The following is a 115,343-nucleotide window of genomic DNA, read 5'->3' as shown; positions in this document are numbered from 1 at the left end:
CGGAGAGGTCTACAAGATGCATCTGCCAGCCATGCTCGGGCATAGCGCGAAGGAGGGGGTGGCGATCTTTTTCGTGCTCTCGGGCTTTGTCATCGCCTTCGTTACCCAGCACAAGGAGCGTGACTGGCGATCCTTTGCCAAGGCGCGGGCACTGAGGATGTACTCGGTGGTGCCGCTGGCGCTCGTCGTGATGCTCGTGTGCTATGCGATCATTGTCACGCTGGCACCGAGAGTATACGGGGTCGGCGGGCATGTCTCGAGCGGCGCGGTGATCGGTGAGGCGCCGGGTTGGTGGGGCATGCTGCGCTACCTTACTTTCACTAACGAGATCTGGTTCAACCGCAGCCTTGTCTCGACTGGGGCACCTTTCTGGTCGCTGGGCTTCGAGGTTGCGTACTACGTCGGCTTTGCAGCACTGTTCTATGTTCGCGGGCACTGGCGCTGGGCGCTGGTGCTCGTATGGGCCCTGGCCTGCGGGCCGCGGATCGTACTTGCGTTTCCGTTGTGGCTGATCGGCGTTGCGGCCTGGGCGGCAGTGCAAAAAGGTTTCGCCATTCGCCCCGTCCCGGGTGCCGTCGCGCTTGTGCTCATTGGACTGTTGGCTTTCGCATGGCGCAGATGGTGCGCCATCGTTGCCATGCCTCTTTTCGAATGGGGTGAGCCGGCCGCCATGGCAGCGAGCATGGGCTACTATCTGGGCCTCTGTGTGCTGACAGGCGCTGCGATTGTCGTGTTCTCTGCGGCGGCGGGAGACCGGCCGATCTGGCCGGGGCGGGTGGAAGCGCTGGTCCGGTACTGCGCGGGAGCAAGTTTCACGCTCTATATCGCACATCTGCCGGTCATGGTGCTGATCGTTGCCATCTGGCCGGCAAGCGTGGGTTCCCTGACGCGCGGCTTTGCAGCTACCGCGCTGACGGTGATGCTGATGTTCTGCTTGGCCGAAATCGGAGAGCGGAGAAAGAACGTCTATCAAAGATTTTTCTCAAGAGTCTCCATGATTCGATTTTCAGGCAATAATAACTCGATTTCTGCAATCGATTAAATTGCATTTACCAGAGTCCTTATGTCAGGATTGTGAATAGCGATTCTATCAATCCCCACACAGCAGCGAAGCAATTGGGCTTGCTTGACGGGGATTTAGATAATGGCTTTTTCCTATAAAAACGCATTTGGGGTTTTACTTAATAGCTCTTCGGCTTCCGTAAACGCCTATTTCGGAACGTCGGCCGCAGACACGCTCAACGGTTCGGCCAAGGCCGACGTGATGCGCGGGTATGGCGGCGGCGACAGCTATTATGGCGGGCTCGGTGACGACACCTACATCATCTCGTCCGAGAAGGACAAAGTGTTCGAGGCCCGCGGCGAGGGTATCGATACGGTCCGCTCTTCAGTCTATCACATCCTCGGCGCCAACGTCGAAAACCTGCTCCTCGAAGGCAACCAGGCCTGGTACGGCGGCGGCAACGACCTCGACAACGTCATCGTCGGCAACGAATATGCGCAGCAGCTCAACGGCGGCGCGGGCAACGACGTCCTGATTGGAGGCGCCGGCAAGGACACCTTCATCGTAACCGCCGGCAACGGCAGCGACGTCATCATGGACTTCGCTACCGGCGTCGACAAAATCCGGCTCGGCGGGTACGGGGTGACCAGCTTCGGACAGGTCCAGTCGATGGCCAGGCAGGTCGGCAACGACACGGTCCTGCACTTCGCCAATGGCGAGGATCTGATCCTGCGCGACGTGAAGGCGGCAAGCCTCGTCTCGACCGACTTCACCTACGAACTCAACCGCAGCGGCCTGGTCCAGAGCTTCGGTGACGAATTCAACGCGCTCAGCCTCTATTCGAAGGGCGGCACCTGGCGCACCGAGTTCGGCAACGGCGGCCCTGGCACAGTCGCCAGCCGTACCCTGCGCACCGAAGCGCAGCTCTATTTCGATGAGGATTGGGGCGGCACCGGCAAGAAGGCGCTGGGCGTCAACCCGTTCTCGATCGACGACGGCATCCTGACCATCAAGGCCGAGCGGGCCAGCGCCGACATCCTGCCCTATATGGACGGCCACACCTGGACCTCGGGCCTGCTGACCACGAAGTTCACCTTCGCGCAGCAGTACGGCTACTTCGAGATCCGTGCGCAGATGCCTGCCGGAAACGGCTTCTGGCCTGCGTTCTGGTTGCTGCCGACTGACAACAGCTGGCCGCCCGAACTCGACATCTTCGAGCAGCACGGCAAGGATCCGAACGTGCTCTACATGTCGACGCACGGCACCTCGACGCCGGGCAAGACGCTGGAGGCGCAGGACCGCGCAGTCGTCGATACCACGAAGATGCATACCTATGGCGTCGACTGGAACGCCGACCGGATCGTCTACTACATCGATGGCGTCGAAGTGGCGCGCCAGGCGACGCCCAAGGCGATGCAGAAGGAGATGTACATGCTCGTCAACCTCGCGGTCGGCGGCAAGGACAGCTGGAGCGGCCCGAGCGACGCCAGCACTCCGACCGGCGAGATGAAGATCGACTATATCCGCGCCTATCGTACCGGCGACACCGTCTCGACGACGACCAACGGCAAGCATGTTACCTATACGCCGGGTGGCTCTTCGGGCACGACTTCACCGCCGATCATTCCGACGCCGACGACCGATGAGCCCAAGACGGTTCCGACCACGCCGACGCCCCCTTCGTCGCCAACCGGCACAACGACGGGCAAGATCTACACCGGCACTGCGGGCAACGACACCTTCCGTGTCAGCTCGAAGCTGGACAAGGTGATCGAGGCGGTAAACGGGGGGATCGACACCGTTCTCGCCAGCGACAGCTACGTCCTTGGCGACAACGTGGAGAACTTGACGCTGACCGGCGACAAGGCCCTCGACGGCACCGGCAATGCGCTCGGCAACCGGCTGATCGGCAACAGCGCCGTCAACATGCTGAAGGGCCTTGGAGGCAATGACTACCTCGATGGCGCCGGCGGGGCCGATGTGCTGATCGGCGGGGCCGGCGACGACATCTATCGCGTCGACAACAGCGCGGTGAAGATCGTCGAGTACGCCAAGGAGGGCAGCGACCTGGTCGTCAGCTCGGTAAGCTACACGCTCTCCATCAATGTCGAAAACCTGCGTCTCGATGGCACTGCCAACATCAACGCCACCGGCAATGCGGGCGATAATCGTATCGTCGGCAACGGTGGCAACAACGTGCTGACCGGCATGGACGGCAACGACTACCTGGATGGCGGGGCAGGCAATGACACGCTGGTCGGCGGCAAGGGAGACGACATCTACATCGTCGATGCAGCCGGGGACCGCGTGATCGAGCAGGCGAACGAGGGCACCGATACCGTGATGTCCTCGGTCAGCTTCACGCTGCCGGCCAATGTTGAGACGCTGCGCCTGACCGGCAGCGCCGTGATCAACGGAGCGGGGAACACGCTGGGCAACCGCATCTACGGCAATGACGGCGCCAACAAGCTGTTCGGCTGGGCCGGGAACGACCTGCTCGACGGCGGCCTTGGCAACGACGTGCTGAACGGCGGCGTCGGGGACGATACCCTTACCGGTGGCGCGGGTGCGGACACCTTCGTGTTCGGCACGGGCTACGGCAAGGACACCGTGACCGATTTCCAGCATGGCGTCGACAAGCTCGTCCTCGTCAACGTGAACTCTGGCGCGGTGTCCATCGCACACACCGCCAACGCGACGGTTGTTTCAATCGGTACGGACAAGATCACACTTGCCGGCGACGCGAACTTCGCAATGTCGGACATCACCTTCATGAGCAGCGGCGACTACAGTTCTTCGCTGGGGCTGATGGCCTGAGGCGCCGACAACTTCGTCCAAAACGAAGCAGTCTTCCCGGCGGCGGCGTCGACCCTGCCGCCGGGGACATGTATCGAAGCCGGGGTACGTTCCTGTACCTCGGCTTCGAGGCGTTCGGTGCATGCTCTTCAACATACAGGCCTTGCGGGCACTGGCGGCATTGCTGGTCGTGGTCGTCCATCTGGAGGCGCTCGGTCGCCCGCTGGGGCTGGGAAAAGGCGTGTTCGATCTCTTCGCGGTCGGCGTGGATCTGTTCTTCGTCATCAGCGGCTTCATCATGATTCACGCGACTTCGGGACGTGCGATCTCTCCGGGGCGTTTCATGCTGGACCGGTTGCTGCGGATTGCGCCGCTCTACTGGACGCTGACATTCTGCCTGTTCGCGGTCGCTCTGATCCGGCCCGCGCTGCTGGGCACGACGCAGGCAGACTGGGGCGCGTTGCTGCGCTCGCTTCTGTTCATCCCCTACGAGCGGGTCGACGGGACGATGCGCCCGATCCTTTTCGTGGGCTGGTCGCTCAATTTCGAGATGGCGTTCTATCTTGTCTTCGCGGTCGGATTGACTGTCAGAGACACCGGTCGCCGCGTGTTGTGCGGTGTAGGAATGCTCGGCTTCGCGGTACTGCTGGGAGCATTGCTGCGACAAGCCATGCGGCCCGAACTCCAATTTCTCACCCAGCCCATCCTGCTGGAATTCGCAGCGGGCATGGTGCTGGGTTGGGTGTATCCACGGTTGCCGGTATCCCGAAGTATGGCCCGGTTCGCCACATTTAGTGGCGTCGTGGCTTTGGTCGTGCTGATCTGGACGGCCCAATGGCCATTTCCCGAGGGATGGCCGGTATCGTTGGTCCCAGCCTGTGCTGTAATGCTCGCCGCGCTCGTGGCGGAGCGGGGCGGGCTATCGATCACATGGCGGCCGGCGCAGATGCTCGGAGCCGCCAGCTATGCGCTGTATCTGACGCATCCCTTCGTGACGCAGGCATGGATACTGGCGGCGAAGCACTCCGGTCTTCTGTTGCCCGCCTTCGCACCGTTCCTGATTGTCGGAGCATTCGCCAGCGCAATTCTCGTTGCGGTCATGACGCACCGCTGGGTCGAACTGTCGCTCGGAAGAAATGCGCGACGATGGGTGGATAGATTGAAGGCTCTCCGAAACCGCGTGCCGATTGGCGGGCAGCCGGAAACGGCCCGATGAACTCGGCCTCCTTGGCGACAAGGCGGCCTGTTCGCATCGTCAACCCGCTGGCGGGGCGCGCCGTTCAGGACGGCGCCTTTGCGGCGCTCATAGTGCTTTCGCGGATACCGGCCAATCTGGGTACGGCAGGTGCCGGCTTCGGGTTGATGCTGATGTGCCTCTACGCCGCCCTGCGCGTCGATCAGTGTCGTAACGTTTTGAAGCGTTGCTCCCCGCAACTTGCCTATCCGGCATTGGCCTTGATCTCGGTTGCATGGGCTATCTATCCGATGGTGACAGGCCGTGCGGCAATACAGATGACGCTGACCGCTTTTGCAGGCCTGCTGCTTTCGCAAGCCGTGCGACCCCGCATCGTCCTGCTCGGGCTGTTCGGGGTATTCGCGGGCTATACCGCCGCTTCGCTGGTTGCCGGTCATTCCCAGCCTGACGGGATCGACGGGATACCGGCACTGGTCGGGCTGGGCGGTGAGGCGAAGAACTACTTTGCCGATAGTGCCGCCACCGCCGCATTGCTTGCCATTGCGGTGGCAGCGCTTTGTCTCGAAAGGCGCGCTTTCGGGCGAGCCGGGTTATGCGCCATCGTCGCGCTGGCCTGCCTCGTCGCTACCGAGCGAGCGCGGTCGGCAGGAGCCGTCGCCTCGCTCGCGGTGGCGGGAGGATTGCTATTCGCGATGCTGCTACTGCGCCGATGCTCGCCAGCGGTGAAAATCGGGTTCACTGTCGCTCTGCTGGCCGCGCTGGCGCTGGGCGCGACATTCTTCGATTCCCTGCTCGCCATGGTGACGGAGATGTCCGACAAGGATGCGGGCCTTACCGGCCGGGGCTACCTATGGTATCGAGCGGAATACATCATCGCCGAGAGACCGTGGCTGGGCACCGGTTACTTCGGCTTCTGGACCCCGGCCAATGCCGACGCGATCGGACTGTGGCGCTATTTCGGCGTGCGGCAGGAAGGCACCGCCTTCTCGTTCCACAACAGCTATATCCAGACCATCGTGGAGACGGGCTACCTCGGCCTCGGCGTTCTCCTCGCGACCTGGCTGTGCGGCATCGCGGCGCTGCTCCGCCGGTTCGTTCTCACGCCCTCGCTGCCGACCTGCTTCTGGCTCTCCTATCTCGTACTCGAGTTGAGCAAATCGCCGGTGGAGCCGATCCGCCCGGCGGCGCTCGTCGCACCGACGATCATGCTCTTTGCCGCCCTGGGCTTTGGATACTTTCCTGTCGGCAGCAGCGAGAAGTCAGGATGAAGCCGCGTTGAGCCTCATCTGGTCTTCACGGTCGATGGCGAGAAGCGACACGCCCTTGCTCTCCACCATGATGAGCGCCGAAATCAGACTGATCGCTCCGGCCGCCGCGACGTAGAACGCGATGGGCAGCCAGTCATCGTACTCGCGAAGCAGCGTGGTGCCGATGAGCGGCGCCCACGAACCTGCGAATATCGCGGTCACCTGATAGCCCAGCGACACGCCCGAGTAGCGCATTCGGGTCGGGAACATCTCCGCCATGATCGCGGGTTGCGGCGCGTACATCAGGGCGTGGACGAACATGCCGAGGAAAATGCCCCCCAGCACGACGACGGTGCTGGCGCTATTGAACATCGGGAAGGCGGCGAAGGGCCAGGCGATGGTCAACGCAGCCCCGAGCATGTAGACCGGCCTGCGTCCGATCCGGTCCGCCATCGCCCCGAACATGGGGATGAGCACAACATGCAGGATGTGGGCGCAGAACAGCAGCGCGAGGATTTCCGTGGTATCGACCCCGATATGGGCGAGGTACGTGATCGAGAACGTGACGACCATGTAATAGAGGATGTTCTCACCGACGCGCAGGCCCATCGCGGTGAACACGCCTCGCGGGTAACGGCGGAAGACTTCGCTAAGGCCATAATCCTCGTGGGCGCGCTCTTCGGCTTCAGCCTTGGCGGCCTCGAAGATCGGTGAATCGGTAACCTGCGTGCGGATGTAGTACCCGATCCCGACGATCACCGCCGACAGCCAGAAACCGATGCGCCAGCCCCACGAAAGGAACTGGCCATCCGTCAACGTGGCCGAAAGGACGAGCAGCACCACTGTCGCCAGCAGGTTGCCGAGCGGCACGCCTGCCTGCGGGAAACTGCCCCAAAAGGCGCGGCTGTGGTTGGGGCTGTGTTCCGCCACCAGCAGCACCGCTCCGCCCCATTCGCCGCCGAGCGCGAACCCCTGGACGAAGCGCAGCAGCACCAGCAGCACCGGTGCCCAGTATCCGATGGCGCCAAAAGTCGGCAGGCATCCCATGAGGAATGTAGAGAAGCCGATGAGCAGCAGGCTGAACTGCAGCAGCGACTTGCGACCGATCCTGTCACCGATATGCCCGAAGACAACGCCGCCGAGCGGGCGGGCGATGAAGCCCACGGCATATGTCGCAAAGGCGGCGATCACGCCGTCAAGATCGTTACCAGTGGCAGGAAAGAACAGCTTGCCGAAAATGAGCGTGGCCGCCGTGCCGTAGAGAAAGAACTCGTACCATTCGACGACCGTGCCTGCCATCGACGCCCCCACGACCTTGCGCAGGTAAGGCAGATCGGCCGTTTCTTCATGCTGCATCGCTTTCACATCCCATTTCCCGCCACATGGTCGAAGCCGCCGGATCGCGTCCGGCGCTTTCGTCCTGGGCAGGGATAATGTTGCAGTGCATTCAAGCCGACTCAAGCGGTTAGAATGGCTAGGGGCGCAACGCAGACCAAACAGTCCACGGGCGATTGCCTGTCGTACCTGCCGCTCCCTGGTTCTGCGTCCGAAATGGATGACTTTGCGGTTCGCTGCCCGCATCCGAAACGCTAGTTCTTTCGGAGTTCAGTAGGGCAACGGCTTGCCCGTGGCGGAGGTGCGATGGCAGCCCCTTTCGTTTCAGTTCTCATGGTAGCCCGCGACGCGGCACTGTTCATTGATGAGGCGATCCTCTCCGTGCGTGCCCAGACGTTCACGGATATCGAGATCGTCGTCGTCGATGATGGCTCTTCGGATGCGACCGCTCAACTGGCGCGTGCCCATGCGGAGGTGGATGAACGGATCCGTGTGCTCGACGGTCCCTGCAAGGGGCTCAGTGCGGTCCGCAATGCAAGCCTGAATGCCGCGCGAGGGCGCTTCGCCGCGATCGTGGATAGCGACGATATTCTGGATCCGCACCATTTGGAACGGCTCGTAGCCGGTCAGTCAAGGGACGGAGCACATATTTGCGCCGCCAACATGGTTGAATTCGAACAGGATCGCGACGTGATCCGTACACACATCTTCGCGCAAGGCCCGACCTGGCAGACGGCGCGCAACATAGGGCCAGCAGAGTTCGTCCGGCGCGGCATGATCGGCGCGCGCGATATCTCGCTTGGTTACCTCAAGCCTTTGTTTGACCTCACGTTTCTCCGGCGTCATGCAATCGTCTACGATGAACGCCTGCGGATAGGGGAGGATTTCGACCTTGTTTTGCGGGCAATGCTTGCTGGCGCGCGTTATCGCTTCATGCCGCAGGCGACGTATTGCTATCGCAAGCATTCGGGCTCCACTTCGCATCGCTTGACGTCCCCGGACCTTCGCGCGCTGCTTGATGCGACTCGGGCCTATAGCGCTCATGACGGGCATCTGGCCGAACAGTTGCGTGCCCGCGTGGAGAACCTTGAAGGCGCGCGGCGACAGGTCGAGGCTCTGGATGCATCGCGGAACGGCAGGCTGATCGAGGCGATACGGCTTGTCGCGCCTCATCGTGACGCGCGCAGGCTTATGCTGTCGAGCCTTACGGAGAGCCTGCTCAAGCGCCTCGGACTATTCGATGCGATACGACGGCAGGGCAGATCGTTCAGCCCGGAGACTGCACTCGTCGATTTACCGTCTGCGGTACTCCGACCCGCGCAAACCGCCATTCCCAATGGCTGATGGAGTAGCGATGCGCCCTTTGATATTCCTGTTTCCCGACGGTCGCCTCGATGTCGGCGGAAATTCCGCGCAAGCGCGCTTCCTGACCATCTGCGGCACGCTGCGTGTTGCAAGCGCGGCATATTATCGCGAGCGCGTCGAAGGCGGACTGCATATCGATGACGTTCTGGCAATGCACCCGATCGGTGCTGCCGGCAGCACGGACGCACCTATATTCGTGATCCATTGGGGCCCGGATATTGCAGCATTGCTGGAAAAGCTGGAGCGTCGTGACGTGATCTATGTGGCCCACAGCACGGGTTGGAGGATGGCCATGCCACCGCGAGTGCCGATCCTGTGCGTCAGCCGTCATTCCATGGCCTATTGGGGACGTCACGCGCCCAATTCCTATATTGCTTACCTTCCGAACATCGTGGAACCGGGTTGGCCGAACTACGGCGGGGAGCGGGACATCGATGTGCTGGTGCAGGTGCGCAAATCCTCACGCTACCTGCTTGACCGGCTCGTTCCCGCGCTGCAGTCACAATGCCGCGTCACCGTACTTGATGGGTGGGTAGATGATCTTTCGGCGTGGTTCCGGCGCTCCAAAGTCTACCTCTACGATTCTCTGGAACATTGGGCAGACGTCGGCGCAACCGAGGGCTTCGGCCTGCCGCCACTTGAAGCGCTCGGGCAGGGGTGCGTGGTATTTTCAAGTCTCAACGACGCTTTGGCGGACTACCTCGATCCGGGCTTCAACTGTCGGAAGATTCGCGTTCATTCCCTGGCATGGGACGTGGCGGCTGTCCTGAAAGCTGTTCAGGAAAGGAGACCCGCTCCTCCGTTGGGGGCATGGTTCCAGAACTATAGTGCGCAAGAAGTGTCTGCACGGCTGCACACGTTGCTGCAGGATATCGAACATTTCTTCACGCTGACCAGACTTGCCGATGCCGATATAGAGGATCTATGGGCAGCTCGTCGGCCTTCTCCCTTTCAACGGGCGCGGCGCGCCGTGCGCGTATTGGCTGGAACCTAGGCGGCAGTTGGAGCGGAATGCTGCATGCGGTCAGGCGTTCAGCTTGATGCGTCAGCGGCGGGTGCTCGTCTCATCTTCAGGTTGACCATTGCGCGTACCTGTTGGACGATTTCGCGATCCTGCCAGATATAAACGACAAAATAGGTCATCGCGCCGGCCGGTAACCACAACGCTACGACCTGCACATCGGGAATTGCCGCCTCGCAGGCGTTGACGCCTGCAAGTACGACACAGGCCATAAGTATGGCGCTTACCAGCGCGGGGCGAATGCTGCGAAGCACATCCTTGAAGCCTACATCGGCGTGCCGATGCAGCAGATAGAAACCATACGGCAGAACCAGATAGCCCCGTGCGACGCCGGTAATCAGCATGGCCTGCCAGCCCAGTCCGTGAACCGCGATTGCGGCAAGGCTTCCCAGACAGATCTGGGTCGTGGTCCACGACAGGACCGTCCGGGATGCGCCCGCAGCGGTGATGGCCGCGAGGATCAGGTTGTTGATTTGCGATGCAACGACAGCGCAGGCAAAAATCCGCAAGGCATCGGCAACCGGCTCCCAACCTTCGCCGAAGACCAGAGCGACGATCTGCGGAGCCAGCGCGAAACTGCCCAGAAAGGCCGGGAACATGATGAACGCCGAAAGACGGCTTAGCCGAAGGTAGGTTGCCCGGATGGCCTGTCGATCATGCGCATTGCGTGCCAGCACCGGCATCGCGATCTGCTGGAATGGCATGTAGGTGACCTGATTGAGGACTTCGACGATCCGGGATCCGGCACGTATGAATGCTACCGCAATCGGTCCGACCAATGCGCCGGAAATAATCTCGGCGATGCGGATATTGAGCTGGTTCAGCGTCCCGGACAAGCCGATATAGCCACCGAACCTGAGCAACTGTTTGCAAGTGCTCCATCGAAAGCGCCACTTGGGCAACCATCGCGTGCTGACCCAGGCACTGGTCGCCAGGGCCAGAGCCGCGGCGATGCGCTGCCCAACAAGCGCCCATACTCCATATCCGGCGAAGGCCAGCGGCAACCCTATTGCCGCTCCCGCCAGCGAAGCGGCGACATTGCGCGACGCGATCGAACGAAACCGCAAATCCCGCGCCAGCCGCGCAGTATGAATGGCGCCGAGCGGCGTGATGACGAAAATGCAGGCCAGAGCCCTGACTATCGACGCAAGTGCCGGCTGTCCGAAGGCGTGCGAGATAACGGGCGCAGCCGCGATAACCGCAAGACAGAAGACCAATCCACACCCAAGATTAGCCCAAAACGCCGTGGCCGCATCTTCCTCGGTAAGGTCGCGGCGCTGTATCACGGCTTCGTTGATGCCTGCATTGCTGACTACCAACAGCAAGTCTATGAAGAGCGCAGCCAGTGCCACCAAACCGAATGCTGGCGCGCCGAGGAGTCTGGCCAGAACCGCAAAGGTCAGGAACGACAAAGCCTGCGTGCCGAGGCTTGAGGCCGTCGACCAGAGCAGGGGCATGGCAAGGCGGGGCGGCGCGCTCATCACTCGGTGATGCCCGGTTCGATGCTGCAGGTGGGCCGACTGCTCTCCAGCCAGGCGATGAATTCGGCGTGGCACGCAGGAGCCGAGAAATGGGTCTTAGCCGCGCAAAGCGCTGCGCGAGCGAGTGCGATGCGCCGATGGTCGTCATCGAGCAGCGTTACGATCGCTTCGGCGAACTGCACTCCGGTGTCGGCGCGTATCACCGCTCCGTCGCATTCGGCTTCGACGCCTTGCAGGGTGACTCCGGTGGCGACGACGGCTTTTCCGTTCGCCATGGCTTCGACCAGCTTGATCTTGAGCCCCGAACCGAATGTCAGAGGGGATATGACGATCGCGGCATCGGTATACAGCGAGGTCAGATCGTCCACTAGACCGAGGAAACCGACGCCTGCCGGCGCTGTTTCGGCAAAGCCCGCGTTCACGGTGCCCGCGATGTCCAGCGTTGCGGATGGAGAATGCGCTTTGACCAGAGGCCATACATCCCGGAAAAACCATTCCAGACCAACGACGTTGGGCGCCGTATTGCTGCCCACAAATAGCAGGCGACCATTCTTGCCCGGCTGCACGTCCGACACCGTATTCACCGCCATTGGGGCGAGGATCGCTGAACTGCCGGGCACATTATCCAGAATGAAATGCGCCTCGCTGGACTGGATGGCGATGACGGCATCCGCCTTGGCCAGCAAGGCGATCTCATCGTCCTTCCCGAGTTTTGCCACGGAGTCCGTCACATCCGGCTGCGCATCGCGCCGATGAAACAGGTCGTGCATAACGATGGCGGATGGCCGATTGACGAAATGCATGAACGCCTCTGCCTGAAATGCATAGTCGGCGATGACGATGTCTGCGTGATCGGCTGCGCGTTGCAGATAGGTGCGATCTTTGTCCTGCCATGCTGCGGCGATGGAGTAGGGGCGTGGGCGGTCGGTCGACCAGACCCCCCTCAAGCCTGCGCGGCGGGCAATGCGACACGCAATGGCCAGCGCAGCGTCGATAAACACGCCGGGATCACGCGAAACGACCCAGCGTCGATAGCGGATCACGCCGCGAATGGCGTGCGTTTCGAAGGCGGCCATTTCCGGCCTCAGGCGCATGAACGGCCAGCGGCCCATGATGTTCGGTGAAGGTTGCAGCAGATGCGGCGTAAAGCCCGCCCGCCGTGCGGCGGTAGCCAGATCCAGCAGATATGCGCTGCTGCCGTTGGTCTTGCCGACGATACGCTGACGGCTCACGAAAAGGACATGCCCCTTCGTTTGCGATCCAGCCCGGATGGCCGGGCTGTCGTCATCGATGCGGGATTTACCCGCAGCATGAGCATCAGGTCGATTTCCGCCTGCTGCGTCACGCAGCGACAGCGGGCACAGAGAATGCGGAGGCGATATGGACACGAGGGCCTCCTAACTGTTGCCCGCAGTACTGCGAGCGCGCTGGAGTCCATGCCGATCGGCAGAGCGGGCGCCACGGAGCCGAGAGGTCAACCAGCGTCTAAGCGCCGGGTCGATCATCGCGAGCGGCCAGGCCACGCCCACCGCAGCACAGGCAGACGCGATCCAGAGGAAATCCGCCCCTGCCGGTATCGAGGCCTCGATCATATGTTTGATAGGCGCATGGACGGCATAGAGCGGATAGGACAGAAGCCCCAGCCCCACCACGCATCCCTTTAAACGTGAAGGGATCGTTGCACTTGTGCCCAGCATCACGAGCAAGGGCGATGCGACCGTCACGAACATCAGATCGTAGGCCATTCGCCACGCACCGAACGGGAAGGGAGAGAGCAGGCCGAGGCAGCCCAGCAGCAGCCAATGCACCGGAATTTTTGGCAGTCGGGCCCGCCAGAGCAGTTTGGAGCGACAAAGCACGATGCCCAGGGCGAAGGAAAAACCGATGCGTGACACGGCGATCGGCCAGTCTTGCAGCACGACGCCGCGGTCCAGGCTGCCTTCGAGCAGAACGGATATGACGACACCCAGATAGCCAACGAGACACAGAAGTATCAGCGCTTTGCCTGGACCCTGCGGGGCAAGCCTGCCCGCCCTGCATCTTGTGGCGAGTGCGTACCAGGCGTTGGCCAGCAACTCGTAGAAGAGCGACCAGGCGGGAGGGTTGAACAGGAAGATCCCCCAGGGCACGAAGATGTTGGGCAGCATCAGGAGGTTCACCGGAAAGGAACTCGCAATTTCGGCAAATCCCGGCGCGCCTTGCAGCCCCATTGCTCGTTGGCAGACTGCCAGGATGAATCCGATGAGCGTCCCCATCATCATGACCGGTTGCAGGCGGATAAAGCGCAAGATCATGAAGTCGCGCAATGTCAGGTCGGATTGCAGGCGCGCTTCATAAGCATGGCAGATTACGAAACCGCTCAATACGAAGAACAAATCTACAGCGAGATACCCGCTTGAAAATACCTGCAATTCGCCGGACGAGTTGAAGTCGCGGAGGTGATAGAACATCACGGCGAATGCGGCCGTTCCGCGTAATGCATCCAGAGCCGGATAGCGATCAAGGGCTGCCCCATCAGTCGACATAGTAGCCCTTGAACTTCTTGTAGTAGCCGAACGCATCGGTCAGTCCTGCGCTGGCGAATTCCTTGATGTCGACCAAGCTGAGCGCCACGCCGCCGATCTTGCTGTCGGCGTGGGCGAGCAGATCCAGAGTGGTGCGCACAGCCTTTTCCGGGGTCTGGCGCCATCGGGCGACGACGAGCGTCTGGTCCGACAGTCCGGTGATGATCCGCGTCTCGGCAACGCCCAGGATCGGGGCGGAATCGATGATGATGATATCGAACCGCTTGCGAAGCGAGGACAGCAGCAGTGCCATATCGGGTTCGGTGATGACGTCAGCCGCCTGCATCTGGCCGAGCGTGGGGAGGATCCGCAGTTCGGTGCGGTCGTCCATCGTCAACGCCAGATCGAGCGGAAGCGTGCGATCCAGCACGCGGAACAGAGCCTCCCGTTCCCGATGTGGAGCAAGGGCATCGGAAGCCGAATGATGGCGCACATCGGCATCGACGAGCACGACCTTGCGATTGGCCATGGCCAGCGTTCGGGCAAGGCACATGGCTGTGGTCGACTTGCCTTCTCGCGGGAGCGCAGAGGTTATGGTGACGACCTGACTCTCACTGCTCGCCGTAAGGCCGAGATATGTGGCAAGGTTGCGCATGCTTTCCGTGAACAGCGACATGGGGCGCATCGTCACGTAGTCCTGCGGCGACACGGCGCCATCCTTCGAGCGCGTCGCCGACGACAGCGTGGGAATTGCACCGGCGTAAGTCGCTCCCAACCCGGATTCGATGTCCGCGCGGCTACTCAACGTATTTTCGAGATACTCCGCGACTGCCGTGGCGAGCGAGGCCAGCACCAGCGCCGCACCGAGGCCGGCAAGAGCACCCAGCACATAGTTGGGGGAGGAGGGCATGCCGGGCACGCGGGCGACCGAGGCGATGGTGGCATCGGCGTTGGGCAGTTCGCCAGCCTGCGCGGTTTCCTTCGCGCGGGTGAGGTAGGCGCTGTAGATCGCACGGCTTGCTTCCGCTCGCCGCTCAAGTTCAAGCCTGCCCACTTGCGCGGAACTGTTCTGTGCAAGCGTGCCCTTGGCCTGAGCGCGGCTCGCGAGCAATGAGCCGAGCCGGGACTCGGCGATTCTCGCATCTCCGCGCAGCCCTGAGACGATACGCGAGAGTTCCGCATTGAGTTGCCGATTCACATCGGCCAGTTCGTCCCGCGCCTCGATCACATCGGGATGCAGCGCCCCGTATCGGGCATCCAGTTGGGCAAGGCGGGCGCTGGTCTGTGCCTCCTGCTGGCGCAGTTGCCGCACGGTTTCCGATGCGAGCGCCGCGCCGATGTCCGCGCCGCCACCGCCTTGAGCGATCTGCATCTGGGCAGCGCCGAGCTTCCCGCGCTGCTCGGCCAGTTGGGCCTGGGCATCGGCGATCTGTCGGTTGAGTTCGGATACCTCCTGCTCGGCCATCGTCGCGCCCTGCGCGCTCATCAGGTTGTTGCGGATCATGTAGTTTTGCAGCGCAGCGTCATCCGCCACCGCCTGCCCGCGCAGCGCCGTAGCCTGGCTTTCGACGTAGCGGGCCGACTGCGAGTTACGCGCCTGCTTCTTCGTCGTGTCGAGTTCGATATAGCGGCGTGCCAGCGCATTGGCGATCCGCGCGGCTTGCTTCGCATTCTTCGACGAGGCCGATATCTCCACGAGATAAGTCACGCCCACGCGCTTGACATGGCTGCGGGCAAGCAAGGTGCTGGCGGCGCGCTGTTCGCGGCGCGACGGACTGCCTGAAGCACCGTCCTGTCGATGCGCATCCGTACCGCCGCCGAACTCGACCGTGCCGGCGATTTTCAGGCCGCGCACGACATCGAGCGTCAGCGCAGGCGAGCGGATGATCTGGACGGCTGTGTCGATCAGATTGTCGTCTGCAGGCGCCACGAAGCCGCGGTCGTTCACTTTCACCGGTTCCGCCTGTCGCGGCTCAAGCAGCAGCGAACTGGTTGCCGTGTAGGTTTTCGGCAAAACTCCCAGAAGTGCCGTTGTCAGCATTAGCACAGCAGCAAAAACCGCAAGAAAAAGCCAGCGTCTGCGAAACATGATCGCGCGAATTCTGGACGATTCCGGCAACAGGCGGGAGGATATTACGGGCGATATTTCGTCCGCATCCATGCTGTGCGTCCTGTTGCTCAATTCATTGCTCCAAATAGGACTGATCCGATGTTGATGTATTGAGCGTGTGGCTCTTAAACACATCGCGAAGTCCATCGAATGAACACTAAGTAGAATGTCGATCGTCCGTCTCGATGGGAACAGAAGTTGCCTCCGTTTGAGACGGAGTTTTGGAGTTTTCGGATGAGATCGGAGCAAACTTGTGCGGTCTCGGTGGCCTATCTGGTCCACAACCTGGACGACGCCGCGGTTCGTCGCCGCGTCGATCTGTTCGCGATGGAGGGGTTGTCGGTGGGACTGGGGGGCTTCCGCAGACGGGCTGCAACGGTTGGCGGACTGACCGTCGAGCACGCGGCTCACCTTATGATGGACCTCGGGCGGACGACGGATGCGCGGCTGTTTCAGCGTGCGATGACCATACTGAGGCACCTACTTTTTCCGCACGCGATAAAGCAGGTGTGCGCAGATGCGTCAGTGATCGTCGCCCGGAACCTCGAAATGCTGATCCTTGCCTGGCGTGTGCGTTCAAGGGGACAGCGGCTGATCTACGAATGTCTCGACATCCATCGCCTCTTGCTGGGGACCGGCGCTGCGTCGCAACTGATGCGGAGGATCGAGCAGCGCCTGCTGGCGCGGACCGACCTCGTCATCGTCAGTTCCCCGGCTTTTGCGCGCGCCTACTTCGACGAGCGGCAGGGCAGGTCCGAAGGGGTGTTGCTGGTTGAGAACAAGGTACCCGAGTGCCTGCCCGATCATGGTGCCGCCATGCGGCCACGGAGGGAGGGTGGGCCTTTGGTGATCGGTTGGTTCGGGATGCTGCGATGTCGCAAGACGCTGACGCAACTTGGCTCGCTGGCGCGGCAATCCCGTGGCGCCATGGAAATCGTGATCGCGGGCATACCCAGCGAGGCGGAGTTTCCGCAATTCGAAAGCCTTGTGTCGGGCATGCCCGGAGTGCGTTACCTCGGTGCTTACCAGTCGCAGGATCTGCCGAAGCTTTATGCGGCCGTCGATTTCGTCTGGGCGGTCGACTACTTCGAGGAAGGGCTGAATTCCGACTGGCTCCTGCCGAACCGGCTGTATGAAGGGCTTGCGCATGGCGCGGTGCCGATTGCGCTGCGCAGGGTGGAGACGGGGCGCTGGCTGCGCCGGTGGGGCGTCGGCATCCTGGTGGACGATCCGGTGGCGGAACTCCCTGTATTGCTTGGTTCCCTGACCGTCGATGATCGGACGCGAATGCGCGCTGCGATAGCGGCGCTGCCTCACGAGGCCTTGTACCAGACCCCGGGTGAGCGGGGCGCGATTGCCCGGGCTGTGGTGGGGATGGCCGATGAGTAATGGGACGAGAGAGGGGCGCTGCGGCAATGTGGGGGTGCTCATCGTCGTGCCGTGCCTCAATGAAGAGGTGCACCTGCCATCGCTGCTGGATCGTCTTCTGGATGAAGCGCAGGGCGCTACGATCGTCGTGGCGGATGGGGGCAGCCGAGACCGGAGCCGGGCGATCGTGGCTGCATTGGCCAAGAGGCATCGCAATCTATTCCTGCTGGATAATCCGAAACGGATCCAAAGCGCGGCCGTGAACCTTGCCGTTCGTCGGCATGGGATGGGTCATCGCTGGCTGGTTCGGATCGACGCCCACGCGACTTATCCCGTGCGCTACGTCGAGCGACTGTGCCGATCCGCGGCGCGGACCGGTGCGACATCGGTCGTTGTGCCGATGGTCACGCAGGGCAACGCATGTTTCCAGAAGGCCGCGGCGGCGGCGCAGAATTCGGTGCTGGGCACGGGGGGAGCGGCACATCGCCGCCTCGGCCGTGGGGCCTGGGTAGACCATGGGCATCACGCACTTTTCGATCTGGAACTGTTCATGCGGGTCGGTGGCTACGACGAGAATTTCGCGGCCAACGAGGATGCCGAACTCGACCGGCGTCTGCTCGCGGCGGGCGGGAGGATCTGGCTGGAGCCGAAGACTGCCATCACCTATCATCCGCGCCGTACGCCGGGTGCGCTGTTTCGGCAGTATCGGAATTACGGGAAGGGGCGTGCGCGTAACCTCAGACGTCACCCAGCGCCCGTGAAGCTGCGGCAGATGCTGCCGCTGGGCGTGATCCCCGCGATCTTAACGGCGTGCATCGGGTCTGCCATCGTGCCCTTGGAGCCTTCGGCCTCGTTGCTTGCTGTGCCGATGGCGTGCTGGCTGTTCGGCTCGCTGGTGGCGGGTTTGATGCTCGGGTGGCGTGCGCGTTGCTGGTGCGCGGCCGGGGCGGGTCTCGCGGCCATGACCATGCATGCCGGGTGGTCGCTGGGGTTCATCATGGAAGCGCTGGACCGGCGCGGTATGCCTGAACCGCCGGTGCCGCTGAGGTTCGAGCCTGTGGAGAGTACCATGGCCCGATCTGAGCCTGCATTCGCCGTGGCTTGAGGTGCATTGACCAAGGGGCTAGGGCCGTTGTCCCATGCCGTCCTCCTTGACTTGGATTCTGGACGGTTGCTGCCGCCAGCTTTCAGGCGAACCTGCTATTCCAGTTCCGCCCCCAACTGCGGTTGCGCAGTATCGTCCCTTTGCAGGCGACGCAGATGATGTCAGCTCGCAATGATGGAAAGTCGACTGACCGGGATCATGGCAACGCTTTGTTTTTCTTCGCGCTGCTGAGCCTGTTCAAAGCCTTGGCTTTCTCGCCGATGGGTCTGCGGCTGCTGCTTCCCGGGCCTCATCCCGTTACATGGATATATCCCGCATTTCTTTTTGTTCCGCCTGTCGTTCTCGGCGTCGGAGCGCTCATCGACACAAGGTTTTTGCGGGTTACGTTATGGACTCTCGCAGCAACGCTGAGCGTCATGGCATTGCTTATCTTCGCATTTCGCTGCGACCTTCGTTGGCCGTTGAGGCTAGGTTCGTTTCCGCACCCAATTCGGATGCAACAGATCAACTCGGCATTCCCGGCAAGCGGTCGTGTCTGCTTTTGCGCGGAGTTGGCGCCGCCCTCATGGCGGACATCGGCGAAACGGCGTATCCAGCAGTAATGCTGCCGAACTTGCTCAGGTCTCTGCCATATCTGGTCCATACGAACAGAGAGCTTGGCTTGATGCTCGCCGGTGAAAAACCGCTGGCATCGTTCGTCGATGGCAAGGGCCGCTTCCCTGAGGTGGTGGTCCGCTATCTCAGGCTGTTTGACCGTCACGTCGCAAATGGCCGCATCCTGCGCAGGGATCATTACTCCGATGCCTTCGGGGTAACGCCTTACGTGAAGCACCGGATTCTATTTGCATTACCGGGCGAGGAGTGGCGCATGCAGGCCATGATCGATCTCCATGAGGGACATGCCGCGTGGTCGCCTGAACTCGAACGTCGAGAACGTGGACTTCTCGGCTATGCGGACTGGATGAACGATTACTGGGTGCAACTCGTCTACGTACATCGCGATGCCTGACAGGCATCTTCAAACCACGTTCGCGACAGACAATGCGCTGCCACGAAGCGGATTATCGAGGTTAGGGACGATTATCCGGTAGGCCTTCCACACAACGCCCCTTAGCGTCGTGGCATCCCAATTCCGTCGCCACTTCCTTCCGCAACTCATCGAGAGCGCCGCACGGTGCTCCCATCTCGGCCTCCAGATAGATGTCCGGTTGAGGATTCAAATTCCTGGAAGCTTGCAAAAGCCTTATTAACGATGGCTTTGAAACGGTTCTTCCGTTCCAGAAAACGCGCCCATCCCGGTCCAGATTCACGTTATTTCTGATCGTTTCCAGACCTATACCGGGATGCGGCCGCCGCCAATTTTCGCCCGGTGCAGAGCAAGTGCGAGGCTCGCCATTCGCACACCCCGACAGGCAGACCGCAATGGTCAATAATGGCAGGGCGCGAGTTTTGACCTGCCCAACTTTGCACCGATAGCGCCCGCGTCCCACGCCTTTGCTCCGTGCTGCGTCCCCCTACTTCACCCAACCCAGTGCCCGCGCCGCGCGTTCCTGCTGGGCGTCGAGCGGCTCGCCCGAGGCCATGGCCTGTGCAGCGGCCATGAGGTCGCCCTGCGTGGAGCCGGCCTGCCGGTATTCGCCGGACTCGCGCTGGCCGGTGGCCTGCACGCGCTCCAGCGTCCAGCCGTCGTTGCCCTTGCAGGCGATGCCGGAAGTCGCACGCGCCTCGTAGACGCGGCAGTAGTCGCCGCCGTCGCGGCGGAAGCTGGTGAGCACGCGCAAGTCGCCGGGGGTATCGTCGGCGGCAAGCCGGCCTTCGAGGCCGCGCGCCAGCGAGCCGGTGGCGACCAGCGCGCCGTCCTGTGTGGTGCGCGCGCCTTCGCGCGGCATCTGCGTGCCGACGACGAGGCCAAGGACGAGCGAGGCGGCGATGGCCGCGCCTGCGCCCCAGCGCGGCGACAGGCGCAGCGGCGGCGTGGCGGCTTTCGCTGCGGCCTCGCGGCGCGCGCGGGCGGCGGCGAAATCGAGGATGCGCGCGGGTTCCTGCGGAGCCGGAGGGCTGGCAGGCGTATCGATCATCTCGCGCTCGGCGTCGTCGGCGGCGGCAGCGGCGATCATCAGCGTCAGGCTTTCGGGCACCGGCTCCGTCATCACGGGATCGAAATGCCCGCCGAGCATCGCGCGCAGGCGCTTTTCCGCGTCGAGCCGCGCTGCCAGAGCCGGATCGGCGGCGATGGCGGCGGCGACGCGCTCGGCCTCGGCCCCCGTCAGTTCGCCGTCGGCATAGGCGGTCAGGTCTTCGTCGGTGACGCTCATGCGATTTCTCCCAGTTCGCGCAGCAGCGCCTCGCGGCCCCGACCGAGGCGCGAGGTCAGCGTGCCCTGCGGCACGCCGATGATCTCGGCGGCTTCCTTGTAGGCGAAGCCCTCCACCAGAACGAGCATCACCGCCTCGCGCTGGTCTTCGGGCAGGCGGGCAAGCGCACGGCCGACATTGCCGAGTTCCACGAGGTTCTCGGCATCGCGGTCGCCAGGCGCGCCCACGTTCATCCCCTCATCCGCATGGGTGAAGGTCTGCGAACGCCGCGTCCTTGCCCGTACTTCGTCGATCCACTGGTTGCGCATGATCCTGTAAACCCAAGCGTCGAGCCGCGTGCCGTCCTGCCACGACTGGCGGGACTTGAGCGCACGCTCGACCGTCTGCTGGCACAAGTCGTCGGCGTCGGCCGCATCATGCGTCAGGCCACGCGCGAACCGCCGCAGGCGCGGCAGCAGGGCGGTCAGCTCTTCGCAGAAACGGTCCTGGCTCATGAATCGTCTTGTCCGCTGGATGAAACGGACCGACTGCCGCGTTTCATCCATGAGCGCCACGAATTTTTTGCTATCGGATCATCGCAATGAGACACCGCACCCTGATCATCATGGCCCCTGTCATCATCGGGCTGGCGACGCTGCTATCGGTCGCCCCGTCGCAGGCGCAGCTGGGTGGCGGGCTGGGCGGCGGACTGCCGGTCGATGTGCCGGGTGCGATCGGGCGGGTGCGCGATACCTTGCGCGACGTGACTGCGCCGGTGGTGGAGCCGGTCGGCGATCTGGTGCGCGACGTGCGCTCGCTCGCGCGGGAACGGGTGGAGCGGCTGACCCGCGTGGTCGCCGATCATGGCGACCGGGTGGAGTGGGACGACGAACGCCAGCCAGCCGTGCGGGGTGAAGTGCTGCTGCTCGATCCCGATCCGGCAGCGCTGGAGACGGCGCGGCGGCAGGGCTATGCGGTTCTGGAACAGGGCGCGCTGGAGGGGCTGGACGTTTCCTACGCGCGGCTGGGCGCGCCCGCCGACATGCCGCTGGGCCGGGCAGTGAAGGACTTGCGCAAGGCGCTGCCGGGGCGCGAGATCACGGCGGACCAGCTGCACTTTCCTTCGGGGAAGGTGGGGCGTCCGGTGGATACGAGACCGTCGTCCTCGGCCCTCCCGCGCGGCGGTACCGTGGGCGTGATCGACGGCGGCATCTCGGGGTCTGAGCGTCTTGCGGGTCAGCGCGGCTTCGCGGCGGGCGCGCCAAAGGCGAGCGACCATGCCAGCGCCATCGCCTCGCTGCTGACGGGGGCGGGCACCGCGAAGATCTATGGCGCGGACGTCTATGGCGGCGATCCGGCGGGCGGCAATGCGCTGGCCATCGCCAAGGCGCTGGGCTGGATGCAGGGGCAGGGAGTGCCGGTCGTCTCGATCAGCCTGGTCGGCCCTGCGAACCCGCTGCTGGCGCGCGCGGTCGCTTCGGCGCAGGGCAAGGGCATGGTGATCGTCGCCGCCGTGGGCAACGACGGGGCGGCGGCTCCGGCGGCCTATCCCGCATCCTATCCCGGCGTCGTCGCCGTGACCGGCGTGGACGGCGCGGGGCGTCCGCTGATCGAGGCGGGGCGGGCGACGCATCTGGATTACGCCGCGCCGGGGGCGGACATGTCGGCGCTGGTGCCCGGCAAGGGGAGGGTTTCGCTACGGGGCACGTCTTATGCGGCGCCGCTGGCGGCTTCGCGGATTGCTGCGCGCAGGGCCACGCTCGGTTCGGTGGCGGATGCTGTGAAAGCCACGGATTCCGAGGCGATCCGGGGGGCGAAGCGTACCGGGCGCGGCGTGCTCTGCAATGTGTGCCGCTCGGGCGTCTGAAAGAATTTTCAAAAAATTTCAGTCCAGCACGGATGAAAGCGAAATCGACATCCGTTCCTTCCACCAGACACCCCTGACGCTGGATCACACCGGCGGGGCCACTTTGAAGGAAGGAGCAACAACCATGAACAAGCTCACTCTCACGACCGCGATCGCCACTCTCGCCCTCAGCGCCGCACCCGGCGTCGCCAATGCGCAGCTGCTCGGCGGCGGTGGACTGGGCGGCGGCGGCATGCTGGGCGGTGGCCTCGGTGGCGGCCTCGGCGGTTCGCTGGGCGGCACCATTGGCGGCGTCGGCAGCTCGATCGGCGGCGCGGCGGACGGCGCGGGCGACATCAGCGCCTCGCGCGCCGGTCGCACCGTTTCCTCGCGGGCCGAGGGCCGTGGCAATGGCCGCGCCAGCAAGTCGGTGAAGGCCCCGGCGGTCTCCGCGCCGGATACCTCGGCGGTCGGCGGCGCGCTCGGCAACGCACGTTCGCAGGCCAGCGGGCTGGTCGACTCCGCCCGTTCGACCGCCAGCAGCGGCTCTGCCAGCGGCGCCGGATCGGCCTCCGGCGGCCTGACAGGTTCGCTGACCGGCTCGGGCGCCGAGGGTTCGGCTTCCGGTGCGGGCAATCTTGCCGGGGCGGGCACGCTGCCTGACGCGTCGGGCCTGACCTCGCAGGTCGCCGGAACCGCCACCGGCACCGCACAGGCTGCCCGCTCGGCAGCGAGCGAGAAGGTGCAGGCGGCGAAGGATACCGCGAGCGGCCTGTCGGGCAGCTCGGTCTCCGGATCGGGCAACGGTTCGGCCAACGCGACCGCCGGCAAGCGCAGCGCCACCGTGACCGGATCGGGCAGCGGCTCGGCCTCGAAGAGCGGCGCGAACGGTTCGGTCAGCCTCGGCGCGAGCACCAGCTCCAGCTCCAGCGCAGGTTCCAGCACCGGCGGCAACGAGCAGTAACTTCAGCCCCCCGGAAGCCTTCATCAGAAAGGTGCCCGAAACACCGCCGCGTCAAATCCACCCCCCACCGATACGCGGCGGCCAAATCGCCCCCGGGAGAGTCCACTCGCTCCCGGGGGCGTTCTCATGCGTGGCCAATGACGCGCCGGTGCAGGCTTGGCGCCTGTCTGTGCAGGTCAGGCTCGGTTAGGTGCAGTTCAGTACACCACCGGGCAACGGCCGTTTCAGGCCGCTGCGGCGATCGTCACGGCAATGGATTTGTAGGACGGCGTGCCGCTCTCCGGATCGAAATCGTCCAATGGAACCAGACAGTTGGCCTCCGGGTAATAGGCAGCGAGGGAGCCTCGGGCGATGGCGTGGCGCACCACGGTGAAGCCCTCCAGCTTGCGGCCCGCGTTAGAGGTGACGGTCACCTTGTCGCCCTCCGAAATGCCCAGCATCGCCATGTCCACCTCGTTGGCGAAGATCACGTCGCGCCGACCGGTGACGCCGCGATAACGGTCGTCGAGGCTGTAGATCGTGGTGTTGTACTGGTCATGGCTGCGGATCGTGGTGAGCAGCAGCGGCGTGTGTTCCACCTCCTCGACATGCGGGTGCGCGATGAACTGCGCCTTGCCGCTCGGCGTGTGCCAGGTGCGGGTGCTGGGGCCGATGGTGAGGCGGAAACCGCCGGGTTCGCGCACGCGGACGTTGAAATCGCGGAAGTCGGGATAGACCGCCTCGATCTTGTCGCGGATGCGGTCGTAGTCCGCGACGAGGGCGTCCCAGTCGACCTTCGTGTGTGGCATCGAGGCCTTGGCGAGTGCCGCGACGATGGCGGGTTCCGAGCGCACATGCGGCCCCGGCGCCTTGAGCTTCCCGCGCGAGGCATGGACCATCGACATGCTGTCCTCCACCGTCACCCACTGCGGCCCGGCCTCCTGCATGTCGAGTTCGGTGCGGCCAAGGCACGGAAGAACAAGCGTTTCCTTGGCGTGTAGCAGGCAGGTACGATTGAACTTGGTGACGATGCTGACCGACAGGTCGAGCTTGCGCACCGCGTCGAAACAGGCCTCGGGATCGGGCATCGCCACGGCAAGATTGCCGCCGAGGCCTATCAGCGCCTTGGAATGGCCGTCCCGCATCGCGGCCAGCGCTTCCACCGCGTTATGGCCGTGGTGACGGGGCGAGGCGATGCCGAACGCGGCGTCGAGCCGCTCCAGCATGTCCTCGGTGGGGATCTCGGTGATGCCGACGGTGCGGTCGCCCTGCACGTTGCTGTGGCCGCGCAGGGGGCAGATGCCCGCGCCCGGCTTGCCGAAGTTTCCACGCAGAAGCAGCAGGTTGGCGATGGCCTGAACGTTCTGTGTGCCGTGCTTGTGCTGGGTGATGCCCATACCGTAGCAAACGATCACCCGCTCCGCGTGGGCGTAGACTTCCGCCATGCTCTCGATGGCTTCGCGGGTCAGGCGGGATTCCGCCTCGATCCAGTTCCACGAGGTCGCCTCGATATCGGCGCGCAGCGCGTCGATGCCTTCGGTATGTTCGGCGATGAAGGCGTGGTCGAGCACGCCGCCACGCTCGTCCTCCATGCGAAACAGCGCCTTCATCATGCCCTTGAGCATCGCGATGTCGCCGCCGATCCGGACCATGTGGTACGCCGACGCAAGCGGCGTGGAATAGGTCGAGAGCATCTCGGTTGGATGCTGGGGCGACTTGAAACGCTCCAGCCCGCGCTCACGCATCGGGTTGGCGACGATGATCGGAACGCCGCGCTTGGACACTTCCGCCAGCGTACCGAGCATTCGCGGGTGGTTGGTGCCCGGATTGTGGCCGATGCAGAACACCGCGTCGGCGAGGTCGAAATCCTCAAGCAGCACCGTCCCCTTGCCGACGCCGATGGACTTGGGCAGGCCCACACTGGTCGCTTCGTGGCACATGTTCGAGCAGTCGGGGAAGTTGTTGGTCCCGAATTCGCGCGCGAAGAGCTGATAGAGGAACGCGGACTCGTTGGATGCGCGGCCCGAGCAGTAGAACTCGGCCTGATCGGCGTGGGTTAGCGATTGCATGACCTTGCCCGCGCGCGCGAACGCCTCGTCCCAGGTAATCGGGACGTAGTGGTCTGTTTCGGGATCGTAGCACAGCGGCTCGGTCAGGCGACCGGCGTTTTCGAGTTCATGGTCATTCCAGGACCACAGCTCCGTCGCGGAATGACGGGCGAAGAAGTCGGGATCGACCCGCTTGACGGTCGCTTCCCAGGTTACGGCCTTGGCGCCGTTCTCGCAGAATTCGAAGGAGGACGTGTGCTTGGGATCGGGCCATGCGCAGCCGGGGCAGTCGAAGCCATCGGGCTGGTTCATCTGCAGCAGTGCGCGCGTGTCCAGGCTGACTTTCATCTGCTCACGGATCGTGCGCGCGACGGCTCCCAGCGCTCCCCATCCTCCAGCCGGTCCCTTGTAGTCGCTGATGCCTTCAGGGCGAGCTTGAGATTCGCGGGTTTCGGTCATGGGTGCTCACTCGTATCCAGATCGTCGTTACCGGATGACGCCCGACAACGCCTGCCCTTCGCAATGAGGGATTGGGATATTTGAACAAGTTAAATCTTGAAAATGTTCCGGCAATGCGGCTGTTTGAACGCTCCGAGGCGCGGAATTCCACGGATCGCATCAAAACCCGATTTATAACACAAATTGCTTTATTATTATTTTTGAGCCGTGTATGCCCCCTCTCGCAGACGCGCATATCGACGCATCGCAAAAGGAGAGGATTATGCGTACCGCAAGCCGGTCTTCCGCATCCGTGCTCACGATAGCACTCGTTCTGGCGGCGAGTGCCGCCCATGCGCAGGCCGGGCCCAATGATGGTTCAGCCGAGGCGGAGCCCGCCGCGCCGCCTTCGCTCGCCGATGGTTCCGGCGGAGCGCAAGGCCCCGACATCGTCGTCACCGGCCTTCGCCGCAGCGTGCAGAAGGCGCAGGAACTCAAGCAGGATTCGCTCCAGATCCTCGATGCGGTCGCCGCCGAGGATATCGGCAAACTGCCGGACAACAACGCCGCCGAAGCGCTGGCCCGCATTACCGGCGTGCAGGTGACGCGATCGAAGGATGAGGCGGACGGCGTCTCCGTGCGCGGCCTGCCCGACGTCACCACCACCTTCAACGGCCGCGAACTCTATACGGCGGAAGGGCGACAGGTTGCGTTCCAGGACTTCCCGGCGAGTTCGCTCGCCGGTATCGAGGTCTACAAGTCGACCACGGCCGATCTGGTCGAAGGCGGCATCGCCGGCCTCGTCAACGTGCGTTCGCGCCGTCCGTTCGACTTCGACGGGTTCGAGATCGCGGGCGGCATCCGCGGTACTTACGGCGATCAGGCGCGCAAGTACGATCCGCAGGCCAGCCTGCTCATCAGCAACCGCTGGGATACCGGGATCGGAGAGATCGGTGCGCTCATCAACTTCTCGTACACGCAGAGCCATTACCTGACATCGGCTCGGTGGGACAGCGGCGGCATCGTCAAGCCCAATGCCACGCAGCCGGTCGCGACACCCGGCGTCGGGCGTGACTTCCAGTTCCCGGAATCGGTGGGCGTCTTCTACAACCGCGGCAAGCGCTGGCGGCCCTCCGTCAACGGCTCACTCCAGTGGAAGCCCGCCGACAATATCGAGCTGTACCTCGAAGGGCTCTATCAGGGCTATCGCGGGCGGGAGAGCAACGACGAGATGGCGCTGCGCCTCTCCTCGGGCAATCCGGTGCTGAGCAATGTGGTGCTGGACGAGAACGATCCGGACAAGGTCAAGAGCCTGACCATCTCGGACGGGCAGGGCTCGATCGGCACCGACTTCTTCCGTGGCGTGCCGCACAGCACCACCAACACCTACCAGTTCGCGGGCGGCGGCAGCATCACGTTCGGGCGGGCGAAGTTCTCGACCGACCTCGCCTATACGACCACGAAGAACTATTTCACCGACTACGGCTTCGACTTCGCTGCGCGCAATCCGGCGACGGCGAACATCGAGTTCGACATCGACCACGACTACGGCGGCGTCGAGTTCAGCGTGCCCGGCTTCGACCTCAGCGATCCGAACAACTACGTGATCCGCGGAATCTTCGACCGTCGCCGCGAAGGGCGCGGTTCCGGCTGGCAGTGGCGCAACGACCTTGAACTGGAAGGCGCCGACAGCGGCATCACCAAGCTGCAGGTCGGCACCCGATACACGACGCGCAAGAGCACGTTCGCGGACGGCACGCGCTATGCAAACATCCGCGCGCAAGGTGTTTCGATCCTCGATGCGCCGATCGGCATGGGCGGGCTCATCGTGCCGGGCTTCCGGGGCAGCGACGCGCAGCCGACCCGGCAATGGTATGCGCCGATTGCCTCCGACATCTTCAACAACATCGAGGATCTGCGCCGTTTCGCGCAGGAGCGCCTGCGCATCAGCAACCTCGGCAACGCGGACCAGCAGCCCGAAATCTGGGATCCGGCGCTGCCGACCTACACGACGCAGTTCGCCTCCAACGAGACGTCCTACGCCTTCTACGGGCAGGTCAATTATGGCTTCGATATCGGCGGCATCCCGATCGACGGCGTGATCGGCACGCGCGTGGTCAACACGGTCATCAGGACGACCGGGCAGGGCTCGCTCGACGGCGTGCCCAACGTGGTGGACGACCGCAAGAACTACATCGACATCCTGCCCAACATCAGCCTGCGCGCCAAGCTGACCGATACGCTGCAATTCCGCACCTCGTTCACCGAGACGCGCACCCGTCCAACGTTCTCGCAGACGAACCCGGCGTTCCTCATCACCCGCGATTCCGTGAATCTGGGCGACTACAACGGCAGCAGCGGCAACATTGATCTCGATCCGATCCAGTCGAAGAACTACGACGCTTCGCTGGAGTGGTATTTCAGCTCGACCGGCTCATTGACCGCCGCAGTGTTCCGTCGCGACCTTCAGGGCTTCATCAGCAACTACACGACGTTCCAGGACGTGCCGGGCTTCGGGGAGATCCGCGTCACCCGGCCGGAGAACGCGGGCAAGGGCCGTATCCAGGGTGCGGAAGTGGCCTTCGCGACGTTCTTCAACTTCCTGCCGGGCTTCCTCAGCGGCTTCGGCACGCAGTTGAACGCCACCTATCTCGACGGCAAGCAGGCGCTGCCGACCGTGCTGGGCGAGGCGGGGCGCATGGTGCGCGTGCCCAACACCTCCAAGTGGACCTACAACGCCAACCTCCTCTACGAGAAGGGGCCGTTCTCGGCGCGCCTTGCCTACAACTACCGTACCGACTGGGTGAACTTCTACAACAACACTGAGGCCGCCGACGCGGTCGCGGGCGAGTTCACCAAGGCGACGCAGCGCCTCGACTTCTCGGCATCGGTGACGCCGTGGGAGTTCGTGACCTTCACGTTCGACGCCACCAACCTGACCGGCGTGCCGTTCCAGAACGTGCGTAACTTCACCGAGACGCAGAGCTACCCGCGCGACATCCGCTATGAGGCGCGGACGTATTCGCTGGGCGCGCGCGTTCGCTTCTGATCCGGGTAAACCAAATAATACCAGTTCGTTACAGGAGATAACAGGGATGCCAAGGTTTCTGACGGCGCGGGGCATGCGTCATGCAACGGCGCTGATGCTGGTCGTCGCCGCCTTCACCACGCAGCTTCACGCGCAGGAGGCGGTCACGGCCCGCACTCCGGCGACGCCGCTGGTCGCGCACGATCCGTATTTCAGCATCTGGTCTCTTACAGACGATGTGACCTCGCAGAGCACGCGCCACTGGACCGGCTCCGAGCAGCAGATGAGCGGATGGTTGCGGGTGGACGGCAAGAACCTGCGCTTCATGGGCGGCGGGCGCGGCGACGTGATGAAGCAGATCTCGCGCTCGATCTGGCCAACGCGCACGATCTACGAGTACGAGGGCGGCGGCGTGCGTCTGACGGCGACGTTCTTCACACCCGCGCTGCCGCACGACCTCGACGTGCTCTCGCGCCCGGTGACGTACCTCAGCTGGTCGGTGCGCTCGACCGACGCGCGGCGGCATGACGTACAGCTCTACTTCGACGCGAGCGCACAGCTGGCGGTCGACAACGACCAGCAGAGCGTGGTGTGGGGCAGCAGCCGCGTGGGCGACATGAACGTCATGCGGATCGGCACCAACACGCAGGAGGTGCTGAAAAAGGTCGGCGACAATCTGCGCATCGATTGGGGCTGGGCGCAGCTGGCGGTGCCGCAGCAGCCGGGCGCTGCCACCGCCACCATCGGCGAGCGGGACCGCGACGTCTTCCTGAAGGACGGCAGCTTCCCCAGCGCCGAGGACATCGCGATGCCGCGCCTTGCGCACCAGAACCGCCCGCTCATGGCGGTGCGCTTCGACTTCGGGCAGGTCGGCAAGGCGGAGCAGTCGCGCAAGGCGATGCTGGCCTACGACGACATCGATTCCATCGAGTACTTCAAGCGCCGCCTGCCCGCATACTGGCGCCGCAACGGCATGACGATGGCCGACCTCCTCGTCACCGCCGAGCGCGAGGAAGCCGCGCTGCGCCAGAAGGCGGAGGCGTTCGACAAGGAACTGACGGCCGATCTTGAGCGCGTCGGCGGGCGGCACTACGCCGAACTCGCGGTGCTTGCCTATCGCCAGACGCTGGCGGCGCACAAGCTGGTGGCGGATATCGACGGCAAGCCGCTGTATTTCTCCAAGGAGAACTTCAGCAACGGTTGCATCGCCACGGTGGACATCACCTATCCGACCTCGCCGTTCTTCCTGCTGCTCAATCCCGCGCTGCTGGAAGCGCAGCTGAAGCCGATCATGGACTATTCGGCGATGCCGCGCTGGCGCTTCCCCTTCGCGCCGCACGATATCGGCACTTATCCGCAGGCCAACGGGCAGGTCTACGGCGGCGGTGAGCAGAGCGAGGACGACCAGATGCCGGTCGAGGAAACCGGCAACATGCTCATCATGATCGCGGCGATGAGCAAGATCCAGGGCAACACCGATTTCGCGACGAAGTACTGGTCGCAGCTGAGCCGCTGGGCCCAGTACTTGCGAGAGAAGGGCCTCGATCCCGACAACCAGCTCAGCACCGACGATTTCGCCGGGCACCTTGCACATAACGCCAACCTGTCGATCAAGGCGATCAGCGCGCTCGATGCCTATGCCGAACTGGCGCGGCTGACCGGCAAGGCCGATGTGGCGGCCGAGTACCGTGCGCTGGCGCAGCAGATGGCCGGCAAGTGGATGGAGATGGCGAAGGACGGCGACCATACCAAGCTCGCCTTCGACCGTCCGGGTACGTGGAGCCAGAAGTACAACCTCGTCTGGGACAAGATCCTCGGACGCGGCCTGTTCCCCAAGGACCTGCTGCAGAGCGAACTGGCGTTCTATCTCAACAAGCAGCAGGCGTTCGGCCTGCCGCTCGACAGCCGCAAGACCTACACCAAGCTCGACTGGATTGTCTGGACCGCGACGCTGTCCGACGACCGCCGCCAGTTCGACGCGCTGATCGATCCGCTCTACCACTACATGACCGCGACGCCGACGCGCGTGCCGCTGGGCGACTGGTTCGAGACGACGGATGGCGCGCAGGTCGGCTTCCAGGCGCGCGCAGTGGTCGGCGGCGTCTATGTGAAGATGCTGGACTCGCCGGAGATCTGGAAGAAGTGGGCAGGCAAGTCTGCCAAGGCGGGAGGCTGAGGCGATGCAGGCGCAAGCGATGCACGGTGGCGCGGCGAACCGTCGCCATGTCCTCAAGCTGGGCACGGCGCTCGGCGTGGTGTTGGCGGCGCGACCGATGATCTCGGTGCGGGCGCAGGCAGCGGCTCAGGCGGCGACGCCCATGCAGCCGCTGCTCGCCAACCGCGCGCCGCTTGCGCCGCAGCCGTTCCAGTTGCTGCCGCTGGGCTCGGTCCGGCCGACCGGCTGGCTCAAACGACAGTTGGAGATACAGGCCGCCGGGATGGGCGGTCGCCTTGACGAGACGTGGCCCGATGTCGGCCCGAACAGCGGCTGGCTGGGCGGCACGGGGGAATCGTGGGAACGCGGCCCCTACTTCGTCGACGGGCTGCTGCCGCTGGCCTGGCTGCTCGATTCCGCGCCGCTCAAGGCCAAGGCGCAGCGCTTCATCGACTGGACATTGGACAATGCCGGTGCCGACGGGATGTTCGGCCCGCGCAGCAACAACGACTGGTGGCCGCGCATGGTCATGCTCAAGGTGCTGACGCAGTACCATGAGCTGACCGGCGATCCGCGCGTGATTCCGGTGATGACGAACTACTTCGTCCACCAGTTGAAGGACGGCGCCGGGCGGCCCTTGCAGGACTGGGGGCGCTTCCGCTGGCAGGACGAGGTCGTCTCCATCATCTGGCTCTACAACCGCACCGGCGACGCACGGCTGCTGGAACTGGCGAAGATGCTGAAAGGGCAGGGCTTCGACTGGCAGGGCCTCTTCGCGGACTATCCCTACAAGTCGAAGACCGACAAGGCGGCCATCGGCCTCGACAAGCCGGACGTGCCGGGCGAGGTTTCCAACGGCCTCAAGGATCCGGCGCTGTCGGTCCACGGCGTCAACAATGCGCAGGCGCTCAAGGCTTCGCCGGTGTGGTCGGTAGTCTCGGGAAGCGAGGCGGACCGGAGCGCCATCGGGCACCAGCTGGCGATGCTCGACCGGTATCACGGCCTGCCCATCGGCATCTACTCCGCCGACGAGCATCTTGCCGGGCGCAGTCCCAGTCAGGGCGTGGAATTGTGCGCCATTGTCGAGAGCATGTATTCGCTCGAACTGGCGCTGGCGATCACCGGCGATCCGCTGCTCGGGGACCGGCTGGAGAAGATCGCGTACAACGCGCTTCCCGCGACGTTCTCGGACGACATGTGGGCGCACCAGTACGACCAGCAGCCCAATCAGGTCCGGTGCAGCCACGCCAAGGGACCATGGACGACCAACGGCCCGGAATCGAACCTGTTCGGGCTGGAGCCGCACTTCGGCTGCTGCACCGCGAACTTCCATCAGGGCTGGCCCAAGCTGGCGGCGAGTCTTTGGATGGCCTCGGCCGAGGGCGGCCTCGTTGCTGCGATCCATGGCCCCTGCGAGGTTATGACGAGCGTGAAGGGCGTCGGCGTCAGGATCGCGGAGACGACAGACTATCCGTTCAAGCACCGCATCGCCATCGCCGTGGACCCGGCGTCGCCGGTCGCGTTCCCGATGCAACTGCGTATCCCGGCCTGGGCGCAGAGCGCCACGTTGCGCGTCAACGGCAAGCCTCACCCGGCCAAGCCGGGCACCTTCGCGCGGATCGAGCGGGAATGGCACGCCGGGGACCGCGTCGAACTGGAACTGCACGACAGCCCCCGGCAGGTGCCCGGTTTCAACGGCGCGCTGACGGTGGAGCAGGGGCCTCTGGTATTCTCCCTGCCCATCGAGGAGAAGTGGGAGAAGCTGCGTCAGCGCGGTCTTACCGCCGACTGGGCGATCCTTCCGGCGAGCGAGTGGCGCTACGGCATGGCGGCGAACGCGAAGTTCGTGCGACATGAGCGCGAAGTCGGACCGGTGCCGTTCTCCCGCACGAACCCGCCCGTGGCGCTGTCCGCGCAAATGGCGCAGGTTTCGCAGTGGGATGAAATGGACGGCTCGGCGCTGCCGCCGCCGGTCGGAGCCAAGGCGGCAGGCGCGGCGCGCACGCTGGCTCTGTTGCCTTACGGTGCGCCCAAGCTGCGGCTGACCGCCTTTCCGGCGCTCACCGAGGCCTGAATTGTCGGAGCCCGTCCTTCGGGGCGGGCTCCCTTTCCGTCAGTCAGAGGCTTCCAGCGCGTCCAGCGCCAACGCGATCGTCCCCAGCGGGCCCGCCAGTTCGCCGAGCGCCGGGACCGTGACGATGCCGCCGATCGTCTCTGCATTCACATAGGACAGGTAGCCGCCCAGGCGCTCCACCACCTTGGCCCGAACGCGATCGAGCAGCGCTGCGCGGGCCAGTCCGACGCCGCCGCCGATGAGCACCTGCCGAGCCGACGTCGTCAGCAGGATCGTGGTGACGAGGTGGGCGATGTCGCTGACGACATGCTCCCAGCGCGGATCGTCGCCATTGATGGCATGGGCGGGCATTCCGAAGCGGGCGGAGAGGGCCGGGCCGGAGACCAGCCCTTCGATGCAGTCGCCATGGAACGAGCAGTTGCCCGCGAAGTCATCCCCCGGCGAACGGGGCACGCTGATATGCCCGACCTCGGGATGCATCGCGCCGTGGATCGCCTTGCCGTTGAACGCGAAGCCGCCGCCGACGCCGGTGCCGATCGTGAGGTAGCACAGCCCGTTCGACGTCACGGCATCCTTCGCTCCCGCTCCCCAGCGCAGTTCGGCAAGGGCGGCGCCGTTGACGTCGGTGTCGATCCCGGTCGGGCAGGCGAAGGGACCGGCCAGCGCGCCATAAATGTCCGCGGCCGCCCAGCCCGGCTTGTTGGTCGGCAACATCCGCCCGAAGTCCGCTGCCGCACGGTCGAGCCGTAGCGGGCCGAAGCTGCCGATGCCCAGCGCATCGAACGGCCGCTGCGCGTTCCACGCACCGAGAATCGTGGCTGCCTTGCCCAGCGTCTCTTCGGGCGAAGTGGTGGGGATCGTCTCTCGGTCCACGATGGTGGCGCCCTCGGCGCGCAGGACGAGGACTTTCGTCCCGCCCAGCTCTACGCCCGCCAGCGTCAACGTGTCTTTCATCGGCTTCCTATCCTAGCGTGGCCCCGCGTCCGTCGGCGGCGGCATCGTTTTCGACCGAGGCAGTCGAGGCATCCTCTATCGCACGCAATCGTAATTGACAAAGCAAATTGATTTAATAAATGTTGCCGGACGATGATCGGGGGCAACCGATCGCGAGGCGCCATGATGCGCCGTGGGAGGAGAAGCGCATGAGATCGCGTTCCAAGGGACGATCCATACCCGGACAGTACCGGATGCCGTTCGATCGGCTCTGGCTGGGGGCCTTGGCGGGTACTTGTATGATGAGCGTGGCTTCGGTCGCTGCAGCGCAGGCGGGCGTCGATCTTGCGAACCCGCTGGTCGGCACGGCCCCGCTCGACCGCGAGGATCTCATCGGCAATGCGCCGCCTCCGGGCGAACCGATCTACTCGGGCCAGACATCGCCGGGCGCGCGCTGGCCGCACAGTTCGGTCGAGGCCGCACCGGTCAACAACAACATCGCGCTGACCTACCCCAACGGCGTACCGGTTCCCTATTACTACACTAACCCCACGCTGATCGGCTTCACCGGAGGCGGCGGCGCGACTTATGGCGGCAATGCGGAGCCGGTCATCATGCCGGTCGTCGGCGACTGGTCGGCGCCCCCGGCATACTCGCAGGCCTACTACGACAAGGCACGCGAAACCGCGGCGCCGGGCTACTATTCGGTCTATCTCGACAGCTTCCGCACCCAGGTCGAACTGACGGCGACCCGCTGGACGAGCCTGATGCAGTTCACCTTCCCCAAGAGCCCGCGCTCCAACGTCCTCCTCAATCTGCTGAATCATGGCGGCACGGTGGAAATCGTCGACGACCACACCATCCGCGGCGTTTCGAAGGGGCGCGAGTCCATCGATGGACCCTATTTCGTGGCGGAATTCTCCAGTCCGTTTGCGGTCCATGGCACTTTCCGCAAGGCACCGGGCGACGCAAAGGGCTGGGGCATCGGCGACAAGGACGTGGTGCCTGACGGCAGTTCCGTCGAAGGCAGCTATGCCGGGGGCTACGTCACCTTCAACACGCAAGCGGGTGACAAGGTACTCGTCCGCATGGCCCACGGGACCAGCTACGAACAGGCGCAGGCGCGGTTGCGCAAGGAGCTGCCCGACTGGGATTTTGCCCGCGTTCGCGCAGCCGCGCGGGCCGAGTGGGACAAGCTTCTCGGCCGCGTGCAAGTGACCGGCGGCACGCCGAAACAGCGCGCCATGTTCTACTCCACGCTGTTCCAGTCCTTCGCCAGCCCGCGCCTGATCGCGGAAAAGGGCGAGCCGTTCACCGACAGCAACGGCAAGGTCCGCACCACCGACCACGACCGTTACGGGCCGGTGCCCTTCTGGGACACGGGCCGTAACCAGATCGTCCTGCTCGAACTCATGGAGCCTGCTGTGGTGCGGGACATCATGAAGTCCGAACTGGAGATGGCGCAGGAGAAGGGGTTCATGAACACTTCCTTCCATGGCGACAACGCGGTGTTCCTCTACCTTGGCGCATGGAAGCGCGGGATCGCCTTCGACTATGCCTCGGCATGGGAATACCTGCGCCGCAACGCCACCGATCCCAAAGGGCCGCGCGGTTACCTTGCCGAGTATGACCGCAACGGCTGGATTTCCGACGATGTGCCCGAAGGCAATCCCAGCCCACCCTACGCGGGAGGCAAGGCAGGCGCGGCGACGACGGCGGAATATGCCTGGGACGATCACGCGCTCGCACAGTACGCCGGAAGGCTGGGCAAGACGCAGGACCAGAGCCGCTTCCTCAAGCGCGCGGGTAACTATGCCAACGTCTTCGATCGCTCCACTGGTTTCATCCGGGGGCGGACCGCCGACGGCAAGTGGATCGCGCCGTTCGATCCGCAGGAGCCCTACTACAACTTCATGATGAAGGAGGCGTCGGGCTGGTCGACGCTCTGGTTGGCTCCGCACGATGTCGGGGGGCTGATGACGCTGCTTGGCGGGCGCGATGCGTTCAATGCCAAGCTCGATCAGTTCTTCACCACGCAGTACAATCCGAAGGGCATCTGCCGCGACTGTACCGGCCTGATCGGGCAGTACGTCCACGGCAATCAGCCCGATCAGCAGGCGCCCTATTACTACAACTGGAGCGGGCAGCCGTGGAAGACGCAGGCGCTCGTCCGGCGCATCCTCGGCGAGATGTACGGCAGCGATGCGGCCGGATACGGCTATGCGGGCATGGACGATCAGGGTGCAACGTCATCCTGGTACGCTCTGAGCGCCATGGGCTTCTACCCGGTCGATCCGTCGAGCGATGTCTACGTGATCGGCAGTCCGATCTTCGATCAGGTGACGCTGGACATGGGCGGCGGCAGGCTGCTGGACATCAATGCCCGGAACAACGGGCCGTACAACGCCTACATCCAGTCGATGACGTTGGACGGCAAGCCCTGGGGCAAGCCGTGGTTCCGTCATGCCGACATCGCGAAGGGTGCGAAGATCGTCTTCACCATGGGGCCCAGGCCCAATCCGGCATGGGGCAGCGGAGCCGATTCCGCGCCGCCGTCGATGTCGGATGTGAAGCGGTCGAAGGGTCCATAGCAGGCCCGCTTCATTACGTCTCAATATAATTGACAATTTGCTTTTTTTAATCAGAACGTCGGTCATTGGCTGGACGTAGCGGGAGGGGTTCCCGCGCATCACGCCACAAGAATGACAGGCGGACATCGCCTTAGAGGCCTGGGAAGGGTGCCGAAATGAACAAGGGACATGGGAAAGTGCGCAGCCGCTCGAATCGTGATCGCATGATCGGGGCGCTGCTGGTCTCCGCCAGCGTGATCGGCGGGGCGGTCGCCGCGCAGGCGCAGGAAGCCGCGCCCGCCGCAGAAGCTCCTGCGGCAGAGGACGGCGCGATCGTCGTCACGGGCTATCGCAAGTCGATCGAGGAAAGCCTGCGCCAGAAGCGCGAGGCGAACGCCTTCGTCGATGTCATCACCGCTGAGGACATCGGCAAGTTCCCGGACAAGAACGTCGCCGACTCGCTCCAGCGCGTCCCCGGCGTCATCATCGAGCGTGACGGCGGCGAAGGTTCGCGCGTCAGCATTCGCGGCCTGTCTTCGGACCTGACGCTGACGCAGCTCAACGGCAACTTCATCGCCTCCGCCGACAGCGGCGATCCGTCGCGCTCGTTCAATTACACGCTGCTGCCCGCGAACATGATCGCCAGCGTCGACGTCTACAAGTCGCCCGAGGCGCGGCTGGACGAGGGCGGCGTCGGCGGGACGGTGATCCTCAAGACCCGCCGCCCGCTGGACCTCGAACCGTGGAGCGGGTTCCTTTCGGCCGAAGGCGTCTATGCCGACGTGTCGAAGAAGTTCGAACCGCAGATTTCGGGTCAATTGTCCTGGCGGAACGCCGACGAGACCTTCGGCGTGCTGGTCGGCGCGACTTATCAGGAGCGCACCAACCGCACGCTTTCGGCGGGGACCGAAAGCTGGTCGTGGTGGACCTATGATCGCGCCAACGAGCCTGCCACCGACATCAACGGCAACCCCTACGCCAATGACGATGCGATCAGCTACTGGTCGGAGAACACCGGCGCCACCACGCAGGGCGGGCAGCGCTATTCGGGCTACTGGGCGCCGCAGGCGGTCAGCGAGTCCATTCAGGACCAGAAGCGCAAGCGCCTTGGCATCCAGGCGACCGCACAGTGGAAGCCGACCGACGAACTGACCCTGACGGCGAACTACTTCCGCTTCCAGATCAACAACAACTTCACCTCGAACGTCCTCAAGATTCCCGAGTGGGGCTATCGCGACTTCTTCACCGGGGCGACCTTCGACAAGAGCGGCACGATCCTGCAGTCGGCGGACTTCAACGTCCCGGCGGCGGGCACCGGCTGTCTTGCCCGCGCGACGCCCTGCACGATGGAGACGCCGCAGCTTTCCGGCCAGTACAGCCGCGAGAAGATCGTCTCCAACACCTTCGACTTCGGCGGCGAATTCGAGCATGATCGCTTCAAGGCCACTTTCGTCGCGGGCAAGACCCGCGCCACCGGCGGTCCGTCGTCGCGCTTCAGCGTTGCGGCCAAGCCGCGCCTGACCACGGCGACGCAGAACACCAACGGCAACTTCATGAGCAACTGGGCCTTCAAGAACGGCTCGATGGACATGCAGTTCTCGCCCGAACTGCAGCAGAACCTGATGAACGGGATCGCGCAGATCGACGTGGGCTCGACCGGGTCGGGCTTCACCAACAGCGTGATCGAGCAGAAGTACGCGCAAGTCGACCTGACCCGCTCGTTCGACGGGTTCATCGATTCCGTTCAGGTCGGCGCAAAGTGGCGCGATGGCGAGGTGAAGCGCAGGACCGGCCGCGTCGAGTGGTACTCCGACCCGGCGACCAAGCTGCGTTATCAGGACACCCCCGGCGGTGCGGTGGCGCGGCCCGAGTTCTTCTACGACAGCCCGATGGGCAACATCCCCGGCGGCTTCACTGCCAGTTCGTTCCCCGGCATCAACTTCGGGAACTACCTCGATTATCTCAACAGCAGCTACGGCGATCCGGTCCGCGTCAACGAGGACCAGAACGTCTACAACATCGGCGAGAAGATCTGGGCAGGCTACGCACAGGTCAACTTCAAGACCGACACGCTGCGCGGCAACCTCGGCGTGCGCGTCATCAATACGAAGCAGTCGGGCACGTCCACCGATACGCTGTACTATGAGGACGACTATTGCGTGAACGGCCCCGGCGGCCCGTTCTCCCCGCCGCCGCGCGGTGCGGACGGCAACTGTCTCGTGATCCCGCTCGACCAGCGCGAGCGCCGGGTGTTCAGCCCGGTGAACGAGTCCAAGAGCTACACCGACGTACTGCCCAGCTTCAACGTCTCGTGGGAAGTGCAGCCGGATATCATGCTGCGCGGCGCGGTATCGAAGGTGATCGCGCGTCCGGGCTTCAACGACCTTGCCGGTTCGCGCTCGCTGACGTTCAACTCCGACGCCTTCGTCTACGATCGCCAGCAGTTCGGCGCGCGACCGGGCTGGTTCGGCAATGGCGGAAACTTCGACCTCAAGCCGTTCTCGGCCTGGCAGTACGACCTTGGCGTCGAATGGTACTTCCACCCCGGATCGGTGGTCGGTGCGACGTTCTTCCGCAAGGACGTGTCGGACTTCATCGTGCCGCTGGTGCTAGATGTGACGCAGACCGTCGCGGGCGAGGAAGTGCTGGTGCAGCAGTACGCGACGCAGGCCAACGGATCGAAAGCGCGCTCGCAGGGCGTAGAGCTTTATGCCCAGCACACGCTGCCCTTCGGCCTCGGCGCGCAGGTGAACTTCACGATCAACGACACCTCGGTGGCGGACATCTCGCTCGAAGGACAGAAGGTCGGCTCATCGCCGCTGGTGGGCAGCGCCAAGACGCAGCTCAACGCCTCGGTGTTCTGGGAGACGGACAAGTTCCTCGTCCGCGCCTCCTACAACCGTCGCGGCAAGGTGGTGCGCGGCATCGCGTCCGGCCTCAACATCTACGACGATCCGTATGAGCAGGTGGACCTCAACGCCTCCTACAACATCAACGAGCGCCTTTCGCTTACCGCCTCGGTCATCAACCTGACCAAGTCGGAGCAGAGGCAGCATCTTGGCAACGACACGAAGGATCGCTTCTATTCCAACATCTATGCCGGACGCAGGGCTTATGTCGGCGTGACCTACAACTTCTGATTGGCCAGAAGTTGGCCATGGCACGTTGCAGGAGGTGGGCGGTCCTTCACGCCCACCTCCACTTTTTCGATAGGGGGAAGTACGAGTGATCCGCCGCATGGCCGCTCTGGCCGCCTGCACTGCCCTGTCGCTGCCGATGGCGGCGCACGCCGGGAACCCGGCGCTGCCCGGCTGGTATGCCGATCCGGAAATCCGCGCCTTCGCGGGCGAGTACTGGATCTATCCGACGTATTCCGACCATGACGGCACGCCGGATGGCACGAAGCACTTCACGCCCGAGCAGGAAGAGGCGCGCAAGGCGAGTTCGATCCGCCCGTCCTACCTCTACCAGACGTTCTTCAACGCCTTCTCCTCGCGCGATCTGGTCCACTGGACCAGGCATGAGCACGTCATCGACGTCGCCACGATTCCCTGGGCCTACAAGGCGATCTGGGCGCCCTCGGTGATCGAGCAGGGCGGGCGCTACTACATGTTCTTCAGCGCCAACGACATTCAGAGCGATGCCGAGACCGGCGGCATCGGCCTTGCCGTCAGCGAAAGGCCGGGCGGGCCGTTCAGGGACGTACTCGGCAAGCCGCTGATCGGCGCGTTCCACAACGGCGCGCAGCCGATCGACCCCTTTGCCTATCGCGACGACGACGGGCAGGTCTACCTGTTCTACGGCGGGTGGAAGCACTGCAACGTTGTGCGCCTTTCCGCCGACATGCGCAGCATCGTGCCGTTCGAGGACGGCACGATGTACAAGGAGATCACCCCGCCGGGCTACGTCGAGGGATCGTTCATGATCAAGCGCAAGGGCACCTACTACTTCATGTGGTCGGAAGGGGGCTGGACCGGGCCGGACTATGCCGTGGCCTATGCCACCGCGCCGAGCGCGACCGGGCCGTTCACGCCGCGGGGGAGGATACTGGCGCAGGACTTCAAGGTCGCGCGCGGGGCGGGGCACCATTCGGTGCTCAACATCCCAGACACCGACGACTGGTTCATCGCGTATCACCGCCGCCCGCTGGGCGACGATGTGGGCGAGCATCGGCAGGTCGCGATCGACCGCCTTCGCTTCAATGCCGACGGCAGCATCGCGCCGGTGGTGATGACCAAGACCGGCGTGGCCGCGCAGAAGCCGCCGCGTCGATGAGTGCGTACATGACAATGCAGGGGACAAGGGTGAAGACTATCCGTGGTGCAATGATGCTGGTCGCCGGCGTATCCATGCTGGCGATGGCTCCGGCGGTGATGGCGCAATCGACTGAGGCCCCTGAGCCGCGCCCCGCCGCTCCGCCCGTCGCTGAGGCGGCGGAACCGGCGCTGGTCGATCTCGCCAATCCGTTGATGGGCACCGATTCCAGCTATGAGCTGTCCTATGGCAACACCTACCCCGCCGTCGCGGTGCCGTGGGGCATGAACTTCTGGACCCCCGTGACCGGCAAGATGGGCGACGGCTGGGGCTACACTTACGACGCGCACAAGATCAACGGCATCAAGCAGACGCACCAGCCCAGCCCCTGGATGGGCGACTATGCCGCCTTCGCCCTCTTCGCCGAGACCGGCCCGGTCAGGATCAAGGAGGAGGAGCGCGCTTCGTGGTACAGCCACAAGGCAGAGGAAAGCCGCGCCTACGGCTACAAGGTCTACCTTGCCGACTATGACGTGACCGCCGAGGTCGCACCGACCAACCGCGCCGCGCAGTTCCGCTTCACCTTCCCGGAAACCGAGCAGGCGCACATCCTGCTGGATGCCTACGCGGGCGGTTCGATGGTGAAGATCGACCGCGCCAACCGGCGCATCACCGGCTACGTGCGCAACAACAAGGGTGGCGTGCCCGCGAACTTCGGCAACTACTTCGTCGCCCAGTTCGACCACGATTTCACCGTCGGCCAGACCTGGGACGACAACGGCACTCTGGACGGCACCGAGATCCGCGAGGGCGACCATGTCGGCGCGGTGCTGACATTCACCACGAAGGCGGGCGAGCAGGTCGGCGTCAAGGTCGCGTCCTCGTTCATCAGCCCCGAGCAGGCGCTGCGCAACCTCGAGAGCGAGGTGGGCTCGGACAGCTTCGACCAGACCCGCGCCAAGGCGAAGCAGACCTGGGAGACCGAGTTCCAGCGCATTGCCGTCGACGATCCGGACATCGACAACCGCCGCACGTTCTACTCGGCGCTCTACCGGATGCTGCAGTTCCCGCGCAACTTCCATGAGGTCGATGCGAGTGGCAAGCAGGTCCACTACAGCCCCTACGATGGCAAGGTCCACGACGGCCCGCTCTATACCGACAACGGGTTCTGGGACACCTGGCGCGCGGTCTTCCCGTTCTTCGCGCTGATGTACCCGGAGCGGGACGGCGAGATCATGCAGGGCCTCGTCAACACCTACAAGGAATCCGGCTGGCTGCCCGAATGGGCGAGCCCGGGGCACCGCAACGTGATGATCGGCTCCAACTCGGCGATCCTGATCGCGGACGCCTATGCCAACGGGGTGCGCGGCTTCGATGTCGAGACGCTCTACAAGGCGATGATCAAGAACGCGACGACCTCCGAAGGGCGGCCGACCGACCGGATGGGCAAGACGCTGACCGCCGTCGGGCGCGAAGGCGTGGAGTACGACAACCGCCTCGGCTACGTGCCCTACGATGTCGGCATCAACGAGAACGCGGCGCGCACGCTGGAATATGCCACGGCGGACTTCGCGATTTCACGGCTGGCCGGGCAACTCGGCAAGACGGCGGATGCGAAGCGCTATGCCGCCAAGGCGCAGAACTACCGCAAGCTGTTCGATGCCGAAAGCGGCTGGATGCGCGGGCGCAACAAGGACGGATCGTGGGAGACCCCGTTCAACCCGCTCAAGTGGGGCGATGCCTTCACCGAGGGCAATGCGCTGCATTACAGCTGGTCCGTGATGCAGGACGTGCAGGGCCTGATCGACCTGATGGGCGGCGACCGCAAGTTCACCGACCGGCTCGACGGGATCTTCACCACGCCGCCGCTGTTCGACGACAGCTATTACGGGCAGGTGATCCACGAGATCCGCGAGATGCAGATCGTCGACATGGGCCAGTACGCCCACGGCAACCAGCCCATCCAGCACATGACGTATCTATACGACTGGGCGGGCCAGCCGTGGAAGACGCAAGGGCATGTGCGCGACGTGATGCGCAAGCTCTATGCCCCCACGCCGGACGGCTATCCGGGGGACGAGGACAACGGCCAGACCTCGGCGTGGTACGTATTCTCGGCACTGGGCTTCTATCCGGTGACGCCCACGGTCGGGCAGTACGCCATCGGCAGCCCGCTGTTCCGCAACGTGCGCCTGACGATGCCGGGCGGCAAGGTGCTGAGCATCGAGGCGCAGAACAACAGCGCCGCCAACGTCTACATCCAGTCGGCCACCCTCAACGGCCAGCCGTGGAACAAGCCCTGGTTGCCGCGCGAGGAATTGCAGAAGGGCGGCACGCTACGTTTCGTGATGGGCCCGACGCCGAACGAGCATTGGGGTTCGGCCAAGGCCGACGCGCCGTTCTCGATGACTTCTGCCGCAAAGGGCACCCGCTGAAATGACCACGATCAACCCGATGAACTTCCGCCGCCGCGAGATCCTCGCAGGCGCGGGGGTGCTGGCACTGTCCGCCGTTACCCTCCCCCCTCGGGCGGCCGGTGCCAGCACCTTGCAGGACAGGCGACCGCCGAAGGCCGACCGCCGCTTCACCAGCAAGGCGGTGGAGGCCGAGATCGCGCGGGTGAAGGCCAAGATCCGCGATCCGGAACTCGGCTGGCTGTTCGAGAACTGCTATCCCAACACGCTCGACACCACCGTCAAGATGGGCGAGGTGGACGGCAAGCCGGACGCCTTCGTCATCACCGGCGACATCAACGCGCTGTGGCTGCGCGACAGTTCGGCGCAGTTGCAGACATACGTCCACCTGACCCCGCAGGACACCGACTTGCGCCGCCTGTTCTGCGGACTGATCCAGCGGCAGGCGCGCTGCATCCTGATCGACCCTTACGCCAACGCCTACATGGAAGACCCCAACGCGCGGTCCAGCCTGCCGGCGATCTCCGACAAGACGCAGATGAAGCCCGGCGTTGCCGAGCGCAAATGGGAGATCGACTCCCTGTGCTACACGATGCGCCTTGCCCATTCGTACTGGACCGCGACGAAGGACAAGACGCCCTTCGATGCGCTCTGGGCGAAGGGCGCGGCGCTCGCGGTCGCCACGTTGCGCGAGCAGCAGCGCAAGGACGGGCCGGGGCCGTACCAGTTCCAGCGGGTCGACAAGTCGCCCACCGAGACGCTGATGTTCGGCGGCTTCGGCGCGCCGACGCGCAAGGTCGGGCTGATCCATTCGGGCTTCCGTCCTTCCGACGACGCCTGCCTCTATCCGTTCCTGATCCCGTCGAACCTCTTCGCCGTCTCCGCGCTGCGGATGCTGGCGCAAGTCCACAACGAGGCGCGGGGCGATGCGGCAGCGGCGCAGGACTGCGCGGCGCTGGCGGCCGAGGTCGAGACAGCACTGCGCGCCTATGGCCAGATGGACGACGGGCAGGGCGGCAAGGTCTGGGCCTTCGAGGTGGACGGCTACGGCAACGCTATCTTCATGGACGACGCCAATGTGCCCAGCCTGTCGGGCCTGCCGCTGCTCGGCGCAGCGGACCGCAGGGATCCGCTGTGGCAGCGCACGGCGGCGCTCGCATGGTCGCAGCGCAACCCCTACTTCTTCTCGGGCAGCGCGGCGCAGGGGATCGGCGGGCCGCATGTCGGCATGGACATGATCTGGCCGATGTCGATCATCACCCGCGCGCTCAACAGCGACGACGACGCCACCATCCGCCAGTGCCTGACATGGCTGAAAGGGTCCCACGGCGGCACCGGCTTCATGCACGAGAGCTTCCACAAGGATAACCCGGCGAACTACACCCGCCCGTGGTTCTCGTGGGCCAACGGTCTGTTCGGCGACCTGATCCTCGATCTGGAGAGGCGCAAGCCGCACCTGCTGCGCTGAGCTACTTCGCCGACCCCGCCGTCATTGCGAGCGGGTGAGGCGAGGTCAGCCCAGCGCCACGCCGCCGCTGTCCGGGGCCTTCCACAAGGCGCCGGGCTTGGGCAACAGGAAGTGGCTGAACGGCAGGATCGCCGCGCCCACTGCGGGGGCGTCTTCCGACAGCGCCGCGCGCGCCACCGGGGCGAGGGCGGGAATGCCGTCGAGCGCCTGCATCCGCGCGGCGGTACGCTCGGCAAGGCGTTCGACCAGCGGCGCAGGCAGGCGGCCGCCCATCAGCACGGCAGCGGGGTTGATGAGGCAGTTCACTGCCGCCAGCGGCTCGACGAGCTTGTCCGCCGCCACGTCGATCCAGCGATCGAGGCAGGCAGTGGCCGCTTCGGAAGCCCCCTCGAAGGCATCGGCCAGCGCGTGCCCTTCCGCCGCCAGCGCCTTCGCCAGAGCGGAGAGCGAGACGATGCTCTGCAACTGCTGGTCCGGCCCGCTCTCCATCGCTCGGGTGCGCATGAAGCCGATCTCGCCGCTACGGCCATTGGCGCCGCGCACGTAGTTGCCGTCCACCACCAGACCACCGCCGAGGCCCGCTGTCAGCAGGATGTAGAAGAAGCTGTTGATCCGCTGGCCCATGCCCAGCTGCATCTCGCCCATGGCGGCCGCCGCCGCGTCGTTCTCGACGAAGACGGGAGGGCCGTGCGGGCTTGAGAACAGGTCGGCCATGCGCACGCTTTCCCATTCGCCATAGGCGTCGGGACGGCCGGGCAGGTCCACCGAACTGAGCTGGTCCGGCACGGCCACGCCAATGCCCACGAGCTTCGCGGGATCGACACCAGCGCTTTTGAGCATGCCGTCGATGGAATCGCGGTAGAGCGCCTGCACCTGTGCGGGCAGGGCGAAGTCGATGTCCTCGCTCACGCGGGCGAGGATGGTTCCGGCGAAGTCCACCAGCACGATGGTGATGTGATCGCGGTCGATGTTGATGCCGATGGCGTGGCAGGCGTCGGGGCGGATCACCAGCTTGGTCGGCGGTTGCCCGCGTCCGCCGCGCCGCTGGCCGGCTTCCTCGATCAGCCCTTCGGCCAGCAGCTTCTTGCTGATGTTGGCGATGGCGGGGGCGGTGAGGCCGGTGATCCCGGCCAGTTCCACCCGCGTCAGCGAGCCGTTGACCCGGATCGCGTGGAGCGTGATGCGCTGGTTGTGATCGGCCGCACGTTCAAGGTTGGTGCCGGAGAGGCGCGGGCTGGTGGCGCTCGATCCCTTCAGCGGCATGGAACTGCCTGAGCGGATCCGCACAAGGGGGCGGAAAATGTCGATATCCTCGCCATTTCCCTCCTGTTCCACGCAGGGCCGGTCGCGTCAATGGGGCGTGTCGGCCGGTTCTGCGCAAGTGTCCCGGAAGTCGACGAACAACACCCTGCCACCGATGGCAAGCGCACCCTCGAACCGCACGCAGTCGAGGCGCTCCAGCGTGGTTTCGGCTAGGGGCTGGGGCTCCAGCGCGATGACGAAGCCGGTGCCCTGCGCGGTCGCTGTGGAGCCTGCATCGAGCCGTGTCATCGCGCAGGTGAAGCGTCCGCGCCGGGCCATGGCGTTGAGGTCCAGCACCGGGCCGCCCAGGGGCTCGCCGAAGACCGCTGCGCCGCCGTCGAAGGGCTGCGGCGGCGTGCCTGCGTCCAGTCGAACGTCGAGGTTCGGGCCGGTCAGCACCAGCGTTCCGTCGAGGACGGCCAGCACGCGGTCGATACCCGTGAAGGCCGAGAACGGGCCTGCGGTTTCGACTTTGGCCATGCTGAGGCGCCAAAGGAAGGTGTCCATCCCGGCGTCCGGCGGGAACACGGCGATTTCCCGCGTGGTGCCGCCGCCGTTCTTCCACGGCACTTCCGGGCAGTCGGTGGCGCGGATGATCTGGAAGGTGGTCATTGCTCGATACTCATGCATCAAACCCTCGTCATTGCGAGCGTAACGAAGCAATCCAGCGTCGTGCGTGCCCTTGGATTGCTTCGCTACGTTCGCAATGACGAAGGTTGGGGGTGTGCGGTGGGGGCTTCGACAAGCTCAGCCTGAGCGGGTTTGGGAGGGTGTTACCCTAACTCCGCTCACCTGCGAGCTTGTCGAAGGGTCAGACGCTTACAGGATTCCCGGCAGGTCCAGCCCCTTCTCCGTCGCGCAGTCGCGGGCGATGTCGTAGCCCGCATCGGCGTGGCGCATGACGCCGGTGGCGGGGTCGTTCCACAGCACGCGCTCCAGACGCGCCGCTGCCTCGGGCGTGCCGTCGGCGACGATCACCATGCCCGAATGCTGCGAGAAGCCCATGCCGACGCCGCCGCCGTGGTGCAGCGAGACCCAGGTCGCGCCGCTGGCAGTGTTGAGCAGGGCGTTGAGCAGCGGCCAGTCGGAAACCGCGTCCGAACCGTCCTGCATGGACTCGGTCTCACGGTTGGGGGAGGCGACCGAGCCGCTGTCGAGGTGGTCGCGGCCGATCACCACCGGGGCCTTCAGTTCGCCGTTGGCGACCATCTCGTTGAAGGCGAGGCCGAGGCGGTGGCGGTCACCCAGGCCCACCCAGCAGATGCGTGCCGGCAGGCCCTGGAAATGGATCTTCTCGCGCGCCATGTCGAGCCAGTTGTGCAGGTGCGCGTTGTCCGGCAGCAGTTCCTTCACCTTGGCGTCGGTCTTGTAGATGTCCTCGGGATCGCCCGAAAGCGCGGCCCAGCGGAACGGCCCGACGCCGCGGCAGAACAGCGGGCGGATATAGGCGGGGACAAAGCCGGGGAAGTCGAAGGCGTTCTCCACGCCCTCGTCCAGCGCGACCTGGCGGATGTTGTTGCCGTAGTCGGTGGTGGGCACACCCGCCGCCTGGAAGTCGAGCATTGCGCGGACGTGCTGCGCCATGGATGCCTTGGCGGCCTTGGCGACCGCTTCCGGCTCGCGCTCGCGGCGCTCGATCCATTCGGCGACGGTCCAGCCTGCGGGAAGGTAGCCGTTGACCGGATCGTGGGCGCTGGTCTGGTCGGTCAGCAGGTCCGGGCGGATACCGCGCGCGAACATCTCGGGCAGGATTTCGGCCGCGTTGCCGAGCAGGCCGACCGAGACGGGCTTATTCTCCGCATTGGCCTGCTCGATGATCGCCATGGCCTCTTCGATGGTCGAGGCCGACTTGTCGAGGTAGCCGGTGCGCAGGCGCATCTCGATACGGCTGGGCTGGCATTCGATGGCAAGGCACGATGCACCCGCCATGACCGCCGCCAGCGGCTGCGCGCCGCCCATGCCGCCAAGGCCCGCCGTCAGCAGCCACTTGCCCGAAAGGTCGCCGCCATGGTGCTGGCGGCCCATTTCCACGAACGTCTCGTAAGTGCCCTGAACGATACCCTGCGTGCCGATGTAGATCCACGAACCGGCGGTCATCTGCCCGTACATGGCAAGGCCGCGTTTATCGAGTTCGTTGAAATGCTCCCAGTTCGCCCAGTGCGGGACGAGGTTGGAGTTGGCGATCAGCACGCGCGGCGCATCGGCGTGGGTGCGGAACACGCCGACCGGCTTGCCCGACTGCACCAGCAGCGTCTCATTGTCTTCAAGGCGGCGGAGAGTCTCGACGATCCTGTCGTAGCTTTCCCAGTTGCGCGCGGCGCGGCCGATGCCACCGTAGACCACCAGTTCGGCAGGGTTCTCGGCCACGTCGGGGTGGAGGTTGTTCATCAGCATCCGCAGCGGCGCTTCGGTGAGCCAGGACTTCGCCGACAGCTCGGTGCCGGTGGCGGGCTTGATGACGCGGGTATTGTCGATACGGGTCATGAGGGTCAGGCTTCCTGAAGGGCGAAGGCGCGGGCGGCCTTCATGATCTGGGAAAGGGTATCGGTGATCGCGGCGGCGCGCGCCGGATCGAAGGCTGGGGGCCAGTTGGCCTGCGTCGGCGTCTCGGGCTCGTCCATGTAACCCCGGATGGCGAGTTCCATCTGGATGGCGTGGACGCCCTTGTCGGGCTCTCCGTAATGGCGCGTGGTCCATCCGCCCCGGAAGCGGCCGTCGAGGACGTGGCTCTCGCCTGACTGCGCGCAGATGTATTCCACGGCGGTGGCAAGCGCGGGATCGCAGGTCCTGCCGCCATTGGTGCCGATGTTGAACTGCGGCAGTTCGCCGTCGAACAGGCGCGGCACATGGCTGCGGATCGAGTGCGCGTCGTAGAGCACCACGCGGCCGTGAAGCGCGCGCAGCCGCTCGATCTGGGCGGTCAGCGCAGCATGGTACGGATCGAACCAGAGCGCGCGGCGGCGGGCGATCTCGGCTTCGTCGGGGGTGTCACCGGCATAGAGCGGCTCGCCGTCGAAGGTGGTCGTCGGGCACAGTTCGGTCGTCGCCTGCCCCGGATAGAGCGAGGCGCCTGAAGGATCGCGGTTGAGATCGATCACGCTGCGCGAGATGCGCGTGCTGACCAGCGTTGCGCCCAGATCGGCGGCGAAGGCGTAGAGTTCGTCCACCCACCAGTCGGCATCGCGCCGCGCCAGCCACTCGGACCGGAACCGGTTCCCCACGTCGGCAAGCTGGGTGCCGACGTGGGGCAAGGCGACGACGAGGGGGGCGTCGCCTTCGATGACTTTCAGCCAGTCGCTCACGCTACACCGGGGAGCGCGTCACCCGCAGAGGCGAGCAGCGCGCCCGAGCGGACCAGCAGGTTGGCCGCTTCCATGTCCGGATGGAAATGGCGGTCGTCATCAAGCGTGGGGACGACTTCGCGCAGGGCGGCATGGGCCGCCGCCAGCGCATCGCTGGAGGACAGCGGCGCGTGGAAGTCGACCCCCTGCGCGGCGGCGAGCAGTTCGATGCCCAGCACGGCGGTGGCGTTCTCCGCCATGTCGAGCAGGCGGCGCGCGCCGTGGGCGGCCATCGAGACGTGGTCTTCCTGATTGGCGGAAGTCGGGATGGAATCGACGCTGGCCGGATAGGCGCGCTGCTTGTTTTCGCTGACGAGCGCGGCGGCCGTGACCTGCGGGATCATGAAGCCCGAATTGAGGCCGGGGCGCGGCGTCAGGAACGCGGGCAGGCCGGACAGTGCCGGGTCCACCAGCATGGCGATGCGGCGCTCGGCGATGGAGCCGATCTCGCAAATGGCCATGGCGATCATGTCGGCGGCGAAGGCGACCGGTTCGGCATGGAAGTTGCCGCCCGACAGCGCCTCGTCGGTCTCGGGGAAGATCAGCGGGTTGTCGGAGACGCCGTTGGCCTCGATCTCCAGCGTGGTCGCGGCCTGGCGCAGGATGTCGAGCGCGGCGCCCATGACCTGCGGCTGACAGCGCAGGCAGTAGGGATCCTGCACGCGCGCGTCGTTCTCCAGATGGCTCGCGCGGATGGCGCTGCCGCTCATCAGGCCGCGCAGGGCATCGGCCACTTCGATCTGGCCGCGATGGCGGCGCAGCTGGTGGATGCGCGGATCGAACGGCGTGTCGGAACCCTTCGCCGCCTCGGTCGAGAGCGCGCCGGTGACGAGCGCGGACTGGAACAGCAGTTCGGCCTCGAACAGCCCCGCCAGCGCGTTCGCGGTAGAGAACTGGGTGCCGTTAAGAAGCGCCAGACCCTCCTTCGGGCCAAGCTCGGTGGCGTTCAGTCCCGCCTTGCGCAGTGCCTCGGCGGCGGGGAGGCGTTCGTTGCCCACGAAGATCTCTCCCACGCCGATCATCGTCGCGGCCATGTGCGACAGCGGCGCAAGGTCGCCGCTCGCGCCGACCGAGCCCTGCGAGGGGACCACGGGCGTCAGCCCCTTTTCGAGCATCGCCTCCAGCAGGGCCACGGTTTCCGGCCGCACGCCCGAGGCGCCCTGCGCCAGACTGGCGAGCTTCAGCGCCATCATCAGGCGGATCACTGGCACCGGCGAGGGCGCGCCGGTTCCTGCGGCGTGGCTCAGGACGATGTTGCGCTGGAGCGTCGCCAGATCCTCGTCCCCGATGCGCACGCTGGCGAGCTTACCGAAGCCGGTGTTGATACCGTAGACCGGCTCCCCCTTCGCGAGAATCCGCGCCACGGCGGCGGCGCTTTCGGCCACGCGGGGGGCACAGGCGGGATCGAGCGTGACGGGCGCGCCGCGATAGATCGCGCGCCACTCCGCCAGCGAAACGTTCCCAGGGATGAGCAGGACGGGATTCATTGACCACTCCAGATGCGGGCATGGAGCGGATTGAACCCCATGCGATAGACGAGTTCGGCAGGACGTTCGACGTCCCAGATGGCAAGGTCGCAGCGCTTGCCCGCCTCCAGCGTGCCGCGGTCGGACAGGCCGAGGGCAAGCGCCGCGTTGCGGGTGACGCCGGCAAGGCATTCGGCGACGGTGAGGCGGAACAGCGTCGCGCCCATGTTCATCGTCAGCAGCAGCGAGGTGAGCGGGGACGTGCCGGGGTTGCAGTCGGTCGCGAGCGCGATTCTCACCCCGGCGTCACGCAGCGCGCCGACCGGCGGCAGCTTCGTTTCGCGCACGAAATAGTAGGCGCCCGGAAGGAGCGTGGCGACGGTGCCCGATGCGGCCATGGCAGCGATGCCCGCCTCGTCCAGATGTTCGAGGTGATCCGCCGACAGCGCGCCGTGACGGGCAGCCAGCGCCGCGCCGTGGAGGTTGGAGAGCTGCTCGGCGTGCAGCTTCACCGGCAGGCCATGGCGCGCGGCGGCGGCGAACATGCGCTCGGTCTGCTCGACGCTGAAGCCGATGCCCTCGCAGAAGGCGTCCACCGCATCGGCAAGGCCCAGCGCGGCGACTTGCGGCAGCACTTCGTCGCAGAGCATGGCGATGTAGCCGTCCGCGTCGTGCGCAAATTCGGGCGGCAGGGCGTGCGCGCCGAGGAAGGTCGTGGTGATGGACACCGCGCGTTCCTCGCCCAAGCGGCGGGCGGCGCGCAGCATGCGAATCTCGCTCTCGCCGTCGAGGCCGTAGCCGGACTTGACCTCCACCGTCGTCGCGCCTTCCGCGATCAGCGCGTCGAGGCGGGGCAGGGCACCGGCGACAAGCGCGTCCTCGCTCGCGGCGCGGGTGGCGCGCATGGTGGAAACGATGCCGCCCCCGGCGCGGGCGATCTCTTCATAGGATGCGCCGTCGAGCCGCATCTCGAACTCGGCCGCGCGGTCGCCGCCGTGGATCAGGTGGGTGTGGCAGTCGATCAGGCCGGGGGTGATCCAGCGGCCTTCGCAGTCGATCACCGTCGCGGCGGCGAAAGCAGGGGCCTCGTCAGCGGGGCCTGCATAGACGATCATGCCGCCGCGTGCCGCGATCAGGCCATGCTCGACGACGCCGAGTCCGTCACCCGTCATCGTGGCGAGTCGAGCCCCTTTCCAGACGGTATCGCACTGCATCGGCCGGTCCCTCGTTTTGCCTGTTCCATTGTGATTGCACCGTTCCGAATTAATGTATAGACAAAAATTGAAAGCGAGGAGCAGATTCATGTCGGACGGGTCGGGCGGCGCGCCCAGGTCATTGTTTTTCGAGCATTGTCTGCTCGCCGACGGTTGGGCTCGGAACGTCCGGGTCAGGCTGGAGAACGGCCTGATCGCGGCAGTTGAGCCGGGTGCGGAGCCGCTTGCCGGGGAAGAACGCCACGCCTGCGCGCTGCCCGGAATGCCCAACCTGCACAGCCACGCCTTCCAGCGCGGCATGGCCGGTCTGGCGGAGCGTCGCGGGCCGTCGAACGACAGCTTCTGGACCTGGCGCGAGATCATGTACCGCTTCGTCGACCGCATGAGCCCGGACGACGTGCGCGCCATCGCTGCGATGGCCTATGTCGAGATGCTGGAGGGCGGCTTCACCCGCGTGGGCGAGTTCCATTACCTGCATCACGATCTGGGCGGACGGCCCTTCGCCGACCCCGCCGAGATGAGCGGCGCGGTCCTTGGTGCCGCCGCCGAGGCGGGGATCGGCATGACGCTGCTGCCGGTGCTTTATACCTATGCCGGGTTCGGCGCGCAGCCACCGCAGCCCGGACAGGCGCGTTTCATCAACGATATCGACGGCTATGCGCGACTGCTGGAGGGCGCTGAGGCCCATGCGCGCGGCTTGCCCGATGCGGTGGTGGGCGTCGCGCCGCATTCCCTGCGCGCCGTCTCGCCCGAACAGCTGCGCGCACTGGCGCCGCTCGCAAAGGGCCGCCCGGTCCACATCCACATCGCCGAGCAGGTGAAGGAAGTGGAGGACTGCCTAACATGGAGCGGGCAGCGCCCGGTCGAATGGCTGCTGGACAATGCCGAGGTCGACGGCCGCTGGTGCCTCGTCCACGCGACGCACATGACCGATGCGGAGACGCTGGGCATGGCGCGCAGCGGCGCGATCGCGGGGCTCTGCCCGATCACCGAGGCGAACCTTGGCGACGGGCTGTTCCCGGTCGAGGCGTTTCTGCAGGCGGGCGGGCGCTATGGCGTCGGCAGCGATTCCAACGTGCTGATCGATGCGTCCGAGGAACTGCGGCTGCTGGAGTACGGCCAGCGCCTGACCCGCCGCGCACGCAACGTGATGGCGCGTGGCAGCGGGCGCTCGACCGGCGCGGACCTTTACGCCGAGGCGCTGGAGGGCGGCGCGGCGGCGCTGGGTGTCGAGGGAGGCATCCGCGTGGGCCTGCCCGCCGATATCGTCAGCCTCGGGCTCGACCATCCGGCGCTCGTCCACCGGGAGGGAGACGCGATAACCGACAGTTTCGTCTTCGCCGCAGGGCGCTCGGCCATTGACTGCGTCTGGCGCCATGGCGACAAGCTGGTGAGCGGAGGCAGGCACCGCAGCCGCGACCGGGCGGTGCGGGACTACACCCGGGTACTGGAGAGACTGATCGCGTGAGAATGCCGCTGCACGAACGCATTCGGTCTGATTTCGAGGGACGTATACTGGGCGGGGAGCTTGCTCCCGGCGACCGGCTGCCCATCGAACAGGAACTGATGCAGGAATACGGCTGTTCGCGCATGACCGTGAACAAGGCGCTGTCCGCGCTGGTCGCGGCGGGGCTGATCGACCGGCGCAAGCGCGCGGGCACGTTCGTCGCCCGCCCCAAGGTGCACTCGATGGTGCTCGACGTGCCCGACATCGCCGCGCAAGTGCGCGAGCGGGGGCAGGACTATGCGTTCCGGCCCCTCAAGCGCACGGTGCGCGGCCCCGCCGACGACGAGGAGGAAGCGCTGCTTGCCGGCACCGGCCAGCTGGTGCAGATCGACGGCCTCCACCTCGTCGACGGCGCGCCGCTGGGCGTCGAGTTCCGTCTGGTGAGCGCCGAGGCCGTGCCCGAGATCGTCGGCGCGGACCTCGACACGGTGCCACCGGGAACCTGGCTGCTCCAGCATGTGCCGTGGACCGAAGCGGAAACGCGCATCTCCGCCGTCGGCGCCGTGGGCGACGAGGCCGAGTGGCTGGGCGTCCCCCAGGGCGCGCCGTGCCTCTGCGTCGAACGCCGCACCTGGCGCGGCTCGGAACGCATCACTTACGTGCGCCAGCTGTTCCTCGGCGACGCCTACGACATGGTGGCGCGCTTTGGGCCGGGGGCTTCGGGGCGGTAGGGGGAGGTCTGGTTTGGGTGGTAATCTGCCGTCAGCGACGCTTAAACCATTCTAGGAATGCGCCAGCGCAAAAACAAATGGCAAAGATGAATATTAAAGACCAGTAAACCCAAACGATGGATGGGGCACTTTTAAGGTGTGACAGGAAATATCCTGAATCGATGTAAATTCCTGCTCCTTTCGTTACCAGAACCTGCTTGGCCGCTAATCCAAGCATAATCGCGAGCATGCCCACCCATACGATTGGGTTCTGAAATTTTTCAATGCGTTCACGCCTCATACGCGGATGATGGCTTTGCACGGCAATGTCTGCAAGGGGGCGTCTGTCGCTCGACCGCTTTCCGGATTAAATCTTTGCAATGCTGCCATTCCGTTTTCGCGGGGCAGCGCGAAGTCACTCAAGTTGTGCCCATCTCGCAAGTGAGCAGAAAAAATGGACCAGGCAGAGGCGCGGAGGCGCGGAGGGGCAGCACTTTCCTACAGGCAGCGGGCTTCGATAGACTGCGCGCCATGTCCAGTCCGATCGCAAGGTTACACTACAAGGCGACACATCCAGCCCAAGGAGACACCTTCACCCTCTGGACCGTGTAAACCGTGTAAACCTGTCGCCTTGTGAAAAAAGGGGCGCCGTTTTCACGGCGCCCTCAGGGGGGATCACTTGCCCGCGTAAAGCGTGTTGAACAGCAGCTTGTAGGCCCCGTGCGACTGGGCGCGCCATTGCGGGCGGAAGCCGTAGAGGTAGACCTTGCCCTTGCCGTACTCGACCACGACGGCGGCCGCCTTGCCCTGGATCGCCTCCGGGTGGAGCAGGACGCCGCTACGCAGCGGGTTGCCGGTGGGGGCGTAGGAGGCGAGCACCTCGCCCTTGAAGCCGGGCTTGGTCTCGAAGGCGGGACCGCGCTCGAACATCACGATGGGGTCGAGCGGCATGCCTGCCGCCACCTTGGTCCCCGGCGTCAGGTTCACCTGCAGCAGCGCGCCCGAGCAGAAGAAGAAGTCGGCCTTGGCGTCCTTCAGGATGTTGGTGACGGGCAGGTCGAACAGGTCGATCACCGCGTCCGACGCATTGTTCAGCGCCACCAGCGTGCCGCCGTTCTTCACGAAGTCCTTCAGCTTGTTCGCGCCGTCCTCGCCGATGCCGCCCGCGTAAGGGGCGGGCATCTGGTTCGGGCTGAACCCGTCCATCAGCGAGGCGAGCGGGCCCTTGTACTTGGACTCGAAGTCCGCCGCCGGAGCGGTGTCGCCCGGGCGCGACTTGCCGGGGGCGGACATGTCGGGAAGGATGATCGTGTCGTACTTGCCCGCAAGGCCCGCCTTCACGTCGGCATTGTAGAGGCTCTTGGGCGCGAACTGGTACTGTTCCAGCAGCCAGCGGGTCCAGCCCTCGTCGATGTTCGAGCCCCACGGACGGTAGAGCGCGACGCGGCCCTTGCGCACGGCCTCCCCGGCAGGCGCACCGGCGGCGGCGGAGGCGCTCACGCCGTACTGCGCGGCGATCTTGCCCATGGCGTCGGGCGAGAGGCCGGTGAGGGCGATCTGGCCCTCGCTCCAGCTCGCCTTGCCGCCCGCCGCCAGCGCGGCGTTGAGTACGCGGTAGGAATTGTTGACGCGGCGATCGACGAGGAAGGTCGATCCGGTGCCGGTCACGCCGCCCGCAGGCGCCGCGGCGGCGGGCACCTTGGTGAGCGAGGCGCGCGCGGCGGCGTCGAGCGGCTGCGCGATCTTGTCCACCTTCACGCCCATCTGCATCGGCAGGGTCCAGCCGGTGACGTCGTAGGGCAGGTCCGCCGGGTTGCCGTCTCCGCCGAGGATCGCGTCGGGGTACTTCTGTGCGTCGAACAGCTCGCGCGCCAGACCGGCGAAGGGCTGGTCCATCGGGATGACCCAGCTGCCCGCCGCGTAAGTCGTGCCGCCGATCGCGGTGGGGGCGGAGGTCTTCATCACGTCGAGCCCGTGGGAGATCATCAGTTGCGCCAGCGAGGCGGCTTCGGGCACGTCCACCTGATCGGCGGGGATCACGTAGGCCGAAGGACCGTCCTTGGCGGCGGCGATGGTGTCGCGGCCCGCCTGATAGCGGTTGAACAGCAGCGTCTCGCGGTACTTCTGCGCGGTTTCCAGCACCGACATCGACGCGGTCAGCATGTAGTCGACCGAGTTTTTCAGGTGCCACTCGCCGCCCTTCCACGGGTGCGGGTACATGATCTGCGCCTTCAGATCCTGCTGCGACTTGGGGAAGTCCTCCACCTTCCAGGTCTTGGGCGTCGCGCTGTCGTGCGCGGTCTCGGTGAAGAACGAGATCGTGTTGCGGAAGACGTGGATGTAGTCGAGGAAGCCGGGGAACCAGTTGTCGAACCGGGCCTGCGCGATGGCGCCGGGCTTACCCTCGGTCTCCATGCGGGTCATGATGTTGGTGCCGATGGCGTTCGTCCAGATGCGCATCAGCGGGTTGATGTTGGACGAGACCGGATCGGCGAAGGGCGGCACCCAGATGCGCGCGGGGAAAGGCGCGACCTGGTGCTGGCTGTACCAGATCACCGGCGCGTATTCCTGCTCCGTCGCGTTGACGACCTGGCTCTCCTTCATGTTGAGCATGTAGCCGTCGCGGTTGTTGTCGTGCCCGACGTACTCCTGATAGAGCCACGGCGTCCGGCTGGTTTCCCACTTGGTCCCGCGCTGCTTGCGATACCAGTCGACCACCATGTCCTGCCCGTCCGGGTTCAGCGTGGGCCACAGGACGAGGATGACGTTCTTGAGGATGCCGTCCACTTCGGCGTCGTTCTTCGCCGAGAGCAGCTTGTGCGCCAGCGCCAGCGGCAGCTGGTGGTCGGACACTTCGCTCGCGTGCATGCCGCCGTCGATGTGGACGATGATCGGGCTTTCGGCGGCCAGCTTCTTCGCCTCCGCGTCGGTCAGCCCGCGTGCATCGCCGAGGCGCTTGGAGATCGCCTTGTACTTGTCGAAGTTGGCGATGTTCTCGGGGGAAGAGATCACCGCGTAGACGTAGGTCTTGCCGTGGGTGGTCTTGCCGCTTTCGAACAGCTTGATCCTGTCCGAAGCCTTGGCGAGCGCCTGAAAGTAGCGGACCGAGTCCTCATAATTGGCGAGATAGTAGTCCTCGCCGACCTCGTGGCCGAGCACGGCCTTCGTGTCGGGGACATTCTGGGCCGCTGCATTCTGGGCGAGCGCGGGGGCACAGAGCCCCAGCGCCGAGGCTGCCATCAGGACGCGCGCGAGACGCGCCGACTTCTGCGTTTTCATGTCGCTGGAACTCCGTGGGGGCAGGTGGAAACCGGATGGCGGCGTGGCATGGCGCTGGATTGCTTCGCTACGCTCGCAATGACGAGAGAGGGGAGGGGATCGTCCCCATCTTCGTCATTGCGAGGCCCGAAGGGCCGCGGCAATCCGGAGCGGCAGGAACTGCCCCGGATTGCCACGCTGCACTCGCAATGACGAAGCGTGGGTACAAGGTCAGAAGCTGCGGCGCAGGTTCACGCCGATGGTGCGCGGCGCGGCCGAGGTTGCGGCGTAGCTGTTCGGCGTGGACGACATCGACGCGCGGTTGATCGCGACCGCATCGAACACGTTGTTGACGAACAGATACACGCCCGTGTCGCTTTCCGGCAGTTCGAAGCCTACGCGCAGGTTGGCCAGCGCATAGTCGTCCATCTTCACGCGGTAGACGTTGGTCGGGCGGAACTCCGAGTAGGACGAGCCGACATAGTTGACGTCGGCGCGGGCGAAGAACTCCACGCTGTCGCTGACGGGAGTGCGGTATTCCGCGCCCACGGATCCGGTGAAGTGCGGGATGTAGGGGATGCGGTCGCCGGAGCGACCGGCGGCGACGACGGCGTCGCTGATCTGGTCCTGCGTCAGCTTGGCATCGAGGTAGTTGCCCGCGACGTTGAACTGCAGGCCCTGCACCGGACGGATGAACGCCTCGGCCTCAAGCCCGCGGATGCGCGCGGCGCCCGCATTCGACAGGAACGAGAACGCGCCGTTGGTGGTGCGCCCGCTCACCTGCATGTTGTCCCAGTCGATCTGGAACGCGGCAAGGTTCAGCGTCAGCGCGCGGCCCAGCAGGTTCAGCTTGCTGCCGACTTCGTAGTTCCACAGCTTGTCCGACTGGTACGGCGTGAGGTCAGCGGCAAGGCCGATGACCTGGTTCGCGCCGCCGGGGCGGAAGCCCTGCGATGCCGTCGCGTAGAACAGCATGTCGGGGTTGGCCTGCCACGATGCGTTGAACTTGAGCAGGGTGCCGTTCTCCGACGAGTCCACCGTGTTGAGCGGGCGGGTCGGCGCGCCGATCAGGGTCCACGCGATGTCGGTGAAGCCCGATACGGTCTTGTCGTAGTCGAAGTAGCGGATGCCGGCGGTCAGGCTGATCGACGGGGTGACGTGGTAGGTGCCCTCGCCGAAGACCGCGACCTGCTTGAGCTTGTCGAAGATCTCGCGGCGATAGAACAGCTGAACCGGGAAGATGATCTCGCCGGTCGCGTCGTCGGCGCGCGCGTCGGAGGAGGTCACGTCGTTCTTGCGGTTCTGGAAGAACGCGCCGACCGTCCAGTCGAACACGTTGTCGCCTGTGGAGCTGAGGCGCAGTTCCTGCGTGAAGTCCTTGGTCGATCCGGGATAGTAGATCGCCGCCGGGCTCAGGCTGTCGATGTAGCTGTAGTACGTCGAAAGCTGGTCGGACGAACAGGCGCCGCCCGCGTTGACGTAGGACGCGCAGCGCGCCGCCGTGCGGTAGGTGCCGATGTAGTAGCTGTCATCTGCCGCATAGGCGGACTTGCGGTGCTGGTAGCTGGTGATCGAGGTCAGGTTGGCGAAGCCCACGTCCCAGTTCGCGGTCAGGCTGTAGAGCTGCGACTTGTCGGTATAGGGCAGGTTGACCTGCGCGGCCGACTTGTAGTCACCCACCGAGGGGTTCCAGGTGGCGGAGACGGCATCGGTGTTCTCGAACGCGGCGGTGGCGTCGACCGTGAAGTTCGAGGTCGGCGTGAAGCGCAGCATCAGGCGCCCGCCGGTCGCGGTGTAGTCGTTCACGTTCTTGCGATTGAGGAACGTGTTGTCGATGTAGCCGTCGCTGTCGCGGCGGTAGAGCACCGCGCGCGCGGCCAGCACGTCCTTCACCAGCGGCACGTTGACCATGCCGTTGACGAAGTAGCCGAAGCCGCCGCCCTTCGTGGTCATCGCCTGACCCTCGACGGTGCCTTCGTACTCGTCGGTCGGCTTGTTGAAGATCACGCGGATCGCGCCGCCCATCGAGCTGGCGCCGTAGAGCGTGCCCTGCGGCCCGCGCAGCACTTCGATGCGGTTGACGTCGAACAGGGTGAAGTCGGCGGTGCGTCCCGCCGCGTCGCTCGACACGCCGACCGAGCCGGTGACGGGGGTGTCGTCATAGTAGACGCCCACGGTCGCCTCGCCCGATGCCTGTACGCCGCGAAGCGAGACGCGGCGCTGGCCGGGGCCGTTGTCCTGGATGCGCAGCGAGGGGACGAACTTCGCGTAGTCGGCGATGTTTGTCACGCCCGCGTTGGTCAGCGTCTCGCCGGTGAGGGCGGTGATCGCCATGGGCGTCGTCTGTACCGTCGTGTCGCGGCGAAGCGCCGTCACGACGATGTCGGTGCCGCTCTGTGCGCTCTCGGTGCCGTTCAGTGCATTGTCCGAAGCGGCATTCTGGGCATTTGCGGCTGCCGGGAGAGCGGCGGCGAGCGTGAGAACGATGGATGCGACCCCGCAGTTGAGCGCGGTGCGACGGAACTTTCCTTGGATGCTCATCGAGTTTCGTTTTCCCTCATGATGGCGAAGGCGGCTTCTTTCGGCCGGTCGCTCCACCGCTGTTGGCGACTCGCATGATGGCGCGTCGATAATGTATATACAAGAAATATTATTGCTCAAATAATGGGCGATCTGCAATTTGGGTTGCTTATTTTTTGAGCAGGCGCGCATGGCGCGAATGTCCCGTCCGGTCAAGGGGAGATGAAAACGATCTCGCGAATCGGCCAGTGGATGTTCTTGCAAATGCGTTGCAGAAGCGCTCAACTGCGGCAGAGTTCACTCCGGAGTTACGACCATCGCGATCATGGCACCGGCCGAGGGCGTGCGCGCTCCCACGGCCACGAGCGACAACTGGACGGCGCGGGCGCTGTTCACCGTGGCGTTCCTGGGCGTGACGGCGGGCGTGCAGATGAGCGATCGCGGCCTCCAGTCGATCCTGCTCTCCGCCATCCAGAAGAGCTTCGCCGTAGGCGACGCCACGATCGGCGCGCTGCAGGGGCTGGCGGGGGTACTGGTGGCGAGCGCCATTGCCGTGCCCATCGCGCGACTGGCGGACCGGGTATCGCGCAAGCGCGTGCTGTTCGGGCTGATCGCGGGCTGGGTGGCGCTGATGGCGCTCTCTGCGCTGGCGCCCAACTTCCCGCTGTTCTTCATTGGCCGCGCGGCCTCGGGCGTGACCGAGTTCGCGATGATCCCCATCGTCTACTCGCTGATCCCCGACCTTGCGCCCGAACGTCACCGCGTCGCCGCCAACCTGTCCTTCGCCGCGCTGATGGCGATGGGGGCGAGTGCGGGGTTTTACTTCGGCGAGGGCATCGTCCAGGCCGGGGAAGCGATGTTCGCCTTCGATGCGGAGCCGTGGCGCAAGGGCATGCTGCTGCTGGCGGTGGCGGGCATTCCGCTGCTGCTGGCAAGCCTGCTGACCGCCGACCCGCGCCGGGGCGTGGTGGCATCCGACGATCCGGTGTCGATCTCGCTCATCGGCTTCCTGCGCGAGCGCTGGCGGGCGGTGGGCCTGTTCGTGGGCGTGGCGGGCAGCCTGATGATCGCGGTGCAGGCGCTCAACCCGCTGATCGCGCTGGCGCTGGAGCGGCGCTACGGCGCGCCCATCATGGTGATCGGCCATGCGCTTGGTATCGTCACCCTGCTGACGAGCCTCGGTTCGCTGCCGGTCGCCGGGTTCCTCGACCAGATGCTGCGCCGCCGCTTCGGGCTGGCGGCAAGGCCGATGATAATGGGGGGCGGCGCGCTGGCGGCGGTCCCCTGCGTGGTGCTGCTCGTCACGGCGACGCACATCGACATGGCGCTGGTCTTCGTCGGGCTGTTCCTATTCCTCACCTGCATCGCCAACGCCCTCGTCCCCACGATCCTGCAGGATCTGACGCCCGAGGCCCTGCGCGCCCGCAGTTTCGCGGTGTGGAGCTTCGTTGTCTCGATCTTCTGCGCGGTGGGGCCGGTCGTGGCCGGAGCGATTTCGGACCTGTTCCTCGGCGGGTACCTGCTGACCGCGATCGCGGTGACGGCGGTTCCGGCACTGCTGCTCTCGGTCGCCTGCGCTACCCGGTCGGCCCGCAGCGGCCCGGCATGACCGCCATCAGAGCGCCATCGACACCGCGTCGTATTCGTTGAGATCCACTTCCATCGCCAGCGTGGACTCGTCCGCCTCCTCGGCGCGGGTGTTGTAGTAGTGCGCGTGGGCGCGGCCCTTGAGCATCGTGTAAGCCGTGCGCGGGCGGCGTAGTTCCTCGTAGCGGGCGAGCGCGGCCAAGGTGTCGTCCTGCGCTTCGAGAAGGCGGGCGAGCACGATAGCGTCCTCGATCACCATCCCCGCGCCCTGTCCGAGGAATGGCAGCATCGGATGCGCCGCGTCGCCAAGTAGCGTTATTGCGCCCACCGACCACTGTTCGCGCACGTCGCGGTCGAACAGACCCCACTTGAACAGGCCCCCGGCGGGCGTCGCCGCCATCGCCGTGGTGACGGAGGGGTGGAAATGGCCGAAACGGTCCATCATCTCGTCGAGCGAGGAGGGGATGACCCAACCTTCCTCCGCCCATCCGTCCACGACCGCGAAGCCCAGGAAGTTCAACGTAGAACCCTGCCGCACCGGGTAATGCGCGACATGGCAGCCCTCGCCGATATGGATGCCGACCGGCTCGGCGCGGAAGCTTTCGTCGAGGTCGGCCATCGGCACGAGGCCGCGCCATGCGACGATCTGCGTGAAGCGCGGGCTCTCCATCCCGAACAGTTCGGTCCTGACCCGCGAGCGGATGCCGTCGCAGCCGACGATGATATCTGCCTCGACCCGCGCGCCATCGGCGAACAGGGCAGTGGGGCGGGCCGCGTCCGGTTCGATGCCGATCAGTTCGCAATTGAGCTTCACGCTGCCGGGAGCCTGCGCCTCCAGCGCGCGGACGAGCATGTCGTGCAGGTCGCGGCGGTGGATCTGGAGCAGCGGCGCGCCGTAAGTCGGGCGCATCATGCTCTTGCGCTCGAAGGTGCGCAGCACTTCACCGGTCTCGCCGTTGCGGATCATCTGGTGGATCGGCTCCTCGCCGATGCGCTCCAGTTCTTCGGCGAGGCCGAGGCTGGCCAGCACTTTCGTCGCGTTGGGCCAGAGCGTCAGGCCTGCGCCCACTTCGCCCAGCGCGGGCGCGCGCTCGTAGACGATGGGCGCGAAGCCGCGCTGCCGCAGGGCCAGCGCCAGTGTCAGGCCGCCGATACCGGCGCCGATGATCGCGATCTCACGCTGCTGCATGTGCTCTCCGTTGAATGTCAGGCGTCGGTGGTCTCGGCGGCGACATTCGCCCGCCAGACCGCAAGGTCGCGCTTGAGGAACTGGGCCAAACTCGTCGGCTCCCGGCCGAGCAGGGCGCGCAGGACGGTGGCCGAACCGTCGAAGTCATGCCCGCTGTACCAGTCCGCCACCTTGCCGAAGAGGCGCACACGCTCGGCGAAACGCGCGGGGTCCGGGTCGGGGCCGATGACGGATTCGATGACCTGCTCCGGCATCACGCGCAGGACGGGGACATCGCGCGACAACAGCGCGGACAGACCTTCGGCGATCTGCCATGCGGTCAGGCAATCGCCGGAACAGAGTTCGTAAGTCGCGGCATGGTGCGTATCCGGCCCTTCGATCAGGACGCGGGCGGCGACTTCGGTCACGTCGGCGAGGTCGACCAGCGCCTGCCTGCGATCAAGGCTCCACGTCAGCCGGAACGGGTCGCCTGCGAAGGCGGCACGATGCTGAAGCGTCTGCATGTAATGGGCAGGGGCGAGCACGGTCCAGCGCAGCCCGGATTCCAGCAGCGCCTCCGAGACCCGCAGTTTCATCGCGTGCTGGCTCAGCGCACCGATCTGGGGATGCAGCACCGAGCCGAACACGAAATGCCGGACCCCGGCGCGCTTCGCCGCCCGGATCGTGGCAAGGCCGATGTCGTCCTCGCGCGGATGCGCATTGGGGCCGAGGTGATAGACCGCCGACACGCCCGCCATCGCCTGACCCAGCGCAGCGTCGTCCAGCAGGTCGCCGCGTATCGCCTCGGCCGCTCCCAGCTTGCGCAGCGCCTCAGGATCGGCGGCGATGTCGAAGGCGCGGACCTGGCATCCCGCCTCCGCGAGCCTCGGGATCAGCAGCCGCCCCTGATTCCCCATCGCCGAGGTGACGAGGATCGTGCGCGGCGTGCTCATGCCACCGTCGGCCGCACCATCTCGCGCCAGTCCCCGCCAGCGGGCACGTCGAAGATTTCGGTCCTGATCCGGCCGTAGATCGCCGCATCGTCCGGGCGGCCCCAGGCACCCTTCCCGTCGCGATGGTCCTCCAGCGCCTTCAGCATCCCCTTGCGGAAGCGCACAAGCGTCATGTCGGTGGAACTCAGGTGCTCGAAGCGGCGATCCACCACTGGGCCCATCGACTGGAGCACCGCGAAGTCCTCGTAGAAGACGTGGCGGTTGGTGATGCCGCTGAAGTGGCCGTTCCTCATCGCCTCGCGATCCTGCGGCCAGCCCAGCGGTCCCGGCGCGGGGTCGGAGATGTCGTTCTTGTCGTGGTGCGTATAGAACCAGATGCGCTCGACCTCGCCGTCCTCGAAGGGGCGGTAGGGGTTGTAGGTGACATGGATCTGCAGGCTGTTGCCGTCGTCCACCGGCACCGCGATCACCAGCGAGCGCTCGCGCCCTTCGTTACCGGCAAGGAAGGCGTAGAACGGTGCGACGACTTCGCGCAAACGCACGTCGCTGGAGCCGTCGGCGCGGCTGCGGATCGCCGCCTCGCGGATGCCGAACTCGGTATCGTCGAACTCCAGCTTCGGCGCGGTGTCGGTGCCCCAGTTCTCGGCGTTCTTCTTGGCGTTGTCGGTCATCGCCAGTTCGACCGAACTGCGGTGGAGGTAGCCGAGGTGCGCGGAGTCCAGCACGGATTCGAGGTTCTGCAGCCAGTTGAACGGCAGGATCGCGATCTTGATGTCCAGTTGCTCGGGCGAAAGCCCGGTGAATTCGAACGCGGGAAAGGGCGGCGCCTGATCCTTCGGGCCGAGAAATACCCAAATCATGCCCCCGGCCTCATGCGCGCTGTACGCGCCCAGCCTGACGCGCTTCATCAATGCGTTGCGGTGCGCCTCGAGTTCGGTCGGCGCCTCGATCAGATCGCCGTCAGGCGCGTACTTCCAGCCATGGAAGATGCAGCGCAGGCCGCCTTCCTCGTTGCGGGCGATCGACATCGAGGCGCAGCGGTGCGGGCAGCGCTCGTCGACGAGGCCGACGCTGCCGTCGGGGCTTCGGTAGGCGACGAAGTCCTCGCCCAGCAGCCGCACCTTGACCGGCGCGCCGCCCGCTTCGAGCCGCTGGGAGCGCAGGACCGGGATCCAGTAGTTGCGCATCAGCGCGTTCATCGGCGTGCCCGGCGAGACCTCGGTCAGCAGGGCGTTGTCGGCGGCGCTCAGCATATGTGTACCTCCCGTCAGTCGGGCGAGAGGCGCTCGTCCACAGGCGCGGGGAGGAAGGTGATCCCCGCCCGCGTCAAGCCTGCCTTGCCCTGTCGAAACGCCTGCACCTTGCCCGCAAAATGCCTGTGCAGGCTCTCGCGACGGCGCGTTTGCGTCAAGGGTGCGACAGATGCCTCTCCTGCACAGGGGTATGCGCAGTAGGGAGCGGGAGGTAGGCGCCTGCGTGCAGTCCGGCGCCATTTTTTGCATACAATCCAAATCGGCAGAAATCCGCCATTCTCACGCGCACGGCATGCAGAATTGCGACATCTATATGCGGATTTGTACGAGATCGGCGAGAGAACGGATTGACCGCTCCTAAATTTGTATACTAAAAATACAAAAATGACACGCGCCGTGCGAGAATCGGGTGCGAGACGGGACATTCGGGTGTGCGGGCGAACAGGCCCGCGATGACGGGAGCCACCAAGGGCGATGAGTGACGAGCTTCAGCAGAACTACGCGGCCGCGTTCGGCGGCAAGGCCGGTTTCGGGCGCTCGCCCGCGCTGATCCTCATCGATTTCGTCGAAGCCTACTTTGCGCCCGAAAGCCCGCTCTATGCCGGGGTCGAGGCGGCGCTGGCATCGGCGCTGCGCATCCGCGAGGCTGCGCGGACGGCGAAGGTGCCGGTTATCCTGACCAACGTGGTCTACCATCCCGGCGGCATCGACGGGGGCCGCTTCTTCGAGAAGGTGCCCGCGCTCAAGGCGTTCGAGGCGGGCAACCCGATGGGCGCATGGCCCAAGGGCCTGGAGCCGCAGCCCGACGAGATCGTGCTGACCAAGCAGTACCCGAGCGCCTTCTTCGGCACCTCGCTGGCCTCCACGCTGACGGCACGGGGTATCGATCAGGTGATCCTGACCGGCCTTTCCACCAGCGGCTGCGTGCGTGCGAGTTGCATCGATGCGGTGTCCTACGGGTTCCGCACCGCCGTCGTCGCCGAGGGCTGCGGCGACCGTCATCCCGGACCGCACGAAGCGAACCTGTTCGACATGAACGCAAAGTACGCGGACGTCGTCTCGGAAGAGGCCATCGTCGCCTATCTCGCCTCGCTGGAGCAGGGCGCATGATCGAGATCGTCGAGGTCGCCCCGCGCGACGGGCTGCAGAACGAGAAGGTGCTCGTCTCGCTGGAGGACAAGGCCGAACTCGTTTCCCGCGCCATCGACTGCGGCGCGCGGCGGATCGAGGTGGGCAGCTTCGTCAACCCGAAGAAGGTGCCGCAGATGGCGGGAACCGACGAACTCGTCGGCATGCTGCCCCGGCGCGACGACGTGACCTACATCGGCCTCGTCATGAACCGGCGCGGGCTCGATCGCGGGCTGGTCGCGGGGATCGACGAGGCGGGCGCGGTCTGCGTCGCCACCGATACCTTCGCGATGCGCAACCAGGGCCAGACGAGCATCGAATCCGTGGGCGTCGCGGCGGACATCGTGCGCGCCGCCATCGAGGCCGGGAAGGGCGGGCAGGTCACCATCGGCGCCGCTTTCGGCTGCCCCTTCGAGGGCGAGGTCGATCCCGCTCACGTCGTCGAAATGGCACGCAGGCTGGCCGAGGCGAACCCGCGCGAGATCGCGTTGGCCGACACCATCGGCGTCGCCGCGCCCGCGCATGTCGATGCACTGGTCCGTCGGGTGGTCGAGGTGATCGCGCCGATCCCCGTGCGCGTCCACTTCCACAACACGCGCGGCACCGGACTTGCCAACGCATGGGTCGCGGTGGCGGCGGGGGCGACCGTGGTCGACACCTCGCTCGGCGGGCTCGGCGGCTGTCCGTTCGCGCCCAAGGCCACCGGCAACGTGCCGACCGAGGACGTCGTCTACATGTTCGAAAGGTCCGGCATCGCGACCGGGCTCGATCTCGATCGCCTGATCGAAGCATCGCAGTGGCTGGAGGGGGTCATGGGCAATCCCCTTCGCGCCATGGTCACGCAGGCGGGGAACTTCCCGGCCGTGGCGCTCGGCAGAGATGGATGAGCCTCGTCATCGAAACCGTGCGCGCCGCGTGCCTCGCAAACCAGACTTGAGGGCCTCCGCCAGCCCGAATGGCGATAACGACAATGCAGGAAGAACAAGGAATGACGAACAACGGGGCGCTCTCCGACATCCGGGTGCTTGAACTGGGCCAACTCATCGCGGGGCCGTTCTGCGGGCAGCTGCTGGGCGACATGGGGGCGGAAGTCATCAAGGTCGAGCCGCCGCAGATCGACGGCAAGGGCGGCGGCGACCCGATGCGCAACTGGGGCCACGGCGAGGCGAAGCTTTGGTGGGAAGTCGTCGCGCGCAACAAGAAGTCGGTCAGCGCCAACCTGCGCGTGCCCGAGGGGCAGGAGATCGTCCGCAAGCTGGCCGCCCATGCCGACATCCTGATCGAGAACTTCAAGCCGGGCACGATGGAGAAGTGGGGCCTTGGCCCGGACGAACTCCATGCGATCAACCCGCGCCTCATCATCGTGCGCGTCTCCGGCTATGGCCAGACCGGGCCGTACTCCTCGCGCGCCGGGTTCGGCGGCATCGGCGAGGCCATGGGCGGATGGCGCTACATCGTCGGCGACCCCGACCGCGCGCCGAGCCGCATGGGCGTCTCCATCGGTGACAGCCTCGCCGCGACTTACGGTTGCATGGGCGCGCTCGCCGCGCTCCACGCGCGCGAGCGCACCGGCAAGGGGCAGGTCGTTGACAGCGCGCTCTACGAAGCGGTGCTGCAGGTGATGGAGAGCCTCGTGCCCGAATACATGGTCTCGGACCATGTGCGCCAGCGTACCGGCTCGATCCTCGAAGGCGTCTCTCCCTCCAACGTCTATCCGACCAGCGACGGCGAATACCTCATCGGCGCCAACCAGGACGCGGTGTTCAGGCGCCTCTGTGCCGCGATGGGCCGACCGGAGCTGGCGAGCGATCCGCGCTACGCCACCCACGTCGCGCGCGGCGACAACCTGCGCGAACTGGACGATATCATCGCCGACTGGACCCGCACTCTCACGGTCGAGGAACTGGAAGCGAAGATGATCGAGTTCTCGGTCCCCGCGGGCAAGATCTACCGCGCCGCTGAAATGCTGGAAGACCCCCACTTCGCCGCGCGCGAGGCGCTGATCGACGTCGAGCATCCGCGCTGGGGCACCTTCAAGATGCAGAATGCCTTCCCGAAGATGTCCGGCACGCCATCATCGGTCCGCCGCCGCGCGCCGCTGGAGATCGGGCAGGACAACGCCGAGATCTACGGCGGCCTGCTGGGAATGCAGGACGACGAGATCGCCGCCCTCAAGGCCGGGCAGGCGATCTGAGTTGGCTGCCGGCGCACTCACCCAACGTGCGCCGGCAGCCACAACCGTTCGCTACGCTAGCAATGACGATAGCATAAGCGCGGCTAATCTCCGTCACCTTACTTTCACCCGTCGCCCCTGCGAAGGCAGGGGCCCATCAGGTCTCTCACCAAGGCTCCTGGCTCACCGCGAGGACGCGAGGCGGGATGGGCCCCTGCCTGCGCAGGGGCGACGGGGTGTTTGGGCCAGCGCAAGCGCCAGCCAATCCAGACCCTCAGTCCACGCCCTCGGCCGGGTTGAGGCGCGCATGGAGCGCGCGGCGGATATGCGCGATCATCAGCGCCTCCGCCCAATCGGGATCGCCCTGTGCCAGCGCGGCGGTGATCTCGGTGTGCTCGAGGTAGCTGCGGCCGAGTTGGTCGCGGCTGTAGGCCATGGCGGTCTGCTGGACCACCGGCTGCATCACCAGCTTGCTGAGCAGCGCGGCAAGGCGGTCCGACGCCGCGATCTCCAGGATGAGCGAGTGGAATTCCGCGTTGGCCGCAAGGTAGGCCTGCACGTCGAGCGTCTTGGCGTCGAGCACCTCGCGCAAGTCCTCGTTGATCGCGCGCAGGCGCGTCACCTGCGCCTTGGTCGCCCGCGTGGCGGCGCGCCGCACCGCATAGCCTTCGAGCATGCCGCGCAGGGTGAAGACTTCCTCGATGTCCTCCAGCGTCCACTCGGCCACGAACGAGCGCTGGCTGTCGGTGCGGCGCACGAAGAGTTCTGTCTCCAGCCTGCGGATCGCGTCTCTCACCGGCGTGCGCGAGACACCGCACAGGCTTGCCAGTTCCTCTTCCTTCAGCTGCGTGCCCGGGGCGAGTTCGCCCGACAGGATGCGCGCGCGCAGTTCGAGATAGGCCTGGTCGCTTGCTTTCGACAATTCTGCCTCCCTGATCCGGGCATGTCATGCGCCCGGCATCGTGTCCGTCATCACCGTTATCGGAAATCGCACAATATGGAAGCTGCAAAAGTATACAATGGTATGCGGGCGTTCGGCGTGCGAGCGGCGGCATGACTGAGCGCCTGACCGAAACCGCTCCCGCGACAGCAGCCCCGAGCCGCCGCGTGTGGTTGATCGTGGCGGTGCTCTTCCTGTGTACCATGCTGGTGCAGGGCATGGCTCTGGGCGGCATTGTGTTGTTCGATGACCGCGTTCTGGGTGCTCTAGGTGCATCTAGGTCCGCGTTCAAGTTCCGCGATCTGGTCTACATGCTGGCCACCTCGTTCTCCTGCCTGATGATGGCGTGGCTGACCGAGAAGATCGGCGTTCGTGCAGTCGTGACGCTGGGGCTGGTGGCGCTTTCGGCGGTGCTGATGGGCTATTCGGCGGTGACCTCGCTCGGCCAGCTCTACGCGCTGCAGGGGCTGCTGGGCTTCGCCTATGCTTGCGTCCATGTGGTCGTGCTGATGATCGTGCTGTCGCGCTGGTTCGCGGTGGACGACCCGCGGCGGGGCATCGCCGTCGGCATCTGCGTGGCGGGGGCAAGTTGCGGGGCGGTGCTGATGGCGCAGGTCGCCTCGGCCCTGATCGCGCAGATGCCCTGGCGTCAGGTGTTCCCGATCCTCGCCGCGCTGCCCTTCGCAGTGGTGCCCTTCGTCTGGCTGGTGATCCGCACGCCCGAAGACGGCAGTAGTGGCGACTGGCTGATCTCGCGCGAGGGGACTTTCGGCTTCTCGTTCAGGCTGTTCTGGCGGCGCTCGACGGCGATCCTGATGGCGGCGCTGGTGCCGGTGTTCTACGTTTCCGCCTGCATGGCCGCGCATGCGGTGCTGATGCTGCGCGACAAGGGCCTGTGCACCGGCGTCGCGGCGGGGGCGGTGAGCCTGATCTTCAGCCTCGGCCTCGTCGGCAAGTTCGGGTCCGGGTTCCTGCTGCTGCGCCTCAGCCTGGAGCGGGCATGGCTGCTGATGATGGGCTGCATGCTGGCGGGCTCGCTGCTGCTGGCGGTGTTCCCGGAACAGGCCTACATGCCCGGCCTAGCGCTGGTGGGACTGGGCTGGGGCGGCTGCTTCCCGCTGGCGCAGCTCAAGATCGGCGCGGTCTATCGCGGACCGGCGCTGGCGCAGGTGCTCGGCCTGTTCGTGGTGTTCGAGAGCTTCGGCTCGGCCGCCGGCGCCTGGCTGACCGCGCTGATGTACGACGCGTTCGGTGGCTACGGCGTGCCGTTCACGCTCAACTGCCTGCTGCTGGCGGGCGGCATCGTCGCCTCCATCGCGGAAGAACGTATGCGTGTTCGTCAACGGGGTTAAAGTATACAAACATCGACAGGCCGTCAGCCCCGACCCACACTCGCCCCCGCACAATTCCTCAAGCCTAAGGACTGACTGATGGCGACGGCAAGCGAGAACGGCATTCATCTCTGGTACGAGACCAAGGGCGAAGGCCCGCCGGTCATGCTGGTCGGCGGCTTCGCGCTGATCGACTCCCAGTGGGAATACGTGGTCGACGATCTTGCCGCGAAGTATACTGTCGTCAACTGGGCCTTCCGGGGCAGCGGCAAGTCGGACTGGACGATGGCGTGCCCGCCCACGGTCGATCAGTACGCCGAGGACATGCGCATCGTCATGGACGCGGCGGGGATCGAGAAGACGGCGATCTGGGCCACCTCCACCGGCGCGCCCGTGGCGCTGCGCTTCGCCGCCAAGTACCCCGAGCGCGTCACCGCGCTCTGCACCTACCCGTGGTTCAAGAGCGACGACACCTGGCGCGGAATCATGGATGCAGCCTATTATGTGGGCAGGAACTTCGGCGTCGATCACATGTCGCGCCTGTTCGCGGGCGCGGTGTTCCCGGCGGACCTGCTCTACGAGCCGGGCGGCATCGCCTACGAGGTCTGGGCCAAGAAACGCTACATCGAGAACGTCAATCCGAACACGCTGAAATGGGTGATCGAGGCTTACAAGGAAGTCGACCTGACGGGCGACGTGAAGCGCCTCGAATGCCCGACGATGCTGCTGATGGGCAACGATTCCGCCCAGAACACGCGCGAGGAGATGAAGGAGGTGTCCTACGACTACCTCGTCGGCAGCTTCCTCGAACTCAAGCCCGACTGCGAGGTGGCGACCATCGAGAACGCCGGTTCGACCTATTGCATGATTACCAGCGCCGACAAGTGCAGCGCCGCGGCCATCGAATTCTTCGACCGCGTCGTTCCTCGCTGACGGGCAGGGGCCGATGGGCAAGCTGGAGGGCCGCGTCGCCATCGTCACCGGTGGCGGGCGCGGCATCGGCAGGGCGACGGCGGAACTCTTCGCGCGGGAAGGCGCGAAAGTGGTCGTCGCCACCCGCACCCGCGAGCCGGGCGAGGAGACGGTCGAGGCCATCCGCGCCGCCGGGGGCGAGGCGTACCTCGACGTCCTCGACATGGGCGACCGCGAGGCGGTGCGGGCGATGGTGGCGCGGGCAGTCGGGACGTTCGGGCAACTCGACATCATGCTGCACAACGCCGCCTACATCCCCTTCGGGGCCATCGGCGAACTGTCCGACGCCGATCTCGACAAGGTGTTCGATGTCGGCCTCAAGGCCTGTTTCTGGCTTGCCGCCGATGCGCTGCCGCATCTGGAGAAGAGCGCCCACGCACGCATCCTCATCACCTCCTCGCTGGCGGGAACGCGGCGCAATTTCGTGAACCTCGTCCACTACGGCGCGCTCAAGGCGGGGGTGAACGGCTTCATCCGGGGCGCGGCGCTGGAACTGGCGCGCAAGGGCATCAATGTGTCCGGCATCGAGCCGGGGCTGGTGCTCGGCCACGCCCTGCGCGAAAGCGCATCGGACGAGGCGCTCGACGCCATGGCGTCCGTCATCCCGATCCCGCGCGTGGGAATGCCCGAGGAGATCGCGCAGGGTTTCCTCTATCTCGCGTCGGACGATGCGCGCTATGTCACCGGGCAGACCATCGCCATCGACGGCGGCATCTCCGTGGGCCGTCTCGACAACCTGAAGTTCGACCGCCTGCCATGAACGCCGCGTCCGTAGCCCCAAGTTCCGTCGCCCCAAGTTCCGTCGCCATCGTCACCGGAGCCGCCAGCGGAATAGGCCACGCCATCAGTCTGGCGCTTGCCGATGCAGGCTATCGCGTGGCGCTGGTGGACTTCGATGCCGAGGGGTTGGAGCGCGTGGCGGCTGAGCGCAAAGCCTTCGCCCCATTCCTTTGCGACATCACCGGGATCGAGGCGCTGCCCGGCCTAGTCACGGAGATCGCGCAGAGCCTCGGCGCGCCCTTCGTCCTCGTCAACAATGCCGCGAAAGGCGGGGGCGGCGCGATCGCCGACGTGACACCCGATGCATTCGACGGCGTGTTCGCGGTGTCGGTGCGGGCCAGCTTCTTCCTGACGCGCGCGGTCGTGCCGCTGATGACCGGGGGCGGGCGGATCATCAACGTGTCGTCGCTGATCGGCGCGCGCGGGGCGGCGGCCAATTCTCACTACGCCGGGGCCAAGGCCGCGATGATCGGCTTCACCCGCGCCTGGGCGCAGGAGTTCGCGGGGCAGGGGGTGACCGTCAACGCCATCCTCCCGGCGCTTACCGACACGCCGATGACGCGCGCGGCGATGAGCGAGGCGGACATCGCGGCGCGGGCGGCTGCGATCCCGATGGGGCGGCTTGCCTTGCCTCGGGACTGTGCGGATCTGGCGGTGTTCCTTGCCTCCGAGCAGGCACGGTTCCTTACCGGGCAGGTGCTGAGCCCAAATGGGGCGGAGTTTACCGGGGCACTTTGAGGCAGCAGCATATAACACGATTGCGCTCGATTATGTCACCGTCATTCCCGCGAAGGCGGGAACCCATCTCTTGACATCTCGTGTTGCAACGGCATCAGATGCGTCCTCGCCTTCGCGGGGATGACGATTATATTTTTCGCCGAAAGCGATCGTGCTTCAGAAGCAAGACGACGCAAGACCTATACCTCATCCTCCCATTTTCACCACGGTACGAACGCTCCGCTCATACCAAGTTGACCGCATCCCGGCCCGATGCCTCAATCTCGGTCCATGAACTTCCAGCATCTGCGCCACTTCGTCGTCACTGCCGACACGGGCAACATGCTCAAGGCAGCCGAGACGCTTCACATCAGCCAGTCGGGCCTTTCGCGCAGCATTGGCGCGCTGGAGAACCTGCTCGGGCTGCCGCTGTTCGAACGCAGCGCCAAGGGGGTGGAGATGACCGCCTTCGGACGCCAGTTCTATCCCCACGCGCGGTTGATGCTCAACGAGTACAACCGCTCGATGGACGAGTTGAAGACGTACCAGAACCTCAAGGGCGGCTCGCTGCGGCTCGGCATCAACAACAGCTTCGCCTACGTCCTGATCCCGAGCGTGGTTGCCGAACTGGTGCGCCGCTGGCCGGGCATCCACGTCGATATCGCCAGCGACAACTACGCCGCGCTCGTCGCCGATCTGACGCACGGCAACATCGACATCGCCTTCTCGCTCTTCACCGAGGGCAGCAGGCACGATCAACTCGACTACGAGACGCTGTTCGAGATCCGCACCCGCGTCTTCGCGCGCGAGGATCATCCCCTGCGCGACAAGGCCGACATCGGGCCGGAGGAACTGGCGTCGAGCGACTGGGGCCTCATCAACGGGGCATCGGCGCAGGCGGCCTTCGAAAGCTTCTTCACCGGCAACGACCTGAAGGTGCCGCAGATCGCCATGCAGTGTTCCTCGGTGGCGCTGCTGGCCTCGGTCGTGGCGCAGTCGGACCTGCTGACGATCCTGCCCGAAGAACTGGTCCAGCAGACGCGCGGCTTCGCCATCGAGCCGTTGAACTTCGATTTCAGTTTCGGCGTGGCGCAGGTCGGGCTGGTGCGGCGGCGGGGCAGCTTCGATTCCCCGATTGCCGAGCGGTTCTCGCGTCTGCTGCGGCGCGATGCGGAGAAGCTCGCGCTGCCGGCGGACGCGGTGGCATGACCCGATGGCGCGGCTTGCCCGAAAGCCATGCGCAAGTGTGATACCGGCTGGAGGGAAGCGCGTTTTCCTTTCCGCCGCCTTCGCGGGAAACAGGTTTCCGACGCAGCAACGGAGCGATGCGATGGAACTTCAAGAGGGCACGGCCACGGCGGCCGACACGATCACCACCGATGAAGCGCCGACGAGCGCGCCGAAGCATGTGATCCCGCCGTCGCTGAAGATCACGCCCGATGCGCCGACTTACGTGCCGACCGGCTTCGCCGCGCGCCGCGAGGGCTGGACCGCGCCGTTCCTTTCCTCCCCCGTCAACGAGCCGCCGCATCCGATGGAGATGAGCCGCTCGATCATGGTCGAGTTCGAGCCCGATCCTGAAGCCGCCCGCGCCGCCGTGCCCGACCCGCTGGTCTGGGAGGAAGGCACCACTGCGGTCGCCATCATCGGCGACAACCGCCAGATGCCGACCTCGCAGAAGTTCCAGGAAGGCATGATCCTGCTGCAGGTGCGCTTCGGCGACATGGTCGGCACTTACGTGCCCTATATCTGGACCTCGACCGACGAGGCGCTGATCGCCGCGCGCGACGTCTCGGGCCGTCCCAAGACGATCTGCGAGCACAACGAACTGGAGATCATGGGCAGTCTGGTGAAGGCCAAGATCGTGCGCCGCGGCGAGACGCTGGTGCGCGCCTCGGTCACGCTGGAGCACCCCGCCGAGATGAAGGAACTGCCGTTTTCACGCGACTGGCTCTCGGTCCGCAAGATCCAGATGCCGGAAGAGGGCCGTCCGGCGCTCAAGCAGGTGATCCATCATGCGACGGGGCAGGGCTTCAAGCTGCATTCGATGTGGCGCGGGCGCGGCTTCGTGGAGTTTCCGGGGCAGTCGTTCTCGGCCGTCCACGAACTCAAGCCGCGCCGGATCGGCCGCGCGTGGATGATCGAGATGGGCTGGATGCTCGGGTGGGGCAAGATCCTGTGGGAGAACTGGGTGCCCGCGACGCAGCCCTGACAGCCAAGCATTCTTTCGAGGAACTAGCCATGCGTGAAGCCGTACCCTTTCTCGACACCAACGCCATGGAGTGGGCGCCCGGCGACCTGCATGGTCAGTATACAAAGATGCTGAGCTGCGACCCCGAAACCGGCGCGCGCACCGCCCTCCAGCGGATCGATCCGTCGTCGGGTTATGCCGCGCCGCCCAAGCCGCATTACCACTCTGGCGACGAGGAGATCTTCGGCGTCGGCGGCAGGTTCTCGTTCGACGGCGAGAACTGGCTGGGCCGCTGGTCCTACTGCTTCCACCCGACGCGCACGGTCCACGGCTTCAAGTCGGAAGTAGCGGAAGAGAGCTTCTTCATCTCGAAGATCAAGACGCACCTCGATTTCAGCTTCAGCGAGGAATATCGCGACCTCGCCCCGTTCAACCTCGACGGCATCGAGCCCGAGCGCGGCGTCAGCGTGATCGGCGACCCGATGCAGCAGGAGTGGGAGGACGTCGCCGGACCGGACGGCGAGACGGTGCTGCGCCGCCTTATCCTCTCGCGCCACCCCGTCACCGGCGAGGGCGCGATGCTGGTGCAGTTCCTGCCCGGCTTCGTCTCCGCGCACGGTCCGCACACCCATTCCTGCGATGAGGAAGTCTTCGTCATGGAAGGTGCCGTCGAGACCGCCGATGGGCTCGTCTACAGCGCCGGCTGCTACTCGTACAGGCCTGCAGGTGTCGTTCTGGCACCTCTCAGTAGCTCTCAGGGCGCCATCTGTTACGTCCTCCACACCGGTGAACTGGACTTCCTGCCCGCATGAGCACGCCGCTGCGCACCGCCGTCGTCACCGGCGCGGCGAAGGGGATCGGGGCGGCGGCAGCCCTGGCCTTGAGCCGTTCCGGCTACCATGTGGCCGCCAGCGACATCGACGGGGAGGGGCTGAAACGCACACGAAAGGTGGTGGAGGCCGCGGGCGGTTCCATCGCTGTTGCCTCGCTGGACGTGCGCCATACCGACGCTGTTGCATCCTACGCAGCGGGTTTCGGGCAGGTCGATCTCCTCGTCAGCAACGCCGGTTTCGCGTCGGTCGCCTTCCTTGAAGAACTCGACGATGCCCACTGGCAGGCGGTGACGGACCTCAATCTCACCAGCCACATGCGCCTAGCCCGCGCCTTCGCACCGGGCATGAAAGCGCAGAAAAGCGGGCGTATCGTGTGCCTCGGCTCCATCGCGGGCCACACTTACGGCTGGCCCGGACGCCTCGCCTACTCCGCTTCCAAGGCGGGCGTCACCGGCCTCGTCCGCACCCTCGCGATGGAACTGGGGCCTCACGGCATCACCGTAAACGGCGTTGCACCCGCCGGTCTCCACGCCGCCGCCGAACAGATCCCGCTCCGCCGCGTCGGCACGCCCGAGGACATCGCCGACTTCATCGTGATGCTCGGCTCCGACGGTGCGCGGTTCATGACCGGGCAGATGCTGTCGGTCGACGGCGGCATGAGCGTCTCGCTTTGATGCGGCCCCTGATCCCGGTCGGCCCGCGCTACGGCTGGGTCGTCGCAGGGACGTTGACGGTACTGCTGGCGGTAAGCCACGGCCTGCTCAGCACCGGAATATCGGTGTTCGACGCGGCTATCCTCGCGGACCTCCATATCTCGCGCGCGGCGCTGAAACTGCGCGATGTGGTACAACTGTTTACCGGCGGATTGTGGGCGATGGCCATAGGCTTTGCCGCCGATCGGCTCGGCCCGCGCGTGGTGATCTATGCGGGGCTCGTTGCCCTGGGCACGGCGCTGCTGGGCTATGGCTACGTCACCGACGTGCGCCAGATCTACGCGCTGCACCTGCTGCTCGCCTTCGCCTATTCCTCATGCCACGTCGTCGTCGTGCTCCTCGTCCTGACCCGATGGTTTGCCCAGCGCCGCTCGACCGCGCTCGGCATCATTCTCGCCGGAGAGAGCCTTGGCGGCTCGATCCTGCCACCGATCATCGCACGCCTGATCGGAGACGCAGGTTGGCGTGAGGCGATGCACCTGCTGGCCCTAATGCCGCTCGCGCTTGCCGTGACGCTGCTGTTGCTTTTGCGTGGCAGACCGGAGAACTACGGGCAAATCCCGATAGGCGGCGTGGCACGGACCGCCCTCGAAGCGCCTGTTGCCGCCGGCATGACCATGCGCGACTACCTGCGGTCAGGTGAAGTCTGGCTGGTGCTCGCCATCGGCGCGACGCTGTTCTACGCGGGCGGCGGCGTCGCGGCGCATAGTTACCTCTATTTCAGCGACCGGGGCTTCGATCCGGCATGGGCCGCGACCAGCCTCAGCCTGATCTTTGCGGGAGCGTTCCTCGGCAAGTCGAGCAGCGGCTATCTGTCCGAGCGTTGGCCCGGCCTGACCGTATGGGCGGCGTTCCAGGCCACCATGCTGGTGGGCGTAGCCTGCCTCACCATCGCCACGCCGCTCAGCATCTGGCCCGGCGTGGCGCTGTTCGGGCTGGGCTGGGGCGGCAGCTACACGCTGACGCAGGCCGCCATCATGGAGCGCTTCAAGGGGCCGTACCTCGGCCGCCTGTCCGGTCTCATCGTGCTGGTTGAAGGGATTGCCGCCGGTCTCGGCTCGTACATGGGTGGGCTGTTGCACGACATGACCGGCAGCTACACCACCGCCTACCTCGCGATGACCGCGAGCGTGGCGGTGGCGCTCATGCTCACCAGACTGCTGAGCCGAAGCGTCAGGCCGCTCCGATCTCGATGATGACACGCCCGATGTCGGCCGCCTCGCGCCCCGCAAGAAGGGCGAAGGCTTCAGGCGCCTGATCCAGCGTGAACCGGCGCGATATCGTCGTATCGAGCTTCAGCTTGCCGCTCGCCATCAGGTCCAGCGCCTGCTGCTGGTGATGCCCGCAACTGATCCCGACAAGCCGCAACTGCCGCAGCACGATATCCCAGACACAGTCCGGGAGCGCACCGCCACCGGTCACACCGATAGTCGCGAGCCGCCCGGCGACTTCCACAGCCTGCTTCAAGCCCCAGTCGGAGCAGGTCGTCTCGATGATCTGGTCGAAGCCGTTAGGGGAAATCGCAAGGGCTTCACTCGTCACCATGGTCCCATAGCTTTCGAGCGGCAGAACCCGCGCACCAAGCGCCCGGGCATAGTCCACGCGGCCGCCGGTGCCGCCGAGCGCGATCGTCCCGATGCCCATGGCCGCAGCGGTAGCGATCACCGCAAGGCCCATCGCACCGACACCGATGACGACCAGCGGCCTGGCCGGATCGACCTCCATCAGTTCGAACCCGTTGAGCGCGACGACGACCCCGGCCAGCATCGCGCCCTGTTCGAAGCTCACGGCGTCCGGCATCAGTGCCAGCTTGTTGGCGGCAACGATCGTGAATTGCTGGCAGCACGCCTGACGCGCACGGGAAATCGCCTCTGCATCGAGGCAAAGGTTGGTCACGCCCTTCACGCACCATGCACACTTGCCGCAATGGTTTAGCGCCAGCGCCGTCACGCGGTCTCCCGGCCTGACGTGCGTCACTTCGCTGCCGACCGCCTCGACGATGCCGGAGAAATCCGCGCCGACACCGTAAGGATAAGCCCGCGCATAGCGCCCGCCGCGATTGGTGTAGTGGCCGATGTCGGTTCCATAGGGGGCATAGGCGACCACTCTGACCAAGGCTTCGTCCGGCCCGGGAGCGGGGCGCAGGATATCGACGACCCGCATGTCCTCACGCCCGAAAAGAAGCGCTGCTCGCATCAGGTCATCCATCGAGCGCGTCGAACCACAGGAAGAGGGTCGCTCCCTCCGGGCTTGAGGCCGGTCCGGTCGGCCCGGAGCCTGCTGCGCCATCGGCAAAGTCGCCCGTACCGAGGTTCTCCCCCTGCATGACGATCGCTCCGTCCAGCACGTACAGCGACCAGGGGGCCTTATGTCCGGCGGACGCTTTGCTTTCCCAGCCTGCGGGAATCTGCGCCATCGCGGTCAGCGCGCCGCTTACCGGATCGCGGCTCAGCAGTCGCATGTCCCATCCGCTCGGAAAACCATCGAGCTTGCTCCATGCCACATTCTCGACCGGCATCTGGAGCAGATGCCCGCGCGGGTCGGTCTGCTCCAAAGGGTATTCATCGGGTTCTGCCGGTTCGTGGACGAGGTTCAGCGTCAGCGGGCCGTTCGATCGAACCAGCGCGCGACAGCCCTCGCGGGCTTCCTCTGCATGACCATGCACGACGCGGCCCGGACGATAGAAATAGTCGCCCTCGACGAACCAGCGCCCCGCACCCAGCGTCACCGAGCCTTCGAGGATGTAGACCTCCTCGAACGCCTCGTGGAAATGCGCGACACCGCCGCCGCGCCAGTCCTTCGGGATGTTCAGGTAGTTGAGCATCCCGCCGGTGCTCTCGTCGAAGGCGAGCGTCTTGCACATGAGGCCGTGCGTGCCGATCGGCTGCCACGGCACGTCGTCGGCGCGAACTGTTCGGAAGTCGGTCATGGAAACCTCCTTATTCCTTGGCTGATCAGGGGAAGTTGAGTTCGAGCCCGCCTGATACGTGGATCGCTTGGCCGGTCACCGGAGCGGCGGCCTCGCTGAGCAGCCAGCAGAGCGGTTCGGCAACCTCCTCCGGCGTCGTCACGCGGCCCAGCGGGGTCTGCGGCTCGATCCGGGCCCGGAACGCCTGCGCTCCCGCCTCGCCGAGCGAATCCGCCACGCTGTCGCTCCAGATCAGGCCCGGCTGCAAGGCATTGACGCGAATGCGGGTGGTATCTCCGGCAAGCGCGCGGGCCCGGGACAGGCTCTCGCCGATGACCGCCGCCTTGGTAGTGGAATAGGCGGCGGCTCCCGGACCACCGCGAATACCCGCGACAGAGCTGACGTTGACGATCGAGCCGCCACCCGATGCGCGTAACGCCCCCAACGCGGCATCCATGCCGAGAACGGTGCCGGTGTAGTTGACTGCCAGCAGGAAGCCGAGATCGTCGCCGGTAAGCTGGTCGAGCCGTCGATTGACCGATTCCCCGGCGTTGTTGACGAGCCCGTGCAGGGCCCCACGCGCAGCGACGACGCTCTCGATCCCCCGTGCCCATGCCGAGGCGTCGGTGACATCCAGCGGGACCACCATGCCGTCGCCGCCGGCTTCACGGACCATGGCCAGCGTTTCCTCTGCTAGCGGAGCCTTGCGTCCCCCGATGGCCACGAAAGCGCCGAGTTTGCCCGCCAGAACCGCCGCTGCGCGCCCGAGGCCAGACGTTGCGCCGGTTATCAGGATGGTCCGACCATCCAGCCTGGAATCACCCTCGCTGAGGGTCGCATCGAGCGCTACTTCCGCGCCGCACAGGAACGCGGAGCGAGCATCGCACAGAAAGCGCACGGTTTCTGCGACGGCGGACGGGGCAGCCTTCTCGTCGAGCACGAGCCGGTTGGCGCGTGGACGGCGGCCCATCGCGATGCCGTCGATCACTGCCGCGCCCATGCCGATGCGCTGTCCTTCGATGGCGGCTGCGCGTGCCGGGCTGGCATCATCCGGGGCGAGATGCTGGCTCAGGAACACGCCGCGCTCACCCTCCGGGAGAAGGCGCAGCATTTCGCGCAGGGCGAACCACTGGCGGGCAATCACCTGACCGCCGGGCACATCGACAGGCGGCGCGCAGAACACGAGTGCATCAAGAGCGCCATAGCGCCGCAACAGCGCGTCGCTCATCCTGTTCCATGACGCATCGTCATCGAGGTCCAGCGCGAGTTCCGGTAGGTCCGGCATTCCGACGCCGGTGCGCAGAACCCGGTCGAACAGGGGGGAGAGGACAGTCGAAGTTGTGTCGGCGAAGGGGGAGCCGCCGTCGATCACCAGGCAGATTGAAGGCATCGGGTTAGGGCTCCAGCGGGCGTCCGAAATTGATGTAGGCAAGGATTTCACCGTTCGCGACAAGCGGGCCGACGGGCTCCTCGGGCGGGTAGAAATAGTAGGTCATGCCTCGGGGCACTTCCCCGGCGCCCTCCTGCGACAAAGCCCCTTCAAGCGTGAATATCTCAAGGTAGCCGGGCAGTCCGGCGGCTTCATAGCGCCAGCCCGATGGCAGGCGAACGAGCGCGGAGCCTTCACCGGTCTCGGGATCGACCGAGAGTTCGCACCACTGCACCGGCGCACTCGCACCCGCGATGGTCCGCTGGACGAAGCCGAGTTCGGCCATCGGCTCGCCCATGGCGCAGGGGATGCGCGGCGGGGCGTCACCCTCGATGACGTAGAGGTCGTCATGAGCGGGAACATCGACGAGGTTCACGTCGAGGTCGCGGCCCACGCGAGAGAGGAACCAGCTGTCCTGCGGCACCGCGCTGCTGAAGCCATGCACGGTGCGCGGTGGGTGGAACACGTAGGAGCCGGGGCGGACCCAAGTCCGCTGGTCGAAGCTGAACCAGCCTCGCACGCCGAGGATTTCCTCGTAAGTGGTATGGAAATGCGCGATCGTCGGAGGCTGATACCCTTCCTCCGGATTGAGCCGCTGCAATGCCGTCCGCGCGCCCGTCTCCTCGTCGCGGCTCAGCAGCTTCGAGTAGAGACCGGCGGGGCCCAGCGGTTTCCAGTCCATCGCCTCGACATCGAGCGCTACAATCCTCGGTCGCATGATCGCTCCTCCTTCATGCCAAATCCGCAACGCCGCCGAGGCTGGCCGGTCCGAAATTTGTATGCAATATCCTGAATCCGCAACGTCCGGTACGTGGAGGAAAAATGTCCGAACACCCTCGCCCTGTCGCTTACGACGTGTCCCTGTGCGTCCATGAAAGCGACATTGCCGATGAGCCGTTCACACTCTTCGGTGCAGGCACGCATGTGCATCCCCTGCGCAAGCTCGACGACGGATCGTTGCGAAGCGGGCTGGTGTCGCTGCCTGCCGGATTTGTCGGGACAGGGCGGATTGCCTGCGCGGAGGTCGTCCAGGTTTTCGTGCGCTCCGGAACGATCACCGTGGGCGATGTGCACCTCGGCTTCGGTGGGTTCGTGGCAGTGCCTCGCGGCGGCGAATTGCCGACGATCGGGAGCGAAACCGGTGCGCAAGTCGTCGTCATCCTCGATCATGGCACGGCCGAGGCGCCGCAGGGAAATACGGAAACGCTCGTCGTGCCGGACGTCTTCGCGGTCGAGCCGATAGTACCGGTAATTGCCGGAAAAGTACTCGAAGGTTTCGAACGCCGGGTGCTCTGGGAGGACACGGGCACTGGTGCGGACACCCGGCTGCTCCGCATTCCTGCAGGTTTCGAAGGAACCGGCGGACCGAGCTACCATCCGGTCGAGGAAGAGATATTCTGCCTCGAAGGCGATATCGCGCCCGATGACGACACGCCGATGCGCGCCGGATCGTACTTGTGGAACCCGCGGCTTTCGGTTCATGGCTTTCACGAACACACTAGGGGCGGCTGCGTGCTGCTCGAATGGCACGACGGGCCCTGGGCCTATCTCCGCTACGAAGGCGGAGAACTCGTCGAAAGCTGATTCGTATCGCCACTGCGCTGACCATGCCTCAGGCATCCGCAATGTCGCGTCGCACCGAACGGCGAAACACCAGCGTCGCGCCGATGGCCAGAGCCACTGTCAGCACGTTGACGGAAAAGCCCACCTGATAGGAACCGAAAGCGTCGAAGAGCCGCGCCGCGGCCCATGTGCCAAGCGCCGACGATGCGCCTTCGAACAGGAAGAATGCGCCGATAAGCTGGCCCAGCTTCGGCCCGGCGAAGTACTCGGACAGCACGACCTGCGTCATGACGTAGCAGCCCGCCCAACCGATGCCGAGCAGGACCAGACCGGGCAGAAGGACCGCTATTACACCGGTCGTCAGCAGGATCGCACCGCCCAGCAGGATCGCCTGTTGCACCAGCCAGAGCACGTGCGAGCCCCAGCGTTCCGCGCAGAGGCCGACGACGGCCTTGCCACAGAGCCCGATCACGAAAACGCTGCTCATGCCCATCGCCGCCATTTCCGACTTCATCCCCACGTCCTGAAGATAGAGGAACAGGTTCATCAGGAAGGACGTGGCGGCGTAGAACGTGCCGAATGTAGCCACCATGAGGCAGGCGAGGCGAAGTCCGGTGCGACGGATCTTGCCTTCGGCGACGGGCTGGGCAGCATTCGTCCGCCCGGCCACGTAGCCGTTGCGGGGAAGCAGCAGGAGCAGGAACGGCATTGCCAGCAGCGGCAGTACCGCAAGCTGCGTGAGACTCTGACGCCAGCTTTCTTCCTTCAGCAGATGAATGACGAGGTTCGGGAAGATCGCCGCGCCGAGGCTGGTGCCCGACAGCGCGATCGAGATCGCCAGCGCGCGGCGGCTCTCGAAATTGCGGTGGATCAGCAGGACCACGATGACAACGTGAACGCTGGCGAAGCACAGGCCGAGAAACGGATAGATCGCGTAGATCTGTCCGATCGAAGCCGCATGGGCATAGGCCCAGAGCGTAGCCGCCAACAGCGCGAGGCCGCCGAAAATGATGAAGTTCGGCGCTATTCGGCGCGTCACCAGTCCGACGAGGAAGCTCGACGTTCCCGATGCCAGGAAGAAGATCGCCTCACGCGCCTTGAGATCCCCGCGGGAAATGCCGAGGTCCGTCAACAGCGCCTTGTCGAGCGCCGGAAGCCCCGCCTGGATGATGCCGTGGATGATGACCATCGCAAGCAGCAATCCGCTGACGGTGAGCCAGCGCCGCCACGGCTCGTTGCGGTCAGAGGAGAAAGGGGAATCTGCGCCGGCGGCCAGGGACATGGTCATGGGTATTGCTTCAACCCTCGGTCAGGAGCGGGGAAGAACGGAGAATACGTGCGCCAGCCTGCATGCAAACCCGCGTTATAGTGCATGGCGTCGACGGGGGCATGCCCCGTCGACTGTCAGGACAGACCGGAAATCGTGCATCAGAAGTCGAAGCGCGCGCGGGCGGTCCAGCGGCGCGGCGGCGACCAGTACGAGTAACCGGCGATGGTGGCCACGCGGTAGATCGAGTTCGTGCAGTTCTCGCACCCGATCGAGAAGCGCATCCCGGCGTCCTTGTTCTCCAGCGCGAGCGAGCCCGCGAGAAGCGAGTAGCCATCGTCGTAAGTGGTCGGCAGTTCGGCCGCGTTGACGTTGAAGCTGCTTACGTACCGGAACGAGCTGGACGGCACGACGGACCATGTGTCGGTGACAGGCACGTCCCACGAGAAGCCGACGGTGCCGGTGAACTTGGGCGCGCGCAGCGGAGCGGCGATGGTGCCATCGAGCCGGATGATGCCGCCACCGCAGTTGCTGCTCGTCCCGCCTGCCGCCAGCGCCGCCTCACAGGCAGCCTGCTGCGCCAGAACCGCCGGGGTCGGGTTGGCGTACTCGGTCTTGTTGTAGCCCGCGTTGGCGAAGATCGAGAGGCCGTCGATCGGGCGGAAGTTGGCTTCCGCTTCAAGACCATAACTGCGGAAATCCGAGAAGTTGCCGACCGGGAACACCGGCACGCCGGCCGAGGAAGCGCCGTTGGCGGTCGCGATCTGAAGGTTCTTGGTATAACCATAGAACCCCGTGAGGTTGAACGTGACCTTGCGGTCGAAGAACTCCGAACGCACGCCGCCTTCGAACGACCAGATCGTTTCCGCCTCGAAGTCGCCCAGCAGGTTGGTGGTCGTGGCGCGCACGTTCCAGCCACCCGACTTGAAGCCCTTGGTGGCCGATGCGAACAGCATCACGTCCGGGGTCGCCTGATAGGTCAGCGCGACGCGCGGGGTGAAGACCGACGCGGTCTGCGTCAGCGGGATGCCCGCGTTGAGCAGCGTCTGGTCGGTCAGGTGGACGCTGGCGCGCGGATTGCCGTTGTCCTCGTAATGCATCTTCTTGGTGTCGGTGGTCCAGCGGCCACCGGTCGTCAGGGTCAGCTTGTCGGTCAGGTGCCAGTCGAACTGGCCGTACATCGCGAAGCTGTCGGTGGTGTTGAACACCGTGCGGTCCGCATCGACGAAGGGCGCGCCGCTGCCGAGGCGGAATACGGTGGTGAAGTCGGTGTCGTTGTACTCATGGAAGTAGAACAGCCCCGCCGTATAGTCCGCCACGCCGCCGAACAGCTCGCCCGAGATGTTGGCTTCCTGGCTGAACTGGTTGTGCTTCGAATACTGCACCGAGTCATATCCGCCGATGGTCGACGGGTTGTCGAAGTAGTCGAGGTTGAACTTGCTGCGCAGATGGCGGTAGCCGGTGATGAACTGGATGGTGCCGATGCTGGCGTCGATGGTCAGCTTGCTGGTGACGCCGGTGGTATCGTTGATGACGCGGTTCGGCTCGATGTCGCCCTTCTTGCCGGTGACGATGCTGCCCAGCTTCTGGAGGCCTGTCCTGCTGATCCACTTGCCGTCCACCTTGGTGGCGGGGATCAGCGAGTTCTCGTCATGGATGTGATCGACCGAGATGTCCCAGGTCACGGCCGACGACAGGTCGATGCTGACCGCGCCGCGCACGCCCCAGCCGTCGTGATCGTTCTCGGTGCCGCCGGTGGTGATGTTCTTGACGTATCCGTCCTCATCCATCCAGTAGCCCGACAGGCGGGTGCGGATGTGTTCGCCGATCGGCATGTCGATGGAGCCGCGCAGCGACTTGGAGTCGTAATTGCCGTAGGAGCCTTCCACAGAGGCGCCCATTTCCTTGCCGGGCTGCTTGAGCACGACGTTGATCGCGCCGCCGGTGGTGTTGCGGCCAAACAGCGTGCCCTGCGGGCCGCGCATCACCTCGATCCGCTCGATGTCGAACAGCGCGAAATTGTTGGAGTTCACGCGGCTGAGATAGATGCCGTCGATGTAGGTGCCGACCGGAGAGTCGAACGTCGCGGCAGTCTCCGCATTGGAAAGCCCGCGGATCGAGTAGTTGTTGGCGCCAGCACCGGTGATCTGCGCGCCCGACACGTTCGGGAACATGCGCAGCAGGCCCTGCGTCGAGGTCGCCTCCTGCGCCACCAACGCATCCGCACTGATGGCGGAGACGGCGATCGGCACGTCCTGCAGGCTTTGCTCGCGGCGCTGTGCGGTAACGACGATGTCGCTGCCGACGCCCGAAGCCTTTTCCGTCGCTGCGCTTTCGTCCGCGGCGTCCTGTGCGAGCGCAGGCTGCGCGCCGATGAACAGCGCAGCGGCGGAGACGCCCATGATCCAGCGTGAAGTCATCATCGCTTCTTCCCTCGTCTTGTCCGCCCCTGCCGCCTGCGGTCCCACACCGCCGTGGCTGGTCAGTCGCGGGATTGATCCCTGAACTGCCTTTGCAGCTTGTTCACCCTGCTCTTGTTTTTATGAATACAAAAACTGTCACGTTTGGCCGCTATGTCCAGCGGCAATTTTGCCACAAACGCGACCGTGAAATCGCCATTAAAACGTTTAAAATACGTGCATTACGTCAAGATAAGCCATCATGATGGAGATTTACGCATAGCTTGTGCTGTATAGTCATATGGTATACTAATTTGAGAAAATCCGCTCTCCGACCGGTCGCCGCGCCTGATCGCCCCGCCCAAGGCGTATGCTTAGTCCGCGGGCGGTTTCCGAAAGCGGGGGAACGAGTTGGGCGATCGCTCGCGCCAACGGCATCGCGCGGCTGAAGAACACCAGCGACAAGGCGCCGCGAACGCTCCCATCGATGAGTATGGGGACCGCAATCGCCGCATTGCCCCGCACCCGCTCCTCGGATCCGACGCTGGACATGGCGACATGGCCATCGCGCCGGATGCGCTCGATGACATCCTCCCGCCGAAATTCCTCAAGCACGTGCGTACTTGTCGAAGGGCCGCCCTGAAGGGCACGAGCGAGCATTTCCGCGCGCTCGTCGGCCGTCGAGAACGCGAAGAACACCCGCCCGGCAGCAGATGCGAACATCGGGAGGGTTATCCCGGCATCGTAGACGTTGAACGTCAGCGAGGTCTCCCGCACGGTGGAATCCCGCACGATCATCGCACCGCCGACGCGGGTCAGTATGGCGATGGGCCAACCGACCTGCCGGGTCAGTTCCCGGATTGGTTCCGCCGCTTGCTGCGTCAGCCTGTCGTCCTGAGTGAACCCGCATGACAGACCAAGCGTCAGCTCCGTCACGGCATAACGCTTGCTGCCGTCGATGCGCCTCACCAGCCCATCGGATTCCAGCGTGCGCACGATGCGCACGACAGTGGTGTGCGCCAGCCCGGTCGCCTCGACCATTTCGCTCAGACTGATCGGGCCGGACTGGCTGATGGCTCGCAGCACTCCGATGCCGCGGCTCAGGGCCCTGAGAGGAGAACTGAGGCTGTCCATATGGGCGAGAGTGTCATTGATCGGCCCCATGTCGATGCGTGCATACAAAAAAATCCACCAGGTGGTGATTGCACGGATCGAGCGTGGTGAGCAGCACCGCCCGGCCATAGCGATATGCACGTCGGACGAGAGAGATGTCCGCCAAAATCCATCCATTCAGATATGGGGACGGTAATGGCCTCCGCACGTGTTGACCACACGCCTTCGACGCGCGTCAGTATACCGGAGATGGTCGGGATCGGCTTTCCCTGCGACCGCGAACTGCAGCGCGATTCGCTGCCTTTTCCCGCCGGTACGCGGCTGATTTCCTCGGACAGCCACTGGCTTGAAACCGGCGATGTCTGGACCAGTCGCTTCCCCGAGCATCTGCGGGACAAGGCGCCGAAAGTCGTGCGCACGCCGAAAGGCTGGAACATCGAAGTCGGCGGCAGAATGCGCTTCCCTGACATCATCACGGAGGCGCAGGACACCTTCGAATGTCTGCCCGGCATGAGCGAAGTCGAGGCGCGGCTCGCCGATCTCGACGCCGAAGGGGTGGAGAAGGAACTGCTGTTCCCGCAGAAGGTGCTCTCGCTGATCCGCGAGGCCGACCTCGAAGCGCGCGCCTGGGTGTTCCGGGGCTACAACCAGTATATCGCATCCATCTGCGCGCAGGCGCCCGACCGGCTCTACGGCGTCGGCATCGCGAACTTCTGGGATCCGGATGCCTTCGAATCCTCAATCGAGGAGATCCGCGCGCTCGGCCTCAAGGCGATCATGGCACCGATCATGCCGGGGCAGCGACCCGACGGCACCGACATCCTCTATGCCAGCCCCGAGATGGACCCGTTCTGGAGCGCCGTCGAGAAATCCGTCCTGCCCTTCTGCTTCCATATCGGCGAGGCGGTTAAGATCGACAGCTTCGGCGGGTTGGGCGCGCACTTCCTTTCGCAGACCGGCGGTTTCCGGCTCAATTGGGGCGCGCTGACGTTCGGCGGCGTCTTCGACAGGCATCCCGCCCTCAAGGTCGTCTTCGTCGAGGCAGGCATCAACTGGGTGGCCGGCGCGATCCAGGACGCGGACCTTGCCTATGAGGCTTTCCATCCGCTGATGACGCCGCAGCTCAGGCACACGCCGAGCTGGTACTGGTTCAACCACTGCTACGCGACCTTCATGACCGACGCGGCGGGCCTTGCACTGCTCGACTTCATCGGCGCCGACCGGGTCATGTGGTCCACCGACTACCCGCATAACGAGAGCACGGTGGGCTACACGCGCTCTGCGGCACATGCCGTGTTCGCGGCGACGAGCGAGGACAACGCGAAGAAGATCGTCGGCGAGACCGCGCTCGACGTCTTCGACATGCGCTGACCGGCGATGCGGCGCGCCTATATCGACAGCCGTCACGGCCAGATCCACTTGCGCGAATGCGGGGAGGGGCCGGCGGTGCTGCTCGCCCACGCAAATCCGTGGACGAGCCTGTTCTGGGAGCCGGTCATGCCGCTGCTTGCGGCGCAGGGTTTTCGCGTCATAGCCTACGACGGGTTGGGCTACGGGAACTCGGACAGCGCCTCGGCATGCCTGACCATCGAAGGGCAGGCCGAAGTCATGGCCGACGTCGGGCAGGAAATGGGCGGCGTCTTCGCGGTCATAGGCTGGCATCAGGGCGGCATCACGGGGCTGGAGTTCGCCTTGCGCGATCCTGCGGCCTGTCCGGTTCTCGTGATGGACGGCGCGACGACCGTCACGGACGAACAGGCCATGGCCCTGGCGACGCAAGTGATCGCCAATAATCCGCAGTACCCGTTCGCGGGCAACGAAGCGCACTGGTGGGTGGACATGCTGCTCGGCAAGCTGCGCCTGTTCAACCCGCATTTCGTGCTCGATGCCGATACCTGGCCGCTGTTCCGGCGACTGACCATCGGCTCGCTCCAGAACGATCCGACGATCGCGACGTCGCCGTCGCCGATGGTTCCGGAAGCGGTTCGCGCAGCGCTCACACCCCACAAGCGGTCGGACGTGAGCGTGTCCCACTATGACTGGATCGCGCGACTGCCGGCGCTCGAAAGCAGGCTGCTGCTGCTCACCGCCGAGGACGAGCCGCTGCGCCCTGCGCACGATGACGCGCTGGCGGCGGCGCCTGCCGGCCATGCGCAGTTCTCATACCCTGGCGGCCATCCGTTGATCGGCGTGGGGCGCGAGGCGGAGTACATCGAGCCGATCGCCGCATTCCTGCGCGCGCACCTTCCGGCTTGCTGAAACGGGAGTTCCTCAAGGATGACAAGCACGGATTCGAAGCCGAACGCGGACGGGCACCGTTTGTTCGAACTGCTTTTCGGCCCCAAGCTGGCAAAGCGCTACACCGATGCCTACGCGGTGCGGCCCGACAGCTTTCAGGACCTGGTGTTCGGCAAGATCGGGCCGATGGTCTGGTTCCGTGACGGGCTGGACCTGCGCACCAAGCTCGTCACCATGATCGTCATCTTCGCGACGACGGCGCAGGATGTGCAGTTCAAGATCTTCTGCCGCTCGGCACTGATCCACGGCATTACGCCGCAGGAAATCGAGGAACTGCTGCTGCTCGTCGGGCTGGAGGCGGGCATGCCGCGTGCCGCCAATGCGCTCGACTGGCTGACCGCGACCATCGCGGAGCATGAGGCGTTCCTCGCCGAAGAGGGCAGCTACTGATGCATGTCGTCATCGTCGGCGGCGGAATCGCGGGCTTGACCCTTGCCATCGCGCTGCGCCGCTTCGGGCATACCGCCGCGATCTATGAGCAGGCGGACGAACTGCGCGAGGCGGGCGCGGGGCTTACCGTGTGGCCCAATGCCTGCCGGGTTCTGTTCGACCTTGGCCTCAAAGACAAGCTCGACGCCATCGCGGTCGAGCCGCCGGTCCAGAAGATCTTCCACTACCGCTCCGGCGAGGAGCTTCATGCCTTCGAACGCGGGACGAAGATGCGCGCGGACTATGGGGCGCCACTCTATCAAATGCACCGGCAAGATCTGCACGGCACACTGATCGATGCGGTTCGTGAGGGCGATCCGGCCTCCATCCACCTGTCGCACCGCGCCGTCGGGATCGAGCGCACCGCTACCGGCGGACGCGTCGTCTTCGCGAACGGGGCGGTTGCGGAGGGCGATCTCGTCGTCGGCTGCGATGGCATCCGTTCTTCGATCCGGGAACTCGTGTTCGGGCACGAGGAGCCGCTGTTCACCAATGTCATCGCCTATCGCGCCGTCGTCCCGGCCGAGCGACTGGGCGATGCTTTCCGCGCCGATCCGACCGGCATCCACCTCGGGCCGCAAAGCAACTTCGTCCACTACTTCATCCGCAACCGGACGGCGGTGAACTTCCTCGCCTTCGCGCTTGTCGATACGTGGGAAGAGGAAGGCTGGCGCATCCCTGCCACGCATGACGAAGTGCTGGCCCGCTTCGGCGACTACAACGCCATCGTCACCGACCTCATCCGCGCCGCGCCCGCAGAGGCGCTGTTCAAGTGGGGCCTGTTCGACCGCGAGGTCCGCGAAATCTGGTCAGACGGCCCCTTCGTCCTGCTCGGCGACGCGGCGCATCCGATGCTGCCGTTTCTCGGACAGGGCGCAGGCATGGTCATCGAGGATGCGCTGATCCTCGCCCGCGCCGTGACCGAGAAGCCGGACCTGCGCACCGCGCTGGCCGCCTATCAGGCCGCCCGCAAGCCGCGCGCCAACTATGCATTGCGCACCAGCCGGGAGCATGGGCGCTACTTCAACTCCCACCCCGACGAGGGCGGATCGCCCGGCGAGGCGCTCGGCCACACGCTTGACCTCAACGACTACGACGCGATGCGCGTCCCCATCTGAAAGGGCCTATCTCCGTGAGTGACGACGGCTACACCTACGACGATCCCGACCTTGCGCGCGGGGCCGCCAACTTCAAGCGGATGTTCGGCGAGATCTACGGCGCCGAACTGTGCAAGCAGCTCCACGAGGGGCCGGTGGGCATGAACCGCTTCGTCATGACCCAGATCGGCCCGATGGTCTGGGAGCGCGAGGGACTCGACATGAAGACCCGGATGTTCGTGGCGCTGGCCGTGCTGGCGGCGCTGGGGCGGGAGGAGACGCGGTTCTTCATGCGCGGTGCCTTCTGCAACGGGGCGACCCGTGCGGAGATCGAGGAGGTACTGATCGTCACCGGGCAGGAGGCGGGCTTCCCCTGCGCGGCGCTGGCGGCCAAGCGGCTCGACGAGGCCGAGGCGCAGCACGCCGCGATGATGGCCCGCCACGCCGCCGGAAAGGACGCCGCATGACGCAGGGTTTCACGCGCCCCTTCACCCCCACCGGCATCGGCTCCATCGCGCATCCGCTGCCGTGGAAGTTCGCCGGCGACCTGCTTCTCATCCACTTCCGCGCCGATCCCGAGGCGCTGGCGCGCTACCTTCCCGCGCCGCTGGAGTCGCTCGACGACAGCGGCGAGTGCTTCCTGTGGTCGCCGAAGCTGACCTGCCACCCGGTCGACATGGACCCGGCGGCGATGGACCCGGCGCAGACCGGCTACAACGTCTGCGTCATCGGCATTCCCGCGAAGCTGGACGGCAAGCCGACGATGTTCTCCGCCTTCCAGTGGTGCGACAAGGACTGGCTGATCGTCCTGAGCTGGTTCATCGGCGCGACGTCCAAGGGTGGGGACTTCCACGAGACTTCGCGCCACCCGCTGATCGGCCGTATCGGTTCTCCGCTCGACGGAGCGCTGGGCCATCCGATCCGCCGCACCGTGTCGCGCTTCGGCGACCGGGTGGTGGACATGAGCTATACGCCGGAGCGCGAGATCGCGATGGACGACCTGTCGTTCTACACCGCGCTCCTGCCGCTGACCGGGATGCGGCACATGCCCGACATCACCATTCCGCCCAGGGGCAAGCCGGCGGTCCACGACCTCGTCCAGCAGATCATGCGCGACACCAGCTTCGGCACGCCGACTGCGGGAAGCGCCAGCCTCGTCTTCGGCGAGGGGCCTAACGAGGAACTCTGGCCGATCCAGCCGGTCGAGACCATCGGGGGCTATTCGATCCCGATGACGATGATCCTCGAAGGTATCCGCGTGGTGCATGACTACAACGCGGACTGAGGGGTTTGCTTGAGCCGGATCGGTGTTTATGTGTCGCAGGAATGCGATGTAATTATTTGATTATAATGTGAAATATGGAAAATGCGTGTGACCTTCCGGTTGCACGCATTTTCCGGGCCTTCGACCTGCCTCGTCATTGCGAGCGAAGCGGAGCAATCCAGCGTCACGGACCGACCGTGGATTGCTTCGCTTCGCTCGCAATGACGAAGTGGAACGGCGATACTTGGGCGCATTGAAGGGGGCGCATGGCCCCCTTTCTAGCGCGCGGCCGTCTTGTAGGAAACCGCGGGCTCCGCGCTCGCCTGCTTCTCCTGCTCCCAGCGCCCGCCGAGCGCGCGGAACAGGTCCACCTGCGCGAAGGCGACGTCGCGGGTGGCCGCTGCCGAGTCCGCATCTGCGGCTGCCAGCGTGCGCTGCGCGTCGAGCACGTCGAGCGCGTCGATCTGGCCCCGGCTCTGGCGGGCGAGGCTGACCTTGGCCGCGCGGTCCGCCGCATCGCGCGAGGCGGCGAGGCGTACCTTGCGCAGCAGGGCGTTGCGGTAGGCGGACAGCGCCGTCTCCGTCTCGCCCAGCGCGCGCAGCACGGTGCCGTCGAAGGCAGCGAGGTCCGCCTTGGCGTCGGCCTTGGCGCCGCCGATGCGGGCGCGGATCGCTTCCTGGTTGGGGAAGGCCCACGAGATCAGCGGGCCGAGCAGCCAGCGCAGCGGGCCGCCGCCGAATATGTCGGTGGAGCCGACCGCCGTGGTGCCGATCGAGCCGCCCAGCGTGATCTTCGGATAGAGGTCCGCCGTCGCCACGCCGATGCGCGCGGTGTCGGCGGCGAGGCGGCGCTCGGCCGCCTTCACGTCGGGGCGCCGCGCCAGCAGCGTGCGACCGTCACCCACCGGGATGGGCTGGCCGACGTTGGGCGTGGTGGTGCGCGCGATCACGCCGTCGGGCAGATCCTGCGGCGTGTTGCCGGTCAGCACCGCGAGGCGGAACAGCGCGGCGTCGCGGCGGGCCTGCAGCGTCGGGATCGTCGCGGCCTGCGCCTCGCGAAGCTGGGTGACGCGGATGACGTCGAGCTTCTGGTTGAGGCCGCGCTCGAACCGGGCATTGGTGATGCGCTCCGACCGGGCGAGCAGGTCGACGTTGCGCTGTGCGACGTCGATCTGCTCGTTGGCGCTGGTGGCATCGACATAGGCGCGCACGGTGTCGGCGACGACGGTGACGCGCACCGCGTCGGCATCCTCCTGCGCCGCTGCAAGGTCCGCGCGCGAGGCTTCGATGCCCCGGCTGACGCGGCCGAAAAGGTCGAGTTCGTAGCCGATGGAGATGCCGCCATCGACGCGGCGGCCTTCACGGTCGAAGCCGGGCAGCGCCTGCGCTTCGGACACGCGGCCATATGTGCCGGTCGCGCTGATGTCCGTGGAGGGCAGGTTCTGCGAGCGCGAGCCGCGCAAGTTGGCGCGCGCCCGTTCGATCCGCGCAAGCGAGACGCGCAGGTCGGTATTGGCCGCCAGCGCCTGCGCGACGAGGCCGTTCAGCACGTCGTCGTCGTAGAGCTTCCACCAGTTGTCGTCGGGGGCGGCAGTGGTGACTTCGGCGCTCTGCACGCCGACGAAGGGAGCCTCTGCCGACGCGGGCGGGGTCGGGGCCACATGGTCCGGGCCGACCGCGCAGGCGGAGAGGGCGGTTGCGGCGAGCAGCGCCGCCAAAGTCTGCTTCATCATCGGATATGTCCTGTTTCGATGAAATCGGAAAGGTGGTGCGTGGGCTTCGACAAGCTCAGCCTGAGCGGGGGTGGGTTTGGGACGCATTCCCACCCCGCTCGCCCCGAGCTTGTCGAAGGGCCTCAGCGCCGCCCCGTCACTCCGCCGGAACCGCGTGGTGATCCACCTGGCGGCGCGGGCGGCGGCTCAGCTTTTCGGCCAGCATCCGGCACACGACGTAGAAGGTCGGCGTGAACAGCAGGCCGAAGCCGGTGACGCCGGTCATGCCGAAGAACACCGCCGTTCCCAGCGCCTGCCGAAGCTCGGCGCCTGCCCCCTGCGCGATCACCAGCGGCACGGCGCCGAGGATGAAGGCGAAGCTGGTCATCAGGATCGGGCGGAGGCGGGTCTTGGCGGCGTAGACGGCGGCGTCCACGATCGACATACCCTGTTCCTCCTCGGCCTGCTTGGCGAACTCGACCACGAGGATCGCGTTCTTCGCCGCCAGGGCTATCAGCACCACCAGACCGATCTGGGTCAGGATGTTGTTGTCCATGCCCCGCAGGTTCACGCCCGCCATCGCCGCGAAGAGACACATCGGCACGATGAGGATGATCGACAGCGGCAGCGTCAGGCTTTCATACTGCGCGGCCAGCACGAGGAAGACGAAGACCACGGCCATGCCGAAGACCACCGCCGCCGTGTTACCCGCCGTCACCTGCTGGTAGGCGATGCCGGTCCATTCGAAACCGTAGCCGGAGGGCAGGGTCTCGTCGGCGATCTTCTCCATGGTGGAGAGGGCCTGTCCGGTCGAGTAGCCGGGGGCGACGTTGCCGTCGACCTCGATCGCCGGGTGCAGGTTGTAGCGCACGACGCGGTAGGGGCCGGTCTTGTCCTGGAAGGTCGCGACCGAACCGATCGGCACCATGGCGCCGGTGTTCGAGCGGGTCTTGAGGTTGGCGATGTCCGCGATGGAGCCACGGCTGCCCTGGTCCGCCTGCGCGGTGACGCGGAAGGTACGGCCCAGCAGGTTGAAGTCGTTCACGAAGGCCGAGCCGAGGTAGACCTGCAGCGTCTCGAACACGCGCTCGGGCGGGATGCCGAGCATGTCGGCCTTGCGGCGGTCGATGTCGGCGAAGACGCGCGGGGTGTTCTGGTCGAACAGGGTGTAGATCTGGTGCAGACCCTTCTCCTGGTTCGCCTTGCCGATCACGCCGCCTGCGGCCTGCGCGAGTTCGGCATAGCTGCGGCCCTCGTTGTCCTCGACGATCATGCGATAGCCGCCGGCGGGGACGATGCCGTTGATGGTCGGCGGCGGAATGACGAGGACCATGGCCTTGTCATAGCCCTGCAGGGCCTTCTGCGCCTCGGCCATGATGCCTTCGTAGGTGACGCCCAGTTCCTTGCGCTTCTCGAAGCTCTCGAACGGGAAGTAGATCGCGGCCGAGTCCGGCGATGCGGTGCGCGAAGGGCCGTGGAACCCTGCGAACATCACGGCGCCGCGAATGCCCTTGATCGGCAGGAGGCGCTTGGCGATGTCCTGCGTCACCTCGTCCGTGCGCTCCAGCGAGGAGCCCGAGGGGAGGAACGCGGCGGCGAGGAAGTAGCCCTGGTCCTGCTGCGGGATGAAGCCGGTCGGCGTCGCCCAGAACAGGCCCACGGTCCCGGCGATGAGGGCGGCGTAAGTCGCCATCATGCGCGTGGGAGCCTTGACGAGACGCGCGGTGAGGCGGGCGTAGCCCTCGCTCATGCGGTCGAAGCCGTGGTTGAACTTGTCCGCGCCCGACTGGAGCACGCGCTTCCAGCGCGGCGCATCGGGACCGGCACGCTCCTTGTGGCGCAGCAGCAGTGCCGCCATCGCCGGGGAGAGCGTGAGCGAAAGGACGAGCGAGATGACCGTGGCGGTCGAGATCGTCACCGCGAACTGCTTGTAGAACGCGCCCGAGATGCCGTCGATGAACAGCGTGGGCACGAACACGGCGCAGAGCACCAGCACGATGGCGACGAGCGCGCCGGAAACCTCGTCCATCGAGCGGCGGGCCGCTTCGAGCGGGGAGAGGCCCTCCTCGATGTAGCGCTCCACGTTCTCGACGACGACGATCGCGTCGTCGACGACGATGCCGATGGCGAGGACGAGGCCGAACAGCGAGAGGTTGTTGAGCGAATAACCGACGGCGGCCAGCATGATCGCGGTGCCGACGAGCGAGACCGGGATCGCGATGATCGGGATCACCGCCGCGCGCCAGTTCTGGAGGAACACCAGGATGACGAGGACGACGAGGATCACCGCCTCGAACAGCGTGTGGTACACCGCGTCGATCGACTGGCCGATGAACTCGGTGGGGTTGTAGATGACGGAGTATTCCAGGCCCTTGGGGAACTTGGCCTGGAGCGAATCCATCTCGGCGCGCACCAGCTTGGCCGTCTCCAGCGCATTGGAGCCGGGGCGCTGCATCACCGCCATGACGACGGTCGGGTTGCCCGAGAGGTAGGTGTTGGTGGTGTAGTCCTGCGCGCCCAGTTCCACGCGGGCGACGTCGCGCACGCGGACCTGATGGCCCTGCGCGTCGGTGCGCACGACGATGTCGGCGAACTGCTGCGGATCGGTCAGGCGGCCCTGCGCCTCGACGCCGACCTGATAGGCATTGCCCTTGTCGAACGGCGGGGCACCGATGGCGCCTGCGGAGATCTGCACGTTCTGCGCGCGCAGGGCGGCGACGATCTCGCCGGCGGTCAGGTTCATCTGCGCCGCGCGGCCCGGATCGATCCAGATGCGCATGCCGTAGTCGCGTGCGCCGAACAGCTGCACGTCGCCCACGCCCTCAAGCCGCGCGAGGCGGTCCTTGACCTGCGTCAGCGCGTAGTTGGAGATGTAGTCGCGGTCATAGGTCCGGTCGGGCGACTGGAGGTTGACGACCATCAGGAAGTCCGGGCTCGCCTTCTTGGTGACGACGCCCATGGCGCGCACCGCTTCGGGAAGGCGCGGCTCGGCGATGGCGACGCGGTTCTGGACGAGCACCTGCGCGGCGTCGAGGTCGGTGCCGATCTTGAAGGTGACGGTGATCGTCACCTTGCCGTCGCCGGTCGACTGCGAGTCCATGTAGAGCATGTTGTCGACGCCGTTGATCTCCTGCTCGACGGGAGCGGCGACGGTGTTGGCGACGGTCTCGGCCGAGGCGCCGGGATACTGCGCCGTGACCGTGACGGTGGGGGGGACGATGTCCGGGTACTGGCTCACCGGCAGGCCGATGAACGCCAGCGCGCCGACGATGGTGATGATCACCGCGACGACGCCCGCGAAGATCGGGCGGTCGATGAAGAAGCGGGAAAGTCGCATGGCAGGTGCCCCTCTTGGGCGCGCGTCGAACCGGGCCTGCGGGCAAGTCCCGAGACCTTGAAATCCGGCGCGCCGGTTGGCGCGAAAAAAGCGAAAGGGTGTAAGGGGTGGGGGCCTTCCGGGGAGGGCCGTGGGGGTTCGAAGGCCCCCACCCTGTACCTTCCCCTCAGCGGGGAAGGGGTCTCGTTATCTCAGTCAGTTGGCGAGCGTCGCCTGAGCCGCCACCGGAGCGCTGGGCGCCGGTGCGCTTTCGACCTTGCCGCTTGCGATCCGGCCGGGCTGGGTCGTGACCTTGCTGCCGGGGATCGCCGCCTGGTAGTTGGAGATCACCACCGTGTCCCCGGCGTCGAGGCCCTTGCGGACCACGCGCAGGTTACCGACCAGCGGGCCGAGATCGACCGGCTTGGCGGCGACGGCGCCGTCCTTGCCGACGACCATCACCACCTTGCGGGTCTGGTCGGAGCGCACCGCGGCGTCCGGCACCAGCATGGCCTTGACCATACCGCCGCTCGCAAGCCGCATGTTACCGAACATGCCCGGCGTCAGGAACCCGTCCTTGTTGTCGAGGCTGGCGCGGATGCGGATCGTGCCCGAATTGGGATCGAGCCCGTTGTCCGTGAAGTCCAGCTTGCCCTTCCAGCGATAGTCCGCCTCATCCTGAAGGCGCACTTCCACGTCGGAGGCGGCGCCTTCCGCCTTGTCGCGCTGAGCCTTGAGGAACAGCGATTCAGAGGCGTCGAAGGTGAAGTAGATCGGGCTGACGGCGTTGATCGTGGTCAGCAGCGTGGCGTTCGCCCCGGCATCGCCGGAAACGAGGTTGCCCGCATCGACCCGGCGATCCGACACGCGGCCCGAAATCGGGGCGCGCACGGTGGCGAACTCGACATCGAGGCTGCGCGAGCGGACGCGGGCCTGTGCGGCGGCGAGGGCGGCTTCGGCGGCACGGACGCGCGAGCGCAGGTTGTCCACCTCGCTGGCGGCCATCGCCTCGTCCCCGGTCAGCCCGGCGACGCGGGCGTAGTCGGAACGGGCAAGGGCGAGTGTGGCGCTCGCCGATGCGGCATCGGCGCGGGCCTCTGCCAGGGCGGCGGCGTAGGGGCGGGGATCGACCACGAACAGCGCCTGACCGGCCTGCACGTAGTCACCGTCCCTGAACAGGATCTGCGTCACCGCACCCGAGACGCGCGGGCGCACTTCAACCGTCTTGCTGGGCGCGAAGCGGCCGACGTAGTCGTCCCACTCGGTCACTTCGCGGACCAGCGGATGCGCCACCTGCACCACGGCGGGCGGCGGCAGGGCGGCGGCGGGCTCCGCCCCGCCGATGAACTTCCAGCCAAGGCCGGCGAACGCGACGAGCGCGAGCGCGCCGATCCCGATCTGCATCCGGCGCGGGCTGGGGCGGCCGTTGTCGCCACTGTCGTCGCCGGGCGGCGCGTAGTCGGCGGGGATTTCGAGTTTGTGAGCGAGGTTCACGCGGCGATGCTCCGGAACGGGGCGCGCTGGCGCCCGATGATGTCGATGACGGCGCCGATCTTGGCTTCGCTGTAGCCTGCCGCGCGGGCTTCCTTCAGCGCCGAGACCGGCAGGGTGAAACCATGGTGCCAGGCGCGCACGGCCAGCCTGCGCAGCGCTTCCAGCTGCTCGTTGGCGAGCATCGCGGACGGCGGCGTCGGGCCGAGGATCAGGCGGGCAAGCCAGCCCCGCTTGCGCTGTTCGCGCAGGCTGTGAAGGCCGTCGTTGCGGGCCAGCGCGACGATGCGCTTCTCCAGCGTGGACAGGGCCTCGACCGCATTCTTCGGCGGCTGTGCGAGCGATGAGGGCAGCGCCTGCAGCGCGGCATCGGTGAAGTCGATGAAGGCCATGTCCGTGCTCCTGTTCGTAAGGTGAGCCCCGGCGCACGCCCCGGGACAGGGGGGAAGGGCGCGCGCCGGGGCGGCTTCCGGCTCGGGGCAGCCGGAAGGGTGCGGGTAAGACTTCCCCGTTGCCGGACACGCGAATGTCCAGTCGGCGGCGGAAGCCGGATGCGTTGCGTCGAGCCGCGACCCGGGTGGGTTGGCGACTGTCAGGCGGCCGGTCAGGACCGGTCGTTTGGGAGAGAGCCCGCTGCCGGGGGGCGAGTCGGGCGGTTCGTTTCTATACCACTCGGTATATATTCAGGTGGGCGTAACGTCAAGCGTCTTTCTGTACCGCCCGGTAAATTAGGATTTGCGAGCGGCTTTCAAGAGGCTGAATGCCCGTTGAACGAAATTTTTTCGCAGGTGCGAAATGGGGTCCATTTCGTCGTCCCGGGCTTGCTCCGGGACCACTGGCCGTGAACGGCCCGGCTACCGTTGAACGCCGGGGGCTTCCGCAGGATACTGGCTAAAGACAGCCACCGGTCCCGGATCAGGTCCGGGATGACGTGTTTGTCAGCGCCCCGGCCAGATCGACAGGAAGGTGTCGATACTGCCCTGCAGTTCCTCCGGTCCGGCGCCGCCCTGCGCCTTGACCGAAAGGCCCTGAAGCTGGGTGGTCAGGCATCCTGCCAGCTTCACCGGGCAGATGCTGTCGGGAAGGTCGCCTTCGTCGCGGGCCTGTTCGAAACGCTTGACGACGGCGGCTTCCGAGGAGGCACGACGCTTGATGACGTCGGAGCGGATCGAATCCGCCTCGGTCATGCAGGCGACGGTGCTGATGACGCCGAGGCAGCCATGCGGATCGTTCTGGCCGCAGTGAGTCGCGAGCGCACCGTTGAGCAGCCGCTCGGCGACGCCGCGTGCGGTGGGGGCTTCGAGCGCGGTGCCGATATAGGCCAGCTTGTCGCGCTCGTAGAGGTCCAAGGCCTTCTTGAAGAGCGCTTCCTTGTTGCCGAAACAGGCGTAGAGGCTGGGCTTGGTGATGCCCATCGCCTCGGTCAGTTCCGCCATGGACGCGCCTTCGTAGCCGCGAGTCCAGAACACCCGCAGCGCGGCTGCGAGAGCGTCGTCAGGGTCGAATTCGCGGGGACGGCCGCGGACCGCAGAGGGGGCCGAACATTTCATACCGAGCGGTATATAGGTTGGGGGTCAGGCAGAGTCCAGTATGACCGGACTGTCATTTTGGTGAGCATGGGAAGGGTCATGGTTGCGCCGCCGGTAACCTCCGAACCCTTTCGTCATCCTGAACCCGCCAGGCGAAAGGGAGAGGCATCGCGCCTCTCCCGCCGCCGGTCGATCAGGGTCGATCAGGCCGGCAGCATCGTGCCGGTATCGATGAACCGCTGGTGCCACGAAAGCGCCTCGCTCGGCAGCGAGGGGGCATGGCGGCCATACGATGCGTGGTAGGCGCGGTCGTAGTAGTCGCGCAGGGCGTCGCGGTAGGTCGGGTGCGCGCAGTTCTCGATCACCAGCGCGGCGCGCTTGCGCGGGGTCAGGCCGCGCAGGTCGGCAAGGCCCTGCTCGGTGACGAGCACAGCGACGTCCTGCATGATGTGGTCGACATGGGCCGCCTGCGGCACGATGGCGGAGATCGCCCCGCCCTTGGCCGTCGAGGGCGTCATGAAGATCGAGACATAGGCGTTGCGCGCGAAGTCGCCCGAGCCGCCGATGCCGTTCTGGATGCGGCTGCCCATGACGCAGGTGGAATTGACGTTGCCATAGATGTCGGCCTCGATCAGCCCGTTCATGGCGATGCAGCCGAGGCGGCGGATCAGTTCGGGGTGGTTGCTGATCTCCTGCGGGCGCAGGATCATGCGCGAGCGATAGCGCTCCATCTCGGCGTTGATGCGCGTCGCGGCCTCCGGGCTCAGCGAGAATGCGGTGGCCGATGCCATGCGCAGCTTCCCGGCGTCGATCAGGTCGAGCATGCCGTCCTGGATCACCTCGGTATAGGCGGTCAGGTCGTCGAACGGGCCGTTGACGAGGCCGGTCAGCACGGCATTCGCGATGTTGCCCACGCCCGACTGGATCGGCAGCAGCGAGGCGGGCAGGCGGCCCTTGGCGACTTCGTGGCTGAGGAACTCGATGATGTGATCGGCGATCTTCAGCGCGCTGGCATCCGGCGGCGTGAAGGGCAGGTTGCGGTCGGGCGCGTCGGTCTCGACGATGGCGACGATCTTGGAAGGGTCGCACTGCAGCGTCGGCTGCCCGATGCGGTCGTCGGGACGGACGAGGGGGATCGGGACGCGATGCGGGGGCAGCGCGGTGCCGTAATAGATGTCGTGCATCCCCTCCAGCGCCGGGTTCTGCCACGAATTGACCTCGAGGATCACCGCGTCGGCGCGGTCCAGCCAGGTCTTGTTGTTGCCGACCGAGGACGAGGGCACCAGTGAGCCGTCCGGGCGGATCGCGGTCACTTCGACCACCGCCACGTCGAGTGGGCCGAGGAAGCCCTGCCACGCCATCGGCGCCACCTGCGACAGATGCATGTCGAGATAGTCCATCTCGCCCTTGTTGATCCGCTCCCGCGCGATGGGGTCGGAGTTGTAGGGCAGGCGCAGTTCGATGCCGTCCGCCTTCGCCAGCGCGCCGTCGAGCTCGGGGCCGGTCGAGGCGCCGGTCCAGACCTTCACGCGCATCGCGCGACCGGCGGCGTGCTCCGCCTCGATCCGCGCGGCGAGCGCCATCGGCACCGCCTTGGGATAGCCGGAGCCGGTGAAGCCGCTCATGCCCACGGTCTGCCCGTGCTGGATGAGCGCGGCGGCGTCGGCTGCGGACATGACTTTGGAACGCAAGTCGGCGCGGGCGATACGGTCTGTCATGGATTGCCTCTCGATAGGGTGGCCTTCTGGGGGCCGCCATTCCCATTTGATCCGTGCGCGTGTGAAGACAATATCTCAAATAAGCAGATCACTTGTGCTAAAGGCGTGCAGATGAGCGATCTCATCCGATCACTGCGCCTGTTCGTGCGCCTGAACGAGGAAGGCAGCTTCTCCGCGCTCGGGCGACGCCAGAACCTCAGCCACACCACGATAGCGCGCGCCATCGCCGATCTCGAATCATACTTCGGCGTGAGGCTGTTCCAGCGAACGACGAGGCGGCAGGCCCTGACCGCGGACGGAGAGCGGCTGCTGGAACATGCCGTGGCGATTCTCGACCAGGTAGGCATGGCGGAGACGGACCTTGCCGGAGCCGTGGCGGCGCGCGGGCTGGTGCGGCTCGGCGTGACGACGGCGCTGGGCCTGCACTATGCGCAGCGGTTGGCGGACTTGCGGGCGCAGCATCCCGAACTGACGGTCGAGATGTTCTTCGCCGACTGGCGCGACGCCGCCGACGACGGCGGGCTCGACCTCTGGCTGGCGGTAGGGCCGGAAGGCACCGCAGGCGCGGAACTGCTCGGCCTGCTGCCCCGCATGCTGGTTGCGTCGCCGGGCTACCTCGAAGCACGCGGCGCGCCCGGAAACGTCGCCGACCTCGCCGCGCACGAGTGCATCACCTACGGCTACGCGGCGCGGCCTGAGCCGTGGCCGGTCGACGGCGAGGAACTGCGCGTCTCCGGCTTCCTGCGCGCCAGCAGCAGCGAGGCGGTGCTGCGCGCGACGCGCGGCGGGCTGGGCATCGCGATGCTGCCACGCATCCAGGTCGAGGAGGATCTGGCGCGCGGGCTTCTGGTCGAGGTGCTCCCCGGCTGCACGATCCCGCCGATCGAGGTGCTCGTCGCCCACGGCTTTCGCGGCATGCGCATGCCGATGCGCGCGCGGGTAGTGATGGACTTCCTCGTCGTCGGCTTTCCGGGCTGACCTTAGCCTGTCCGGCAGGCGAACGCGGCGTCGCGCCGAAGTGGCGGCTGCGCGCCCGGCCCGTGAATGCAGGAGGGTCACAGGATAATCGGAGACTGCAATGGCGATCACCCGCCGCACCATGCTCGGCCAGTCGGGCCTGTTCGCGCTTTCGCTCGCCGCCGTTCCCGCCCGCGCGGCGGTGGAGAAGTGCGACGTGGTGGTGATCGGCGCGGGGCTGGCGGGCCTCAACGCGGCGACGATCCTGACCGACCTCGGCGCTAAGGTCATGGTGCTGGAAGCGCAGGACAAGCCGGGCGGAAGGCTCCACACGCTGCGCACGGCGGACGGCTACTTCGACTGCGGCGCGACCACCATCGGTCCCGAGTACGGCCGCGTGCGCGGGCTTGCCGAGCGGTTCGGCGTCGCGCTGGTCCCGCCGCACCGGCGCGGCGGCATGGCCTGGGCGATCAACGGCGCGAGCGGCGCGGGCGGTGACTGGGCGCAGTCTCCCGCCAACCGCACCGTGGGCGACGAGCGCGCCATCGCCATCGCGCAACTGGAAGTGGCGATGATAAACCGCTTCGGCAAACTCCCCGCTCCCGACGCCTGGCGCGACCCGGCGTATGCCCGGTGGGACATCCCGCTCGACCGCTTCTACCGCGAGTGCGGGCTCTCCGAAGAGGCGATCCGCCTGATCGGCATCACCAGCAACTGCGAGACGCTGGAGACGACATCGGCGCTGTTCCAGATGAAGGAACTCCAGTCCATCGCGTCATGGGGCAAGCAGGGTGGCGGACAGAAGAACTCGGTCTACGAAGCGGGCACCGGGGACTTTCACTATATCGCGGGCGGATCGGACACGCTGCCCGAGGCGGTCGCGCAGGGCCTCGGCGCGCCGGTGCGCTGCGGGGTGCCGGTGACGGCGATCGACATGACCGGCACCGGTTGCGAAGTCACCTGCGCCGACGGTTCGCGGATCGCCTGCGCCTATGTCGTCTCCGCCGTGCCGCTGACCGCGCTGTCGCGCATCGCCATCTCCCCGCACCCGACCGGATTGCGGGCGGAGTCGATCGACGATGCGCTCTACATGGGCACCTCGCACTTCTTCTTCGCCGTGACCGCGCCCTACTGGGAGCGCGACGGGCTGGAACCGGGCCTCATCACCGACGGCGCGATCGAGCGCGTCTTCGCCAACAAGGGGGAGAGCGGCGCGGTCGAGTGGCTGGACGTGTGGATCAACGGCGCGGGGACGCTGCCGTTCGACGCGCTCTCGCCCGACAAGGCCGCGGAGCTGGCGATGGCCGAACTGGTGCGCGTGCGTCCGGCGATGGCGGGCGCGATCCGGCCGCTCGGCCAGCACAGCTGGCGGCGCAATCCCTTCGTCGGCGGCAACAAGCACATCTTCCGCCCGGGACAGGTCAGCCGCTTCGGCGCCGCCATCGCCGAGCCCTGGCACCGCCTGCACTTCGCGGGCGAGCACACGCGCGACGTGGAGCCCGGCATGGACGCGGCCGCCGCGACCGGCGAGCGCGCGGCGCTGGAGGTGGCGGAACGGTTGGGGAAGGCGTGAGGCGCAGAGGGTCACATGGGGCTTCGACAAGCTCAGCCTGAGCGCGTTTGCAAGCGCCCCCGGACTCAATCGCGTTCGAGCCCATTATCGTCATTCCCGCGAAGGCGGGAACCCATCTCCTGACGGCGCCTTTTGCGGGGGCATCAGATGGATCCCCGCCTTCGCGGGGATGACGACAATGTTTTCAATTAGAACACGAGCTTGTTCGAAGAGTCAGGCCGAGCGCCCTGAAGTCACCGCATCCACCCTCAAGGCTTGAGCAGCGACAGGTTCACCGCATCGCCCATCGCGCGAAGGCCCGCGTCATTCGGGTGCAGGTGATCGCCCGGGTCGAACTCCGGCTTCATGTCCGCAGGGACCGTCGGACTGCGCACGGCGGCGTCGAAATCGACCACGCCGTCGAAGATCTTCTGGCTGCGGATCGCCGCATTGACCGCCTGCCGCGTCTGTTCCTTGACCGGCGACATGTACCCGGCGCGCAAAGCAGGCGTCAGCGTGCCGCCGAGCACCTTGATCCCGAGCGCATGGGCGCGCGCAACGAACTGGCGGTAGCCGTAGATCAACTGGTCCGGCGTCACCGCGTCCGGCCCGCTTTCCGCGCCGGCGCCGATGTCGTTGATGCCTTCGAGCAGGATGACATGCGTCACGTTGGGCACGCTCGCCACGTCGCGCCAGAAGCGGTCGAGCGCGGAGGTGGCACGGCCCTGCTTGAGCACGCGGTTGCCGCTGATGCCCATGTTGACCACGCCGCAGCGCTGCGATGCCGGAAGCGCGGCTAGGCGCTCTGCCAGACGGCCCGGCCATCCGCGCGTCTGCGGGGAGAGGCCGAGGAAGCCGTCGGTGATGGAATCCCCGAAGGCGACGACGGTGCAGGGCGCCTGGCTACTGCGCACGGAAACCAGCGAGAGATAGGGCCGCACCTTGATCGGCGTGAACGTCGCTCCCGGCGTGGTTGGCGCAAAGGCCATTTCCAGCCCCAGGTTCGTGCGTCCGGGCTTGGAAGGCGTGGAGAAACTGACGCTGACGATCACGTCCTGCGCGTTGTGGAACGGCGCGATGATGGGGGCGCTGACGACCGTATGCCCCTTGGGCAGCGCCACCGCCTGCAAGCCGGAAAACCGGATCGTGTGGACCGGGTTGGCGCCGATCTCCGTCCCGACCGGGCCGGACGGGCTGGAGATGGTCACACCGGCAATGCCGAGCGGCCTGTCGCCCTCGGCATTGCTGATGCTGAGCTGCATCGCGTCACCCGCCTGCGTCAGTCGCACGCGGTAGCGGTAGGTTCCCGCCGGCTGCTCGGGATCGCCCGAACCGGCGTCGGCTGGGGCATAGCCCCAGGCTCCCGCCCAGACCGGCGCGGCATGGGCCGAAGCGGAAGCCGTGGTGGCGGCAAGAGCGAGACCGCTCAGGGCGGCAAGGAACGTGAGGTTGCGCATTACGCCCTTCTTGTCGGAGTAGTCCCGCTCTTGTCCAGACCATTCATTGCAAATCATTCGTCATTGCGAGCGGTAAGCCGCGAAGCAATCCGGCGAAAGCCAAAGCCTCGTGGGATTGCTTCGCTTCGCTCGCAATGACGGTCCGGGATCGTTTACTTCTTCGCTGCCGGAACGACGCCCTTCGGCGCCTTCGCCAGCGTGCGGATCAGGTCCACCTCGGACTGGCGATAGGGGGTGCCGTCGGTGTGGAAGACCTCGTGGAACCAGATCGTCGGCTCCTCCATGGTGTAGGGCTTCTTCCACGAATCCCACGGCAGGCGGGTCTGCGTCTTGCCGTCGACGAAGCCCCAGTTCATCATCGCCACGTTCTCGCGCTTGCCGATGGGCAGCGAGCCGTCGAAGGTCGAGCCGTTGCCGCGCGCCATGTATTCGGTGCAGAGGATCGGGCGGCCGTAGACCTTGAGCTGGTTCACGCGGTCCTGGAACTTCTCGGGCCAGTTGTAGTCGTGGAACGAGATCACGTCCGACTGCGTGAGCTGGAGCTTCTCCATCGGCGACAGCGCGCTCTCGGTCTTCCAGTCGTCATGCTGCCACACGCCCGAGGTCAGCGGCTGCGTCGGCTCCGCCTCGCGCGCCCAGCCGTAGACCTTGGTAAGCAGGGCGAGGACCAGTTCCTGCTTGCCTTCCTGGCCCTTGTACTGGTCCGCGCCGTTGTCGGGCTCGTTCCACAGATCCCAGCCGAGGATGCGGTCGTCCTTGGCGTAAGCGCCGATCAGCCCCTGCACGTAGGCCTTGAAGCGCGGCTCCTGCGAGGGATCGCGCATGGCGGGAAGGCCGGGGCCCTGCACCCAGCCGGAGTTGTGGACGCCGGGGATCGGCGGATGCTGGGGCCCGAGCACCGGCACCGGATCCCAGCAGCTGTCGAACAGCACGAACAGCGGCTTGATCTTGTGCTTCGCGGCGATCGTCAGGAATTCGTCGATGCGCTTCTTGAAGCCTTCGGGATCCTGCTGCCAGAGCTGGTCGTGCAGGAACACGCGCATAGTGTTCATGCCGATGTTCTCGGCCAGACCCAGCTCGTAGTCGATGCGCTTGGGGTCCCAGGTGGCTTCCTGCCACATTTCGAACTGGTTGATCGCGTTGGCGGGCGCGAAGTTGGAGCCGACCAGCCAGGGCTGCTTGGCGTACCATGCCTTTGCCTCTGCGGGCGTCCACTGCGGGCGGGCCTCGGCGGGCATGGCCACCAGCGCGGCGGTGGCTGCCAGCAAGGCGGTTGCGAGAGCTTTCACAGGTATTCCCCTCTTACTGCGTAACGAAGAACTTGTAGGTGATGACGTTCTGGTAGGTCTTGCCCGGATCAAGGCGGACCGACGGGAACTGCGACTGGTTCGGGCTATCCGGGAAAAGCTGCGGCTCGAAGACGAGGCTGTCCCCCTCGCGGTAGATCTGGCCGGACTTGCCGACGATCGTGCCGTCCATGAAGTTGCCCGAATAGAACTGGAGCCCCGGCTGGTTCGACCAGACCTCGAACCCGCGACCCGAGGTCGGCTCGGTGACGCGAGCCATCAGGTGCTGGTCCTTGGTCACCGCATCGCCGACGACCCAGTTGTGGTCGTAGCCACGGCCATAACGGATCTGCGCGTCGCCGCCTTCGCGCACGCGCGCGCCTACCGGAGTGGGCTGGCGGAAGTCGAACACGGTGCCCGCGACGCTCTTGTGCTGGCCGACGGGGATCGAGGTTTCGTCGGTCGGGGTGAAGCGGTCGGCGGGGATCGTCAGGACGTGATCCATCGCCGTCCGGCCCGGTCCCGCGAGGTTCCAGTAGGCGTGGTTGGAGATGTTCACGACGGTCGGCTTGTCCGTCGTCGCGGTGTAGGTGATGGTCAGGTTGTCCTGCTCGTCCAGCGCATAAGTCGCGTCGGTGGTGAGCATGCCGGGATAGCCCATGTCGCCGTCGGGGCTGACGTAGCGCATGGTGACGCTGGCGCTTTTGCCGCTCCTCACCTCGCGCACGCTCCACACGACCTTGTCGAAGCCCTTGGTGCCGCCGTGCAGCGAGTTGGGGCCGTTGTTGACCGGCGTGGTGTATTCCTTGCCGTCGAACGTGAACTTGCCCTTGGCGATGCGGTTGGCGACCCGGCCCACGGTGGCGCCGAAGAACTGGCCGTCCTTCGCGTAGCCATCGAGGCTGTCGTAGCCCACTGCGATGTCCACCGCCTTGCCGTCCTTGCCCGGCATCATGACCTGCTGGATCGAGGCGCCGAGCGTCATCACGCGGACCGACATGCCCCTGGCGTTGGTCAGGGTGACGGCCTCCACGGCGGTGCCGTCCGGCATCGTGCCGAAAGCCTCGCGCTTCGCTTCGGCGGCCAGCGCGGTCGTGGATGCCGCGCACAGCAGCGCGGCGGTGGCTATGGTCCTCAGCATCGTCTCTCCTTTAAACCTTTGTATTCAAACCACGTCGTCGCTCACAATGACGGGGGAGAGTGCTATCGTCATCCCCGATACAGGAACGCCGGTACACCGCACACACCTGGGTCGATCTCGAACAGCGCGCCGCCGTGTTTCTCATCCACGCCGTTGGCGGAGCTGGTGACGAACATCCGGTCAAGGTCCGCGCCGCCGAACACGCAGTTGCTGATCTGGCTTGCGGGCAGCTCGATGCGGCGGACGGGCACACCTTCGGGCGAGAAGCGGGTGAGGCAGGAAGCGCCCCAGCATGCGACCCACAAATGGCCCTCGGCATCGAAGGTCATGCCATCGGGCGAGCCCCAGCCGTCCTCGAACGCGATGAAGGGCTGACGTTCGCCCAACTGGCCGTCTTCCAGCGCATAGCGGAAGATCACGCCCATCGCGCTGTCGGTGTGCAGCAGGAAGCATCCCGCCGGGTCGATCGCCGGGCCGTTGGGGATGGTATAGGGCGTCGCGTCGGCACGGCTGACTTCGCCGTCGAAGCGCCAGAATCCGCCGGTCGGCACGTCGCAGGAGAACGGCATCGTGCCCAGCCACAGACGGCCCTCGGGGTCGGCGGCGGCGTCGTTCACGCGGTTGATGCTGGTCTGGCCGGGAATGTCGGCGATGGTCTCGACCGAGAACGGATCGAGCGAGACCCGCGCGATCGAGCGGCCGATCCCGGCAACATAGCCGCCCGTCTCCGCGCCGATGATCCAGCCGGTGACGTCGGGCATCTCCCAGCTTTCGACCTCGCCCGTCTCCGGCGCCAGGCGGTTGACGCGCTTGCCGAGGATGTCGGTCCACAGGAGCTTCCCGGCGCGCGCATCCCAGAACAGCCCTTCGCCGAGCACGTCCGCACGGTCACGGGCGATGACCTTGACCATCAGTGGCTGTCCCTCGGCAAGCCGCGCGTCTGGGCGATGCGCTGGTACTTCTCCGAGCCTTCGAGGATTGCGCCGGTCGCGAACTGGCCGACGAGGCTGCGCTGGATTTCCTGCCAGGGCGTCTGCGATTCCGGCGTCACGCGGGTTTCGATCTCGACCAATTCCTCGCGACGGCGAGCGATCTCGGCATCATCGACGAGCATGTCGGCGCTGCGGTTCTTCAGGTCGATGCGGACCTTGTCGCCGGTGCGTAGCAGGGCAAGGCCGCCGCCGACTGCCGCTTCGGGCGAGGCGTTCAGGATCGAGGGGCTTCCCGAAGTGCCGGACTGGCGACCGTCGCCGATGCAGGGCAGGGCGTGGACGCCTGCGCGGATCAGCGCAGCGGGCGGGCGCATGTTCACGACTTCGGCGCCACCGGGATAGCCGACCGGGCCCGCGCCACGGATGACGAGGATCGTGTTCTGGTCGATGCCCAGTTCCGGCTCGTCGATGCGGGCGTGATAGTCCTCCGGCCCGTCGAACACGACTACGCGGCCGGTGAAGACGTCCGGATGTTCGGGGTCGGACAGGTAGCGGCTGCGGAATTCCTCGGAGATCACCGAGAGCTTCATCACCGCACCCTCGAACAGGTTGCCCCTGAGCACGGTCAGCCCCGCCGCTTCCTTGAGCGGCTGCTCGAACGGACGGATCACGTCGGTATCGACGATGCGCGCACCGACGATGTTTTCGGCCACGGTCTTGCCGTTCGCGGTCATCGCGGTGCCGTCGATCAGGCCGGCCTTGCTGAGTTCGCCCATCACGGCAGGGACGCCGCCCGCGCGGTAGTAGTCCTCGCCCAGATACTCACCGGCGGGCTGCAGGTTGACCAGCAGCGGCACGTCGGCGCCGGTCTGCTCCCAGTCCTCCAGCGTCAGTTCGACGCCGATATGGCGGGCGATGGCGTTGAGGTGAATCGGCGCGTTGGTGGAGCCGCCGATGGCCGAGTTGACGCGAATGGCGTTGAGAAACGCGGAGCGGGTCAGAATGTCGGACGGCTTGCGGTCCGCCTTCACCATCTCGACGATGGCGCGGCCCGTCTCCCACGCGCATTCCTGACGGTCGCGGTAGGGCGCGGGGATCGCGGCGGAGCCGGGCAGCGACATGCCCAATGCTTCGGCCAGCGAGTTCATCGTCGTCGCGGTGCCCATGGTGTTGCAATAGCCGGTGGAGGGCGAGCCCGAGGCGACCAGCTTCAGGAAGCCCTGATAGTCCAGTTCGCCCTTGGCGAGCATCTCGCGGGCCTTCCACACGATGGTGCCTGCGCCGGTGCGCTTGCCTTCGTACCAGCCGTTCAGCATCGGTCCGACCGACAGTGCGATCGCGGGGATGTTCACGGTCGCCGCCGCCATCAGCGAGGAAGGCGTCGTCTTGTCGCAGCCGATAGTCAGCACCACGCCGTCGAGCGGGTAGCCGTAGAGCAGTTCGACAAGGCTGATGTAAGCGAGATTGCGGTCGAGACCCGCCGTCGGGCGCTTGCCGGTTTCCTGTAGCGGATGGCTGGGGAACTCGATCGGAATGCCGCCCGCGTCGCGGATACCCGCCTTGATGCGCTCCGCCAGCACCAGATGGTGGCGGTTGCACGGCACCAAATCGCTGCCCGACTGCGCGATGCCGATGATCGGACGACCGGACTGCATCTCCTCGATGGAGAGGCCGTAGTTCAGATAGCGCTCAAGATAGAGCGCGGTCATGTCCGGGTGGCTCGGATCGTCGAACCATGCGCGCGAACGCAGCTTCGGGGCGGCTCCAGTCATGGCGGGGCCGGTATTGCTCTCGTCAGCGGAAGAAATGTTCGCCTCCCATAATCTCGCTCGTTTCCATCCTGCGCCGCGCGGAGCGGGCGTCTCGCGGGAGCGTTGCCCCAATGCCGCTACCACCCGCTATTTTTGCTGGCAACCTATTTATCCTACAAATATGGCTTGTAGGACCAGAATCACAGGGCTATGGAGCGGCCAAGGCCTGCCAAGGGGCCGAGGTGTAGTTCGAAGGGGAGGAACCATGAACAACATTACCCGCACGCTTATCCTGTCGTCTTCCGCGCTGGCGCTCGTCGTTGGCGTACCCGCGTTCGCTCAGGATTCCGCACCGCCGTCGGCGGGCGAGTCGGACGAGATCGTCGTCACCGGCCAGCGCGCCAGCCTTGAGGCCGCGCGCAACGTGAAGAAGAACTCGGACCTCGTCATCGACTCGATCGTTGCCGAGGACATCGGCAAGCTGCCCGACACCTCCGTCGCTTCCGCGCTCCAGCGCGTCGCGGGCGTGCAGGTCTCGAACGGCTTCAACAACGAAATCCAGGCCCCGATCATCCGCGGCATCGGCGACATCATCACGACCCTCGACGGTCGCGAGATCTTCACCGGCGTCGGTCGCGGCTTCTCGTTCCAGGATCTCCCCGCCGAAGCAATCGGCGGGATCGACGTCTACAAGTCGAACTCGGCGAACCTCATCGAAGGCGGCGTCGCCGGTGCCATCGACATGAAGCTGCAGAAGCCGTTCAACTTCGACAAGGGCCTTACCATCGCCGCCAACGGCCGCGTCTACAACGGCCAGGTTTCGGACAAGACCAGCTACAGCGCCGGTCTGCTCGTCTCGAACCGCTGGGATGCGGGCGATGGCCAGATGGGCCTGCTCGTCGACGTGTCGTACACGCGCAACAACTTCAGCCGCCCGATCTCGTTCAACTGCGACCCGCGTTCGACCAACCACGGTCCCGCAGGCGCGCCGAACCTCGTCCTGCCGACCTGCGTCGGCGGTCTGACCGACACCGGGCACAACAACCGTCCACAGGTGAACGCCGCGTTCCAGTGGGAGATCACCCCGGAACTCGAAGTCTACGTCGACGGTCTCTACAGCGGCTATCGCTCGAAGTTCGCGACCAACTTCATCTTCTCTGACCTGTTCGCGGGAAGCTCGATCAGCAACGCGGTTGCCGGTGACAACTGCTTCTCGGCCCCGGTGGACGGTGCGGGCTTCCCGGGCGGTACCACGGGCACGGTCGAGAACCTGTGCATCGGCCAGTCGGCGACGTTCAACGGCGTCGACGTGCTGACCAGCACCCAGGCGAAGAAGCAGAGCACCGACCAGTACGTGCTGGGCGGCGGCGTGAAGTGGAACACCGACGACGTCCATGTCGTGTTCGACGCCAGCTACATCCAGTCGAAGAACGCCAACCGCTCGATCATCGTCGACACCGCCAAGCATGGCGCTGCGGTCGACATCATCGTGGACGACAACGGCCATGGCACCACCGTGATGCAGGGCGATCCGCTCGGCAACCCGGAGGGCTTCGTCTTCGCGAACTCGCTGTTCCAGGATCTCAACAAGTCGAACAGCCGCCAGTATGCGTTCAAGCTGGACACCGCGTTCGACATCGACAGCGATTTCCTGCGCCAGTTCCAGGTCGGCGCGCGTTACTCGGATCGTTCGGGCTCGTTCCGCGCCTATGCCGGTGGCCCGAACTTCCCCGGACCGAACCGCGGCACGCTGGTTTCGTCGGTCGGCCTGCCGTCGGACTTCATGGTGAAGTCGCCGGACTCGATCCCCTACATCAACAACGGCTCGCACTGGTACACGCCGAACCCGGATTACCTGCTCAACAACACGGATGACCTGCGCGCGCTTTACGGTGCTCCGGCAGGCGATCCGGCCTGGGATCCGACCCGCAACTACGAGGCGGCTGAAAAAACCTTCGCGGCTTACGTGCAAGGCAAGTACCAGCTCGACATCGGCAGTGTTTCGTCGATCGACGGCCTTGTCGGCGTGCGCGTCGTCAATACCAAGCGCACGCTGGACGGCACTTCGCGCGTGATCGGCGCGGGCGCCGGCGGCACCGATCTCTTCGAGCCGGTCAGCCGCGACACCGACGACACTTACGTCCTTCCGAACGCGAGCATCCGCTTCAAGGCGAACGACCAGCTCCAGTTCCGCGCGACTTACGCCAAGACGGTGGCGCGTCCGACCTTCGGCGACCTGAACCCCGGCCTCTCGCTGGCGGCTCCCGGCGGCAACCCGAACGTCATCCTGGCGGGCTCGGGCGGCAACCCGGACCTCAAGGCGCAGCAGTCGGACAACTTCGACCTTACGGCAGAATACTACTTCGGCCGATCGAGCTACGTCACCGTCGCGGGCTACTACCGCAACTTGAAGGACCGCGTGGCGACCGCGACCTCGATCCAGGTCATCAACGGTCAGACCTACCAGATCGCGCAGCCGCGCAACCTTGGTTCCTCGAAGCTCAAGGGCATCGAAGTCGCCGGCCAGGTGTTCTTCGACTTCCTGCCCGAAGGGTTCGACGGCATCGGCGTGATGGGCACCTTCACGCTGGCCGACAGCAAGGTCACCACCCCCGGCGATCCGCTGGAAGGCAAGGAACTGCTGGGCGTCTCGAAGTACAACTACACTGCGGGCGCGCTTTACGAGAAGTACGGTGTGACAGCCCGCGTGGTCTACACCTGGCGCTCGGGCTACAACGAAACGCTGTTCGGCGTCGGCACGCTCGTCGGACCGGACTTCACCAGCCAGTTCAACAAGGTCAAGGCCAACGGCCGTCTCGACTTCTCGGTCGGCTACGACGTGACCCCGAACATCACCGTCTCGGTGGATGGCGTGAACGTGACCGGCGGCAAGTACTACAGCTACTTCGACACCCCGTCGTTCCCGCACGACATCCGCATCGACGACAAGTTCTACGGCGCGAGCATCCGCGTGAAGTACTGATCCTTTCCCCCGGGGGCAGGGCCGTGCGCAAGCGGCCCTACTCCTCCAATCGCCCCCGGCACATCGGGCGGGACAGCCTTGCCGCTGTCCCGCCCTTTTTTCGTCACGAGAGCAGGCGCGGCACCGACATCGCCTTGATCGAGAAGCGCGCGTCGGGATGTTCCACCCCGTCGCGATGCGCGGCGCGGTGCTGGACGACGCCGTTCTTGCCGAAGCCTTCCACCACCGGGCGGTTGGTCTTGCTCGACAGCCACAGGCGCAGCAGGTGGCGCTTGCGCTGGGGTTCGGGCCAGTCGAAGAACTCGGTCCGCGAATGGAGCGCGGCGTAGTTCGACAGCCACTGGATGTCGCCGGGGCGGAAGTCCATGGCGATGGCCATGCCGGGCTCATAGGTGATCTCGTCGAAGAGGCGCAGCACCTCCAGCTGATCCTCGGTCAGCTTGGGCACGCCGGGATATCCCTGCGCCGTCACGATGTAGAGCGAACCGGCGTACATCGAGAACACGCCTTCCTCCACGCTCACCACCGGCGAGGTATAGGTATCCGCCGGAGCCTCCGCGTCCTGTCGACGCCAGTCCCAGTGGAACGGTTCGAGCAGCAGGTGAGCAAGGTCCGGGCGGCGGCGCAGGATCTCGTTGTAGATTTCCGCGCCGGAGACGAGGCAGGACAGTCCGCCCTCCCGCGCCCCGCGCAGGCACATCAGCGCCACGATGTCCGAACTGTCCGAATGGTAGACGAGCTTGTCGCGCACCTTGGAGG

The 115,343-nt window shown here is 65.7% G+C and carries 85 protein-coding genes (2 of these 85 only partly in view); 44 read left to right on the top strand and 41 right to left on the bottom strand.

The genetic code is table 11. The features are described from left to right. The 4 genes from LO787_RS08655 to LO787_RS08630 all read left to right on the top strand — a co-directional run. Nucleotides 1-1,042, top strand: the 3' portion of a protein-coding gene (locus LO787_RS08655; RefSeq protein ID WP_232495441.1) for an acyltransferase family protein. Its footprint begins 62 nt before the window's first position; only the last 1,042 of its 1,104 coding nucleotides appear in the window; its start codon lies beyond the left edge, outside the window; its stop codon occupies nt 1,040-1,042. A 102-nt stretch (nt 1,043-1,144) separates the two neighbouring features. Beyond that, nucleotides 1,145-3,820: a family 16 glycosylhydrolase gene (locus tag LO787_RS26140; RefSeq protein WP_276574174.1), complete on the top strand. Its 2,676-nt coding sequence runs from the start codon at nt 1,145-1,147 to the stop codon at nt 3,818-3,820. 121 nt (nt 3,821-3,941) lie between these two features. Next, entirely contained in the window at nt 3,942-5,015 is a 1,074-nt protein-coding gene (locus tag LO787_RS08635) for an acyltransferase family protein (protein ID WP_232495440.1), read from the top strand. Continuing rightward, the gene (locus tag LO787_RS08630) at nt 5,012-6,262 is read left to right on the top strand and encodes an O-antigen ligase family protein (RefSeq protein WP_232495439.1); all 1,251 of its coding nucleotides are present in this window, start codon (nt 5,012-5,014) and stop codon (nt 6,260-6,262) included. The genes LO787_RS08635 and LO787_RS08630 overlap by 4 nt, the downstream gene beginning before the upstream one ends. Here the strand turns inward: LO787_RS08630 and LO787_RS08625 are convergent. Further along, the gene (locus tag LO787_RS08625; protein ID WP_232495438.1) at nt 6,254-7,597 is read right to left on the bottom strand and encodes an MFS transporter; all 1,344 of its coding nucleotides are present in this window, start codon (nt 7,595-7,597) and stop codon (nt 6,254-6,256) included. The genes LO787_RS08630 and LO787_RS08625 overlap by 9 nt on opposite strands. A gap of 285 nt (nt 7,598-7,882) precedes the next feature. Here LO787_RS08625 and LO787_RS08620 point away from each other — a divergent pair, with 285 nt between their 5' ends. After that, nucleotides 7,883-8,920, top strand: coding sequence for a glycosyltransferase family 2 protein (locus tag LO787_RS08620; RefSeq protein ID WP_232495437.1), 1,038 nt, complete (start codon nt 7,883-7,885; stop codon nt 8,918-8,920). Continuing rightward, entirely contained in the window at nt 8,913-9,935 is a 1,023-nt protein-coding gene (locus tag LO787_RS08615; RefSeq protein WP_232495436.1) for a glycosyltransferase family 4 protein, read from the top strand. Before LO787_RS08620 ends, LO787_RS08615 begins: the two co-directional genes overlap by 8 nt. Before the next feature lie 38 nt (nt 9,936-9,973). Here the strand turns inward: LO787_RS08615 and LO787_RS08610 are convergent, their stop codons facing one another. The 4 genes from LO787_RS08610 to LO787_RS08595 are packed head-to-tail and all read right to left on the bottom strand — an operon-like array spanning nt 9,974 to nt 16,108. Next, nucleotides 9,974-11,419: a lipopolysaccharide biosynthesis protein gene (locus LO787_RS08610; protein ID WP_232495435.1), complete on the bottom strand. Its 1,446-nt coding sequence runs from the start codon at nt 11,417-11,419 to the stop codon at nt 9,974-9,976. A 23-nt stretch (nt 11,420-11,442) separates the two neighbouring features. Then, nucleotides 11,443-12,831, bottom strand: coding sequence for a glycosyltransferase (locus tag LO787_RS08605; protein WP_232495434.1), 1,389 nt, complete (start codon nt 12,829-12,831; stop codon nt 11,443-11,445). A 9-nt stretch (nt 12,832-12,840) separates the two neighbouring features. Further along, nucleotides 12,841-13,968 carry an acyltransferase family protein gene (locus LO787_RS08600; protein ID WP_232495433.1) on the bottom strand — a complete coding sequence of 376 codons (1,128 nt, stop codon included), beginning with the start codon at nt 13,966-13,968 and terminating at the stop codon, nt 12,841-12,843. Continuing rightward, nucleotides 13,958-16,108, bottom strand: coding sequence for a GumC family protein (locus LO787_RS08595; protein ID WP_232495432.1), 2,151 nt, complete (start codon nt 16,106-16,108; stop codon nt 13,958-13,960). The genes LO787_RS08600 and LO787_RS08595 overlap by 11 nt, the downstream gene beginning before the upstream one ends. Before the next feature lie 213 nt (nt 16,109-16,321). Here LO787_RS08595 and LO787_RS08590 point away from each other — a divergent pair, with 213 nt between their 5' ends. The 3 genes from LO787_RS08590 to LO787_RS08580 all read left to right on the top strand — a co-directional run bounded on the left by LO787_RS08590 (nt 16,322) and on the right by LO787_RS08580 (nt 19,539). Continuing rightward, nucleotides 16,322-17,446, top strand: a complete 1,125-nt coding sequence (locus LO787_RS08590; protein ID WP_232495431.1) for a glycosyltransferase family protein — start codon at nt 16,322-16,324, stop codon at nt 17,444-17,446. Nucleotides 17,447-17,480: 34 nt separating this feature from the next. Further along, nucleotides 17,481-18,530 carry a glycosyltransferase family 2 protein gene (locus LO787_RS08585; protein ID WP_232495430.1) on the top strand — a complete coding sequence of 350 codons (1,050 nt, stop codon included), beginning with the start codon at nt 17,481-17,483 and terminating at the stop codon, nt 18,528-18,530. A 565-nt stretch (nt 18,531-19,095) separates the two neighbouring features. After that, nucleotides 19,096-19,539 carry a hypothetical protein gene (locus LO787_RS08580; protein ID WP_232495429.1) on the top strand — a complete coding sequence of 148 codons (444 nt, stop codon included), beginning with the start codon at nt 19,096-19,098 and terminating at the stop codon, nt 19,537-19,539. Between the two features lie 505 nt (nt 19,540-20,044). On the opposite strand, the gene LO787_RS08575 is transcribed toward LO787_RS08580, so the two are convergent. Next, entirely contained in the window at nt 20,045-20,845 is an 801-nt protein-coding gene (locus LO787_RS08575) for a transcriptional regulator (RefSeq protein WP_232495428.1), read from the bottom strand. Further along, nucleotides 20,842-21,339 (bottom strand): RNA polymerase sigma factor, encoded by a 498-nt coding sequence (locus tag LO787_RS08570; RefSeq protein ID WP_232495427.1) that lies wholly within the window; start codon nt 21,337-21,339, stop codon nt 20,842-20,844. The genes LO787_RS08575 and LO787_RS08570 overlap by 4 nt, the downstream gene beginning before the upstream one ends. Nucleotides 21,340-21,425: 86 nt before the next feature. Between LO787_RS08570 and LO787_RS08565 the strand changes: the two genes are divergently transcribed. Both LO787_RS08565 and LO787_RS08560 read left to right on the top strand, forming a co-directional pair. After that, entirely contained in the window at nt 21,426-22,691 is a 1,266-nt protein-coding gene (locus LO787_RS08565; RefSeq protein WP_232495426.1) for a S8 family serine peptidase, read from the top strand. Between the two features lie 124 nt (nt 22,692-22,815). Beyond that, on the top strand, nt 22,816-23,634 hold the full coding sequence (locus LO787_RS08560; protein WP_232495425.1) for a hypothetical protein: 819 nt from the start codon (nt 22,816-22,818) through the stop codon (nt 23,632-23,634). A gap of 224 nt (nt 23,635-23,858) precedes the next feature. Here the strand turns inward: LO787_RS08560 and LO787_RS08555 are convergent, their stop codons facing one another. Next, entirely contained in the window at nt 23,859-26,120 is a 2,262-nt protein-coding gene (locus LO787_RS08555) for an FdhF/YdeP family oxidoreductase (RefSeq protein WP_232495424.1), read from the bottom strand. Between the two features lie 262 nt (nt 26,121-26,382). On the opposite strand from LO787_RS08555, the gene LO787_RS08550 reads away from it, so the two are divergent. Genes LO787_RS08550 through LO787_RS08540 form a run of 3 tightly spaced genes read left to right on the top strand, consistent with a single transcriptional unit; the run spans nt 26,383 to nt 33,356 of the window. After that, nucleotides 26,383-29,148 (top strand): TonB-dependent receptor, encoded by a 2,766-nt coding sequence (locus tag LO787_RS08550; RefSeq protein ID WP_232495423.1) that lies wholly within the window; start codon nt 26,383-26,385, stop codon nt 29,146-29,148. Between the two features lie 46 nt (nt 29,149-29,194). Beyond that, a complete protein-coding gene (locus tag LO787_RS08545; RefSeq protein WP_232495422.1) occupies nt 29,195-31,303 on the top strand; it encodes a glutaminase family protein in 2,109 nt (702 codons plus the stop codon). Nucleotides 31,304-31,307: 4 nt separating this feature from the next. Continuing rightward, nucleotides 31,308-33,356: a beta-L-arabinofuranosidase domain-containing protein gene (locus tag LO787_RS08540; RefSeq protein ID WP_232495421.1), complete on the top strand. Its 2,049-nt coding sequence runs from the start codon at nt 31,308-31,310 to the stop codon at nt 33,354-33,356. Nucleotides 33,357-33,395: 39 nt separating this feature from the next. Here the strand turns inward: LO787_RS08540 and LO787_RS08535 are convergent, their stop codons facing one another. Then, on the bottom strand, nt 33,396-34,310 hold the full coding sequence (locus tag LO787_RS08535; protein WP_232495420.1) for an ROK family protein: 915 nt from the start codon (nt 34,308-34,310) through the stop codon (nt 33,396-33,398). A 278-nt stretch (nt 34,311-34,588) separates the two neighbouring features. On the opposite strand from LO787_RS08535, the gene LO787_RS08530 reads away from it, so the two are divergent. The 5 genes from LO787_RS08530 to LO787_RS08510 all read left to right on the top strand — a co-directional run bounded on the left by LO787_RS08530 (nt 34,589) and on the right by LO787_RS08510 (nt 44,995). Next, a complete protein-coding gene (locus LO787_RS08530) occupies nt 34,589-36,880 on the top strand; it encodes a GH92 family glycosyl hydrolase (protein ID WP_232495419.1) in 2,292 nt (763 codons plus the stop codon). 203 nt (nt 36,881-37,083) lie between these two features. Beyond that, nucleotides 37,084-39,999 (top strand): TonB-dependent receptor, encoded by a 2,916-nt coding sequence (locus tag LO787_RS08525; protein ID WP_232495418.1) that lies wholly within the window; start codon nt 37,084-37,086, stop codon nt 39,997-39,999. An 85-nt stretch (nt 40,000-40,084) separates the two neighbouring features. Then, on the top strand, nt 40,085-41,134 hold the full coding sequence (locus LO787_RS08520; RefSeq protein WP_232495417.1) for a glycoside hydrolase family 43 protein: 1,050 nt from the start codon (nt 40,085-40,087) through the stop codon (nt 41,132-41,134). 50 nt (nt 41,135-41,184) lie between these two features. Beyond that, nucleotides 41,185-43,548 carry a GH92 family glycosyl hydrolase gene (locus LO787_RS08515; protein WP_232495416.1) on the top strand — a complete coding sequence of 788 codons (2,364 nt, stop codon included), beginning with the start codon at nt 41,185-41,187 and terminating at the stop codon, nt 43,546-43,548. A gap of 1 nt (nt 43,549) precedes the next feature. Then, nucleotides 43,550-44,995 carry a glycoside hydrolase family 125 protein gene (locus LO787_RS08510; RefSeq protein WP_232495415.1) on the top strand — a complete coding sequence of 482 codons (1,446 nt, stop codon included), beginning with the start codon at nt 43,550-43,552 and terminating at the stop codon, nt 44,993-44,995. A 45-nt stretch (nt 44,996-45,040) separates the two neighbouring features. Here the strand turns inward: LO787_RS08510 and LO787_RS08505 are convergent, their stop codons facing one another. From LO787_RS08505 to hutI, 6 genes are all read right to left on the bottom strand, one after another. Then, a complete protein-coding gene (locus LO787_RS08505) occupies nt 45,041-46,258 on the bottom strand; it encodes an ROK family transcriptional regulator (protein WP_232495414.1) in 1,218 nt (405 codons plus the stop codon). An 87-nt stretch (nt 46,259-46,345) separates the two neighbouring features. Then, on the bottom strand, nt 46,346-46,909 hold the full coding sequence (locus LO787_RS08500; protein WP_232495413.1) for a HutD/Ves family protein: 564 nt from the start codon (nt 46,907-46,909) through the stop codon (nt 46,346-46,348). Nucleotides 46,910-47,116: 207 nt separating this feature from the next. Further along, nucleotides 47,117-48,781 (bottom strand): urocanate hydratase, encoded by a 1,665-nt coding sequence (gene hutU, locus LO787_RS08495; protein ID WP_232495412.1) that lies wholly within the window; start codon nt 48,779-48,781, stop codon nt 47,117-47,119. A 5-nt stretch (nt 48,782-48,786) separates the two neighbouring features. Then, on the bottom strand, nt 48,787-49,599 hold the full coding sequence (gene hutG, locus LO787_RS08490; protein WP_232495411.1) for an N-formylglutamate deformylase: 813 nt from the start codon (nt 49,597-49,599) through the stop codon (nt 48,787-48,789). Next, on the bottom strand, nt 49,596-51,125 hold the full coding sequence (hutH, locus tag LO787_RS08485; protein WP_232495410.1) for a histidine ammonia-lyase: 1,530 nt from the start codon (nt 51,123-51,125) through the stop codon (nt 49,596-49,598). The genes hutG and hutH overlap by 4 nt, the downstream gene beginning before the upstream one ends. Further along, a complete protein-coding gene (gene hutI / locus LO787_RS08480) occupies nt 51,122-52,318 on the bottom strand; it encodes an imidazolonepropionase (protein ID WP_232495409.1) in 1,197 nt (398 codons plus the stop codon). Before hutI ends, hutH begins: the two co-directional genes overlap by 4 nt. Before the next feature lie 88 nt (nt 52,319-52,406). Here hutI and LO787_RS08475 point away from each other — a divergent pair, with 88 nt between their 5' ends. After that, nucleotides 52,407-53,786 (top strand): formimidoylglutamate deiminase, encoded by a 1,380-nt coding sequence (locus LO787_RS08475; protein ID WP_232495408.1) that lies wholly within the window; start codon nt 52,407-52,409, stop codon nt 53,784-53,786. Between the two features lie 2 nt (nt 53,787-53,788). Next, entirely contained in the window at nt 53,789-54,496 is a 708-nt protein-coding gene (locus LO787_RS08470; protein WP_232496285.1) for a UTRA domain-containing protein, read from the top strand. A gap of 31 nt (nt 54,497-54,527) precedes the next feature. Here LO787_RS08470 and LO787_RS08465 read toward each other — a convergent pair whose 3' ends face one another. The 3 genes from LO787_RS08465 to LO787_RS08455 all read right to left on the bottom strand — a co-directional run bounded on the left by LO787_RS08465 (nt 54,528) and on the right by LO787_RS08455 (nt 60,274). Further along, on the bottom strand, nt 54,528-54,776 hold the full coding sequence (locus LO787_RS08465) for a hypothetical protein (protein WP_232495407.1): 249 nt from the start codon (nt 54,774-54,776) through the stop codon (nt 54,528-54,530). Nucleotides 54,777-55,150: 374 nt separating this feature from the next. Continuing rightward, complete coding sequence (locus tag LO787_RS08460) at nt 55,151-57,754, bottom strand: M14 family metallopeptidase (RefSeq protein WP_232495406.1); 2,604 nt, start codon at nt 57,752-57,754, stop codon at nt 55,151-55,153. A 210-nt stretch (nt 57,755-57,964) separates the two neighbouring features. Beyond that, nucleotides 57,965-60,274 (bottom strand): TonB-dependent receptor, encoded by a 2,310-nt coding sequence (locus LO787_RS08455; RefSeq protein ID WP_232495405.1) that lies wholly within the window; start codon nt 60,272-60,274, stop codon nt 57,965-57,967. A 304-nt stretch (nt 60,275-60,578) separates the two neighbouring features. On the opposite strand from LO787_RS08455, the gene LO787_RS08450 reads away from it, so the two are divergent. Further along, nucleotides 60,579-61,862 (top strand): MFS transporter, encoded by a 1,284-nt coding sequence (locus tag LO787_RS08450; RefSeq protein ID WP_232495404.1) that lies wholly within the window; start codon nt 60,579-60,581, stop codon nt 61,860-61,862. Nucleotides 61,863-61,868: 6 nt separating this feature from the next. Here the strand turns inward: LO787_RS08450 and LO787_RS08445 are convergent, their stop codons facing one another. From LO787_RS08445 to LO787_RS08435, 3 genes are read right to left on the bottom strand one after another with little or no spacing between them, the layout of a single operon-like run. Continuing rightward, nucleotides 61,869-63,029, bottom strand: coding sequence for an FAD-dependent monooxygenase (locus LO787_RS08445; protein ID WP_232495403.1), 1,161 nt, complete (start codon nt 63,027-63,029; stop codon nt 61,869-61,871). A 17-nt stretch (nt 63,030-63,046) separates the two neighbouring features. After that, nucleotides 63,047-63,961 (bottom strand): SDR family oxidoreductase, encoded by a 915-nt coding sequence (locus tag LO787_RS08440; RefSeq protein WP_232495402.1) that lies wholly within the window; start codon nt 63,959-63,961, stop codon nt 63,047-63,049. Continuing rightward, a complete protein-coding gene (locus LO787_RS08435; RefSeq protein WP_232495401.1) occupies nt 63,958-65,214 on the bottom strand; it encodes a Rieske 2Fe-2S domain-containing protein in 1,257 nt (418 codons plus the stop codon). The genes LO787_RS08440 and LO787_RS08435 overlap by 4 nt, the downstream gene beginning before the upstream one ends. 474 nt (nt 65,215-65,688) lie before the next feature. On the opposite strand from LO787_RS08435, the gene LO787_RS08430 reads away from it, so the two are divergent. From LO787_RS08430 to LO787_RS08420, 3 genes are all read left to right on the top strand, one after another. Further along, the gene (locus LO787_RS08430; RefSeq protein WP_232495400.1) at nt 65,689-66,324 is read left to right on the top strand and encodes an isochorismatase family protein; all 636 of its coding nucleotides are present in this window, start codon (nt 65,689-65,691) and stop codon (nt 66,322-66,324) included. Continuing rightward, nucleotides 66,321-67,229: a hydroxymethylglutaryl-CoA lyase gene (locus LO787_RS08425; RefSeq protein WP_232495399.1), complete on the top strand. Its 909-nt coding sequence runs from the start codon at nt 66,321-66,323 to the stop codon at nt 67,227-67,229. Before LO787_RS08430 ends, LO787_RS08425 begins: the two co-directional genes overlap by 4 nt. 101 nt (nt 67,230-67,330) lie before the next feature. Continuing rightward, on the top strand, nt 67,331-68,536 hold the full coding sequence (locus tag LO787_RS08420; protein WP_232495398.1) for a CaiB/BaiF CoA transferase family protein: 1,206 nt from the start codon (nt 67,331-67,333) through the stop codon (nt 68,534-68,536). 253 nt (nt 68,537-68,789) lie between these two features. Here LO787_RS08420 and LO787_RS08415 read toward each other — a convergent pair whose 3' ends face one another. Continuing rightward, nucleotides 68,790-69,437: a GntR family transcriptional regulator gene (locus tag LO787_RS08415; RefSeq protein WP_232495397.1), complete on the bottom strand. Its 648-nt coding sequence runs from the start codon at nt 69,435-69,437 to the stop codon at nt 68,790-68,792. 131 nt (nt 69,438-69,568) lie between these two features. Between LO787_RS08415 and LO787_RS08410 the strand changes: the two genes are divergently transcribed. From LO787_RS08410 to LO787_RS08370, 9 genes are all read left to right on the top strand, one after another. Next, nucleotides 69,569-70,807, top strand: a complete 1,239-nt coding sequence (locus LO787_RS08410; protein ID WP_232495396.1) for an MFS transporter — start codon at nt 69,569-69,571, stop codon at nt 70,805-70,807. A 78-nt stretch (nt 70,808-70,885) separates the two neighbouring features. Further along, nucleotides 70,886-71,719, top strand: a complete 834-nt coding sequence (locus LO787_RS08405) for an alpha/beta fold hydrolase (RefSeq protein WP_232495395.1) — start codon at nt 70,886-70,888, stop codon at nt 71,717-71,719. Between the two features lie 13 nt (nt 71,720-71,732). Continuing rightward, nucleotides 71,733-72,518 (top strand): SDR family NAD(P)-dependent oxidoreductase, encoded by a 786-nt coding sequence (locus LO787_RS08400; protein WP_232495394.1) that lies wholly within the window; start codon nt 71,733-71,735, stop codon nt 72,516-72,518. Next, nucleotides 72,515-73,276 (top strand): SDR family NAD(P)-dependent oxidoreductase, encoded by a 762-nt coding sequence (locus LO787_RS08395; protein WP_232495393.1) that lies wholly within the window; start codon nt 72,515-72,517, stop codon nt 73,274-73,276. The genes LO787_RS08400 and LO787_RS08395 overlap by 4 nt, the downstream gene beginning before the upstream one ends. Before the next feature lie 270 nt (nt 73,277-73,546). Next, complete coding sequence (locus tag LO787_RS08390) at nt 73,547-74,464, top strand: LysR family transcriptional regulator (RefSeq protein ID WP_232495392.1); 918 nt, start codon at nt 73,547-73,549, stop codon at nt 74,462-74,464. A gap of 121 nt (nt 74,465-74,585) precedes the next feature. Next, nucleotides 74,586-75,467, top strand: a complete 882-nt coding sequence (locus LO787_RS08385) for an acetoacetate decarboxylase family protein (RefSeq protein ID WP_232495391.1) — start codon at nt 74,586-74,588, stop codon at nt 75,465-75,467. A 29-nt stretch (nt 75,468-75,496) separates the two neighbouring features. Beyond that, nucleotides 75,497-76,258 (top strand): cupin domain-containing protein, encoded by a 762-nt coding sequence (locus tag LO787_RS08380; RefSeq protein ID WP_232495390.1) that lies wholly within the window; start codon nt 75,497-75,499, stop codon nt 76,256-76,258. Continuing rightward, nucleotides 76,255-76,953, top strand: a complete 699-nt coding sequence (locus LO787_RS08375) for an SDR family NAD(P)-dependent oxidoreductase (RefSeq protein WP_232495389.1) — start codon at nt 76,255-76,257, stop codon at nt 76,951-76,953. Before LO787_RS08380 ends, LO787_RS08375 begins: the two co-directional genes overlap by 4 nt. Continuing rightward, nucleotides 76,953-78,188 (top strand): MFS transporter, encoded by a 1,236-nt coding sequence (locus LO787_RS08370; protein ID WP_232495388.1) that lies wholly within the window; start codon nt 76,953-76,955, stop codon nt 78,186-78,188. Before LO787_RS08375 ends, LO787_RS08370 begins: the two co-directional genes overlap by 1 nt. Here the strand turns inward: LO787_RS08370 and LO787_RS08365 are convergent. The 4 genes from LO787_RS08365 to LO787_RS08350 are packed head-to-tail and all read right to left on the bottom strand — an operon-like array spanning nt 78,166 to nt 82,047. Next, complete coding sequence (locus tag LO787_RS08365) at nt 78,166-79,188, bottom strand: zinc-dependent alcohol dehydrogenase (protein ID WP_232495387.1); 1,023 nt, start codon at nt 79,186-79,188, stop codon at nt 78,166-78,168. The genes LO787_RS08370 and LO787_RS08365 overlap by 23 nt on opposite strands. Before the next feature lie 4 nt (nt 79,189-79,192). Next, entirely contained in the window at nt 79,193-79,921 is a 729-nt protein-coding gene (locus LO787_RS08360; protein ID WP_232495386.1) for a cupin domain-containing protein, read from the bottom strand. Nucleotides 79,922-79,946: 25 nt separating this feature from the next. Further along, complete coding sequence (locus LO787_RS08355) at nt 79,947-81,290, bottom strand: SDR family NAD(P)-dependent oxidoreductase (RefSeq protein WP_232495385.1); 1,344 nt, start codon at nt 81,288-81,290, stop codon at nt 79,947-79,949. Between the two features lie 4 nt (nt 81,291-81,294). Next, a complete protein-coding gene (locus LO787_RS08350; RefSeq protein WP_232495384.1) occupies nt 81,295-82,047 on the bottom strand; it encodes a cupin domain-containing protein in 753 nt (250 codons plus the stop codon). A 104-nt stretch (nt 82,048-82,151) separates the two neighbouring features. On the opposite strand from LO787_RS08350, the gene LO787_RS08345 reads away from it, so the two are divergent. Next, the gene (locus LO787_RS08345; protein ID WP_232495383.1) at nt 82,152-82,913 is read left to right on the top strand and encodes a cupin domain-containing protein; all 762 of its coding nucleotides are present in this window, start codon (nt 82,152-82,154) and stop codon (nt 82,911-82,913) included. A 28-nt stretch (nt 82,914-82,941) separates the two neighbouring features. Here the strand turns inward: LO787_RS08345 and LO787_RS08340 are convergent, their stop codons facing one another. The 3 genes from LO787_RS08340 to LO787_RS08330 form a co-directional block, all read right to left on the bottom strand. After that, a complete protein-coding gene (locus LO787_RS08340; protein ID WP_232495382.1) occupies nt 82,942-84,180 on the bottom strand; it encodes an MFS transporter in 1,239 nt (412 codons plus the stop codon). Between the two features lie 140 nt (nt 84,181-84,320). After that, nucleotides 84,321-86,582 (bottom strand): TonB-dependent receptor, encoded by a 2,262-nt coding sequence (locus tag LO787_RS08335; protein ID WP_232495381.1) that lies wholly within the window; start codon nt 86,580-86,582, stop codon nt 84,321-84,323. A 285-nt stretch (nt 86,583-86,867) separates the two neighbouring features. Then, nucleotides 86,868-87,812 (bottom strand): IclR family transcriptional regulator domain-containing protein, encoded by a 945-nt coding sequence (locus LO787_RS08330; RefSeq protein WP_232495380.1) that lies wholly within the window; start codon nt 87,810-87,812, stop codon nt 86,868-86,870. Nucleotides 87,813-87,866: 54 nt separating this feature from the next. Between LO787_RS08330 and LO787_RS08325 the strand changes: the two genes are divergently transcribed. From LO787_RS08325 to LO787_RS08300, 6 genes are read left to right on the top strand one after another with little or no spacing between them, the layout of a single operon-like run. Then, nucleotides 87,867-89,042 carry an amidohydrolase family protein gene (locus LO787_RS08325; RefSeq protein WP_232495379.1) on the top strand — a complete coding sequence of 392 codons (1,176 nt, stop codon included), beginning with the start codon at nt 87,867-87,869 and terminating at the stop codon, nt 89,040-89,042. Nucleotides 89,043-89,048: 6 nt separating this feature from the next. Then, nucleotides 89,049-89,930, top strand: coding sequence for an alpha/beta hydrolase (locus LO787_RS08320; protein WP_232495378.1), 882 nt, complete (start codon nt 89,049-89,051; stop codon nt 89,928-89,930). A gap of 18 nt (nt 89,931-89,948) precedes the next feature. Next, nucleotides 89,949-90,359 (top strand): carboxymuconolactone decarboxylase family protein, encoded by a 411-nt coding sequence (locus tag LO787_RS08315; RefSeq protein ID WP_232495377.1) that lies wholly within the window; start codon nt 89,949-89,951, stop codon nt 90,357-90,359. Beyond that, nucleotides 90,359-91,516 (top strand): FAD-dependent monooxygenase, encoded by a 1,158-nt coding sequence (locus LO787_RS08310; RefSeq protein ID WP_232495376.1) that lies wholly within the window; start codon nt 90,359-90,361, stop codon nt 91,514-91,516. The genes LO787_RS08315 and LO787_RS08310 overlap by 1 nt, the downstream gene beginning before the upstream one ends. Before the next feature lie 14 nt (nt 91,517-91,530). Next, nucleotides 91,531-91,962, top strand: a complete 432-nt coding sequence (locus tag LO787_RS08305; RefSeq protein ID WP_232495375.1) for a carboxymuconolactone decarboxylase family protein — start codon at nt 91,531-91,533, stop codon at nt 91,960-91,962. Then, nucleotides 91,959-92,780 (top strand): acetoacetate decarboxylase family protein, encoded by an 822-nt coding sequence (locus LO787_RS08300; RefSeq protein ID WP_232495374.1) that lies wholly within the window; start codon nt 91,959-91,961, stop codon nt 92,778-92,780. Before LO787_RS08305 ends, LO787_RS08300 begins: the two co-directional genes overlap by 4 nt. A 257-nt stretch (nt 92,781-93,037) precedes the next feature. Here the strand turns inward: LO787_RS08300 and LO787_RS08295 are convergent, their stop codons facing one another. From LO787_RS08295 to LO787_RS08270, 6 genes are all read right to left on the bottom strand, one after another. After that, nucleotides 93,038-94,492, bottom strand: a complete 1,455-nt coding sequence (locus LO787_RS08295; protein ID WP_232495373.1) for an efflux transporter outer membrane subunit — start codon at nt 94,490-94,492, stop codon at nt 93,038-93,040. 136 nt (nt 94,493-94,628) lie between these two features. Then, complete coding sequence (locus LO787_RS08290) at nt 94,629-97,808, bottom strand: efflux RND transporter permease subunit (RefSeq protein WP_232495372.1); 3,180 nt, start codon at nt 97,806-97,808, stop codon at nt 94,629-94,631. A 195-nt stretch (nt 97,809-98,003) separates the two neighbouring features. Then, entirely contained in the window at nt 98,004-99,281 is a 1,278-nt protein-coding gene (locus LO787_RS08285) for an efflux RND transporter periplasmic adaptor subunit (RefSeq protein ID WP_232495371.1), read from the bottom strand. Then, nucleotides 99,278-99,670: a hypothetical protein gene (locus tag LO787_RS08280; protein ID WP_232495370.1), complete on the bottom strand. Its 393-nt coding sequence runs from the start codon at nt 99,668-99,670 to the stop codon at nt 99,278-99,280. The genes LO787_RS08285 and LO787_RS08280 overlap by 4 nt, the downstream gene beginning before the upstream one ends. A gap of 546 nt (nt 99,671-100,216) precedes the next feature. Next, nucleotides 100,217-100,828 carry a TetR/AcrR family transcriptional regulator gene (locus tag LO787_RS08275; RefSeq protein ID WP_232495369.1) on the bottom strand — a complete coding sequence of 204 codons (612 nt, stop codon included), beginning with the start codon at nt 100,826-100,828 and terminating at the stop codon, nt 100,217-100,219. Nucleotides 100,829-101,010: 182 nt separating this feature from the next. Beyond that, a complete protein-coding gene (locus LO787_RS08270) occupies nt 101,011-102,525 on the bottom strand; it encodes an acetyl-CoA hydrolase/transferase family protein (RefSeq protein ID WP_232495368.1) in 1,515 nt (504 codons plus the stop codon). Nucleotides 102,526-102,636: 111 nt separating this feature from the next. Here LO787_RS08270 and LO787_RS08265 point away from each other — a divergent pair, with 111 nt between their 5' ends. Together LO787_RS08265 and LO787_RS08260 are read left to right on the top strand one after the other, a co-directional pair. Beyond that, entirely contained in the window at nt 102,637-103,503 is an 867-nt protein-coding gene (locus LO787_RS08265) for a LysR family transcriptional regulator (RefSeq protein WP_232495367.1), read from the top strand. Between the two features lie 100 nt (nt 103,504-103,603). Beyond that, complete coding sequence (locus LO787_RS08260) at nt 103,604-105,055, top strand: flavin monoamine oxidase family protein (protein ID WP_232495366.1); 1,452 nt, start codon at nt 103,604-103,606, stop codon at nt 105,053-105,055. A 248-nt stretch (nt 105,056-105,303) separates the two neighbouring features. On the opposite strand, the gene LO787_RS08255 is transcribed toward LO787_RS08260, so the two are convergent. The 5 genes from LO787_RS08255 to LO787_RS08235 all read right to left on the bottom strand — a co-directional run bounded on the left by LO787_RS08255 (nt 105,304) and on the right by LO787_RS08235 (nt 111,622). Then, entirely contained in the window at nt 105,304-106,491 is a 1,188-nt protein-coding gene (locus LO787_RS08255; RefSeq protein ID WP_232495365.1) for an SGNH/GDSL hydrolase family protein, read from the bottom strand. A 152-nt stretch (nt 106,492-106,643) separates the two neighbouring features. Beyond that, nucleotides 106,644-107,780 (bottom strand): glycoside hydrolase 5 family protein, encoded by a 1,137-nt coding sequence (locus LO787_RS08250; RefSeq protein WP_232495364.1) that lies wholly within the window; start codon nt 107,778-107,780, stop codon nt 106,644-106,646. A gap of 13 nt (nt 107,781-107,793) precedes the next feature. Then, on the bottom strand, nt 107,794-108,918 hold the full coding sequence (locus LO787_RS08245; RefSeq protein ID WP_232495363.1) for an aldose epimerase family protein: 1,125 nt from the start codon (nt 108,916-108,918) through the stop codon (nt 107,794-107,796). 68 nt (nt 108,919-108,986) lie between these two features. Further along, the gene (locus LO787_RS08240; RefSeq protein WP_232495362.1) at nt 108,987-109,829 is read right to left on the bottom strand and encodes an SMP-30/gluconolactonase/LRE family protein; all 843 of its coding nucleotides are present in this window, start codon (nt 109,827-109,829) and stop codon (nt 108,987-108,989) included. Next, nucleotides 109,829-111,622 carry an IlvD/Edd family dehydratase gene (locus LO787_RS08235; RefSeq protein ID WP_232495361.1) on the bottom strand — a complete coding sequence of 598 codons (1,794 nt, stop codon included), beginning with the start codon at nt 111,620-111,622 and terminating at the stop codon, nt 109,829-109,831. The genes LO787_RS08240 and LO787_RS08235 overlap by 1 nt, the downstream gene beginning before the upstream one ends. Nucleotides 111,623-111,866: 244 nt before the next feature. Between LO787_RS08235 and LO787_RS08230 the strand changes: the two genes are divergently transcribed. Beyond that, nucleotides 111,867-114,584, top strand: a complete 2,718-nt coding sequence (locus tag LO787_RS08230; RefSeq protein ID WP_232495360.1) for a TonB-dependent receptor — start codon at nt 111,867-111,869, stop codon at nt 114,582-114,584. 103 nt (nt 114,585-114,687) lie between these two features. Here the strand turns inward: LO787_RS08230 and LO787_RS08225 are convergent, their stop codons facing one another. Continuing rightward, on the bottom strand, nt 114,688-115,343 hold the 3' portion of the coding sequence (locus tag LO787_RS08225) for a TauD/TfdA family dioxygenase (RefSeq protein ID WP_232495359.1). 421 nt of this gene lie beyond the right edge of the window; only the last 656 of its 1,077 coding nucleotides appear in the window; its start codon lies off the right edge, out of view; its stop codon occupies nt 114,688-114,690.

Origin of the sequence: Novosphingobium kaempferiae (assembly GCF_021227995.1) — a bacterium.
GTDB lineage: Bacteria > Pseudomonadota > Alphaproteobacteria > Sphingomonadales > Sphingomonadaceae > Novosphingobium > Novosphingobium kaempferiae.
Note: the sequence above shows the minus strand (reverse complement) of the source record. Positions and strands in the feature narration are given on the sequence as shown.

Coding starts and splice junctions, on each gene's coding strand:
- LO787_RS26140 (WP_276574174.1), top strand. CDS start 1,145: ATGGCTTTTTCCTATAAAAACGCATTTGGGGTTTTACTTAATAGCTCT.
- LO787_RS08635 (WP_232495440.1), top strand. CDS start 3,942: ATGCTCTTCAACATACAGGCCTTGCGGGCACTGGCGGCATTGCTGGTC.
- LO787_RS08630 (WP_232495439.1), top strand. CDS start 5,012: ATGAACTCGGCCTCCTTGGCGACAAGGCGGCCTGTTCGCATCGTCAAC.
- LO787_RS08625 (WP_232495438.1), bottom strand. CDS start 7,597: ATGCAGCATGAAGAAACGGCCGATCTGCCTTACCTGCGCAAGGTCGTG.
- LO787_RS08620 (WP_232495437.1), top strand. CDS start 7,883: ATGGCAGCCCCTTTCGTTTCAGTTCTCATGGTAGCCCGCGACGCGGCA.
- LO787_RS08615 (WP_232495436.1), top strand. CDS start 8,913: ATGGCTGATGGAGTAGCGATGCGCCCTTTGATATTCCTGTTTCCCGAC.
- LO787_RS08610 (WP_232495435.1), bottom strand. CDS start 11,419: ATGCCCCTGCTCTGGTCGACGGCCTCAAGCCTCGGCACGCAGGCTTTG.
- LO787_RS08600 (WP_232495433.1), bottom strand. CDS start 13,968: ATGTCGACTGATGGGGCAGCCCTTGATCGCTATCCGGCTCTGGATGCA.
- LO787_RS08595 (WP_232495432.1), bottom strand. CDS start 16,108: ATGGATGCGGACGAAATATCGCCCGTAATATCCTCCCGCCTGTTGCCG.
- LO787_RS08580 (WP_232495429.1), top strand. CDS start 19,096: ATGGCGGACATCGGCGAAACGGCGTATCCAGCAGTAATGCTGCCGAAC.
- LO787_RS08575 (WP_232495428.1), bottom strand. CDS start 20,845: ATGAGCGTCACCGACGAAGACCTGACCGCCTATGCCGACGGCGAACTG.
- LO787_RS08570 (WP_232495427.1), bottom strand. CDS start 21,339: ATGAGCCAGGACCGTTTCTGCGAAGAGCTGACCGCCCTGCTGCCGCGC.
- LO787_RS08565 (WP_232495426.1), top strand. CDS start 21,426: ATGAGACACCGCACCCTGATCATCATGGCCCCTGTCATCATCGGGCTG.
- LO787_RS08560 (WP_232495425.1), top strand. CDS start 22,816: ATGAACAAGCTCACTCTCACGACCGCGATCGCCACTCTCGCCCTCAGC.
- LO787_RS08555 (WP_232495424.1), bottom strand. CDS start 26,120: ATGACCGAAACCCGCGAATCTCAAGCTCGCCCTGAAGGCATCAGCGAC.
- LO787_RS08550 (WP_232495423.1), top strand. CDS start 26,383: ATGCGTACCGCAAGCCGGTCTTCCGCATCCGTGCTCACGATAGCACTC.
- LO787_RS08545 (WP_232495422.1), top strand. CDS start 29,195: ATGCCAAGGTTTCTGACGGCGCGGGGCATGCGTCATGCAACGGCGCTG.
- LO787_RS08540 (WP_232495421.1), top strand. CDS start 31,308: ATGCAGGCGCAAGCGATGCACGGTGGCGCGGCGAACCGTCGCCATGTC.
- LO787_RS08535 (WP_232495420.1), bottom strand. CDS start 34,310: ATGAAAGACACGTTGACGCTGGCGGGCGTAGAGCTGGGCGGGACGAAA.
- LO787_RS08530 (WP_232495419.1), top strand. CDS start 34,589: ATGATGAGCGTGGCTTCGGTCGCTGCAGCGCAGGCGGGCGTCGATCTT.
- LO787_RS08525 (WP_232495418.1), top strand. CDS start 37,084: ATGATCGGGGCGCTGCTGGTCTCCGCCAGCGTGATCGGCGGGGCGGTC.
- LO787_RS08515 (WP_232495416.1), top strand. CDS start 41,185: ATGATGCTGGTCGCCGGCGTATCCATGCTGGCGATGGCTCCGGCGGTG.
- LO787_RS08510 (WP_232495415.1), top strand. CDS start 43,550: ATGACCACGATCAACCCGATGAACTTCCGCCGCCGCGAGATCCTCGCA.
- LO787_RS08505 (WP_232495414.1), bottom strand. CDS start 46,258: ATGCCGCTGAAGGGATCGAGCGCCACCAGCCCGCGCCTCTCCGGCACC.
- LO787_RS08500 (WP_232495413.1), bottom strand. CDS start 46,909: ATGACCACCTTCCAGATCATCCGCGCCACCGACTGCCCGGAAGTGCCG.
- hutU (WP_232495412.1), bottom strand. CDS start 48,781: ATGACCCGTATCGACAATACCCGCGTCATCAAGCCCGCCACCGGCACC.
- hutH (WP_232495410.1), bottom strand. CDS start 51,125: ATGAATCCCGTCCTGCTCATCCCTGGGAACGTTTCGCTGGCGGAGTGG.
- hutI (WP_232495409.1), bottom strand. CDS start 52,318: ATGCAGTGCGATACCGTCTGGAAAGGGGCTCGACTCGCCACGATGACG.
- LO787_RS08475 (WP_232495408.1), top strand. CDS start 52,407: ATGTCGGACGGGTCGGGCGGCGCGCCCAGGTCATTGTTTTTCGAGCAT.
- LO787_RS08470 (WP_232496285.1), top strand. CDS start 53,789: ATGCCGCTGCACGAACGCATTCGGTCTGATTTCGAGGGACGTATACTG.
- LO787_RS08465 (WP_232495407.1), bottom strand. CDS start 54,776: ATGAGGCGTGAACGCATTGAAAAATTTCAGAACCCAATCGTATGGGTG.
- LO787_RS08460 (WP_232495406.1), bottom strand. CDS start 57,754: ATGAAAACGCAGAAGTCGGCGCGTCTCGCGCGCGTCCTGATGGCAGCC.
- LO787_RS08455 (WP_232495405.1), bottom strand. CDS start 60,274: ATGAGCATCCAAGGAAAGTTCCGTCGCACCGCGCTCAACTGCGGGGTC.
- LO787_RS08450 (WP_232495404.1), top strand. CDS start 60,579: ATGGCACCGGCCGAGGGCGTGCGCGCTCCCACGGCCACGAGCGACAAC.
- LO787_RS08445 (WP_232495403.1), bottom strand. CDS start 63,029: ATGCAGCAGCGTGAGATCGCGATCATCGGCGCCGGTATCGGCGGCCTG.
- LO787_RS08440 (WP_232495402.1), bottom strand. CDS start 63,961: ATGAGCACGCCGCGCACGATCCTCGTCACCTCGGCGATGGGGAATCAG.
- LO787_RS08435 (WP_232495401.1), bottom strand. CDS start 65,214: ATGCTGAGCGCCGCCGACAACGCCCTGCTGACCGAGGTCTCGCCGGGC.
- LO787_RS08430 (WP_232495400.1), top strand. CDS start 65,689: ATGAGTGACGAGCTTCAGCAGAACTACGCGGCCGCGTTCGGCGGCAAG.
- LO787_RS08425 (WP_232495399.1), top strand. CDS start 66,321: ATGATCGAGATCGTCGAGGTCGCCCCGCGCGACGGGCTGCAGAACGAG.
- LO787_RS08420 (WP_232495398.1), top strand. CDS start 67,331: ATGACGAACAACGGGGCGCTCTCCGACATCCGGGTGCTTGAACTGGGC.
- LO787_RS08410 (WP_232495396.1), top strand. CDS start 69,569: ATGACTGAGCGCCTGACCGAAACCGCTCCCGCGACAGCAGCCCCGAGC.
- LO787_RS08405 (WP_232495395.1), top strand. CDS start 70,886: ATGGCGACGGCAAGCGAGAACGGCATTCATCTCTGGTACGAGACCAAG.
- LO787_RS08400 (WP_232495394.1), top strand. CDS start 71,733: ATGGGCAAGCTGGAGGGCCGCGTCGCCATCGTCACCGGTGGCGGGCGC.
- LO787_RS08395 (WP_232495393.1), top strand. CDS start 72,515: ATGAACGCCGCGTCCGTAGCCCCAAGTTCCGTCGCCCCAAGTTCCGTC.
- LO787_RS08390 (WP_232495392.1), top strand. CDS start 73,547: ATGAACTTCCAGCATCTGCGCCACTTCGTCGTCACTGCCGACACGGGC.
- LO787_RS08385 (WP_232495391.1), top strand. CDS start 74,586: ATGGAACTTCAAGAGGGCACGGCCACGGCGGCCGACACGATCACCACC.
- LO787_RS08380 (WP_232495390.1), top strand. CDS start 75,497: ATGCGTGAAGCCGTACCCTTTCTCGACACCAACGCCATGGAGTGGGCG.
- LO787_RS08375 (WP_232495389.1), top strand. CDS start 76,255: ATGAGCACGCCGCTGCGCACCGCCGTCGTCACCGGCGCGGCGAAGGGG.
- LO787_RS08370 (WP_232495388.1), top strand. CDS start 76,953: ATGCGGCCCCTGATCCCGGTCGGCCCGCGCTACGGCTGGGTCGTCGCA.
- LO787_RS08365 (WP_232495387.1), bottom strand. CDS start 79,188: ATGCGAGCAGCGCTTCTTTTCGGGCGTGAGGACATGCGGGTCGTCGAT.
- LO787_RS08360 (WP_232495386.1), bottom strand. CDS start 79,921: ATGACCGACTTCCGAACAGTTCGCGCCGACGACGTGCCGTGGCAGCCG.
- LO787_RS08355 (WP_232495385.1), bottom strand. CDS start 81,290: ATGCCTTCAATCTGCCTGGTGATCGACGGCGGCTCCCCCTTCGCCGAC.
- LO787_RS08350 (WP_232495384.1), bottom strand. CDS start 82,047: ATGCGACCGAGGATTGTAGCGCTCGATGTCGAGGCGATGGACTGGAAA.
- LO787_RS08345 (WP_232495383.1), top strand. CDS start 82,152: ATGTCCGAACACCCTCGCCCTGTCGCTTACGACGTGTCCCTGTGCGTC.
- LO787_RS08340 (WP_232495382.1), bottom strand. CDS start 84,180: ATGACCATGTCCCTGGCCGCCGGCGCAGATTCCCCTTTCTCCTCTGAC.
- LO787_RS08335 (WP_232495381.1), bottom strand. CDS start 86,582: ATGATGACTTCACGCTGGATCATGGGCGTCTCCGCCGCTGCGCTGTTC.
- LO787_RS08325 (WP_232495379.1), top strand. CDS start 87,867: ATGGCCTCCGCACGTGTTGACCACACGCCTTCGACGCGCGTCAGTATA.
- LO787_RS08320 (WP_232495378.1), top strand. CDS start 89,049: ATGCGGCGCGCCTATATCGACAGCCGTCACGGCCAGATCCACTTGCGC.
- LO787_RS08315 (WP_232495377.1), top strand. CDS start 89,949: ATGACAAGCACGGATTCGAAGCCGAACGCGGACGGGCACCGTTTGTTC.
- LO787_RS08310 (WP_232495376.1), top strand. CDS start 90,359: ATGCATGTCGTCATCGTCGGCGGCGGAATCGCGGGCTTGACCCTTGCC.
- LO787_RS08300 (WP_232495374.1), top strand. CDS start 91,959: ATGACGCAGGGTTTCACGCGCCCCTTCACCCCCACCGGCATCGGCTCC.
- LO787_RS08295 (WP_232495373.1), bottom strand. CDS start 94,492: ATGATGAAGCAGACTTTGGCGGCGCTGCTCGCCGCAACCGCCCTCTCC.
- LO787_RS08290 (WP_232495372.1), bottom strand. CDS start 97,808: ATGCGACTTTCCCGCTTCTTCATCGACCGCCCGATCTTCGCGGGCGTC.
- LO787_RS08280 (WP_232495370.1), bottom strand. CDS start 99,670: ATGGCCTTCATCGACTTCACCGATGCCGCGCTGCAGGCGCTGCCCTCA.
- LO787_RS08275 (WP_232495369.1), bottom strand. CDS start 100,828: ATGAAATGTTCGGCCCCCTCTGCGGTCCGCGGCCGTCCCCGCGAATTC.
- LO787_RS08270 (WP_232495368.1), bottom strand. CDS start 102,525: ATGACAGACCGTATCGCCCGCGCCGACTTGCGTTCCAAAGTCATGTCC.
- LO787_RS08265 (WP_232495367.1), top strand. CDS start 102,637: ATGAGCGATCTCATCCGATCACTGCGCCTGTTCGTGCGCCTGAACGAG.
- LO787_RS08260 (WP_232495366.1), top strand. CDS start 103,604: ATGGCGATCACCCGCCGCACCATGCTCGGCCAGTCGGGCCTGTTCGCG.
- LO787_RS08255 (WP_232495365.1), bottom strand. CDS start 106,491: ATGCGCAACCTCACGTTCCTTGCCGCCCTGAGCGGTCTCGCTCTTGCC.
- LO787_RS08245 (WP_232495363.1), bottom strand. CDS start 108,918: ATGCTGAGGACCATAGCCACCGCCGCGCTGCTGTGCGCGGCATCCACG.
- LO787_RS08240 (WP_232495362.1), bottom strand. CDS start 109,829: ATGGTCAAGGTCATCGCCCGTGACCGTGCGGACGTGCTCGGCGAAGGG.
- LO787_RS08235 (WP_232495361.1), bottom strand. CDS start 111,622: ATGACTGGAGCCGCCCCGAAGCTGCGTTCGCGCGCATGGTTCGACGAT.
- LO787_RS08230 (WP_232495360.1), top strand. CDS start 111,867: ATGAACAACATTACCCGCACGCTTATCCTGTCGTCTTCCGCGCTGGCG.